The organism is Burkholderia sp. MSMB617WGS (genome assembly GCF_001532025.2).
GTDB lineage: Bacteria > Pseudomonadota > Gammaproteobacteria > Burkholderiales > Burkholderiaceae > Burkholderia > Burkholderia savannae.
Genome location: NZ_CP013458.1, coordinates 403,701 through 517,056 on the forward strand (window position 1 = coordinate 403,701; position 113,356 = coordinate 517,056).

99 protein-coding genes and 5 pseudogenes (2 of these 104 only partly in view) are annotated in these 113,356 nt (G+C 68.4%); 58 read left to right on the top strand and 46 right to left on the bottom strand.

Annotation, left to right across the window (positions count from 1 at the left end; genetic code table 11):
- The 12 genes from WT60_RS21820 to WT60_RS21895 all read right to left on the bottom strand — a co-directional run.
- On the bottom strand, nt 1-1,097 hold the 5' portion of the coding sequence (locus WT60_RS21820; RefSeq protein ID WP_038746339.1) for a cellulase family glycosylhydrolase. It extends 232 nt beyond the left edge of the window; 1,097 of the gene's 1,329 nt are visible here — the first part of the coding sequence; the start codon lies at nt 1,095-1,097; its stop codon lies beyond the left edge, outside the window.
- 31 nt (nt 1,098-1,128) lie between these two features.
- Entirely contained in the window at nt 1,129-2,472 is a 1,344-nt protein-coding gene (locus tag WT60_RS21825; protein WP_060356097.1) for a hypothetical protein, read from the bottom strand.
- A 712-nt stretch (nt 2,473-3,184) separates the two neighbouring features.
- On the bottom strand, nt 3,185-4,468 hold the full coding sequence (locus WT60_RS21835; protein WP_059576521.1) for an isoprenylcysteine carboxylmethyltransferase family protein: 1,284 nt from the start codon (nt 4,466-4,468) through the stop codon (nt 3,185-3,187).
- An 89-nt stretch (nt 4,469-4,557) separates the two neighbouring features.
- Nucleotides 4,558-6,480, bottom strand: a complete 1,923-nt coding sequence (locus WT60_RS21840; RefSeq protein ID WP_100185364.1) for a collagen-like triple helix repeat-containing protein — start codon at nt 6,478-6,480, stop codon at nt 4,558-4,560.
- Between the two features lie 758 nt (nt 6,481-7,238).
- Entirely contained in the window at nt 7,239-9,173 is a 1,935-nt protein-coding gene (locus WT60_RS21850; protein WP_060356096.1) for a S53 family peptidase, read from the bottom strand.
- 1,013 nt (nt 9,174-10,186) lie between these two features.
- Nucleotides 10,187-10,636, bottom strand: coding sequence for a zinc-finger-containing protein (locus WT60_RS21860; protein ID WP_059641799.1), 450 nt, complete (start codon nt 10,634-10,636; stop codon nt 10,187-10,189).
- A 204-nt stretch (nt 10,637-10,840) separates the two neighbouring features.
- The gene (locus WT60_RS21865) at nt 10,841-12,304 is read right to left on the bottom strand and encodes a sensor domain-containing diguanylate cyclase (protein WP_038749395.1); all 1,464 of its coding nucleotides are present in this window, start codon (nt 12,302-12,304) and stop codon (nt 10,841-10,843) included.
- A gap of 214 nt (nt 12,305-12,518) precedes the next feature.
- Nucleotides 12,519-12,938 (bottom strand): hypothetical protein, encoded by a 420-nt coding sequence (locus WT60_RS34635; RefSeq protein WP_152611724.1) that lies wholly within the window; start codon nt 12,936-12,938, stop codon nt 12,519-12,521.
- A gap of 128 nt (nt 12,939-13,066) precedes the next feature.
- Nucleotides 13,067-14,287, bottom strand: a complete 1,221-nt coding sequence (locus WT60_RS21875) for an ISL3 family transposase (protein WP_100185282.1) — start codon at nt 14,285-14,287, stop codon at nt 13,067-13,069.
- Nucleotides 14,288-14,470: 183 nt separating this feature from the next.
- The gene (locus WT60_RS21885) at nt 14,471-15,445 is read right to left on the bottom strand and encodes an alpha/beta fold hydrolase (protein ID WP_059579418.1); all 975 of its coding nucleotides are present in this window, start codon (nt 15,443-15,445) and stop codon (nt 14,471-14,473) included.
- A 5-nt stretch (nt 15,446-15,450) separates the two neighbouring features.
- The gene (locus WT60_RS21890) at nt 15,451-17,046 is read right to left on the bottom strand and encodes an NAD(P)/FAD-dependent oxidoreductase (RefSeq protein ID WP_038749286.1); all 1,596 of its coding nucleotides are present in this window, start codon (nt 17,044-17,046) and stop codon (nt 15,451-15,453) included.
- Nucleotides 17,043-17,951 (bottom strand): SDR family NAD(P)-dependent oxidoreductase, encoded by a 909-nt coding sequence (locus WT60_RS21895; protein ID WP_038749289.1) that lies wholly within the window; start codon nt 17,949-17,951, stop codon nt 17,043-17,045. The genes WT60_RS21890 and WT60_RS21895 overlap by 4 nt, the downstream gene beginning before the upstream one ends.
- Before the next feature lie 103 nt (nt 17,952-18,054).
- Here WT60_RS21895 and WT60_RS21900 point away from each other — a divergent pair, with 103 nt between their 5' ends.
- Entirely contained in the window at nt 18,055-18,708 is a 654-nt protein-coding gene (locus WT60_RS21900) for a TetR family transcriptional regulator (protein WP_038749292.1), read from the top strand.
- A 366-nt stretch (nt 18,709-19,074) separates the two neighbouring features.
- Here WT60_RS21900 and WT60_RS21910 read toward each other — a convergent pair whose 3' ends face one another.
- Entirely contained in the window at nt 19,075-19,974 is a 900-nt protein-coding gene (locus WT60_RS21910; RefSeq protein ID WP_059579407.1) for a LysR family transcriptional regulator, read from the bottom strand.
- A 217-nt stretch (nt 19,975-20,191) separates the two neighbouring features.
- On the opposite strand from WT60_RS21910, the gene WT60_RS21915 reads away from it, so the two are divergent.
- The 4 genes and pseudogenes from WT60_RS21915 (at nt 20,192) to deoC (ending at nt 24,613) form a co-directional block, all read left to right on the top strand.
- Nucleotides 20,192-20,836 (top strand): glutathione S-transferase, encoded by a 645-nt coding sequence (locus WT60_RS21915; protein WP_038749298.1) that lies wholly within the window; start codon nt 20,192-20,194, stop codon nt 20,834-20,836.
- A pseudogene (locus WT60_RS21920) lies at nt 20,761-21,925 on the top strand (pyridoxamine 5'-phosphate oxidase family protein); the annotation flags it as partial. The gene WT60_RS21915 and the pseudogene WT60_RS21920, both read left to right, overlap by 76 nt.
- Nucleotides 21,926-22,539: 614 nt before the next feature.
- The gene (locus tag WT60_RS21925) at nt 22,540-23,814 is read left to right on the top strand and encodes a NupC/NupG family nucleoside CNT transporter (RefSeq protein ID WP_038749304.1); all 1,275 of its coding nucleotides are present in this window, start codon (nt 22,540-22,542) and stop codon (nt 23,812-23,814) included.
- A 13-nt stretch (nt 23,815-23,827) separates the two neighbouring features.
- Nucleotides 23,828-24,613, top strand: a complete 786-nt coding sequence (deoC, locus tag WT60_RS21930; RefSeq protein WP_038749308.1) for a deoxyribose-phosphate aldolase — start codon at nt 23,828-23,830, stop codon at nt 24,611-24,613.
- Nucleotides 24,614-24,641: 28 nt separating this feature from the next.
- Here deoC and WT60_RS21935 read toward each other — a convergent pair whose 3' ends face one another.
- The gene (locus tag WT60_RS21935) at nt 24,642-24,899 is read right to left on the bottom strand and encodes a hypothetical protein (protein WP_060355565.1); all 258 of its coding nucleotides are present in this window, start codon (nt 24,897-24,899) and stop codon (nt 24,642-24,644) included.
- Between the two features lie 13 nt (nt 24,900-24,912).
- Nucleotides 24,913-25,092, bottom strand: coding sequence for a hypothetical protein (locus WT60_RS21940; RefSeq protein ID WP_038749313.1), 180 nt, complete (start codon nt 25,090-25,092; stop codon nt 24,913-24,915).
- A gap of 466 nt (nt 25,093-25,558) precedes the next feature.
- Here WT60_RS21940 and deoA point away from each other — a divergent pair, with 466 nt between their 5' ends.
- The 4 genes from deoA (at nt 25,559) to WT60_RS21980 (ending at nt 29,977) form a co-directional block, all read left to right on the top strand.
- Nucleotides 25,559-26,881, top strand: a complete 1,323-nt coding sequence (gene deoA / locus WT60_RS21950) for a thymidine phosphorylase (RefSeq protein ID WP_060355564.1) — start codon at nt 25,559-25,561, stop codon at nt 26,879-26,881.
- Nucleotides 26,882-27,195: 314 nt separating this feature from the next.
- The gene (locus tag WT60_RS21960; protein WP_038749317.1) at nt 27,196-27,588 is read left to right on the top strand and encodes a cytidine deaminase; all 393 of its coding nucleotides are present in this window, start codon (nt 27,196-27,198) and stop codon (nt 27,586-27,588) included.
- A 395-nt stretch (nt 27,589-27,983) separates the two neighbouring features.
- Nucleotides 27,984-28,631, top strand: a complete 648-nt coding sequence (locus WT60_RS21970; protein ID WP_038749398.1) for a BON domain-containing protein — start codon at nt 27,984-27,986, stop codon at nt 28,629-28,631.
- A 404-nt stretch (nt 28,632-29,035) separates the two neighbouring features.
- Nucleotides 29,036-29,977, top strand: a complete 942-nt coding sequence (locus WT60_RS21980; protein WP_038749320.1) for a 1-phosphofructokinase family hexose kinase — start codon at nt 29,036-29,038, stop codon at nt 29,975-29,977.
- A gap of 533 nt (nt 29,978-30,510) precedes the next feature.
- Here WT60_RS21980 and WT60_RS21985 read toward each other — a convergent pair.
- From WT60_RS21985 to WT60_RS35570, 4 genes are all read right to left on the bottom strand, one after another.
- A complete protein-coding gene (locus WT60_RS21985) occupies nt 30,511-31,689 on the bottom strand; it encodes an acetate/propionate family kinase (RefSeq protein WP_060356462.1) in 1,179 nt (392 codons plus the stop codon).
- Nucleotides 31,686-33,089 (bottom strand): bifunctional enoyl-CoA hydratase/phosphate acetyltransferase, encoded by a 1,404-nt coding sequence (locus WT60_RS21990; protein WP_038749325.1) that lies wholly within the window; start codon nt 33,087-33,089, stop codon nt 31,686-31,688. The genes WT60_RS21985 and WT60_RS21990 overlap by 4 nt, the downstream gene beginning before the upstream one ends.
- Nucleotides 33,090-33,099: 10 nt before the next feature.
- On the bottom strand, nt 33,100-34,893 hold the full coding sequence (locus tag WT60_RS21995) for an alpha/beta fold hydrolase (RefSeq protein WP_038749327.1): 1,794 nt from the start codon (nt 34,891-34,893) through the stop codon (nt 33,100-33,102).
- 130 nt (nt 34,894-35,023) lie between these two features.
- Entirely contained in the window at nt 35,024-35,158 is a 135-nt protein-coding gene (locus tag WT60_RS35570) for a hypothetical protein (RefSeq protein ID WP_257789115.1), read from the bottom strand.
- A 94-nt stretch (nt 35,159-35,252) separates the two neighbouring features.
- Between WT60_RS35570 and atpD the strand changes: the two are divergent.
- The 12 genes and pseudogenes from atpD to WT60_RS22065 all read left to right on the top strand — a co-directional run.
- Nucleotides 35,253-36,734, top strand: a pseudogene (gene atpD / locus WT60_RS22005) (F0F1 ATP synthase subunit beta); the annotation flags it as partial.
- A gap of 361 nt (nt 36,735-37,095) precedes the next feature.
- On the top strand, nt 37,096-37,575 hold the full coding sequence (locus tag WT60_RS22010) for a F0F1 ATP synthase subunit epsilon (protein WP_038749329.1): 480 nt from the start codon (nt 37,096-37,098) through the stop codon (nt 37,573-37,575).
- Nucleotides 37,572-38,024: an AtpZ/AtpI family protein gene (locus tag WT60_RS22015; RefSeq protein WP_060356461.1), complete on the top strand. Its 453-nt coding sequence runs from the start codon at nt 37,572-37,574 to the stop codon at nt 38,022-38,024. Before WT60_RS22010 ends, WT60_RS22015 begins: the two co-directional genes overlap by 4 nt.
- Entirely contained in the window at nt 38,017-38,319 is a 303-nt protein-coding gene (locus WT60_RS22020) for an ATP synthase subunit I (RefSeq protein ID WP_038749334.1), read from the top strand. Before WT60_RS22015 ends, WT60_RS22020 begins: the two co-directional genes overlap by 8 nt.
- 2 nt (nt 38,320-38,321) lie before the next feature.
- Nucleotides 38,322-39,023, top strand: a complete 702-nt coding sequence (locus WT60_RS22025; RefSeq protein ID WP_038749403.1) for a F0F1 ATP synthase subunit A — start codon at nt 38,322-38,324, stop codon at nt 39,021-39,023.
- A complete protein-coding gene (locus tag WT60_RS22030) occupies nt 39,020-39,268 on the top strand; it encodes a F0F1 ATP synthase subunit C (RefSeq protein WP_004187193.1) in 249 nt (82 codons plus the stop codon). The genes WT60_RS22025 and WT60_RS22030 overlap by 4 nt, the downstream gene beginning before the upstream one ends.
- Before the next feature lie 13 nt (nt 39,269-39,281).
- On the top strand, nt 39,282-40,031 hold the full coding sequence (locus WT60_RS22035) for a F0F1 ATP synthase subunit delta (protein WP_060356460.1): 750 nt from the start codon (nt 39,282-39,284) through the stop codon (nt 40,029-40,031).
- Nucleotides 40,015-41,718, top strand: coding sequence for a F0F1 ATP synthase subunit alpha (locus tag WT60_RS22040; protein WP_100185367.1), 1,704 nt, complete (start codon nt 40,015-40,017; stop codon nt 41,716-41,718). The genes WT60_RS22035 and WT60_RS22040 overlap by 17 nt, the downstream gene beginning before the upstream one ends.
- A complete protein-coding gene (locus tag WT60_RS22045; RefSeq protein ID WP_038749339.1) occupies nt 41,715-42,563 on the top strand; it encodes a FoF1 ATP synthase subunit gamma in 849 nt (282 codons plus the stop codon). The genes WT60_RS22040 and WT60_RS22045 overlap by 4 nt, the downstream gene beginning before the upstream one ends.
- A gap of 82 nt (nt 42,564-42,645) precedes the next feature.
- On the top strand, nt 42,646-42,849 hold the full coding sequence (locus WT60_RS33890) for a hypothetical protein (protein ID WP_038749342.1): 204 nt from the start codon (nt 42,646-42,648) through the stop codon (nt 42,847-42,849).
- A gap of 510 nt (nt 42,850-43,359) precedes the next feature.
- Nucleotides 43,360-44,385 carry an alcohol dehydrogenase AdhP gene (adhP, locus tag WT60_RS22060; RefSeq protein WP_060356459.1) on the top strand — a complete coding sequence of 342 codons (1,026 nt, stop codon included), beginning with the start codon at nt 43,360-43,362 and terminating at the stop codon, nt 44,383-44,385.
- A gap of 373 nt (nt 44,386-44,758) precedes the next feature.
- Nucleotides 44,759-45,196 (top strand): hypothetical protein, encoded by a 438-nt coding sequence (locus tag WT60_RS22065; RefSeq protein ID WP_038749346.1) that lies wholly within the window; start codon nt 44,759-44,761, stop codon nt 45,194-45,196.
- A 140-nt stretch (nt 45,197-45,336) separates the two neighbouring features.
- On the opposite strand, the gene WT60_RS22070 is transcribed toward WT60_RS22065, so the two are convergent.
- Together WT60_RS22070 and WT60_RS22075 are read right to left on the bottom strand one after the other, a co-directional pair.
- Nucleotides 45,337-45,846 (bottom strand): hypothetical protein, encoded by a 510-nt coding sequence (locus WT60_RS22070; RefSeq protein WP_038749349.1) that lies wholly within the window; start codon nt 45,844-45,846, stop codon nt 45,337-45,339.
- A 611-nt stretch (nt 45,847-46,457) separates the two neighbouring features.
- Nucleotides 46,458-47,129, bottom strand: coding sequence for a TetR/AcrR family transcriptional regulator (locus tag WT60_RS22075; RefSeq protein WP_060356458.1), 672 nt, complete (start codon nt 47,127-47,129; stop codon nt 46,458-46,460).
- Between the two features lie 139 nt (nt 47,130-47,268).
- Here WT60_RS22075 and WT60_RS22080 point away from each other — a divergent pair, with 139 nt between their 5' ends.
- Together WT60_RS22080 and WT60_RS22085 are read left to right on the top strand one after the other, a co-directional pair.
- Nucleotides 47,269-48,561 carry an NAD(P)/FAD-dependent oxidoreductase gene (locus tag WT60_RS22080; RefSeq protein ID WP_060356457.1) on the top strand — a complete coding sequence of 431 codons (1,293 nt, stop codon included), beginning with the start codon at nt 47,269-47,271 and terminating at the stop codon, nt 48,559-48,561.
- A 31-nt stretch (nt 48,562-48,592) separates the two neighbouring features.
- The gene (locus WT60_RS22085; RefSeq protein WP_226383161.1) at nt 48,593-48,997 is read left to right on the top strand and encodes a DUF3331 domain-containing protein; all 405 of its coding nucleotides are present in this window, start codon (nt 48,593-48,595) and stop codon (nt 48,995-48,997) included.
- Between the two features lie 277 nt (nt 48,998-49,274).
- Here the strand turns inward: WT60_RS22085 and WT60_RS22090 are convergent, their stop codons facing one another.
- The 4 genes from WT60_RS22090 to WT60_RS22105 are packed head-to-tail and all read right to left on the bottom strand — an operon-like array spanning nt 49,275 to nt 56,201.
- Entirely contained in the window at nt 49,275-50,399 is a 1,125-nt protein-coding gene (locus WT60_RS22090; RefSeq protein WP_059579365.1) for an ABC transporter permease, read from the bottom strand.
- A gap of 2 nt (nt 50,400-50,401) precedes the next feature.
- A complete protein-coding gene (locus WT60_RS22095) occupies nt 50,402-53,608 on the bottom strand; it encodes an ABC transporter ATP-binding protein/permease (protein ID WP_060356456.1) in 3,207 nt (1,068 codons plus the stop codon).
- Nucleotides 53,605-54,678 (bottom strand): HlyD family efflux transporter periplasmic adaptor subunit, encoded by a 1,074-nt coding sequence (locus WT60_RS22100; RefSeq protein ID WP_059579359.1) that lies wholly within the window; start codon nt 54,676-54,678, stop codon nt 53,605-53,607. The genes WT60_RS22095 and WT60_RS22100 overlap by 4 nt, the downstream gene beginning before the upstream one ends.
- A gap of 11 nt (nt 54,679-54,689) precedes the next feature.
- On the bottom strand, nt 54,690-56,201 hold the full coding sequence (locus tag WT60_RS22105; protein WP_060356455.1) for an efflux transporter outer membrane subunit: 1,512 nt from the start codon (nt 56,199-56,201) through the stop codon (nt 54,690-54,692).
- 295 nt (nt 56,202-56,496) lie between these two features.
- Here WT60_RS22105 and WT60_RS22110 point away from each other — a divergent pair, with 295 nt between their 5' ends.
- From WT60_RS22110 to WT60_RS22145, 7 genes are all read left to right on the top strand, one after another.
- On the top strand, nt 56,497-57,348 hold the full coding sequence (locus WT60_RS22110; protein ID WP_060356454.1) for a TetR/AcrR family transcriptional regulator: 852 nt from the start codon (nt 56,497-56,499) through the stop codon (nt 57,346-57,348).
- A 214-nt stretch (nt 57,349-57,562) separates the two neighbouring features.
- The gene (locus WT60_RS22120) at nt 57,563-58,033 is read left to right on the top strand and encodes a universal stress protein (protein ID WP_038749365.1); all 471 of its coding nucleotides are present in this window, start codon (nt 57,563-57,565) and stop codon (nt 58,031-58,033) included.
- A gap of 36 nt (nt 58,034-58,069) precedes the next feature.
- A complete protein-coding gene (locus WT60_RS22125; protein ID WP_038749368.1) occupies nt 58,070-58,321 on the top strand; it encodes a hypothetical protein in 252 nt (83 codons plus the stop codon).
- The gene (locus tag WT60_RS22130; protein ID WP_038749370.1) at nt 58,318-59,454 is read left to right on the top strand and encodes an ABC transporter permease; all 1,137 of its coding nucleotides are present in this window, start codon (nt 58,318-58,320) and stop codon (nt 59,452-59,454) included. Before WT60_RS22125 ends, WT60_RS22130 begins: the two co-directional genes overlap by 4 nt.
- Nucleotides 59,451-60,155, top strand: a complete 705-nt coding sequence (locus tag WT60_RS22135; RefSeq protein ID WP_038749373.1) for an ABC transporter ATP-binding protein — start codon at nt 59,451-59,453, stop codon at nt 60,153-60,155. The genes WT60_RS22130 and WT60_RS22135 overlap by 4 nt, the downstream gene beginning before the upstream one ends.
- Nucleotides 60,152-61,237, top strand: coding sequence for a biotin/lipoyl-binding protein (locus tag WT60_RS22140; protein WP_038749376.1), 1,086 nt, complete (start codon nt 60,152-60,154; stop codon nt 61,235-61,237). Before WT60_RS22135 ends, WT60_RS22140 begins: the two co-directional genes overlap by 4 nt.
- A complete protein-coding gene (locus tag WT60_RS22145; RefSeq protein ID WP_060356453.1) occupies nt 61,215-62,702 on the top strand; it encodes an efflux transporter outer membrane subunit in 1,488 nt (495 codons plus the stop codon). The genes WT60_RS22140 and WT60_RS22145 overlap by 23 nt, the downstream gene beginning before the upstream one ends.
- A gap of 19 nt (nt 62,703-62,721) precedes the next feature.
- Here WT60_RS22145 and WT60_RS22150 read toward each other — a convergent pair whose 3' ends face one another.
- Nucleotides 62,722-63,558 (bottom strand): polysaccharide deacetylase family protein, encoded by an 837-nt coding sequence (locus WT60_RS22150; RefSeq protein ID WP_038749382.1) that lies wholly within the window; start codon nt 63,556-63,558, stop codon nt 62,722-62,724.
- A 728-nt stretch (nt 63,559-64,286) separates the two neighbouring features.
- Here WT60_RS22150 and WT60_RS35295 point away from each other — a divergent pair.
- Both WT60_RS35295 and WT60_RS22165 read left to right on the top strand, forming a co-directional pair.
- Nucleotides 64,287-64,415, top strand: a pseudogene (locus tag WT60_RS35295) (sulfotransferase); the annotation flags it as partial.
- Between the two features lie 267 nt (nt 64,416-64,682).
- Nucleotides 64,683-65,333, top strand: a complete 651-nt coding sequence (locus WT60_RS22165; RefSeq protein ID WP_060356451.1) for a BON domain-containing protein — start codon at nt 64,683-64,685, stop codon at nt 65,331-65,333.
- A 497-nt stretch (nt 65,334-65,830) separates the two neighbouring features.
- Here WT60_RS22165 and WT60_RS22170 read toward each other — a convergent pair whose 3' ends face one another.
- Together WT60_RS22170 and WT60_RS22175 are read right to left on the bottom strand one after the other, a co-directional pair.
- Nucleotides 65,831-66,112 (bottom strand): hypothetical protein, encoded by a 282-nt coding sequence (locus WT60_RS22170; protein ID WP_060356463.1) that lies wholly within the window; start codon nt 66,110-66,112, stop codon nt 65,831-65,833.
- Between the two features lie 266 nt (nt 66,113-66,378).
- Nucleotides 66,379-67,320: a TIGR00730 family Rossman fold protein gene (locus WT60_RS22175; protein WP_038749390.1), complete on the bottom strand. Its 942-nt coding sequence runs from the start codon at nt 67,318-67,320 to the stop codon at nt 66,379-66,381.
- Nucleotides 67,321-67,640: 320 nt separating this feature from the next.
- Between WT60_RS22175 and WT60_RS22180 the strand changes: the two genes are divergently transcribed.
- Nucleotides 67,641-67,928 carry a hypothetical protein gene (locus tag WT60_RS22180; RefSeq protein ID WP_038749393.1) on the top strand — a complete coding sequence of 96 codons (288 nt, stop codon included), beginning with the start codon at nt 67,641-67,643 and terminating at the stop codon, nt 67,926-67,928.
- Between the two features lie 533 nt (nt 67,929-68,461).
- Here the strand turns inward: WT60_RS22180 and WT60_RS22190 are convergent.
- On the bottom strand, nt 68,462-68,890 hold the full coding sequence (locus WT60_RS22190) for a DUF3564 domain-containing protein (protein ID WP_059579323.1): 429 nt from the start codon (nt 68,888-68,890) through the stop codon (nt 68,462-68,464).
- A complete protein-coding gene (locus tag WT60_RS22195) occupies nt 68,872-69,219 on the bottom strand; it encodes a c-type cytochrome (RefSeq protein WP_038753687.1) in 348 nt (115 codons plus the stop codon). The genes WT60_RS22190 and WT60_RS22195 overlap by 19 nt, the downstream gene beginning before the upstream one ends.
- 326 nt (nt 69,220-69,545) lie before the next feature.
- On the opposite strand from WT60_RS22195, the gene WT60_RS22200 reads away from it, so the two are divergent.
- Together WT60_RS22200 and WT60_RS22205 are read left to right on the top strand one after the other, a co-directional pair.
- Nucleotides 69,546-69,773 carry a DUF3562 domain-containing protein gene (locus tag WT60_RS22200; protein WP_038753684.1) on the top strand — a complete coding sequence of 76 codons (228 nt, stop codon included), beginning with the start codon at nt 69,546-69,548 and terminating at the stop codon, nt 69,771-69,773.
- A complete protein-coding gene (locus WT60_RS22205; RefSeq protein ID WP_059579320.1) occupies nt 69,773-70,759 on the top strand; it encodes a zinc-dependent alcohol dehydrogenase family protein in 987 nt (328 codons plus the stop codon). The genes WT60_RS22200 and WT60_RS22205 overlap by 1 nt, the downstream gene beginning before the upstream one ends.
- Before the next feature lie 117 nt (nt 70,760-70,876).
- Here WT60_RS22205 and WT60_RS22210 read toward each other — a convergent pair whose 3' ends face one another.
- A complete protein-coding gene (locus tag WT60_RS22210; protein WP_038753677.1) occupies nt 70,877-71,659 on the bottom strand; it encodes a helix-turn-helix domain-containing protein in 783 nt (260 codons plus the stop codon).
- Nucleotides 71,660-72,324: 665 nt separating this feature from the next.
- Here WT60_RS22210 and WT60_RS22220 point away from each other — a divergent pair.
- The gene (locus tag WT60_RS22220; RefSeq protein WP_059641752.1) at nt 72,325-73,071 is read left to right on the top strand and encodes a beta-ketoacyl-ACP reductase; all 747 of its coding nucleotides are present in this window, start codon (nt 72,325-72,327) and stop codon (nt 73,069-73,071) included.
- Between the two features lie 432 nt (nt 73,072-73,503).
- Here the strand turns inward: WT60_RS22220 and WT60_RS22225 are convergent, their stop codons facing one another.
- Nucleotides 73,504-74,883 (bottom strand): MBL fold metallo-hydrolase, encoded by a 1,380-nt coding sequence (locus WT60_RS22225; RefSeq protein WP_059670689.1) that lies wholly within the window; start codon nt 74,881-74,883, stop codon nt 73,504-73,506.
- Nucleotides 74,884-74,927: 44 nt separating this feature from the next.
- The gene (locus WT60_RS34640) at nt 74,928-75,449 is read right to left on the bottom strand and encodes a hypothetical protein (RefSeq protein WP_186448647.1); all 522 of its coding nucleotides are present in this window, start codon (nt 75,447-75,449) and stop codon (nt 74,928-74,930) included.
- A gap of 125 nt (nt 75,450-75,574) precedes the next feature.
- Between WT60_RS34640 and WT60_RS22235 the strand changes: the two genes are divergently transcribed.
- Nucleotides 75,575-76,465, top strand: a complete 891-nt coding sequence (locus tag WT60_RS22235; protein WP_038753666.1) for a metal-dependent hydrolase — start codon at nt 75,575-75,577, stop codon at nt 76,463-76,465.
- 72 nt (nt 76,466-76,537) lie between these two features.
- Here WT60_RS22235 and WT60_RS35740 read toward each other — a convergent pair.
- Nucleotides 76,538-76,761, bottom strand: a pseudogene (locus WT60_RS35740) (hypothetical protein).
- A 220-nt stretch (nt 76,762-76,981) separates the two neighbouring features.
- Here WT60_RS35740 and WT60_RS22250 point away from each other — a divergent pair.
- Nucleotides 76,982-78,544, top strand: a complete 1,563-nt coding sequence (locus WT60_RS22250) for an amino acid permease (protein WP_038753663.1) — start codon at nt 76,982-76,984, stop codon at nt 78,542-78,544.
- A gap of 169 nt (nt 78,545-78,713) precedes the next feature.
- Here the strand turns inward: WT60_RS22250 and WT60_RS35300 are convergent.
- Nucleotides 78,714-78,836: pseudogene (locus WT60_RS35300) on the bottom strand (MarR family transcriptional regulator); the annotation flags it as partial.
- Between the two features lie 217 nt (nt 78,837-79,053).
- On the opposite strand from WT60_RS35300, the gene WT60_RS22260 reads away from it, so the two are divergent.
- On the top strand, nt 79,054-79,983 hold the full coding sequence (locus WT60_RS22260; protein ID WP_060356761.1) for an alpha/beta hydrolase: 930 nt from the start codon (nt 79,054-79,056) through the stop codon (nt 79,981-79,983).
- A gap of 70 nt (nt 79,984-80,053) precedes the next feature.
- Here WT60_RS22260 and WT60_RS22265 read toward each other — a convergent pair whose 3' ends face one another.
- The 4 genes from WT60_RS22265 to benA are packed head-to-tail and all read right to left on the bottom strand — an operon-like array spanning nt 80,054 to nt 83,770.
- Nucleotides 80,054-80,848: a 1,6-dihydroxycyclohexa-2,4-diene-1-carboxylate dehydrogenase gene (locus tag WT60_RS22265; RefSeq protein ID WP_060356762.1), complete on the bottom strand. Its 795-nt coding sequence runs from the start codon at nt 80,846-80,848 to the stop codon at nt 80,054-80,056.
- Entirely contained in the window at nt 80,845-81,864 is a 1,020-nt protein-coding gene (gene benC, locus WT60_RS22270) for a benzoate 1,2-dioxygenase electron transfer component BenC (RefSeq protein ID WP_059670694.1), read from the bottom strand. Before benC ends, WT60_RS22265 begins: the two co-directional genes overlap by 4 nt.
- Nucleotides 81,865-81,914: 50 nt before the next feature.
- A complete protein-coding gene (benB, locus tag WT60_RS22275) occupies nt 81,915-82,406 on the bottom strand; it encodes a benzoate 1,2-dioxygenase small subunit (protein WP_038753656.1) in 492 nt (163 codons plus the stop codon).
- Complete coding sequence (benA, locus tag WT60_RS22280; protein WP_060356763.1) at nt 82,403-83,770, bottom strand: benzoate 1,2-dioxygenase large subunit; 1,368 nt, start codon at nt 83,768-83,770, stop codon at nt 82,403-82,405. Before benA ends, benB begins: the two co-directional genes overlap by 4 nt.
- A gap of 221 nt (nt 83,771-83,991) precedes the next feature.
- On the opposite strand from benA, the gene WT60_RS22285 reads away from it, so the two are divergent.
- Both WT60_RS22285 and WT60_RS22290 read left to right on the top strand, forming a co-directional pair.
- Nucleotides 83,992-84,906, top strand: coding sequence for a LysR family transcriptional regulator (locus tag WT60_RS22285; protein WP_038753698.1), 915 nt, complete (start codon nt 83,992-83,994; stop codon nt 84,904-84,906).
- A 252-nt stretch (nt 84,907-85,158) separates the two neighbouring features.
- Nucleotides 85,159-85,371, top strand: a complete 213-nt coding sequence (locus WT60_RS22290; protein WP_038753695.1) for a DUF1059 domain-containing protein — start codon at nt 85,159-85,161, stop codon at nt 85,369-85,371.
- Nucleotides 85,372-85,578: 207 nt separating this feature from the next.
- On the opposite strand, the gene WT60_RS22295 is transcribed toward WT60_RS22290, so the two are convergent.
- Entirely contained in the window at nt 85,579-86,016 is a 438-nt protein-coding gene (locus WT60_RS22295; RefSeq protein ID WP_038753692.1) for a nuclear transport factor 2 family protein, read from the bottom strand.
- 143 nt (nt 86,017-86,159) lie between these two features.
- Between WT60_RS22295 and WT60_RS22300 the strand changes: the two genes are divergently transcribed.
- Entirely contained in the window at nt 86,160-86,864 is a 705-nt protein-coding gene (locus WT60_RS22300; RefSeq protein ID WP_059579288.1) for a winged helix-turn-helix domain-containing protein, read from the top strand.
- On the opposite strand, the gene WT60_RS22305 is transcribed toward WT60_RS22300, so the two are convergent.
- A complete protein-coding gene (locus WT60_RS22305; RefSeq protein WP_060356766.1) occupies nt 86,853-87,854 on the bottom strand; it encodes an NAD-dependent epimerase/dehydratase family protein in 1,002 nt (333 codons plus the stop codon). The genes WT60_RS22300 and WT60_RS22305 overlap by 12 nt on opposite strands.
- 94 nt (nt 87,855-87,948) lie before the next feature.
- Between WT60_RS22305 and WT60_RS22310 the strand changes: the two genes are divergently transcribed.
- Complete coding sequence (locus tag WT60_RS22310) at nt 87,949-88,890, top strand: LysR family transcriptional regulator (protein ID WP_060356764.1); 942 nt, start codon at nt 87,949-87,951, stop codon at nt 88,888-88,890.
- A 249-nt stretch (nt 88,891-89,139) separates the two neighbouring features.
- On the opposite strand, the gene WT60_RS22315 is transcribed toward WT60_RS22310, so the two are convergent.
- Nucleotides 89,140-90,192, bottom strand: a complete 1,053-nt coding sequence (locus WT60_RS22315; RefSeq protein WP_060356765.1) for an AraC family transcriptional regulator — start codon at nt 90,190-90,192, stop codon at nt 89,140-89,142.
- 135 nt (nt 90,193-90,327) lie between these two features.
- On the opposite strand from WT60_RS22315, the gene WT60_RS22320 reads away from it, so the two are divergent.
- The 10 genes from WT60_RS22320 (at nt 90,328) to WT60_RS22365 (ending at nt 105,283) form a co-directional block, all read left to right on the top strand.
- Nucleotides 90,328-92,361, top strand: a complete 2,034-nt coding sequence (locus WT60_RS22320) for an NADPH-dependent 2,4-dienoyl-CoA reductase (RefSeq protein ID WP_038753638.1) — start codon at nt 90,328-90,330, stop codon at nt 92,359-92,361.
- A 751-nt stretch (nt 92,362-93,112) separates the two neighbouring features.
- Nucleotides 93,113-94,000: a ubiquinol oxidase subunit II gene (cyoA, locus tag WT60_RS22325; protein ID WP_085701548.1), complete on the top strand. Its 888-nt coding sequence runs from the start codon at nt 93,113-93,115 to the stop codon at nt 93,998-94,000.
- A gap of 3 nt (nt 94,001-94,003) precedes the next feature.
- On the top strand, nt 94,004-96,010 hold the full coding sequence (gene cyoB / locus WT60_RS22330; protein ID WP_059671645.1) for a cytochrome o ubiquinol oxidase subunit I: 2,007 nt from the start codon (nt 94,004-94,006) through the stop codon (nt 96,008-96,010).
- The gene (gene cyoC / locus WT60_RS22335; RefSeq protein WP_059671644.1) at nt 96,010-96,618 is read left to right on the top strand and encodes a cytochrome o ubiquinol oxidase subunit III; all 609 of its coding nucleotides are present in this window, start codon (nt 96,010-96,012) and stop codon (nt 96,616-96,618) included. The genes cyoB and cyoC overlap by 1 nt, the downstream gene beginning before the upstream one ends.
- Nucleotides 96,619-96,951: a cytochrome o ubiquinol oxidase subunit IV gene (gene cyoD, locus WT60_RS22340; RefSeq protein WP_010110343.1), complete on the top strand. Its 333-nt coding sequence runs from the start codon at nt 96,619-96,621 to the stop codon at nt 96,949-96,951.
- A 339-nt stretch (nt 96,952-97,290) separates the two neighbouring features.
- The gene (locus WT60_RS22345) at nt 97,291-98,037 is read left to right on the top strand and encodes a response regulator (RefSeq protein ID WP_059671643.1); all 747 of its coding nucleotides are present in this window, start codon (nt 97,291-97,293) and stop codon (nt 98,035-98,037) included.
- Complete coding sequence (locus WT60_RS22350) at nt 98,021-99,310, top strand: ATP-binding protein (protein WP_059671642.1); 1,290 nt, start codon at nt 98,021-98,023, stop codon at nt 99,308-99,310. Before WT60_RS22345 ends, WT60_RS22350 begins: the two co-directional genes overlap by 17 nt.
- A 162-nt stretch (nt 99,311-99,472) precedes the next feature.
- Nucleotides 99,473-100,681: an efflux RND transporter periplasmic adaptor subunit gene (locus WT60_RS22355; RefSeq protein ID WP_060356287.1), complete on the top strand. Its 1,209-nt coding sequence runs from the start codon at nt 99,473-99,475 to the stop codon at nt 100,679-100,681.
- Between the two features lie 10 nt (nt 100,682-100,691).
- Nucleotides 100,692-103,877: an efflux RND transporter permease subunit gene (locus WT60_RS22360; protein ID WP_038751005.1), complete on the top strand. Its 3,186-nt coding sequence runs from the start codon at nt 100,692-100,694 to the stop codon at nt 103,875-103,877.
- The gene (locus WT60_RS22365; protein ID WP_038751007.1) at nt 103,874-105,283 is read left to right on the top strand and encodes an efflux transporter outer membrane subunit; all 1,410 of its coding nucleotides are present in this window, start codon (nt 103,874-103,876) and stop codon (nt 105,281-105,283) included. The genes WT60_RS22360 and WT60_RS22365 overlap by 4 nt, the downstream gene beginning before the upstream one ends.
- 262 nt (nt 105,284-105,545) lie before the next feature.
- Here WT60_RS22365 and catC read toward each other — a convergent pair whose 3' ends face one another.
- Genes catC through WT60_RS22380 form a run of 3 tightly spaced genes read right to left on the bottom strand, consistent with a single transcriptional unit; the run spans nt 105,546 to nt 107,943 of the window.
- The gene (gene catC / locus WT60_RS22370; protein WP_038751009.1) at nt 105,546-105,836 is read right to left on the bottom strand and encodes a muconolactone Delta-isomerase; all 291 of its coding nucleotides are present in this window, start codon (nt 105,834-105,836) and stop codon (nt 105,546-105,548) included.
- 37 nt (nt 105,837-105,873) lie between these two features.
- Entirely contained in the window at nt 105,874-106,776 is a 903-nt protein-coding gene (gene catA / locus WT60_RS22375) for a catechol 1,2-dioxygenase (protein ID WP_038751063.1), read from the bottom strand.
- Nucleotides 106,777-106,809: 33 nt separating this feature from the next.
- Nucleotides 106,810-107,943: a muconate/chloromuconate family cycloisomerase gene (locus WT60_RS22380; RefSeq protein ID WP_038751011.1), complete on the bottom strand. Its 1,134-nt coding sequence runs from the start codon at nt 107,941-107,943 to the stop codon at nt 106,810-106,812.
- An 89-nt stretch (nt 107,944-108,032) separates the two neighbouring features.
- On the opposite strand from WT60_RS22380, the gene WT60_RS22385 reads away from it, so the two are divergent.
- Nucleotides 108,033-108,920 carry a LysR family transcriptional regulator gene (locus WT60_RS22385; RefSeq protein WP_038751012.1) on the top strand — a complete coding sequence of 296 codons (888 nt, stop codon included), beginning with the start codon at nt 108,033-108,035 and terminating at the stop codon, nt 108,918-108,920.
- 37 nt (nt 108,921-108,957) lie between these two features.
- Here WT60_RS22385 and andR read toward each other — a convergent pair whose 3' ends face one another.
- Nucleotides 108,958-109,983, bottom strand: a complete 1,026-nt coding sequence (andR, locus tag WT60_RS22390) for an anthranilate 1,2-dioxygenase regulatory protein AndR (protein WP_059581290.1) — start codon at nt 109,981-109,983, stop codon at nt 108,958-108,960.
- Between the two features lie 202 nt (nt 109,984-110,185).
- Here andR and andAc point away from each other — a divergent pair, with 202 nt between their 5' ends.
- The 4 genes in view from andAc to andAa are tightly spaced (at most 21 nt apart) and all read left to right on the top strand, a layout consistent with a single transcriptional unit that may run on beyond the window.
- Entirely contained in the window at nt 110,186-111,463 is a 1,278-nt protein-coding gene (gene andAc, locus WT60_RS22395; RefSeq protein ID WP_038751016.1) for an anthranilate 1,2-dioxygenase large subunit AndAc, read from the top strand.
- A 13-nt stretch (nt 111,464-111,476) separates the two neighbouring features.
- Nucleotides 111,477-111,974 (top strand): anthranilate 1,2-dioxygenase small subunit AndAd, encoded by a 498-nt coding sequence (gene andAd, locus WT60_RS22400; RefSeq protein ID WP_038751018.1) that lies wholly within the window; start codon nt 111,477-111,479, stop codon nt 111,972-111,974.
- 21 nt (nt 111,975-111,995) lie between these two features.
- Entirely contained in the window at nt 111,996-112,325 is a 330-nt protein-coding gene (gene andAb / locus WT60_RS22405; protein ID WP_038751020.1) for an anthranilate 1,2-dioxygenase ferredoxin subunit AndAb, read from the top strand.
- Nucleotides 112,312-113,356: the 5' portion of an anthranilate 1,2-dioxygenase system ferredoxin--NAD(+) reductase gene (andAa, locus tag WT60_RS22410; protein WP_060356288.1), read on the top strand. It continues 197 nt past the right edge of the window; the window shows 1,045 of its 1,242 coding nt (coding positions 1-1,045); its start codon is at nt 112,312-112,314; its stop codon lies beyond the right edge, outside the window. The genes andAb and andAa overlap by 14 nt, the downstream gene beginning before the upstream one ends.

Here is a 113,356-nt window from a genome sequence, read left to right on the forward strand (position 1 = left end):
TACTGAGCGCGTTCGGCATCCCCGGTGAACGAGAAGAGTTGGCGAACCGCGACGTACGCGGGCAGCTTCCCGTTGTCGGCGTCGAGGAGTCCGAAGTTGTGCTCCATGTTCTTGCGATCGCGGCCGTCGTCGCGAATGTCGTAGTACGACGTGAGCCCGATCTGCGAAATCCAGTTCGCGAGCAGCAGCCGCACCGCGTACTTCGCCTGCCGCGCGCGTGCGACGCTCGAATGGCCGTCGCCGATATCGGCGACGTAGTTGTAGCCGTAGGCCGGGTACGCCCATTCGGTCGCCCAGATCTGCTGCCGCGTCCGATACGACGACAGGTCGCGCCGCAGCGCGGCGTAGTCGGCGAACACCGTTTCCGGTTCGGTTTGCCGGTACGGATGCACGCTGACGGCGTCGGGCGCGGGCTGCGCTGCGCTGGCGATGTCGCCGACCGCGCGGATGAACGTGCGGTTGACTTGCTGCACGCCGCCCGTCGCGACGATCGCATCGGGATTCGCGGCCTTCACCGCTTGCAACGCCTGCTTCAGCACGTTGCGGTAAGCGGCCGGAGACGGCTCGCCGAGCCAGTAGGTCTTGTGGTCCTGCTCGTTCCACACCTCGAAGCGCACCGGCTTGCCCTTGTAGCGCTGCGCGGCCTTGAACACGTACCGGCGGAACGCGGCGAGCTGAGCGGGCGTCGTCGGCGGCTGGTTCGGGCTGTGCACGCGATGCATGCCGCCGAGAATGAACAGCGCGCCGAGTCCGCGCTCGGACAGATCGGCGACGAGCGCGTCGTATTTCGAGAAGTCCCAGCCGTGCGGTGTGTCCACTGCTTCCCAGAACAGGTCGGCCCGGACGAACGAGAAGCCGGCGTCCTTGACTGCGTCGAGCAGCTTCATGTCGCCGATCGCGTGCACCGCGATGCCCGTGTTGTCGCGCGATGCGACGAAGCCCGGCAAGTCGACGTATGCGCGCTTCGCGTCGGCGTTCGCATAGGCGGCGTCCAGCGCGACGGTGCGCGCGGCGCCGGCGAGGCGAGGCGCCCCGAGTGCCGCGCCGGCGAGCGCGACGAGCAGCCGGCGGCGCGGGTTGGGCGTGCAGTTCTTCATGTCGTCGTTTCCTTCGCGGCGCATGGCGGCTTCAGCGCGCGTTCGGCGCGATCACGCCGGTGTCGTATCGCAGCCGTTCGAGCGCGATGCGCGCGCTGGCGACGTGCGCGCGCTGCGGCGCGCGCAGACCGATCGAGCGCAGCGTGACGCCGAGGAACAGCAGGCAGCCGATCGTTTCGCAGATGTCCGTCGTCACGCCGCTCACGAGCAGGAAGCACAACATCAACCAGACGGGCCGATCGTTCGCCGGTTGCGCGAGGACGAAGCGCACGAATGCGGCGACGAGCAGCGCCGCACCGATCACACCGAAATTCGCGACGGTGTAGAGCGCCATGTTGTCCGCGTAGCCGACGTTGAAGCCGAAGTCGGCCGTGTAGTAGCCGACCGCCGAGCCGAATCCGCCGGGCCCGATGCCGAACCAGATCAGGTGCTCGCGCAGCAGCCCTTCGATCAGCAGCGGCCACGTGTTGATGAAGCGGTCCTGCATCGAGGACAGCGAGCCCGAGCTGCCGACGTCCTGCGTGCTCGCGAGCGTGACGAGCCAGCCGGCGATCGGCAGCGCGATCGTGATCGCGGTCGTCCAGATGCAGGCCGTGCGCAGCGAACGCGTGCGCAGCATGAAATGCAGTGCGACGACGAGCGCGAGCGCGACGAGCGTCGTCTTGTTCGTCGTCGCCCAGATGCCGACGGCCGCCAGCGCGAGCAGCGCGGCGAGCGCGAGCCGCGAGCGCAGGCGCGGAAACACCCAGGTCGTCAGCAGTCCGATCATCAGGCCGGTCGTCGCGCTGCTTCGGCCGAAGCCGGGCAGCCGCGACGACGTGCCGACATACGACGACTTCGCGAGCTGCACGCTGACGCCGCCGATGTCGACGCTGCCTCCGACCCACGGCAGCTTCACGAAGTAATTGAGCAGCACGCCGCCGATGCACAGCAGCGCGAGCGCGACGAACGCGCGGAGCATCCGCCGCGACTCGAGCTCGTCGAGTGCCTCGAGCGGCATGACGAGCGCGAACAGCATCGGCGCGATCGTCCAGATCCAGAAGCCGACCGCGCTCAGGCTGACGCCGTTCGCGAGCGACACGCACGTCTGCGCCGCCAGATACGCGGCGATCAGCACGTGGCTCGCCTTCGGCCGCTGGACGATCGCGAGCCCGAGGCACGCGACCATCAGCGCTTTCGGCAGATAGCCGAGCGCTGCGACGCCGGCGAGCGACGTGTAGTAGCGGATCGCGCCGGACAGCACGTCGCTCGCGACTGCGATGACGAACGTCGCCGCCCAGAGTCTGTGTATCGTCGAGATACGTTGCATCGGTGCGTAATGGTCGAATGGCGAGTCGGGCTGCGGATCGAACCGCCGGGGGCTGCGGGCTGGCATCGTCGAGTCTCGAACGGTTGCGGGCACCGCCTTTAATCAGCGAGCGATGCCGCAAAACGGCGGTCTCGGCTCAATTCGTCTGATTCACTCCAGCCGCGCGCCCGTAGACGCGTTCGCGCGGCCAGCCGTCGTTACGACGGCCGGGTTGGCGGGAGGAGCCGCGGCCGTCGGGCCGTGGCGTCGGACATGGATCGACGTGCGAGCCATGCATCTGCGTCGAAGGATAGCGTCGCCGCCCGGCGGGGAAAGTACGACAGCCCACACTACGCAGATGGGATGAAAAGCGAGGAATCGGCGCGGGCGGCGGTAAAAAATAGGGGAAGGCAATGGCACGCGGCGCGCGCTTGGCGGAAGGCTGCGTGAAACGATGCGGCCGCTGCGGGGGCGTCGGCGGCCGTGCGCCGAAGGCAGGTGCGCAAGCGGCGCCGGAGGATCGGCGGGCGCGCTCTTGCGCGGAGTCGGCGCTGTTGCTCGAGGTCGTCGCGCGAATGTCAGGGAATGTGAGCTCGCCGGTTCTTCCGATGCGCAATCTCGAAATGGCCTTGCGTGCTTCGGCGGCCGAATCGATCGGGCACGCGGCGCAGCATCGCTCGCCGCTTGCGCGATGGACGTGCGTTCATGCGGGATCGATCGCGCGGCGCCCCGTCATGCGCACGACGGCATGCCGAATGTGCATCGACGCTCGCGGCGCTTCGATCGCCGCGCGTTCGCGCTACGCGTGCCGTTCCCATCCGACCATCCGCCCGAGCTTCGCGAACAGTCCGTGCCGCGCGATCCATTCGGCGTACGCACGATATTCCGGATCGCGCATCAGATGCCGTTCCTCGGTCTTCGCGCGCAGCCAGTACAGCAGGTTCACCGCGACGAGCGCGGCCGAATGCATGATCGCGAGACGCCAGCCGAGCGGCTCGACGAACGGCACCGAGATCATCCAGTACGACAGGTTCTTCGCGAGATACGCCGGATGCTTCGTGAAGCGATACGGGCCCGAGGTGATGATGCCGCGATTCGTCAGATTCGAGAAACGCAGTCCGAACGAGATCGTCGACAACGCATAGCAGAGCAGCAGCGCGACGATGACGACGCCCCACGCGAAGCGGATCGCGGGCGCGGACAGCAGCCAGTTGTCCCAGAACATCGAGCCTTCGTAGTGGATGTAGTTGTTTCCGATCAGCGACCAGAACGGCTGGTAGCAGATCAGCGCGGCGAGCCAGCCAAGCGTCGTCGGCTCGACGCTGCGCACGTGGCTGTCGAGAAGTCGGAACGTGCACAGGTAGCCGACCGCGCCGAACATCAGATCCATCGTGTACGACAGGTCGTACATGAAGCGGAACGTCGCGAGCGAGAACGGCGCGCTCGCGGCGCTGGCGAACGACGCGCCGATGCGATCCGCGTCGGTCGACAGATAGACGACCATCAGCGGCAGGAAGAACGCCTTCACGGCCCAGCCGGCGAGCATCTCGCGAATCGGCCGCCAGTCGGCCGGGCGCTGCCCCCGCAACAGCCATCGGGCCCAGCATAGATAGGCGTCGTCGACGTCGCGCTGGCGGCGGTCCATCCAGCCGAAATAGAACGGTGCGGCGAGCGCGACGTACGGCGCGAGCGTGCCGACGAGCGACCAGAACGGCTGGTAGAACGCGCCGTGATATTCGGGCAGCAGCCAGTAGACGAGTGCGATGCCCGCGTAGACCGACGCGAGCGCGGCGAGCCGCAGCGACACGCGCGCGATGCTGAGCGGCCGCAGCGCGCGGTTCGCGAGACCGGCGCTCGGGCGCAGATGGACGCGCGCGACGAAGAGTTCATACGCGCCGATTGTCGCGATGATCGCCGCGCACGCGAGCAGGCTGCGTTCGGTGCCCGTCAGCGCGGCCGCGCCGCGCGACGCCCACAGCGTGACGAGCCCCGCCGCGATGCCGGCGAGGCCGATCGAAAATGGCGTCGCCGAGCGCGGCGGCCGTTCTTGTGCGTTCGCGACGCTGTCGAGAGTGGATTGCATGTCATCCCCCGTGTCATGACATGGACGGCGGGCGGCCGGGTGTTTGGATTGGTTGGTCCCGGCCGCCACGCCGTTCGGCTCGCCCGCGCTTACTTGCCGGTGACGCCGCCGAGCAGGCCGCCGATCAGGTTGGTCACGGGCGCGAGCAGATTCGTCGTCGACGAGCCGCTCGCGGTCGTGGTGCCGGTCAGGCTGCCGACGACGCCCGTGGCGGGCGCGGTCGTCGTCGAGCCGGTGCTCGGGGCGGGCGACGTCGTCGCGACGGTGCCGCTCACGCCGGTGGCCAGCGAGCCGACGAGGTTCGTGACGGGTGCCAGCACGGCGTTGAGGCCCGTTGTCGCGTTGCCGCTCGTCGAGCCCGACGCGCCGCCGAGCAGGCCGGTGACGGGGGCAAGCGGGTTCGTCGTGCCGCCCGACAGCGCGCTCGTGATCGGCGCAAGCGGGTTCGTCGTGCCGCCCGACAGCGCGCTCGTGATCGGTGCAAGCGGGTTCGTCGTGCCGCCCGACAGCGCGCTCGTGATCGGCGCGAGCGGGTTCGTCGTGCCACCCGACAGCGCGCCCGTGATCGGCGCGAGCGGATTGGTCGTGCCGCCCGTCAGCAGGCCGCCGACGCTCGAGACCGTGTTGCCCAACTGGCTGACGACGCCGCCGACCGCCTGGACCACCTGGTTGTTCGTCGAGCCCGACACCTTCGCGCCGGCCGCGTTCAGCCCGCCGCCGACGGTGGTCAGCAGATTGTTGACGGGCGCGCCGAGGCCGGTGACGGTGCCGATCGTTTGCGTCGTGCCCGAGACGGCGTTCGTGATCGGGTTGATGACCGCGCTGACGCCGGTTTCGAGTTGCTGGACGGGCGCGCTCGTGAGCACGCTGTTCAGGCCGGAACCGACCTGCGTGACGGTGCTGCCGAGCGTGCCGACCGCGCCGCCGAGCGGCGACGTGACGGGCGCGAGCGGCGCGAGGGGGCCGGTGCCGATGCTCGTCACGACGCCGCCGAGCGACGAAACGGCATTGCCGACGTTCGACACGACGCCGGACGTCGACGTGAGCGTCGGGCCGAGCGGGTTCGTCGACGTGCCGAGCGTGCCGAGGCCGGCGGCGGTGCCGTTGCCGAGCGTCTGGACGCCGTTGCCGAGCGAACTGACGGCGTTGCCGAGGTTCGTGGTCGTCGCGCTGTTCACGCCAGGCACCGACGTGCCGGAGATCTGGTTGCCGGTGGCGGAGACGACGTTGCCCGTCGCGGTGATCAGGTTGCCGGTCTGCGCGAGGATGTTGCCGAGCGGGGAGGAGGCGGTGCCGGAAGTACCGGAAGTGCCCGAGGTGCCCGAAGTACCCGAAGTACCCGAAGTACCGGAAGTACCCGAAGTACCGGAAGTACCCGAAGTACCGGAAGTACCCGAAGTACCCGAAGTACCGGAAGTACCCGAAGTACCCGAAGTACCCGAAGTACCGGAAGTACCGGAAGTACCGGAAGTACCGGAAGTACCGGAAGTACCGGAAGTACCGGAAGTACCGGAAGTACCGGAAGTACCGGAAGTACCGGAAGTACCGGAAGTACCGGAAGTACCGGAAGTACCGGAAGTACCCGAAGTACCCGAAGTACCCGAAGTACCCGAAGTACCCGAAGTACCCGAAGTACCCGAAGTACCCGAAGTACCCGAAGTACCCGAAGTACCCGAAGTACCGGAAGTACCCGAAGTACCCGAAGTACCGGAAGTACCGGAAGTACCCGAAGTGCCCGAAGTGCCCGAAGTGCCCGAAGTACCCGAAGTGCCTGAAGTGCCCGAAGTACCCGAAGTACCCGACGACCCGGACGTGCCGCCAGAACCCGAGGTGCCGGACGTGCCCGAAGTCCCCGAAGTCCCCGAAGTCCCCGAAGTCCCCGAAGTGCCGATGGTGGCCGGCTTGACGCCGCCGGACGACAGCGACGGACCGTCGACCGATCCGCAGCCCGAAAGCGCGAGAAGTGTGGAAATACTGATTGCGATGGCCGATTTATTGAACAGTTTTTGCATGACAGGCTCCCAGATAAACTTTGATGACAGCCTTCGATGCAATTTTCGTACCATTGATTACTTCGTAGAATCTCCCTTCGTTAATGTATAAAAAATATCAAATCATCGATTAATCGTTCGAGATCGATGGGGAAATTTGGATTTTCTGCGAGGGTGTGGCCGCGCTGCTCCCGTCTTGCTACGTGACGTTCCGGGCGGCGTAACGGACTGCGCTCGGAACACGGAACACGGAACACGGAACACGGAACACGGGGCCGAAGCGTACGCGTGAGGTAAGACGGCATCGCGTGACGGCGGCATCCGTGCAGGCCTGAATCGATCGCAGGCGTTGCGATATCGATCGAAAACGACCCGATTCGAAAAGGAGAGTGAGGGAGGCGTTCCGACCGGCCGGTCAGTATCGATTCGTCTTCCGCCTGCGCGGCGGCGCTGTCCGCGAGTTCGATCGGCCGCTGACCCGAGCGCCCGAATGAACCGACCCCTCGCGGCAAGCAAGCCGCAGTGACGCGCACTCGACCGAAATTTGCCTCTCGATGAAAAGCGTCGCCCTCATCGACGGCCATGCACCCGCCGGCAATCGACTTCCGACGCATGCCGCGCGGGCCCGAGTTTCGGTTGCGCGTGTCGAACTTGCATCTCGAATTCACCGCATTTGCCGGCGTATTCGCCACGCCGGCACGTCGGCGCGCCGGCACCGGCATGCCGGCACGAAACCCGCCGCGCGCCCCGAACCGGCCACGCGCGGCGTTTCCCGCCCGTTACTTCACCGAACTCGCGCTGACCTTCGCGAAATCGAGGCTGCCGAAGCCGGTGTCGTAATCCCATCCGGACGTCGCGCTATAGCCGTAGTTGTTGTAGCCGTTGTTGCCCGACGTCACGTCGTGCAGCAGCGACGCATTGCTCGGCAGGCCCTGATAGAAGGCCGACGTCGGCAGGCCGAGGCTGTTGCGGTTCGCCGATTCGACGCGCGCCCAGCCGCCGACGAAGATCGGCGACGCGAGGCTCGTGCCGCCGACCAGCTGATTCGCCTGGCCGTTGATCACGAGATACGCGCCCGTCGATTGCGCGGCGTCGAACGCGACGTCCGGCACCACGCGCTTCGTCACCGAACTGCCGAGCGCGGCCGTCTGCCAGCTCGGCGCCGTCTCGTAGCCGCTCACGCCGCCGCCTGTCGCCCACAGCCGCACCGCGTTGTCGAGCACCTGGCCGCTGCTGTTGACGTCCGCGTAGGCGAGCCCTTCGTTCCACACGGTTTCGCCCGCCCAGGTCGTCGTGCCGTTCGTCGACAGCGTCGTGCCGCCGACCGCGACGACGTACGGCGAGCTCGCCGGCGACGACACGCTGTACTTCGCCAGATTGATCTTCGTCGTGACCCGGCCGCCGCTGTACGTGCCGACGTAGCCCGGCGAACCGTACGGCGAGGTCGACCATTGATAGACGCCCGCGTCGCCCGACGACACCGAGAAGATCTGCCCCTGCGCGACCGCCTGTTTGAACACCGCGTCGTTCGCGGAGAGCGAGCCGTCCGAATTCGCGGCCGCCTCGTCTTCGCCGAGCGATACGTTGATGACCTTCGCGACGTTGTCGGTGACGGCCTTGTTGTACGCGGCGGTCAGCGTCGCGTTCGTGAGGCCGTTGTCGTTGCTGTCGCCGTTGACGGCCGCATAGAAGATGAGCTGCTTCACGCCGCCCGACGTGCCGATGATCGTCTGGCTGTCGAGATCCCATTCGCTCGGATCGCCGTCGTTCGCGAGCGTGCCCGAGCTGCCCGCGACGACGGCGGTGTTGACGGTCGGCAGGCCCGCGTTCTGCGTGAACGTGTTCAAGTCGGCGATCGTCTGCGTCATGTCGCCCCACGTGATGATCCCGACCGTCGTATTGGTCGCGGCGGGCAGGCCGCTTGCGTCGTAGATCTGCGCGAAATCGGTCGGCTGATGGCCGACCTGCGAGCCGCCCGTCGTCGCGTTCTTCGTGATCGTGTCCGTCTGGATGCGCGCGTCGGCCGGCGTGCCGCGATGGATCAGCCGATGCGGAACGGCTGCGCTCTGCAGCCCGAGCACCGATTCGACGAACGGGCTCAGCGATGCGGGCACCAGCGCGGCCGAGTCGTTGGCGTAGACCGCCTTGCCGCGATAGTTGAAGCGCTTGAGCGTCGTGCGGAAGCCGCGCTCCGCGTTCGACGCGTTGCCTTCCGCGAAAATCAGCTTGTTGTTCGCCGATACCGTGACGTTGCTGAAGCCGTTCGCCTTCAGGTGCGCGACGACGGCCTGCACCTGGCCGTCGGTCGGCGCGAAGCGCGCCTTGAACTGCTCGGGCGTCAGGTACTTGCGATAGTTCGCGCTACCGGGCTGGTTCACTTCGCGCACGAGCGCGTCGAGCTGCGCTTCGTTGCGGCTCTTCAGCACGATGGTCACGCGCAGCGGCTGGCTCAGCTCGAGCGGCGTGACGTTCGTGTCGGTGAGCTCGGGCGTGCCGATCACGTTGAGCGTGTAGCTCGGCGCCGTCTTGGCGAGCGTCTGCGATGCGGCGGCGGCGGGCGCGCGCGCGATCAGGAAGGCGTCGGTGCGGGTCGGTGCCCAGTCGGATGCGGCTTGCGAGGAAAGCGGGGACAACGCAGCGGCGATCGCCAGCGGTAGCAGCGACAGCGCGAAGCGTTTCGAGAATAGCCGGTTGACATGCTGAGTTCTCTGCATTTTTGGAGTCCCAAGAAAATGATGAAGAACGGATGCGCAGCCTGGGTCCGACGGGGTAGGGACGCGCGGCGCGCAGCCGATGCACGGCGATGCGGCGAAGCTGACGTTCACGGCGACATGATTCCCTCCCTTCGATGGATGGCTGAGGCGGCGCGGCGTGGTCGAGCTCGACGTTCGCGGCGGCGTCGGGCGCACCCGCATGCCGACGCGAACGCGCGCCCGATTCGGCGGGCCGTTCGTCAAATGCTTAGGAATCCCATTCATATGGCGCGCGAAAGCACTGCTTGCGCCGCGCCGCAATTCGTTGCGCGATCCGCATGCGGCGCGGCGGATCGGCGTCGATCCGTCACGCGGCGGCTGTACCGCGTCTTTCAGCAAATTCGGACAACACGAGCCCGTCGCGCAGCCGCGACGAAGCGGCGCGCGAGACGGAACACCTACTCAGTAGACCGGCCGGAACCGGGCGAGCCGGTCGGGGCCGTCAAATCAGCCATGCTGCCTGCGCGTCGGCGGTGCGCGGCGCCCTCTCGCCGCGCGCATCGTTCGTCGTTTGCCGCCTTCGTTGGCCGCGCCGGCCAAACGCTCGCCCACCGAGATTCCGGCATTCGCTTTGCGCCGCTCGGGAATCCAATCTCGAAAATCCGTATTAATCGAGTGATTTTCGATATTTCCGATTCGCGATGAATGGCGAAGGATTGCCGGTTAATCTGGAATTAATCGATTGTCCGGAAGCGTGCCGCGGTTTCTTCGTGGATTGAAAGCCGCCCCTCGTAAATAACGTAATTAAATTGGAAGAATTCAGTCAGGCAGATGTTTGGTTAATGCTTGCACCGCGTATCGATGCGGCATTTGTTTGCGAAAAGATAGCAAGGAAAAAATTGAAGCGTCAAACTTTTTTTGATTCGATCTAAAAAATTTAGAAGCGTAATTCGTTTGAACCAAATTCGATAAAGGCAGAATGTAAGCTGGGATGTGAAAAGCGTTTGATGCGCCGCAGTAATGGCGAATAAGTATTACGAATGCGCGGGCGGCGATTTGCGGGATATGAATTGCTCGACGAGCCGCAGCGCGCCGCGGCACGCGTCGAGATCGAACGTGTGGATCGTGCTCGACGTGGCGTCGAGCCCCAGTTGCGTCGCGAGCCAGCGTATGCCTTTCGCGCGCGCTTCGAACGCGTTGCAGCCGTCGCGCCGCATCTTCGCGGCGACGAGCGGCTCGAGCGCCGCATGCAGCTCGGACTTCGCGTGCCTGAGCTCGGCGTTCGCGAGCCGGCCGAGCGGCACGTGGCGCCGGCTGCGCGGAAAGACGCCGATCCATGCGTCGCACGGCGGGCAGATCCACAGCTCGCCGTGATCTTCGCGGTATGGATACGCTTCCTCGCCGTAGCGCGCGAGCGTCGCTTTCGCGCCGCAGTAGTCGCAGACGGGTTGAGGCAGGGCGGGAACGGGGCGGCCGACTCGCATGATTCAAGACAATAGGTTCGTGTGTGGACAAAGCGATAGCGTATACGAATGACCGGGCCGCGCGGCCTCGGTTCCTTTCGGGCGCTTTCGCGAGACGCAAAGCGGCGCGGCGGCGGGTGTGCGGAAACCGCGCTGAAACGGGCTAAATCGGGCTAAATTGGACCCAAGCGGGCCAAAACGGGCCCGACGCGCGAGCCGCGTGCGCTATGCGTGCTGCGCGTCGCAGACGCGGTTGCGGCCCGACGATTTCGCCCGGTACAGCGCGGCGTCGGCCATCCTGACGAGCGTCGTGTCGGAATGCGCGACGTTCTCGCGCGACGTGACGAGCCCGATGCTGACGGTCACGCGCTCGTACGGGCTTCTTGCGTGCTCGATGTCGAGATCGTAGATCGCGCGGCGGATATGCTCGGCGATCGCGGACGCGCTCTTCGCATCGGTGTCCGGCAGCGTGATCACGAACTCCTCGCCGCCGTAGCGGGCGACGTCGTCGGCCGCGCGGCGCACGTTCAGCGCGAGGCAGCGGCCGACTTCGCGCAGCACGTCGTCGCCCGCCTGGTGGCCGTAGCAGTCGTTGTAATCCTTGAACTGGTCGATGTCGACGAACAGCAGCGACAGCGGCCGGCCGGTGCGCAGCGCGCGCGCCCATTCGCTGCGCAGGTTTTCGTCGAACGCGCGGCGATTGCCGAGGCCCGTCAGCGCGTCCGTGCGCGCGAGCCGCTGCAGGCGCAGCTCGGCGTGCCGCCGCCAGCGCAGCTCGTGCGACAGCAGCGCGGTGCCCGTCAGGATCACGACGCCGAACACGAGCATCAACAAGCCGAGCCGCAGCGCGCGGATGCGCCATTGGAGAAAGACGTTGTGTTCGGCGGGCGATACGGCGACGACGATCGGCAGCCCCGGCAGCCGCTTGTACACGTAGAGCCGCCGCACGCCGTCGATCGACGCGACGGCGGTGAACACGCCTTCGTCGCGCGCCTTCGCTTGCGTGAAGAGCTCCGATCCGGCGATGCTGCGCCCGACCATCTTCGGGTCGAACGGCAGGCGCGTGATCATCAGCCCGTTGGTCTCGAAGATCGACGCGGTGCCGCCCGGCCCGACCGACAGGCCGTCGAGCAGCGCGCGGAAATAGTCGATGCTGAGCGTGCCCGCGACGATGCCGCCGAACGAGCCGTCGGCGCGCGTGATGCGCCGGCTCAGCGCGATCGTCAGCGCGCCGTGCCGCAGGCGCGCGGCGTACGGCTCGCTGATGTAGAGGCCGCCCTGAGGATGGTCGCGCTGATAGGCGAAATAGTCGCGATACGCGAAATTCGCGACGGGCGGCGGATGCGGGAAATGCGAATCGAGCACGATGTCGCCGTGCTCGTTCATCACGTAGATCGTGCCGAGATACTTGCCGGTGGCCGCGCGATCGAACAGCACCTTGCTGCGTATCGCGGGGTCGAGCGCCATGATGTGCGGATCGTTGACGCCGTCGACGACCGCCTGCAGCGACAGATCGTAGAGCTCGATGTTGCGCGCGACGTCGCGTTCGAGCAGCAGCACGAGGTTGTGCGCGTTTTCGGTCGCGTGCAGGTACGCGTCCTTGCGTGATTCGTACAGCACACGCGCGCCGAACAGCCAGATCAGCGCGAGCAGCAGCGCGCCGCAAACGATGATGCCCGCCGGCGACATCAGGCTCTGCATCCAGGACTGCAGGTAACGAGTCGCGAAGAAGGTCGAGCGCTTGCGCATGACGTCGGAGGCCTGTCGGGCGGCCGATCGGCGGCATCGCGGTTCGCGGGGGCCGTGCGATCGGACCGTCGTTTCATCCGCCGCTTCGCGCGGGCTGCCGGCTCGCGCGAAGCAACGATTATTCGGGTTATCGTGCAATGCCGCATTTTCTTGATCATTCGAGCGTCGCACAAGGCCGTTTCCACGCGGCTGCCGCGGCGGCGCGCGATTCGGCGGCCGTTCGCCGGCCGGCACGGACGAGGGCGTCGCGCGCGTTCTTTCGTCCGTGGATACGATCGTAGATTTTCCTTCCGATTATCGCGATCGTCGAGCACGGATTCGTGCGGCGATCATTTTTCGTCGTTGCAAGCCTGATCCCGAGCTTGCGCCCCGATTGCGCATGCGGCTGATTGCCGCATGCATGCGCGGCGATCGGATCGTCGCGTGTGTGCGCAACGGCGGCCCGGCGCTCCGGACGCAGCGAGGCGACGGGCCGATGTAATGTAATCGATGACGGGCTGGAAGGTGTGCGTAATAAAGCGCGTGGCGATGGCGCCGCGCCGAGTTCGTTGCGCGTGCAACGAACGGCATGCATTCGTCATGCCGCCGATTGCCGACCGCCGACCGCCGACCGCCGACCGCCGATCGCCGATCGCCGATCGCCGATCGCCGATCGCTCATCGCTCATCGCTCATCGCGATTCGTCGCGGCATAAAAAAAGGTTCATCGCGGAATTCCGGGGAACGCGGCGCGGATCTTGAGGAAGAAGTACTCCTCGTCACGGTACCCGTAAGCACGACGCTTGATGACCTTGATCGTATTGTTGATGCCTTCAACGATGCTGGTATTGAGCGGATGGCGGCAGCGGGCCACGATTCCGTGCCAGTAACTCTGCAAGCGCTCGGCGAACTTTTGCAAGGCGGCGATCCCGCTTTGCTGAGCCTGTTCGATCCATTGCTCCCAGGCCTTTTCCGCCCAGGCCGGCTTGCGGTAGAACCAGAGCCGTTTGAGTTCGTCGCGCAGCACATAGACGCATAACAGCGACTGATTGGCGGCCAGCAGCTCCTTCAAGTGCACGGCCTGTTCGGGTTTCAGGTTATGACGGTTGCGCAGCAGCAGCCAGCGGCTGGACTTCAGCACCTTCCGCGCCGGCTTGTCATGCCGGAGTTGATTGGCCTGATCCACTCGTACCCGATCGATCACCTCGCGCCCGTACTTGGCCACGACGTGGTACAGGTCGAAGACGATTTCCGCCTGCGGGCACTGTTCCTTGATCTCCAGTTCATAGGCCGTGGTCATGTCGATGGCGACCGCTTCGATGCGCTCGGCCACGCCTTCAGGCAGTTGTTCGAAGAAGGCTCGCGCCGTTTCGCGTGAACGTCCGGGCCCGACCCAGAGCACCTGCCGGCCGATCGGATCAACCACCACCGTGGCGTAGCGATGGCCCTTATGAAGCGCGAACTCGTCCATCGCCAGATAGCGGATCGCCGACCAGTCCGGCTCGGCCACACGCGCTCGCAAGCGCATCTTGTCGATCGATTTGACCGTGTGCCAACCCAAATCGTAAAAGGCCGCTACCGCCTGCACGCTGGCGGCCTGCAGCAGCTTCTCGCAGGCTTTGGCGAACCGCTCCGTCACTCGCTGGTAGCGGCCCAGCCACGCCAGCTTCTCCAGTCGCGGGCCGCCGCAGTGTTCGCACCAGACCCGGCGACGGGGAACGTGCAGCACCACCCGGTATTCGAACAGCGGCAAATCGCGCACTCGACGAACCGTCGTCTCGTGGATCTGCTGGCAGCGTGCACCGCATTGCTCGCAGTACATGACCTTGCTGACCGGCTTCAGATACAGCGATAGCGTGCGCTCTTCTCCTTGTGGCCATTCCACACGTTCCAGCCGATAACCTGTCCAGCAGCCCAGTGCCTGAAGTGCCTTTCGATCGAGCAATTGCTTCCTCCGATATCCTCAAAATCAGGTGTCAGATTATGCAATCGCTCGAAAACCCTCCACGGTTTCCTGCGATGAACCTAAAAAAAGCGCCGCCCAAAAAAGGCGGCGCATCTCACGCGAATCGAACGGTTTCACAGCGCGCGTACGCGCCGCGAAAGCCGCCCGACGCGAACCGTCGGCTCAGCTCTCGACGCTTTCAGTCAGGCGTTCGGGCTCGGCGGGCACCGGCGCGTCGGCAACTTCGAGCAGCCAGTCGGTCGTTTGCGCGGGCTGCGTGACGGGCAGCATGTGGCCGCCGTCGACGACCTTCAGGTTGATCGCGTCGAGCCGCTTCTTGAGCGCCTCGCCGTGGCGCTGCCAGTTGAGGATCTGGTCGCCGCGGCCGTACAGCACGTCGACGGGCACGGCGAGCGACGCATAGCGGCTTTCCATGTCGGGCAGATCCTCCGGCGCGGCGACGAGATCCGACGACGCCGAATAGAACGCGTGCGGCCGCAGCCCCATCAGGCCGCCGCCCTTCACGCCGAAATCGTGCGGCACGGTTTCCGGCGCGAAGATCAACTCGATCGCCTTGCGGCTTTGCAGAATCGACACCGGAATGCCGAGCGTGAACGACGCGAAGCGGCGCACGAGCGACGAGCGCAGAGCGAGCCCGCGGAACGGGCCGGGCGGCTCGGTTTCGGTGTGCGTGAGCGGCGCGATCAGCGCGATCCGGCTCACGCACTGCGGATGGTTGAGCGCGAGCGCGAGCGAGATCGCGCCGCCGAGCGAGTGGCCGACGACGACCGGCTTGTCGAGGCCGAGCGTCGCGATGAACATCGCGATCGTGCGAGCCTGTGCGTAGACGTTGGCGGTCGAACGCGGGCCGCGCGTCGAGCGGCCGGAGCCCGGGCGATCGACGAGGATCACGCGGTGCGACTTCGCGAGCCGTTGCAGATCGAGATACGCGAAGTTGCGCAACTGGCCGCAGAGGCCGTGCACGAACACGATCGGCGGGCCTTCGCCGTATTCGACGTAGTGCAGGCGGTCCGCGCCGACGTCGACGAACTTGCCCTCGGGCGGGAACATCTTCTTGATGCGGTGCGCGGTGAACAGCGTGAACGCAAACAGCGCGACGAACGCATAAGCGAGAAAGTGCAACAGCTTGATTATCATCGGGATCACCTTCCTTCGTAGGCGGGCTGACGGGTGTCGTCACGTTCGGCGAGCGCCGGGCGGCGGCGCTCGAACTGCATCGCGCCGTCGGCGAGCGAGCCGAACCTGAATGTGGCGAAATCGCGCGCGTAGTTCTGGTAGGACTTCCACGGCTTTTTCGTGCCCTGCTTCGGCAGCACGCCGGCGGCGCGCTGGATATAGCCCGACGTCAGGTCGACGACGGGATCGAGCTCCATGCTGCCGGGTGCGAGCCGCGGCACGCAGACGTCGTAGCCATGCGTGCGCATGTGCTCGAGCAGCCGGCACACGTATTGCGCGATCAGCTCGGCCTTCAGCGTCCATGACGCGTTCGTGTAGCCGAACGACGATGCGAGATTCGGCACGCCGCTGTACATCATGCCCTTGTACGACACGGTCTGCGACAGGTCGACGGGGCGTGCGTCGACGGTCACGGCCGCGCCGCCCAGCATCTTCAGCTTCAGGCCCGTGGCGGTGACGATCACGTCCGCGTCGAGGCGCTGGCCGCTCTTCAGGCGCAGGCCGGTCGGCGTGAAGCGTTCGATCTCGTCGGTGACGATCGACGCGTTGCCCGCGCGGATCGCCTTGAACAGATCGCCGTTCGGCACGAGGCAGAGGCGCTGGTCCCACGGCTTGTAGCGCGGCGTCAGATGCTTGTTGACGTCGAACTGCGGGCCGAGCTGCTTGCCCGCCGCGCGGATGATGAACTTCTTCGTCGCGTCCGGGCGGCGGCGCGCGAGGTTGTAGAAGTACATCGTCAGCAGCACGTTCTTCAGCCGCACGAGCCGGTGCGCGAGCCCCGACGGCAGCCAGCGGCGCAGCGCGTTCGCGATCGCGTCGCGCGCGGGCAGCGACACGATGTAGGTCGGCGAGCGCTGCAGCATCGTCACGTGGCGCGCGTCGCCCGCCATCGACGGCACGAGCGTCACCGCGGTCGCGCCGCTGCCGATCACGACGACGCGCTTGCCCTTGTAGTCGAGATCGCTCGGCCAATGCTGCGGATGAACGATGCGGCCCTGGTACGCGTCCATGTCCGGCCAGCTCGGCGCGTGGCCTTCGTCGTAGTCGTAGTAGCCGCTGCACATGTAGAGGAAGCGGCACGTGTAGACGGCTTCTTCCTGATGCGAGTCGCCCGCGCGCTGCACGCGCACGGTCCAGCGCGCGCTCGTCGAATCCCAGCTCGCTGCGATCACCTTGTGATTGAAGCGGATCGTCTTGTCGATGCCGTACGCGCGCGCGGTGTCCTCGATGTAGTCGAGGATCGTCTGGCCGTCCGAGATCGCCTTGTCGCTGTGCCACGGCCGGAAGCTGAAGCCGAGCGTGAACATGTCGGAATCCGAACGAACGCCCGGATAGCGGAACAGATCCCATGTGCCGCCCATCGTCGCGCGGCTTTCGAGGATCGCGTATTTCGCGTCCGGGCAGCGCTCGCGCAGGTAGTACGCGGCGCCGATGCCGGACAGCCCGGCGCCGACGATCAGCACGTCGAAGTCGGTCGCGGCGCGGGTGTCGCCGCCCGTCGCCGCCTGCGGCGCGCGATCGTTCAGCGCGCGGGCGGCGTTCCAGTCTGTCGTCGAACTCATGCGGGGTCCTTGCTGATGGAGGAAGGGGGAGCGGTCCGCGCCGCGGCCTGCTGGCGCGCGAGGTTGCGCTCGCGCGACTTGCGCACGAAGCGCAGCACGAAGACTTGGTATGCGGAGCCGAACAGGCGCGCGAGCTTGTCGATGCGGCGCGCGTCGGCGCCGACGAGCACGCGCCGCGCGTTGCGCTCGACGCCCGCGACGATCTGGCGCGCGGCCGATTCGGGCGTCGTCACGTTGATGAGCCGGTTCGCCGCGCGGCGATGCGTTTCGATGTCCTGACCGGTCAGCGTCGCGATGCTCGAATCGATCCGCGACGCGGTGGCGATGTTGGTCGCGACGCCGCCCGGATGCACGCAGGTCACGCCGACCGGCGCGCCTTCGAGCTCGAGCTCCATCCTGAGCGCCTCGGTGAAGCCGCGCACGGCGAACTTCGTCGCGTTGTACGCGCTTTGCGTCGGCATCGCGACGAGGCCGAACAGGCTCGAGGTGTTGATCACGTGGCCGTCGCCCGATTCGCGCAGATACGGCAGGAACGCCTGAGTGCCGTGCACGACGCCCCAGAAATTGATCGCCATGATCCATTCGAAATCTTCGATCCGCGCGGTCTCGGCGGGCGCCGCGAGCGACACGCCCGCGTTGTTGAAGATCAGGTTGACCTTGCCGTGCACGTCGCGCGTCGCGCGCGCCCAGGCGAACACCGCGTCGCGCGACGCGACGTCGAGCCGCTGCGACGTGATCTTCACGCCGTGCGTCGCGCAGATCGCGACGGTCTGCGCGAGGCCGCTTTCGTTGACGTCGCTGAGCGCGAGGTGACAGCCGCGCCGCGCGAGCTCGACGGCGAGGCTGCGCCCCATGCCGGAGCCCGCGCCCGTGATCGCCGCCACCTTGCCGGAAAAATTCCTCATCACACGGCCCTCCTAAGGGTGTCTCCGTGATATATGTCAATTTTGAATGTGGTGTGAGTCGTCACCACTTTAATTTTTACATTGACTGATGTCAAATAGCGAAATGGAGAACTCTCTCGAACTGGACAAGAAGGGCCGCCCGTACGGCGGGGTCGCGCCCGAGGCCCGCGCCGCGGAGCGCCGCGACGCGCTGATCCGCGCGGGCACGCGCATCTTCGGCACCGTCGGTTTCCGCCGGGCCACCGTGCGCGCGATCTGCCAGGAAGCGAAGCTCAACGATCGCTATTTCTACGCGGCGTTCGACAGCGCCGATGCATTGCTGCGCTGCACCTATCAGCATCACGCGGAGCAACTGCGCGTTTCGGTGAAGCACGCGATCGACGCGCTCGGCGGCGAGCGCGACGGGCTCGAAGCGCGGGTCGACGCGGGTCTCGCCGCATTCTTCGCATTCCTGCGCGACACTTGCGCGGCGCGCGTGCTGCTGCTCGAAGTGATGGGCGTGAGCACGGAAACCGACGCGACCTATCAGCGGAACCTGCTCGAATTCGGCAAGATGATCATCTCGCTCGCCGGGCCGGTGAGCGAGGAGGCCGGCGAGCGCGCGGACCAGCGGATCATCGGGCTCGCGCTCGTCGGCGCGATGACGAACGTCGGCGCGGCGTGGCTGCTGACCGGTTATCGCGATCCCGAGGAGAAGATGGTGCGCAACTGCCGGAAGGTGCTGCTCGGCACGTTGCAGTTTCTCGCGAAGCGGTGAGCGGGCGGGGCGTCGCGTCGGCGGCGCGTCGGCGTTGGACGTCGCGCGTCGATCGCGCGGCGGATGCGCGTCGATCTTGCGTCGAGCGCGCCGATGCGTTTGCGTTCGGATCGGCGCGGATCGTCTCGTCGTGCGGATCGATCGGCTGCGTGTCGACGCACGCGTCGAACGAAGGTTCGTCGCCATTCCCGCCACGGCGACGCGCGGAGCCCCGCGCACGCGATTCGGCCGGGCTGCGTCGTCGGTCTGCCCGCGCTCGCTTCGCATTTCACTCGCAGCCGGCTCGCCGGCGCCGGCTTCGCCGATGAGCGATGCGCCGGCGCGCCTGCGTGACGCGCCGTTCAGCGCATTCGCCCTGGCTCGCGCTCACGCCGCGAGCCGGGCCTTCAGCACGTCGATCAGCGCGCGCACCTTCGCGCACGGATGGCTCGTCGACGGAAACACCGCATGGATGTCGCCGGGCGGGAACGACCAGGCGGGCAGCACGCGCACGAGCCGGCCGGCCGCGACGTCGTCGGCGCTCGAGAAGCTCGTCGCGACGCCGAAGCCGCCGCCCGCGAGCACGGCCGCGCGGCATGCCGTCGCCGTGTTCGACGCGAACGCGCGCTTGCACCGCACGCTCGCGCGCTCGCCGCGCGCGTTCGAAAGCTCGAGCGTCGTGCGCGGCACCGTCGACAGCATCACGTACGGCAGCGCGCCGAGCGCATCGGGCGCGGCCGGCGCGCCGTGGCGCGCGACGAACGCCGGACTCGCGACGAGCCAGCGTTCGAAGCCGCCGATCTTCACCGCGCGATAGTTCGAATCGGCGAGCCGGCCGAGGCGGATCGCGACGTCCAGGTTGTCGCGCACGAGATCGACGACGCGGTCGTCGCACTGCAATTCGACGTCGAGCGCCGGATGCGCGTCGCGCAGCGCGACGAGCGCCGGCGCGACGACGAGCGCGCCGTAGTCGACGGGCGCGCTCACGCGCAGCGTGCCGCGCAGCGGCCCCGCGTCGCCCGCCGCCGCGGCGAGCGCCGCTTCCGTCTGGCGCAGGATGTCGCGGCACGCGTCGCAGAACGCGCGGCCCGCCTCCGTCACGTTGAGCCGCCGCGTGGTCCGCACGAGCAGGCTCGCGCCGACCTCGGCTTCGAGCCGCTGCATGTGCGCGCTCACCATCGTCTTCGCGAGGCCGAGCCGCTCGGCCGCCGCCGTGAGCGACCCCGCCTCCACCACGGCGACGAAGATCGCGAGCCGGTTCAGGTTCACGTCGCGGATGTCCGCCATCGTCAATTGTCCATTCATCAGGGATTGTGTTTCGGCAATTATCCATCTTATGTGAACGGGATGCGCGCGCTACGCTGCGGGTGTCGGCGGGCGGATCGACGCAAAGCGCCGGTTGCCGAGGCGGTCCGCCGCCGCCGTTCGTCGTGTTCCGCCTTCGACCTTCGCGTTTCGACCTTCGTATTTCGTATCTAGCCCTTCGTTCGAGGAGTGCCGCCCCATGCCCGCCATTCGATTGCCCGCCGCGCCGATTCGGCTCCACCGGAGCTCGCTGTCCGGCCACTGCCATCGCGTTCAGTTGTTCCTGTCGCTGCTCGGCTTGCCCGTCGAGCTCGTCGAAGTCGACATGCGCGGCGGCGAGAACCGTCGCCCCGCGTTCCTCGCGCTCAATCCGTTCGGCCAGGTGCCGATCATCGAGGACGGCGGCACCGTGCTGTTCGATTCGAACGCGATCCTCGTCTATCTCGCGAAGCGTTACGGCGATCCGTCGTGGCTGCCCGAAGATCCGCAAGGCGCCGCCGCGGTGCAGCGCTGGCTGTCGCTCGCGGCCGGGCCGATCGCGTACGGCCCGGCCGCCGCGCGCCTCGTCACCGTGTTCGGCGCGCCGCTCGATCACGCGAGCGCGGTGAGGATCGCGCAGCGGCTCTTCGACGTGATCGATCCCGAGCTCGCCGCCAGGCAATTTGCGGCGGGCGACCGTCCGACGATCGCCGACGTCGCCGCATATGCGTACATCGCGCATGCGCCCGAGGGCGGCGTATCGCTCGAGCCGTATCCGCACGTACGCGCGTGGCTCGCGCGCATCGAGGCGCTGCCGGGCTTCGTGCCGATGCGGGCGAGCCGCGCGGGGCTGCGCGTCGCGTGACGCGAGCTCGGGCGCGGCGCCGAATCGATCGCGAAGGAGAACGACATGACGCAATCCACATCGACGGCGCCCGTCGCGCCGTTTCACGACGGCGAGCTCGCCGCGCAGCGGCGCGCGGGCGTCGCGGAAGCGGCCGCCGTGTCCGGCGGGCGCGGCATCCGCACGTTCATGCCCGATCAGCATCGCGCGTTCTACGCGCAATTGCCGTTCTTCGTCGTCGGCGGCGTCGACGGCGACGGCCAGCCGTGGGCGACGCTGCGCGTCGGCGCGCCGGGCTTCGTGTCGTCGCGGGAGCCGCGCATGCTCGACATCGCAGGCGGCGCGCTGCGCGACGATCCGCTCGCCGGCAGCTGGCGCGTCGGCAGCCTGCTCGGCGGGCTCGGCATCGAACTGCACACGCGGCGGCGCAACCGGATCAACGGCGTCGTCGCGTCGCTCGCGGGCGATGCGATGGCGGTGGCGGTCGACCAGAGCTTCGGCAATTGCCCGAAGTACATCCAGAGCCGCACGTCGACTCCGGCGCCGCCGCAGCGGATCGACGCCGCGCCGCCGCAGCGCCGCGCCGCGCGGCTCGGCGCCGACGACCGCGCGCTGCTCGCGCGAGCGGATACGTTCTTCATTGCGAGCGCGAACGCGTCGGAAGCGGCGGGCGGCGCGCGCGGCGTCGACGTGTCGCATCGCGGCGGGCCGCCCGGCTTCGTGCGCGTCGACGACGACCGCACGCTGACGACGCCCGACTACAGCGGCAACAATTTCTTCAACACGATCGGCAATCTGCTGCACGATCCGCGCGCCGGTTTGCTGTTCGTCGACTTCGAGCGAGGCGATCTGCTGTACGTCGCGGTCGACGCGCGGATCGTGTGGGACGGGCCGGCGCTCGATGCGTTCGACGGCGCGCGGCGTCTCGTGCGGTTTCGGGTTCGCGAGGTGCGGCGCAGCGCGGCGGCGCTGCCGTTTCGGTGGTCGGCGCCGCGGTTCGCGCCGCAGTTCGCGGGGGTGGGAGGAATGGAGGCGGCGGGGGTGGCTGCGGCGTTGGCGACGGCTTCGGTGGCGTCGTCCGCGTCCGCGCTTTCGTCGGCGTCCGAATCCGGCACGGGAGGCGACGATATTGTGCGCTTGATGCTTGATGCTTGATGCGTGATGCGTGATGCGTGATGCGTGATGCGTGATGCCCGACGCCCGACGCCCGACGCCCGACGCCCGACGCCCGACGCCCGACGTTCGATGTCCGACGCTCGATACCTGACACTTGATACTTGACGCGTAACGCTCGACCGCAAACCGCAAACCGCAAACCGCAGACCGCAGACCGCAGACCGCAGACCGCAGACCGCAGACCGCAGACCGCAGACCGCAGAACGCAGAACGCAGAACGCTAAATCGCCAAATCGCCAAATCGCCAAATCGCCAAATCGCCAAATCGCCAAATCGCCAAATCGCCAAATCGCCAAATCGCCGCGAAGCACCCGTCCCTCGCCTACCTCGCCAAAATCCCGCTGACAACCGAAACCGCGCGCGAAACGCGCGGGCGCGCATCTTTCGTTCGCCGATCGATTCGACCACTGGCGTTCGCCGGCCGCGCACGTTATGTTCTCGTCCGACGATTGGACGGACGCGCCCGTCCGCCCGATCGAGCGGGCTGGCCAGCCCGCCGGCCGCGCCGGCGACGGCGGGCCTCTCATCCCATCATCCGAGGTACGTTCGTGGATATCTTGCGCAGCTTGTGTGGCATCGTGGTATTGCTCGGCGTCGGTTTTGCGCTGTCGATCAACCGGCGTGCGATCAGCGCCCGCACTGTCGTCGCGGCGCTCGCGACGCAGCTCGCGATCGGCGCGCTCGTGCTGTTCGTGCCCGTCGGCCGCGACGCGCTCGCCGCGATCGCGCATGCGGTCAACAGCGTGCTCGAGATGGGCCAGCACGGCGTTGCGTTCTTGTTCGCGGGCCTCGTCGGCGACAAGATGTTCGCGCTCTTCGGCGACGGCGGCTTCGCGTTCGCGCTGCGCGTGCTGCCGATGATCGTGTTCGTCACGTCGCTGATCGCAGTGCTGTATTACATCGGCGTGATGAAGTGGCTGATCACGATCGTCGGCACCGCGATGGCGAAGCTGCTCGGCGTGAGCCGCATCGAGGCGTGCTCGGCCGTCGCGACGATCTTCCTCGGCCAGAGCGAGATGCCCGCGTTCGTGAAGCCGTTCATCCGGCGGATGAACGGCACCGAAGTGTTCGCGGTGATGTCGAGCGGCATGGCGTCGGTCGCGGGCTCGGTGCTCGCCGGCTACGCGGGGCTCGGCGTGAAGATGGAGTATCTGCTCGCCGCGTCGTTCATGGCGATTCCGGGCGGCCTGCTGTTCGGCAAGATGCTGTGCCCGACGACGGAGCCGTCCCGCGTCGTCGTCGATTCGCTCGAGTTCGACGAGAAGCGCGCGGCGAACGTGATCGAGGCGGCCGCGTCCGGCGCGGGCGTCGGGATGCGGATCGCCGTGAACGTCGGTACGATGCTGATCGCGTTCATCGGCCTGATCGCGCTCCTGAACGCGATGGTCGGGCTCGTCGCCGGCTGGCTCGGCTTCGCGGGCGTCACGCTGCAGTCGCTGCTCGGCGCGCTGTTCTCGCCGCTCGCGTGGCTGATCGGCGTGCCGTGGCAAGATGCGCCGGTGGCGGGCAGCTTCATCGGCCAGAAGCTGATCCTGAACGAGTTCGTCGCGTACGGCGCGTTGTCGCCGTATCTGAAGGACGCCGCGCAGGTTGCCGCGGCCGGGCTGCCCGTGCTCGCGCCGAAGACGATCGCGATCGTGTCGTTCGCGCTGTGCGGTTTCGCGAATTTCTCGTCGATCGCGATCCTCACGGGCGGCTTCACCGCGGTCGAGCCGGATCTGCGCTCCGACGTCGCGCGCAACGGCATGCGCGCGCTCGCGGCCGCGACGCTGTCGAACCTGATGAGCGCGACGATCGCCGGGCTGTTCCTGTCCCTTTCTTGAACGAGGTGCTCGCATGGAGCTTTCGTTGAATCGCAACCAATTGACCGAAGCGGCGCTGAAGGCGCTGCACCTGATCGACCTCACGTCGCTCAACGACGACGACACCGACGAGAAGATCGCCGCGCTCGCCGCGTCCGCCGACACGCCGGTCGGCACGCCCGCCGCGCTGTGCGTGTATCCGCGCTTCGCCGGCGTCGCGCACGCGGCGCTCGCGGCGCGCGGGCTCGTGCTGCCGGTGGCGACCGTCGCGAATTTCCCGCACGGCGCGGCCGATCCGGATGCGGCCGCGCGCGAGACGGCCGATGCGCTCGCGCGCGGCGCGGACGAGATCGACGTCGTGTTTCCGTATCGCGCATTGCTCGACGGCGACGAGCGGGTCGGACGCGAGCTCGTCGCGCAATGCCGCGCGGCGGCGGGCGGCCAGTGTCTGAAGGTGATCCTCGAAACCGGCGAGCTGCGCGACGCGGCGGCGATCCGCCAGGCGAGCGAGATCGCGATCGAGGAGGGCGCGGACTTTCTGAAGACGTCGACGGGCAAGGTCGCGGTGAACGCGACGCTCGACGCGGCGGCCGTGATGCTCGCGACGATTCGCGTGGCGGGGCGCGCGGTGGGCTTCAAGGCGGCGGGCGGCGTGCGCACCGCGCAGGACGCGGCGCAGTATCTGTCGCTCGCGGAGCGCGAGCTCGGGCCGGGCTATCTGACGAGCGCGACGTTTCGCTTCGGCGCGTCGGGGCTACTCGGGAATCTGCTCGAGACGCTCGGGCATCGGGCAGGGGCGACGCGGGGCGCAGGGTATTGAGCGACGTTGCGCGAACCGAAGGGCGGCGTCAGTCGATACGGGCGCGCCGGGGGCGAATGCGATCGGGGCGCCGTTCGACGACGGCGAGGCTGTAGCCGGGGGCCGCGCTCGCACGCGCGAGTTCGGCCAGTGCTCGAAGCCACCGGCAGCCGAGCAGCGCGCTCAGGATCGCGCGCAGTCCGATGGCCGGCGCGAGCCGTTGAAGCCGCCGGCACGCCCGCCGCGACGCGCGCGTCGCGAAAGGCGCGCGCACGTGTGCGCGACCGCGTGACGGATCGACGCGCATCTCGCGGCTCCCGTCAGTGAACCGGCGCATAGCCGAGCTTGTGGACTCCATACGCCTCCATCCATTCCTCGCGATCGTCGAATCCCATGGCTTTGGCGAGATGGTCGGCCATGTCCTCCGGTGTCGGCGTCACCGACGAATCGTAGTAACCCAGCGGCGTTTCCGCTTTCGGCGTCAAGATGGCGTAGAGCATGTCGACCTCCTGTCTTTAGCCAACTTAACGGCCGCGGGGATCGCTTTCTTGACCGGGAAATTCCCCGGTTAGAGTGATGCGCCGAATTTGCCGGCTGTCCGGCGGCCGGTGGCGGTGGCGATGGCCGGTGGCCGGCGGCTCGCGGCGAGCGGTCGCCACTCGATTCGATCGCCTCGATATGCACGCGCGCGGGACGCCGCCGCCTGCCGGAATCGGCCGTTGCCCGCGCAGCCGGATTCGCGATCGCTTCCATCGCGGGCCCGCATCGTTCCGATCGAGCGGGCCTTCGCGGCGCGTCGGGATTGCGTGTGCGGCTTGCGCGTCCGTGATAGCGTCGCTCTTCATGAGATTCCCGCCCGGCCTGCCGGTCCCGGCAACGGATGGAACGCCGACGCGCGCGGCGGGGCGCAGCGCCGTACGGGATGCATTCGATCGTGTCGTTGAAAATCAAATACTTGGGCAAGCCATGACTTTCCTGCCGCAGGAATTCATCCGCAAGGTGCGCGACCGCGAGCCGCTCGACGCGGCCGACGTCGAGCGTTTCGTGCGCGGCGTGACGACGGGCGACGTGACCGAAGGCCAGATCGCCGCGTTCGCGATGGCCGTCTATTTCAACGAGCTGCCGCTATCGGCGCGGATCGCGCTGACGCTCGCGCAGCGCGATTCCGGCGACGTGCTCGACTGGCGCGGCGAGCGCCTGAACGGTCCCGTCGTCGACAAGCATTCGACGGGCGGCGTCGGTGATCTGACGTCGCTCCTGATCGGGCCGATGGTCGCCGCGTGCGGCGGCTGCGTGCCGATGATCTCGGGCCGCGGCCTCGGCCACACGGGCGGCACGCTCGACAAGCTCGAGGCGATTCCCGGCTACGACGTCGCGCCGTCCGTCGACGCGCTGCGGCGCGTCGTGCGCGAGGTCGGCGTCGCGATCGTCGGCCAGACCGCGCAGCTCGCACCGGCCGACAAGCGGATCTACGCGGTGCGCGACGTGACGGCGACCGTCGAATCGATCTCGCTGATCACCGCGTCGATCCTGTCGAAGAAGCTCGCGGCGGGCGTCGACGCGCTCGCGATGGACGTGAAGGTCGGCACCGGCGCGTTCATGCCGACCGTGGAGAAATCGGCGGAGCTCGCGCGCAGCATCGTCGACGTCGGCAACGGCGCGGGGATGAAGACGGCCGCGACGCTCACCGATATGAACGAGGCGCTCGCGCCGTGCGCGGGCAACGCGATCGAGGTGCGCTGCGCGATCGACTTCCTGACGGGCGCGGCGCGCCCCGCGCGGCTGCGCGAGGTCAGCTTCGCGCTCGCCGCGCAGATGCTGACGATGGGCGGGCTCGCCGCGAACGCGGACGACGCGCGCCGGCAGTTGCGCGTCGCGCTCGAATCGGGCGCGGCCGCCGAGCGTTTCGCGCGGATGGTCACGGCGCTCGGCGGGCCCGCCGATCTGATCGAACGGCCGCAGCTGCATTTGCCGCGCGCGGCGCTCGCCGCGCCGGTTCTCGCCGAGCGCGCCGGATGGATCGACCGGATCGACGCGCGCGCGCTCGGGCTCGCGGTCGTCGGCCTGGGCGGCGGCCGCGCGAAGATCGGCGACGCGCTGGATTACGCGGTCGGGCTGTCCGCGCTCGCGCAGCGGGGCGCGCGCGTCGACGCGGGGCAGCCGATCGCGATCGTTCACGCGCGCGAGCCCGACGCGGCTGCGCGGGCCGCCGACGCCGTGCGGCGCGCGTATCGGATCGGCGCGGAGCAGCCGGCGCAGGCGCGCGTCGTCTATGCGGTGATCGAGTAATCGAGCGAATTGGGCCGCGCGCGAGGGGCGCACACATCGGACGCGCCGCAGGCAACGTGAGCATCGGGCGGCTCAGGAGAATCGGGCATATCGAGCCTGCCGGCCGTGCGGGGCGCTGCGATGGACGTTGGCATAAAATCGCACGTCGACGCAGACTGGCGTGCGGCGTGCGGCGTGCGGCGTGCGGCGTTCGACGTTCGACATGCGACGTGCGACGTGCGACGTGCGGCAAGCGACAAGCGACGCTCAACACCACCATCGCACCCCGAGAACCGAATCACATCTCATCGAATCATCGAACGAGGTAACACGACATGACGCACAACGCATTGATCGAAGCCGCGAAGGCCGCGCGCGAGAAGGCCTATGCGCCGTATTCGAACTTCAGGGTCGGCGCGGCGCTCGCGACGAAGGACGGCAAGATCTTCCACGGCTGCAACGTCGAGAACGCGTCGTACGGGCTGTGCAATTGCGCGGAGCGCACGGCGTTGTTCTCGGCGCTCGCGGCGGGCTATCGGCCGGGCGAGTTCGCGGCGATCGCGGTCGTCGGCGAGACGGACGGGCCGATCGCGCCGTGCGGCGCATGCCGGCAGGTGATGATCGAGCTCGGCAAGCCGGCGCTCGAAATCGTGTTGACGAACATGAAGGGCGACGTGCGCGTGACGAGCGCGGGCGACTTGCTGCCGGACGCGTTCTATCTGGAGTGACGCGCGGCGCGCCGGCGGCGGCGCGTGCGCGATGCGGCGCGCCGCCTCGGGTTTCTCGTGCTTTTCCCGGTTTCCGCGCGTATTCGTACGTATTCGTACGTATTCGTACGCCTTCGTACATATTCGTGCGGTTTCATTTTTTCCCCCGCGCATTTCGTCGGTTTTTCGCGTGATGGCCATCGGCGGCCGAACGACGAACCGGCCGCGAGCCGCGCCGTCTCCCGCGTCGCAGCGTATCGGCCGGCCGCATCGCCGCGCATCCGTTTGTCACTTCTCCTTCATTGACGCGCGTCAAGGTCCGCGCCGCGCAATGCGCGATGCTGGCTTGCGTGCGCCGCCGCGCGTTGTTCGCCGAGGGCGGCCGCTTATCGAAACCGGTCGGCGAGGAGACGACGATGAAATCGGATGCTGCGCTCAGGCAAGATGTCGAGCAGGAACTGTATTGGGACCCGTCGCTGGATGCGCGGCAGATCGACGTGTCGGTGCACGATCGCATCGTGACGCTGCGCGGCTTCGTGCCCAGCTGGGCGCAGAAGTACGCGGCGCAGAAGGCCGCGCAGCGCATCGCGGGCGCGCGGGCGCTCGTGCTCGAGCTGAAGGTGCTGCCGAGCGAATCGCCCCGCGACGACGAAGTGCTCGCCGCCGCGATCGTGTCGGCGCTCGCGTGGCAGGAAGGGCTTGCCGGGCAGGAGCTTCACGTCGACGTCGACGAAGGCTGCGTGACGCTCACGGGCGAAGTCGAGTTCGGCTATCAGCGTCAGGCGGCCGAGACGGTCGTGAGCCGGATGCGCGGCGTGATCGGCGTCGTCAACAGGATCGACGTGCGCTCGCGCGACGCGGGCGAGACCGTGCGCGAGCGCGTCGCGGATGCGCTCGCGCGGCGCGCGCAGCGCGAGGCCGGGCATATCGACGTCGACGAGCGCGACGGCATCGTCACGCTGACCGGCACCGTCGATTCGCTGATCGAGCGGCGCGCGGCTTGCGGTGCTGCGTGGTCGGTCAAGGGCGTGCGCGAAGTCATCGATCATTTGAGCGTCGCGTAGGCGTGGGCGGCGCTTGCGCATCGCGCGCACGGCGCCCGACACTGATCGGCGGCAAGCGGCAAGCGGCAAGCGGCAAGCGGCAAGCGGCAAGCGGCAAGCGGCAAGCGGCAAGCGGCAAGCGGCAAGCGGCAAGCGGCAAGCGGCAAGCGGCCAACGGCCAACGGCCAACGGCCAACGGCCAACGGCCAACGGCCAACGGCCAACGGCCAACGGCCAACGGCCAACGGCCAACGGCCAACGGCCAACGGCCAACGGCCAACGGCGGCGGACCTGCTCCGCAGCAGAAGGTTCGACGCCGGACCGAACACGCGCAACGCGGCGCGCGCCGCCGCGTTCGATCACCCCGTTTCCTTTCCGTTGCGGACCCTTTTGTCACAACCGCCACGAACATCCCGACCGCCACGATGCCCGAAATCGTCACCATCACGCCGAACCCCGCCGTCGACGTCGCGACGTCCGTCGATCGCATCACCGACACCCGCAAGTTGCGCTGCGCGCCGGCGCGGCGCGATCCGGGCGGCGGCGGGATCAACGTCGCGCGCGTGCTCACGCGCCTCGGCGCCGATTGCTCGGCGCTCTATCTCGCGGGCGGCGATACCGGTCGCGCGCTGCGCGGCCTGCTCGCCGACGAAGGGGTGCGCGCGAGCTGCATCGACGTCGCCGGCGAGACGCGAGAAAACTTTTCGGTGCTCGAAACATCGACGGGGCGCGAATTCCGCTTCGTGCTGCCGGGCCCGGCGCTCGCGCCCGACGAATGGCCGCGCTGCGTCGACGCGCTCGCGCGGCTCGCCGACGCGTCGCGCTATCTGGTGATGAGCGGCAGCTTGCCGCCCGGAATGCCCGACGATTGCTACGGCCGGCTCGCGCGGCTCGCGAACGCGCGCGGCGTGCGCACGGTCGTCGATACGTCGGGGCTGGCGCTCGCGGCCGCGCTCGATGCGGGCGTCTATCTGGTGAAGCCGAGCCTGGGCGAGCTGCGCGCGCTGACCGGCCTGCCGCTCGACGACGACGCCGCGCGCCTCGCGGCCGCGCGCGCGATCGTCGGCAGCGGGCGCGCGCAGATCGTCGCGCTGACGCTCGGCGACGCCGGCGCGCTCGTCGTGTCGCGCGACGATGCGGTGCGGCTGCCGGGCGTGAAGGTCGCGGTGCGCAGTGCGATCGGCGCGGGCGACAGCTTCGTCGCGGGGCTCGTCGCGGCGCTCAACCGTGGCGCGAGCGTCGCCGATGCGTCGCGCTACGCGCTAGCCGCGGCGTCGGCTTCGCTGCTGAACGCGGGCACCGCGCTGTGCGCGAAGGAGGACGTCGAGCGGATCTATCGGGAATTGCCGGGAACGGTCGACGCGTAGCGCCTGCCCGCCCGGCCCCTTTCGGCATCCTCGCTTCGGGCCGCGCGTTGCGATTGCGCCCCGATGCCCGGTTTCGCGGGCCGCGCGGACGCGATCGCTTGCGTGAAAGTGAGAGGACCGATTCACATTGCCGGCGATGGCACGCGTAGCGCCTGCCCGCCCGGCGCTCTTTCTGCATCCTCGCTTCGGACCGTGCGTTGCGATTGCGCCCCGACGCCCGGTTCCGCCGGCCGCGCGGACGCGATCGCTTGCATTAGCGCGAGAGGGCCGATTCACAACCTGCGGCGCGACCCGCGGCGCAACCTGCGGCGATGCCGGTGGCAGCTGCGTCGGGCGATCGCTCGCCCGACAGCCGGGAGGCATCCGATCGCCGAGGCACCGCCCGCGGCGCCGGCGCGTGGCGCGCGACGCTCAGCGCAAGCCGTGCGGTGCGCGACGCGGCGGATCAGGCGGACGGTCCGCGCCTCCCGCCCCGGAACGACGCGCATCGAGCGGTCGGGAGGCCCGAAGGACCGCCCGACCGGTCCGAGCGCTCACGCATGCAACACCGATGCCGCATCCGTTGCGATCACCTGCTCCTCGTCTGTCGGCACGACGAGCACCGCGACGCGGCTCGCGTCGCGGCTGACGATCTCCGCGTTGCGCGCGTTCGCGTGAGCATCGAGCTCGACGCCGAGCCAGCGCAGCCGCTCGCACACGGCGGCGCGCGTCTCGGCCTGATGCTCGCCGATGCCCGCGGTGAACACGAGTGCGTCGAGGCCGCCGAGCGTCGCCGCGAGCCGCGCGGTCTCGCCGGCGATCCGGAATGCGAACAGCTCGAGCGCGTCGCGCGCGCCGGCCGACGGATCGGCGAGCAGCACGCGCGCGTCGCCGCTCACGCCGGACACGCCGAGCAGGCCGGAGCGGTGATACAGCATCTGCTCGACCTCGTCGACCGAATGGCCGAGCATCTTCTGCAGATGCAGCACGACGCCCGCGTCGAGCGCGCCGCAGCGCGTGGCCATCGGAATGCCGTCGAGCGTCGAGAAGCCCATGCTGGTGTCGCGGCTCACGCCGGCGTCGAGCGCGCAGAGGCTCGCGCCGCTGCCGAGGTGCGCGGCCACGACCTTGCCGCGCGCGAGCGCCGGGTGCCGCTCGCGCAGCCGTCCGGCGACGTACCGGTACGACAGCCCATGAAAGCCGTAGCGCTTGACCCCTTCGTCGAACAGCGCGCGCGGCAGCGCGAAGCGCCGCACGAGATCGGACTGGGTGCGGTGGAACGCGGTGTCGAACGACGCGACCTGCGGCAGATGCGGCCGCAGACGGCGCAGCGCGCGAATCAGCCGCACGCTCTGCGGCTGGTGCAGCGGCGCGAGCGGCACGAGCGCCGCGATCGCGTCGAGCGTGCGATCGTCGATGCGCACCGGGCCGTCGAACGCGTCGCCGCCGTGCACGACGCGATGGCCGACCGACACGAGCTCGTGCAGCGACAGATGCGCGGCGATCCAGTTGAGCGCCTCGTCGAGCACCTCGTGCAGATCGTCGGTGACGGGCGCGGCGAGCGGCACCGTGCGCGCGTCGCCGCCGTTCGCGTATTCGAACTGGAGCGGCGTGCGGTTGAAGTCGATCTTGCCGCGCCCGAGCGGCGCGGGCTCGCCGTTCGCGACGCTGTAGAGGCCGATCTTCAGCGTCGACGAGCCGGCGTTGAACGTCAGCAGCAGCGGCTCGCTCATGACGCGAGCGCGCCGGCGCGCGTCCTCTCGGCGACGAGCTTCGCGAGCGCGGCGGACGCGATCCGCACGCGCAGGCTGTCCGCGCGGCTCGTCAGGATGATGGGCAGCCGTGCGCCGAGCACGAGGCCCGCGCCGTCGGCGCCCGCGAAATACATCAGTTGCTTCGCGAGCATGTTGCCCGCCTCGAGGTCGGGCACGAGCAGGATGTCGGCGTCGCCCGCGACGGGCGACGCGATGCCCTTCGACTGCGCGGCGATCGCGCTCACCGCGTTGTCGAACGCGAGCGGCCCGTCGACGATCGCGCCCGCGATCTGTCCGCGCGCGGCCATCACGGTGAGCGCGGCCGCGTCGAGCGTCGAGGGCATCTTCGGGTTGACGGTCTCGACCGCCGCGAGCACCGCGACGCGCGGCCGCTCGACGCCGAGCACGTGCAGCAGGTCGACCGCGTTCTGGCAGATGTCGCGTTTTTGCTCGAGCGTCGGCGCGATGTTGATCGCCGCGTCGGTGATGACGAGCGGCTTCGGATACGCGGGCACGTCCATCGCATACACATGGCTGATGCGCCGCTCGGTGCGCAGCAGCGACGCCGGGCCGACGACCGCGGCGAGCAGCTCGTCGGTGTGCAGGCTGCCCTTCATCAGCGCGGCGACCTGGCCCGCGCCGCCCATCTCGACCGCGCGCGCGGCGGCCGCGTGGCTGTGCTCGACCGCTTCGATCCGCACGCCCGCGAGATTCACGCCGGCCGCCTCGGCGGCCGCGCGGATCTTCGCCTCGGGGCCGATCAGGATCGGATCGATCAGGTTCTCGTCGCGCGCGTCGATCGCCGCGCGGATCGCGTCGGGCGAGCACGGATGCACGACGGCGGTGCGCAGCGGCGGCTGCTCGCGCGCGTCGCGCACGAACGTCTCGTAGCGGTCGTGGCGGCGCACCGCGACTTCCGGCCCCGGCACGCGCTCCCACGTGAGCGGCTTGTCGGGCGCGATCACGGTGGCGGTGCCGCGCAGCACGACCTGGCCGTCCTGGTTCGTGCAGCAGGTGTCGAGCAGCACGATCCGCTTCTCCGGACGCTTTTCCTTGACGGTCACGGTGGCCGTGACCGTGTCGCCCGGCGCGACCGGATGCCGGAACTCCAGCGTCTGGTCGAGATAGATCGTGCCCGGCCCTGGCAGCTTCGTGCCGAGCACCGCGGACACGAGCGCGCCCGTCCACATTCCGTGGACGACGACGTGGCCGAACAGGTCGTGCGCGGCGAACGCCGCGTCGAGGTGCGCGGGGTTCACGTCGCCCGACATCGCGGCGAACAGGTCGATGTCGTCGCGCGACGCCATGCGCACGACCGACGCGCTGTCGCCGATCGCGAGCGAGTCGAACGGGCGGTTCTGCAGGATTTCGCGGTCCACGCGGCGCTCCTTATTTCTGGAACACGTAGGTGCCCGGCGCGTCGCCGAGCGCGTGCGCGCCCGGCTTGCCGAGCGGCGGCGGCGCGACGCGCTGCGTGCTCGAATGCCCGGCGAGCCACTTGTGCCACGCGGGCCACCACGAGCCCTCGAAGTCCGTCGCGCCGGCGAGCCATTCGTCGGGCGAGATGTTCGGCGCGTCGGCGGCCGTGAGCTTCATCCGGTAATGGCGCTTCGGATGGCCCGGCTCGCTGACGATGCCCGCGTTGTGGCCGCCCGCCGTCAGCACGAACGTCACGTCGCTGTCGGTCAGGTAGTGGAGCTTGTAGACCGAGCGCCACGGCGCGATGTGATCGTGCTCGGTGCCGACGGCGAAGAACGGCGCGCGGATGTTGTGCACCGACACCGTTTGAGCGTCGATCACGTAGCGGTTGGTCGCGAGATCGTTGTCGAGGAACAGGTGGCGCAGATATTCGGAGTGCATCCGGTACGGCATGCGCGTCGAATCGGCGTTCCACGCCATCAGATCGATCATCGGCGTGCGCTCGCCGAGCAGATAATCGTGGACCACGCGCGACCAGATCAGATCGTTCGACATCAGCAGCTGGAACGATCCCGCCATCTGGTGCGCGCCGAGGTACCCCCGCTCCCACATCATGCTCTCGAGGAAATAGATCTCGCTGTCGTCGATGAAGAGCTGCAGCTCGCCCGGCTCGGCGAAGTCCGTCTGCGCGGCGAGCAGCGTGATCGACGCGAGGCGCTCGTCGCGCGCGTTCGCCATCGCCGCGGCCGCGAGCGCGAGCAGCGTGCCGCCGAGGCAGTAGCCGGTCGCGTGAATCTTCGCGCCGGGCACGATCTTGCCGATCGTGTCGAGCGCGTCCATCACGCCGAGCCGGCGGTAGTCGTCGATGCTCAGGTCGCGATCGCTCGCGTCGACGTTGCGCCACGAGATGCAGAACACCGTGTGCCCCTGGTCGACCAGATAGCGGATGAGCGAGTTGTGCGGCGACAGATCGAGGATGTAGTACTTCATGATCCACGCGGGCACGATCAGGACGGGCTCCGCGTAGACGTCGGGCGTCGTCGGCCCGTACTGCAGCAGCTCGATCAGGTGATTGCGGAACACGACGCGCCCGGGTGCCGTCGCGAGATCCTTGCCGACCTGGAAGCGCTCGACGCCCGCGGGCGGCTGCTTCGTCAGAAGGCGGCGGACGTCGTCCAGATAATTCCACGCGCCTTGCGCGAGATTCGCGCCGCACGACAGCACGGTGCGCTGCAGGACTTCCGGATTCGTCGCGACGTAGTTCGCCGGAGCGAGCATGTCGAGCATCTGCCGCGCGGTGAACGCGACGACGTCCTCATGATGCGGCGACACGCCGGGCACGTCGCGGGTCGCCGCGCGCCACCATTGCTCGGCGAGCAGGAACGTCTGATTCCAGAAGCGGAACGGCTCGAGTTGCCATGCGTTCGCGCGGAAGCGCCGGTCGCCCGGCGACGGTTGCGCGGGCGCGTTGGGCGCGTGCCCGGTCGCCGCTTCGAACAGGTATTCGGCGAGCTGCACGGCGTGCTTCGTCGCGAGCGTCGCGAGCTCCGCGCGCTTGCCGGGCGCGGCCGCGAGGTGAATCAGCCAGTCCGACAGCGCGAGCTGCAGCGACGCGGGCGACAGGCCCGACGTCAGCTTCGCGAGCGACGCCTCCTTCGCGAGATCGAAGATGCGATACGGGCTTTCCGGCGCGTACGACGCGGGCGGATGGGCGGGCGGCGGCGCGGCGGGCGCGCCGGGTTCGGGGGTGTGGCGTGTATCCATCGGGCTTCCTTCGGCTGGCGCTGCGCGGGCGACGGCATGACGAAGTACGGCGGCCGATGCGGCGGCCGCGCGCGAAGCCGCGCCGCGGGCGTTGCCGCCCGCCGCTCGCTTCGACCGCATGCGTCGACGATCACTGACACGGCCACTGTAGCCACGCATAGGTCTGTGGAATCTGATTTGCATCAATGACGGACGCCGCGGCAATCGCGTCGCCGCCGCGCGTTTTCGCACGGATCGTTTCGCTTCGCGCGATGGATCGTTTCATCTGGCGATTTCCCGTTTCTTGACCGAGATCAGCCGGCGGGCGCCGCCCGTCGTTATGGTGAAGCCATCGACGAACCACTCAGGCGGGAGCGAGCGTGGCGGAACTGCATGCGACGAATGGCGAGACTGCGGCGCAAGCGGCGCGCGACGGGCGCGTCGTCGCGGTGCGCGGCGCGGTCGTCGACATCGCGTTCGACGGCGGCGTGCTGCCCGCGCTGAACGACGCGCTCGTCATTCCGGTCGACGGCGCCGCGCCGATTCTCGCCGAGGTGCATGCGCACCTGAGCGGCACCGCGGTGCGCGCGCTCGCGCTCGGCCCGACGGGCGGGCTCAGGCGCGGCGCCGCCGCGCGCGCCACGGGCGGGCCGATTCGCGTGCCGGTGGGCGACGCGGTGCTCGGCCGTCTGCTGACCGTGACGGGCGAGCCCGGCGACGACGGCGCGCCGCTCGCGGCGGGCGTCGCGCGGCGGCCGATCCATCGCGGCGCGCCGCCGCTGTCCGAGCAGAAGAGCGCGACCGCGCTGTTCGCGACCGGCATCAAGGTGATCGACCTGCTCGCGCCGCTCGCGCAGGGCGGCAAGGCGGCGATGTTCGGCGGCGCGGGCGTCGGCAAGACGGTGCTCGTGATGGAGCTGATTCATGCGATGGTCGAACGCTATCGCGGGATCTCCGTGTTCGCGGGCATCGGCGAGCGTTCGCGCGAAGGCCACGAGATGCTGCTCGACATGCGCGGCTCCGGCGTGCTCGGCCGCACGGTGCTCGTCTACGGGCAGATGAACGAGCCGCCCGGCGCGCGCTGGCGCGTGCCGCTCACCGCGCTCGCGATCGCCGAGCATTTTCGCGACGAGCGCGCGCAGAACGTGCTGCTCCTGATGGACAACGTGTTTCGCTTCGTGCAGGCGGGCGCCGAGGTGTCGGGCCTGCTCGGGCGGTTGCCGTCGCGGGTCGGCTATCAGCCGACGCTCGCGAGCGAGGTCGCGGCGCTGCAGGAGCGGATCGCGTCGGTCGAGGGGGCGGCCGTGACGGCGATCGAGGCCGTGTACGTGCCCGCCGACGATTTCACCGACCCCGCCGTCACCGCGATCGCCGCGCACGTCGACAGCATGGTCGTGCTGTCGCGCGCGATGGCGGCCGAAGGGATGTATCCGGCGATCGATCCGGTCGCGTCGTCGTCGATCCTGCTCGATCCGCTCGTCGTCGGCGACGGGCACGTCGAGGTGGCGATCGAGGTGCGCCGCGTGATCGAGCACTACCGCGAGCTGCAGGACGTGATCGCGCTTCTCGGCATCGACGAGCTCGGCGCGGACGATCGGCGCATCGTCGGCCGCGCGCGCCGGCTCCAGCGCTTCCTGACGCAGCCGTTCGCGGTGACCGAGGCGTTCACGGGGCAGGCGGGCGCGTCGGTCGAGATCGCCGACACGATCGCCGGCTGCCGCGCGATCCTGCGCGGCGATTGCGACGATTGGCGCGAGAGCTCGCTGTACATGGTCGGCACGCTCGACGACGCGCGGCGCAAGGAAGAGGCCGCGCGCGACGCGGACGCGCGGCGCGATGGCGCGAGCGGCGCGGCGGGCGCGCATCGCGCGGGCGGCACGAAGGGCGCAGATGGCGTGAAGGGCACGAACGGCGCAGATGGCGCGGACGGCGTGCAGGGCGCGATCGGTTTGAATGAATTGGCGGGTTCGACGAACACAACGCGTTCGACGGAGACGAATGGCGCGAACGGCGCGAACGGCGCGAACGGCGAGAACGGCGAGAACGGCGAGAACGGCGAGAACGGCGAGAACAGCGGCGCCTCGGCTTCTCGCGGCGAGAAGGCGGGCGCGAGCGGCGCGAATGCGGCGAAGGCCGCGACAACGAACGCCGCCGCGAGCGATCGCGAGGCCGCCGAGACGCGCGCGCCCGCACCCGGCCCCGACGCGCCGCAAGGAGCGCCACATGCCCGCTGAGCTGCGCCTCGTGATCGCGACGCCTGCGCGCGTGTGCGTCGACGATTTGCCGATCGTGTCGCTGCGCGCCGAGGACGCGAGCGGCTCGTTCGGCATCCGTGCGGGCCACGTCGACTTCGTCACGCTGCTGCGCGCGTCGGTCGTGCGCTGGCGCACCGCCGCCGACACGCGCAGCAGCGCGACGCATGACGTCACGCATTACGCGGCGATCGACGGCGGCGTGCTGCGCGTGACGCGCGGCTCGCGGATCGAGATCGCGTGCCGCGAGGCGGTGCTCGGCGAGTCGCTCGCCGAGCTCGACGCGATCGTGCGCGGCGTGCGCGCGGCGCAGCTCGACGAGAAGCGCCGCGCGCGGGTCGACGAGACGCGGCTGCACGCGCAGGCGATGCGGCGGCTCCTCACGTATCTGCGGCCCGAGCATGCGAAGGACGGCATGCATGCGCCGCTCAAGCCGGAGACGCTCGAATGACGAAGCCTCGCCCGGCCGATGCGAAGCGCGACGCGGGAGCGGATGCCCGTGCCGGCGCGAAGCCCGCGGCGGGAGACGATGCGAAGCGCGCCGGGCCGCCCGCCGCGCGGGACGTGTCGAAGCGCGACGCGCCGCCGCCCGCCGGCACGGCGCGAACGCCCGCCGCCGACCGCGTCGAACAGGCGGCGCGCACGGCCGCGAAGCGCGCGGCGCGCGGCGCGCGCGATCCGGAGCCGTCGCTCGGCCGGCGCCTCGCGCAGATCGGCGTGCTCGGCTGGACGATCCTCGCGCCGACGCTCGCCGCGCTCGCGCTCGGCCGCTGGCTCGACCGCGCGTTCGCGTCGCGCGTGTTTTTTTCCGCGCCGCTCTTGATGTTCGGCGCGGCGCTCGGTTTCTGGCTCGCATGGCGCTGGATGAAAACTCAACAAGAAGGAGATCGCGATGATTGAAATGTGGGAAGCCGCGCGCGCGTCGTTCGACGGCGTCGCCGTCGCGATCGGGCTTGCAGCGGGGCTCGCGGCGGGCGCGTGCCACTTCGTGTCGCTCGGCTGGAACAGCCGCTTGTTCGTCGCGGGCCGCGCGGGCGCGGCGCTCGCGCTGCAGCTTCTGCGGATCGCGCTCGCGGTCGCGGTGCTCGTCGTGCTCGCGCGCGCGGGCGCAGGCATGCTCGTCGCGGGCTCGGCGGGCTTCCTCGCCGCGCGCTCGATCGCGGTGCGCCGCGCGCACGCGCTGACGGGAGCGTGACGATGAACGCGTCGCCGCTGTCGACCGTGCCGGTGTTCTCGATCGGCCCCGTCGGCATCTCGGAGCCCGTGCTCGCGACGTGGGCGATCATGGCGCTGCTCGTCGCGCTCGCGCTTGTCGCGCGCAGGCGGCTGAGCGTCGACGCGCCGTCGCGGCTGCAAAGCGTGCTCGAGCTGTTCGTCGCGACGATCGACGCGCAGATCGCCGACACGATGCAGACGCCGCCCGCGCGCTACCGCGCGTTGATCGGCACGATCTTCGCGCTCGTGTTCTGCGCGAACAGCGCGTCGCTCGTGCCGGGCGTCGAGCCGCCGACCGCGCATCTGGAGACCGACGCCGCGCTCGCGCTCGTCGTGCTCGCCGCGACGCTCTATTACGGCGTGCGCGTGCGCGGCCTGCGCGGCTATCTCGCGACGTTCGCCGAGCCGACCTGGGTGATGATTCCGCTGAACGTCGTCGAGCAGCTGACGCGCACGTTCTCGCTGATCGTGCGCCTGTTCGGCAACGTGATGAGCGGCGTGTTCGTGATCGGCATCGTGCTGTCGCTCGCCGGTCTGTTCGTGCCGATTCCGCTGATGGCGCTCGATCTGCTGACGGGCACCGTGCAGGCGTACATCTTCATGGTGCTGTCGATGGTGTTCATCGGCGCGGCCGTGTCCGGTGAAGAAACTTCCGCGCCGCGGCGCGGGCAGGAGAACTCATGAACAATCTCATCGAAGTGGTCAGCATCGCGGCGGCCGCGCTCGCGGTGTCGTTCGGCGCGATCGGTCCCGCGCTCGCGGAAGGGCGCGCGGTCGGCGCGGCGATGGACGCGATCGCGCGGCAGCCGGATGCGTCCGGCACCGTGTCGCGCACGCTGTTCGTCGGGCTCGCGATGATCGAGACGATGGCGATCTACTGCCTCGTCGTCGCGCTGCTGCTGCTGTTCGCGAATCCGTTCGTCAAGTGACGGGGAGACGGCGATGCGAATCGACTGGTCCACGCTCGCGCTGCAGGCGGTCAACGTCGTCGTGCTCGTGTGGCTGCTGTCGCGCTTCCTGTTTCGGCCCGTCAGCGACATCATCGCGAAGCGCCAGGCCGCCGCGCGCAAGCTGATCGACGACGCGGCGCACGAGCGCGACGCCGCGCGCGCCGAGCACGAACGGGCGCGCGCCGAGCGCGCGTCGCTCGCCGCGGCGCGCGACGACGCGTTGACGGACGCGCTCGCGCAGGCGGGCGCCGAGCGCGAGCGCCTGATCGAGGCCGCGCGCGCCGACGCGCTGGCGCTGCGTGAAGCGGCGCGCACGCAGGCGCAAGCCGACGCCGCGCAGCGCGCGAAGGAGCTCGACGCGCGCGCGACGCGCCTCGCCGTCGACATCGCCGCGAAGCTGCTCGCGCGGCTGCCCGACAGCGCGCGCGTCGCGGGCTTCGTCGACGGCGTGGCGGCGTCGCTCGCGCGACTGCCGGCCGACGTGCGCGCGTCGCTCGCCGCGAACGACGCGCAAGTGCGGCTCGTCGCGCCACGCGCGCTGACCTCGCAGGAGGCGGCCGCGTGCCGCGCGGCGTTCGCGGCGAGCGTCGGGCGGCCGCTCGAGGCCGACGTGCGCGTCGATCCAGCGCTGATCGCGGGGCTCGAGCTCGAATCGAAATACGCGAACGTGCGCAACAGCCTGCGCCAGGATCTCGCGACCATCGAGGCGGCGTTGCTGAACGACGATGACGCAAACCATTGACGCAACCGAGGCGGGCTGGCTCGCGCGCCGCCGCGACGCGCTCGCGCGCGTGTCGCTCGCGCCCGTCGCGCAGGCGGTCGGGCGGGTCGAGCGCGTCGCGGACGGGATCGCGTTCGTGTCCGGCCTCGAGGACGCGATGCTCAACGAAGTGCTGCGCTTCGACGGCGGCGTCACGGGTTTCGCGCACACGCTCGACGAGGATCTGATCAGCGTCGTGCTGCTCGATCCGGATGCGAGCGTCGAGGCGCAGGCGGCCGTCGCGCGCACGGGCGCGGTGCTCGAAGTGCCGGTCGGGCCGCAGCTGCTCGGGCGCGTCGTCGATCCGCTCGGCCGCCCGCTCGACGACGGCGCGCCGCTCGGCGCGGCCGGCACGCTGCCGATCGAACGCGCCGCGCCCGCGATCATCGAGCGCGATCTCGTGAGCGAGCCGCTCGACACCGGCGTGCTGATCGTCGACGCGCTCTTCACGATCGGGCGCGGCCAGCGCGAGCTGATCATCGGCGATCGCGCGACCGGCAAGACTTCGCTCGCGATCGACGCGATCGTCAACCAGCGGCACTCGGACGTGATCTGCGTGTACGTGGCGATCGGCCAGCGCGCGAGCGCGGTGCAGCGCGTGATCGACGCGGTGCGCCGCTACGGCGCGCCCGAGCGCTGCATCTTCGTCGTCGCGCCGGCCGCGTCCGCGCCGGGGCTGCAATGGATCGCGCCGTTCGCGGGCTTTTCGATCGCCGAGTATTTCCGCGACCGGGGGCAGCACGCGCTCGTCGTCGTCGACGATCTGACGAAGCACGCGGCGACGCACCGCGAGCTCGCGCTCCTCACGCGCGAGCCGCCCGGCCGCGAGGCGTACCCGGGCGACATCTTCTACGTGCACGCGCGCCTGCTCGAACGCGCGGCGAAGCTGTCGGCGAAGCTCGGCGGCGGGTCGCTGTCCGCGCTGCCGATCGCGGAGACCGACGCGGGCAACCTCGCCGCGTATATTCCGACCAACCTGATTTCGATCACCGACGGGCAGATCGTGCTCGATTCGGCGCTGTTCGCGGCGAACCAGCGGCCGGCCGTCGACGTCGGGCTGAGCGTGAGCCGCGTCGGCGGCAAGGCGCAGCATCCGGCGCTGCGCGGCGCGTCGGGCCGCCTGCGGCTCGACTACGCGCAATTCCTCGAGCTGGAGGCGTTCACGCGCTTCGGCGGGCTTACCGACGCGCGGCTGCGCGCGCAGATCACGCGCGGCGAGCGGATTCGCGCGTCGATCACGCAGCCGCGCTTTCGCGCGCTGCGCACGCTCGACGAAGTGGTGCTGCTGAAGGCGCTCGCGGCAGGCGCGCTCGACACGATGCCGCCGGATCGCATCGCGCCGTTGCGCGAGCGGCTGCCGTCGTGGCTCGACGCGCGGATCGCGGCGCTGACGCCGGCGGGCGCGCCGCCGCGCGACTGGCTCGCGGACGACGCGGCGCTCGCGACGCTCGTGGAATCGGTCGGCGAGCTGCTCGAACGGATCGCGGCTGACGCCGCGCATCTCGCGGCGGGGCATATGCGTTCGGAAGACGCGGCGGGCGACATGGGCGGCGGGCTCCGCGGCGACGACGGCGAACTGGGGAGCGGCCGCGATGCGCCTGCCGACGCGGCGCGCGCCGAACCTGCGCCGCCGCGCGACGCCGAAGCCGACGCGGCGCGCAAGCGATGAGCGACAAGCTTGCCGCGATCGAAGCGCGCACCGACACCGCACGCCAACTGCAGACGGTGATCGGCGCGATGCGGGGCGTCGCCGCCGCGCGCGCGCACGAGGCGCAGCAGCGCTTGCCGGGAATCCGCGCGTCGGCGGCGACGGTCGGCGCGGCGATCGGCGACGCGCTGTCGGCCGGCGCGCCCTCGCGTGACGCCGCGCCCGCCCGCCGGGCCGCGCCGAACGCGCGGCTCGTGATCGTGATGTGCAGCGAGCAGGGATTCGTCGGCGCATACAACGCGCAGATGATCGAATATGCGACGCGGCCCGACGGGGCCGCGTCGCGCGAATACATGATGGTCGGCACGCGCGGCGCGATGCTCGCCGAGGCGGGCGGCGTGCCGCTCGTCTGGAGCACGCCGATGGCGTCGCACGCGGACGACGTCGTGCATCTCGCGAACCGGATCACCGATGCGCTCTACGCGCATCTCGCCGAGCGCGGCGCGCAGCCGGTGTCGATCGTCCACGCGATGCCGGGCGCCGCGCAGCGGCTCGACGTGATCGAGCGCCGCCTGCTGCCGTTCGACTACGCGCGCTTCGACAGCGCGCCGCGCGCGCAGCCGCCGCTCGTGCATCTGCCGCCCGCGGCGCTGCTCGCGGAGCTCGCGCAGGCGTACGTGTTCGTCGAGCTGTGCGAAGCGGCGATGCTCGCGTTCGCGGCGGAGAACGAGGCGCGCACGCGCGCGATGATCGCCGCGCGCGAATCGGTCGAGCGTACGCTCGGCGAGCTGCTGCAGGCGTATCGGATCGCGCGGCAGGACGAGATCACGGCGGATATCGTCGAGTTGGCGGCGAGCGCGCTTTGAATGGGGACGCGAACGAGTCGCGCGGAGCCGGACGCGGCGATGCCGCACGCGTGCGTCTCGACGATAGGCGCGCACGCGCGCGATGATCGCCGCGCGCGAATCGGTCGAGCGCACGCTCGGCGAGCTGCTGCAAGCGTATCGGATCGCGCGGCGGGGCGAGATCACGGCGGATATCGTCGAGTTGGCGACGCGCGCGATGCGAGTGCGGAAATGCTCACGGCGTGACGTCGCGCGACTCGGCAAGGCCGGCTTCGCAGCCGTCGAACTCGGCGCGTATCCGGTGTGATCGCCGCCGGATCGCACGCTCGGCATCGTGCTGCCGCGCGCTCGCGCTCGTCGGCGACGCACGGCCGAACGGTTTCGATACCCGCGCGTGCGGCGAATCGATCGCATCCGCGGCGAACGGCCGCGCAAGCGGCGAATCGTGTGCGGAACCGCGAGCCGATTGGTGCGCCGATTCGCGAGCCGACTTGTGCGGCGACTCATGCGGCGACCCACGCACCGACCCACACACCGATTCACGCGCCGATTCACGCGCCGATTCACGCGCCGATTCACGCGCCGATTCACGCACCGACTCATGCACCGACCCACGCACCGACCCACGCGCCGACTCATGCGCCGACCCACGCACCGACTCATGCGCCGCGCGCACCCGACATGCCGCGGCGCCGCGCAACGCAAGCGAATCGTCAACGGAACCGCGCGACGCGCCGAGCGCGGTTGACGCACGTCAATGACCGGCGCCGTGCGTGATCGATACTCGATCGGGCATCGAACCAACCAGGAGCGACAGATGGCGCAATACATGAAAGCCGCGGTGGTGCACGCATTCGGCGAACCGCTTCGCATCGAGGAAGTCCCGGTGCCGACGCCGGCACCGGGCCAGATTCTCGTGAACATCAAGGCATCGGGCGTGTGCCACACCGATCTGCACGCGGCCGACGGCGACTGGCCCGTCAAGCCGACGCTGCCGTTCATTCCGGGGCACGAGGGCGTCGGCTTCGTCGCGGCGGTCGGAGAGGGCGTCAAGCACGTGAAGGAAGGCGATCGCGTCGGCGTGCCCTGGCTCTACACCGCGTGCGGCCATTGCGAGTATTGCCAGACCGGTTGGGAGACGCTGTGCCACGAGCAGCAGAACACCGGCTATTCAGTGAACGGCAGCTACGCGGAATACGTGCTCGCCGATCCGAACTACGTCGGCCATCTGCCGAGCAACGTCGCGTTTGACGAGATCGCGCCGATACTCTGCGCGGGCGTGACCGTCTACAAGGGCATTCGCGTGACCGACACGCGCCCCGGCCAGTGGATCGCGATCTCGGGAGTCGGCGGGCTCGGGCACGTCGCGGTGCAGTATGCGAAGGCGATAGGGCTGCACGTCGTCGCGGTCGACGTCGCGCCGGAGAAACTCGAGCTCGCGCGCAAGCTGGGCGCGGCGTTCGTCGTCGACGCGTCGAAGGACGATCCCGCCGCGGTGATCCAGAAGGAGATCGGCGGCGTGCACGGCGTGCTCGTGACGGCCGTGTCGCGCGGCGCGTTCGCGCAGGCGCTCGGGATGGTGCGGCGCGGCGGGACGATCTCGCTGAACGGATTGCCGCCGGGCGATTTTCCGCTGCCGATCTTCTCTACGGTGCTCAACGGGATCACGGTGCGCGGCTCGATCGTCGGCACGCGGCGCGATTTGCAGGAGTCGCTCGATTTCGCGGCCGAGGGGCTCGTGCGCGCGCATATCCATCGCGACAGGCTCGAGAACATCAACAGCGTGTTCTCGGCGCTGCGGGAAGGGAAGGTCGACGGGCGGATCGTGTTGACCGGCGAGTGATGCAAAGGGGCGCGGGCGGCGGGGCCGCTTGCGCCGAGCGGATCGCGCATCGCCACGGAGCTTACGTTTCGTCTTGCCGTGGTTGTGACGCGAGCCGGGGCGTTTCTTGCGCACGTGCCGCATCGGGGCGAGAAGACAGGATGGGAATCGAGGCCGCACGCGTTTGGCGGGCATTCGATCGTGCCGGAATCGCGACAGAAAAGGAAATAGAATGATCGGGTGACGGCCGCGCATCGAGATGCGCGTCGCGTCATGCGCCGCTTGCCAATCCGGGGCGACGACGGCCGCTCGCGCGGCAGGCGTTCGAGTCATGTACGAGGGTGTGACGAATCGGCGCTGCTCGCCGATATTGCTGACGTTCAATTAGAAAAACATGAGCCAAATAAAAATCCATGTCGACCAGCGCACGCTGGCGTTTTACGGGGTAAGTCACGCGGCGTTCGAGAAACGATTGCGCGACGCGCTTTCTTTCACAAAATCGATGGGGTGGGAGATCGACGTCGTCCCGGATGCCCGGAACACGGACCATGTTCAGTATGAGGAAGCGTGGACCACAGTTTCGGCGGACGAAGTCGCGCCGTCGGATTTCGAGGAACTGATGCGCGGCATTCGTCGGGCATGGGAGGGCATGCCGAAGACCTTCTCGCAAAGCGGCGTGCAATACCGCATCCTTCCGGCTGCGGACGGCGATTGCGCCGTCATTGACGAGGCGCGACCCGACGCCCCGATTTTCACGGGAGCATGGTATGTCGTCGTGCGATTTCTGCGATTGAATTTCTCGCGCTTCGCATCTCAGGCGGATTCTCGCTAGGCCGTTCTATTCAGTACCGATCGCGATGAAAGGCGACGCGCGCCCGCCCGTTGCTCACGAGCCGCGGCGCGGCTGTCGCCGACACGCGCCGCTTGCTCCGGCGCGATTATCGGCTCGTCGCCGAAGCGTCACGCGTCGTGTCACGGAAACGCGGGAATAGTCGGATCGGTCCCTTCCAAATGGGCGTCCGGATGATGCTGCTTGATCAACGCCTCGATCTCCTCGACGCGATCGCGGTGCACGTCGATCATCATCAGCAATTCGCCTTTCTCGACGGCGTCCTCGAAGTGTCTGAGCCGGGTGTTCGGCACGCTCACGCCGATCATCGTGCCGACCCACGCGCCGAATCCCGCCCCGGCGATCGCGAACGCGACCACGGCGCCGCCCGCGATCGTGAGGCCGGCGGGCGGAAACGCGATCGCGGCCAATCCGGCGAGCGCGCCCGTGACGCCGCCGGCAGCGGTTCCACGAGCGAGCGCGGGCAGCAGATCGCTGCTTTGCGCGATCGACGCTTCGGGCAGATTCTCCAGCGGAACCTGATCATTCGCGACGACATGGATGTGCCGCCATTCGATGCGCTTGACCAATAGTTCGTCGACGATCACCCGTGCCGTGTCCGCGTCGGGCAGCAGGAAATAGATTCGTCTCATGATGACCTCTGTCAGGGGACGCCCGGGCATCCGCGTCGGACCCCATGACTTCGATGGCGTGTTGCCCGGCAAGCCGCGTGCGAGATAGGCTCGTTGTTCGAGGCCTATATGACGAAGTCTAGGTGATACGCGGGCTTCGGCAAGCGTCGCGCCGGGCGGCCGTTGGATGCGCCGAGCCATGCCGAGGCAAGCCGGGCCATTGGGCAGGCGCTGTCTTGGCTCAAGCGTTCGACGCGCTTCTCGGATGCGTAGGGAACTGGATGCCCGCTTGTCGGCCGGACTCGGCCGGACTCGGTCGCCCGAGGGCAATATCCGAAGGGCCGCTCCACCGCATGTTTATCGCGGCCCCAATGGGCATGATTCGGCGCTGCTCGCGCCGCTTGCGGAGGGCGGCATCGATGAAGGCTCACTCCACGGAAGCCGCGTTGTTTGACAAGCGTTGTCTGCTCGTTATCGGGGAAAGGCCGGGCGGGGCTCGGGTGGTCTCTCTTCCCTATCCCCACCGTCGCGCGCTCACGCGATAAACGAACGTTCCATTGACGCCGAATGCAGGAGCCGGGCGGGCTGCCGATCAAATGGTGCCCGTCGGTGCTCGGCCGCGGCCGGGCAGTTCAGCCGAGCGCGGCTAAAGCCGACGTCAGGACGGCGCGCTTGAATTCCTTGGGGCGCCGCGGCAACGCCGAAAACGGGCTCAGCGCATGGCTGTACGCGACGGTTTTGCTGATGCCGTTGGCGAGCAGCAGGAACATGATCTCGGGGTCCTGCCGCGGCACCTGGCCAGCATCGATCGCATCGACGAGCAGCGGCACGAACACGTCATGAAATGGCCGCACCAAGCGCTCAATCAGGACATCGAGGCGCTCTCCCGTTTCAGTTGCGGCAGTCGAAAAAAACATGCCCACGTCCGGCGTGAGAAACACCTGATCAATCAGGAGCGACACCGCCGCCTCGACGCGCTCTCGCGGCCCTAGCCCGGGCGTCGCGCGCAACGCGGCGGTGCTGGCGATCATCGGCGCGGCTTCGTCGGCGATCTGGCTCACGACGGCGACCCACAATGCTTCCTTCGATCCGAAATGATGCGCGACGAGCGCGGGGTCCACGCCCGACAGCCGGGCAATTTCGCGCACGCTGGTCGCCTCGTAGCCGCTCTTCGCGAACGCCGCGCGCGCACTGCGAAGCAGTGCCTCGGCACCGCCCGCGTCGCTGCAGGCCGGACGACCGCGCGTGCGGCGCGGCGTGGAAATCGTCGTGCCGGGCGCGGCGGTGTCGTTCGAACGTTTCATCAGCGGCGGTGGATCGTGTTCAGGGAAAGTTCGAAAGTTTAACCGGTGTGCTCCCGCGCGTGAGCGCGGCGCCATGTTTGACACGAGCCCCTCGAGCCCGTAGTATCGCGTTAATTCATCACTTGTAGAATATGTGACCATGAGTCAAGCCACCCGAATCGTCATCGTCGGCGGGGGCATCGCCGGGCTTCTGCTTGCGACCCGGCTGGGCGACACGCTCGGCCGCAGCGGCCGCGCTCGCGTCACGCTCATCGACAAAAGCGCCACGCACATCTGGAAGCCCATGCTGCACACCATCGCGGCCGGCACGCGCGACGTTCAGCAACAGCAGGTCATCTATCTCGCCCACGCCCGCGATCACGGGTTCGACTACCAGCCCGGCGAAATGGACGGTCTGGACCGCAATGCGCGCGTCGTGAAGCTGGCCGAACTCAGAGCGCCATCCGGCGAAGTCGTCGTCGGCCCGCGCACGGTCGAATACGACGTGCTGATTCTCGCGCTGGGCAGCCGTGCCAACGATTTCGGCACCCCGGGCGTACTCGAGCATTGCCATTTCATCGACAGTCAGGCGCAGGCTGAAATCTTCAACGAAGCATTGCGCATTCGCGTATTCCGGAGCGTCGTGACGAATGGCTCGTTGCGCGTATCGATTGTCGGCGCCGGGGCGACCGGGGTCGAGCTGGCGGCGGAACTGAGCCGCTTGCTCGAAGTGGCCGCGAGTTATGGCGACCCGGGCATCCGCGCACGCCTGAACCTCACGCTTTATGAAAGCGCGCCGCGCATACTGGCGGCATTTCCAGCGGCGGTATCGGAATCCAGCGAGGCGCAGCTGCGACATATCGGCTTCACGGTACGAACGGGCACGCGCGTGACCGCAGCCGAGCCGGATGGATTCCGGCTTGGCGACGGTAGCAGGCAGCCGGCCGATTTGATGGTTTGGGCGGCGGGCGTCAAGGCGCCTGATTTTCTGGGCAAGCTGGATGGAATCACGGTGAATCGGTCCAACCAGATCAGCGTCAGGCCGACGCTACAGGCGCTGGACGACGACAAAATATTCGTTCTCGGCGATTGCTCCACTTTGACGCTCGCGGGCAATGAGCGGCCTCTCGCGCCAACCGCGCAGGTCGCCACGCAACAGGCACAGTTTCTCGCGAAGCACATACCGGGATGGCTAGGCTCCGGCTCGCTGCCCGACTTTGCGTTTCGCGACTTCGGCGCGCTCGTGTCGCTGAGCGACTACAACGCTTTCGGGACGCTCGGGCAGTTCGGTTTCTTCCGTGGCGGGTTCATCAAGGGCCGATTCGCGCAACTGAGCCACGCCATGCTTTATCGCCAACATCAGCAGGCGTTGCACGGCTTCGGCAAATCCACATTGCTATGGGCGGCGGAGCGGATCAACGGCCTCGTGCAGCCGAAGATACGGCTGAGCTGAAGGCCGCCCCGCTTTTGACAGGAGCACTGGCATGGAGCAGTACGTGACGGACGACACCGCATGGCAGCGCGCTGTCAGCCTGCTTGACGCCGGGCACGCGGACCAACTGACGGCTCGCGTCAGGCGCCTGGTCGGTTCCCATGGCGAGCACCGCCTGTCGACTGGTCGCGGCGCCGTTGTGATCGCTCTGCTCGATCGAATCAGCCCGCGAGCCGCCACGGTCTCGTGGAGCGATCCGCAAGATTGCAAGTACGGCGAGCAGGTTTGGCGCCTTGTCACCGCCAAACAATCTGGGATATGCGCGCTGAGCGGACAGCCGGTCGCCGCGGGCGATGCGATCTTTCGCCCCGCAAAGGTCAAGCCGCCTCCGGCCAATGCCGCCGCCATGATGCTCGCGGTTGCGGTCGACCGCGCGTTCGCCGATCAACGCTGCTAGTTTTCGCGGGGGAGTTTGTCCGCTGATGCCGCCGGCGACGCACACCGGCGCTGCCGTGGCCCCGAGTCTTCGAGATTCGGCGACATGCGTTCTCGCTATCGGACGTGCGACATCGACGTCACCCCCGACACGTTCGGATGGCCGTTACTTCGCTCGCGTGAGGATCATGTGACTGCACGACCTGACGGACGCCCGTTTGGCGCCTGCTTGTCAACAGGGCGATTTGGGCAACGGGGCTGACGCGGTGAAGCGTGCCCGCGACCGTTCGCCGGCCCGCCTAAGCCATCTGCCCGATCGTCTTCCTGAACCGCTTCAACGACAGCAAAAACAACACCGTTCCGATCACCGCCAGAATCAGAAACGGCCGCCAAACCGTCTCGATTCCCGCGCCGCGATAGAGAATCGCTTGCCCGATCTCGACGAAGTGCGTCGTCGGCGCGGCGAGCATGATGTTCTGCACCGCGAACGGCATGCTCTCGCGCGGCGTCAGGCTGCCCGACAGCAATTGCAGCGGCAGCAGCACCAGCACGAGCAGCATGCCGAACTGCGGCATGCTGCGCACGAGCGTCGCGAGAAAAATGCCCATCGACGTCGTCGCGAACAGGTGAATCGCCATCCCGACGACGAACAGCGCGACCGAACCCTCGATCGGCACATGCAGCGCGCCGCGCACGACGAACGTCAGCGAAAACACCGCCGCGCACGCGACGACGAGCCCCATCGACCACACCTTCGCCATCATGATCTCGCCCGGCGTCACCGGCATCACGAGCAGGTGCTCGATCGTCCCGTGCTCGCGCTCGCGGATCAACGCGGCGCCCGTGAGCACCATCGACAGCAGCGTCACGTTGTTGATCACTTCCATCAGCGAGCCGAACCATGTCTGATCGAGGTTCGGATTGAAGCGCATGTGCATCGCGATGTCGACGGGCGGCGCCGCGCTGCTCCGGTAGCGGCGCGCGAAATCGTCGATCTCGCCGCTCACGATCTGCTGCACGTAGCCGTTGCCCGTGAACGCCTGGCTCATCCGCGTCGCGTCGACGTTCAGCTGGATCTGCGCGGGCCGGCCCGCGAGCACGTCGCGCTGGAAGTTCGGCGGGATGTCGAGCGCGAACGTGAAGTCGCCCGCGTCCATTCCGCGGTCGGCTTCAGCGAGCGTCACCATCCTCGGCAGCGCGAACTGCGGCGGGAAGAGCGCCGATGCGATCCGCGCGGACAGCGGCGACGCGTCCTCGTCGATGATCGCGATCGGCGCCATGTGCAGCGTGTCGGGGCGCGCGGTCGCGGCCGAGTAGATCGATGCGGTGAACGTGTAGGCGATCAGCACGAGCAGGATCGGGTCGCGCACGAGGCTCCACAGTTCCTTGATGCCGAGACGATAGACGATCGCGAGGCGCCGCATGATCAGCGTTCCTGTTTTTTCAAGAGCAGTATGGTCGCGCCGAGGATCACCGGCACCGACGCGGCGAGCGGCCAGAACTGCGAATAGAGATCGGACAGCGACAGCGCCTTGTTGAACACGCCGCGGCTGATCGACAGCATGTAGGTGGCCGGATAGACGAGGCCGATGAAGCGCCCGGTGCCTTCGAGCGACGACAGCGGCGTGAGCAGCCCCGCGAACTGCACGGTCGGGATCATCGTGCCGATGATCGTCATCACGATCGCCGCGACCTGGCTGCGCGTGAACGTCGACGCGAGCAGCCCGATGCCTGTGGCGACGACGTTGAAGATCAGCACCGCGAGCAGCAGCGTCATGAAGCTGCCCTTGACCGGCACGTCGAACGCGAGCCGCGCGAGCACCGTCATCAGCAGGAAGTTCAGCATCGCGAGCACGACGTACGGCACCTGCTTGCCGATCAGGAACTCGGTGCGCGTGACGGGCGTCACGTACAGGTTCAGGATCGAGCCGAGCTCGCGCTCGCGGACCACGGCGAGCGCCGTCAGCATCGCGGGCAGCATCAGCAGCAGGAGCGGCATCACGGCGGGGATCATCGCGGGCAGGCTCTTCACGTCCGGGTTGTAGCGGTAGCGCGTGACGATCTCCGCGCGCGGCGCGAGCGTCACGCCGAGGCGGTGCTGCGCCTTGTCCGACAGCCACATCGTGTGCATGCCGATTGCGTAGCCGCGGATCGTCTCCGCGCGCTGCGGCATCGCGCCGTCGATCCACATGCCGATCTGCACGGGCGCGCCGCGTTCGACGTCGCGCGCGAAGTTCGGCGGAATCTCGATCGCGAGCGACACTTCGCCGGTGCGCATCCGGCGATCGAGCTCCGCGTAGTCGGCGATCGGCGGCCGTTCGACGAAATAGCGCGAACCGGACAGGTTCAGCGCGTAGTCGTGGCTCAGTTCGGTCTGGTCACGGTCGAGCACCGCGTAGGTCAGATTCTCGACGTCGAGGCTGATGCCGATGCCGATCACGCACATCAGCACGAGCGAGCCGATCAGCGCGAGCGTCGCGCGGACCGGATCGCGGCGCAGCTCGAGCATCTCGCGCCACATGTAGCTGAGCGCGCGCTGCGCGCTGAATGCGCGGTGCGGCGGCTCGGAGGCGAGCGTGGCGGAGCGCGGCGCGGCCACGAGCGGGGCGGATCGAGCGGACGGATTGGACCGGGCGGGCGGGGTCGATTCGGCGGGCGATTCGGCGGGCGATTCGGTGGGCGATTCGGTGGGCGAGGCGGCGGGCAAAGCGGTGGGTGAGGCGGCGGGTGAGGCGGCGGGTGAGGCGGTGGGTGAGGCGGCCCGCGCTTCGGTCTCGGTTCGGATCGCGGTCTCGTCGCGGTCGCGAGCCGCGATGTCGGCGGCGGCGTGCGCGGCGGTATCGGCGGTATCGGCGGCGGCACGGCGGGCGTGAGCGTCGTTGCCGATGTCCGTCGCGGCTTCGGCGCGCGCGCCGGTTCCGACGTCGACTTCGGTGTTCGCTCCGGCTTCGATGGCCGCTGCGTGTTCGCGGCCGCTTGCGCGTTCGGGAAGGTTTTCGGCTTCGGGGTCCGCTTTTACGATGCCTTTGGCTTCGGCGTTGGTCCGGGCACCCGTTGCGGCTGCCGCTTCGGCGTGGGCATCGGCGCCGTCCGCCTCGCCCGCCGATGCGTCGACGAGATACCCGATGAACGCGTCCTCGAGCGTCGCCGCGCCGCGCGCGCGCACGAGCTCGGCCGGCGAATCGCTCGCGAGCACGCGGCCCGCGTGCATCAGCGAGATCCGGTCGCAGCGCTGCGCTTCGTTCATGAAGTGCGTCGAGATGAAGATCGTCACCAGGTCGCGGCGCGCGAGGTCGATCATCAGTTGCCAGAAGCCGTCGCGCGCGACGGGATCGACGCCCGATGTCGGCTCGTCGAGGATCAGCAGCTCGGGCTTGTGCACCATCGCGACCGCGAGCGACAGCCGCTGCCGCATCCCGAGCGGCAGGCTGTCGGGCAGCGTGTCGTAGATGTCGGTGAGGCCGAAGCGGCGCGCCATTTCGTCGATGCGCGCGTCGATGCCGGCGGCCGGCACGCCGAACAGGCGCGCGTGCAGCACGAGGTTCTGCCGCACGGTCAGCTCGCTGTAGAGCGAGAACGCCTGCGACATGTAGCCGACGCGCCGGCGCGTGTTGATGTCCTTCGGATCGACTTCCTTGCCGAACAGCTGCGCGGTGCCTTCGGTCGCGGGCAACAGGCCCGTGAGCATCTTCATCGTCGTCGACTTGCCGCAGCCGTTCGAGCCGAGGAAGCCGAAAATTTCGCCGCGGCGAATCCGGAAGCTCACGTGATCGACCGCGGTGAAATCGCCGAAGCGCATCGTCAGGCCGCGCGCCTCGATCGCGGCGCCCGCCTGCGCGTCGGCGCGCAGCGGCTCGATCTTCACGGGCTTGTGGTCGCGCCGCTTGTCCTCGGGCAGCAGCGCGATGAACGCCGCCTCGAGCGTGTCGCAGTTCGTGCGCGCGAGCAGCTCGGCGGGCGCGCCCGTCGCGAGCACGCGGCCCGCGTCCATCGCGATCAGCCAGTCGAAGCGCTGCGCTTCGTCCATGTACGCGGTCGCGACGATCACGCTCATCGTCGGCCGCTCCGCGCGAATCCGCGCGATCAGATCCCAGAACTGCGCGCGCGCGAGCGGATCGACGCCCGTCGTCGGCTCGTCGAGGATCAGCAGATCCGGATCGTGGATCAGCGCGCAGCAGAGGCCGAGCTTCTGCTTCATCCCGCCCGAGAGCTTGCCCGCCGGCCGCGACAGGAACGGAAAGAGGCCCGTGCTCCGCGTGAGCGAATCGATCCGGCGGCGGCGCTCGCCGGCATCGTGGCCGAACAGGCGCGCGAAGAATTGCAGGTTTTCCTCGACCGAGAGCGTCGGATACAGGTTCTTGCCGAGCCCCTGCGGCATGTACGCGATGCGCCGGCACACGCGTTCGCGATGGCGGCGCGAGCGCATGTCGCCGTCGAGCGCGTGGACGCCGCCCGTTTGCAGCGCGCGCGCGCCGGACGCGAGCGCGAGGAGGCTCGACTTGCCGACGCCGTCCGGCCCGATCAGGCCGATCGTGAGGCCGGCGGGCACGTCGAGCGTGATCCCGTCGAGCGCGACGGTCTTGCCGTAGCGCAGGGTGACGTCGGAAAAGCGAACGACGCTCGGCGCGCTCACCGCGGGACCTTGACCATCAGTTGCGCGGGCCACGGCTTGCTCTGGTCGACGCGCACCCACGCGACGCCGGGCAGCCCCGTCTTCACGAGCTTCAGGTGCTTTTGCAGCAGCTCGCGATCGATCCGGGCCTTCACGCGGAACATCAGCTTTTGCCGCTCGTTCGCGGTCTCGACGGTCTTCGGCGTGAACTGCGCGGTGCTCGACACGAACGACACGGTCGCGGGAATCACGTAGTTCGGCGCGGCGTCGAGGATGATCCGCGCGTCGGCGCCGAGCGCGACTTTGCCGACGACCGTCTCCGGCAGGAAGAACGTCATGTAGACGTCCGACAGATCGACCAGATTGAGCACCTTGCCGCCCGCGGGCAGCACTTCGCCGGGCTGCGCGACGCGGTACTGGACGCGGCCGTCGCGCGGCGACTCGAGCTTGCTGTCGTCGATGTCGGCCTGCACGCGCGCGACGGTCGCGTCGGCCGCCGTCACCGCCGAATGCGCGGCGACGAGCTGCGCCTCGGTCGCCTCGATCGCGGCCTGCGCGGCGGCCACCTGCGCGGCAGCCGCGGACACGGCCGCCTGTGCGCTGCGGGCGCGGGCGCGATCGTCGTCGAGCTCCTGCATCGACGATGCGCCCTCGCGCGACAGCGTCTCCGAACGCGCGAGCCGGCGCTTCGCGGCGTCGAGCTCGCTGTCGCGCAGCACGACCATCGCCTGCGCGGCCGCCTTGTCGCTCTTCCTCTGCGCAACCTGCGATTCGACGCCCGCCGCCGTGTTCAGCGCGCGCTGCCGCTGCGCGGTCGCTTCGTCGTACTGCGCGCGCAGCACCTGGATCTGCATGCTCGCGAGCGGTTGGCCGGCCTTCACGAAATCGCCTTCGTCGACGAGGATTTCGTCGATGCGGCCGGGCAGCTTCGTCGCGACGTCGATCTCGGTGGCCTCGATGCGGCCGTTGCCGTTCGCGAAGGCGTCGCCGGGGCCCTGATGGCGCAACAGCGTCCAGCCGTAGTAACCGCCGAGCGCGAGCACGACGGCGGCGGCCGCGGCGGCGATCTGCTTCCTGGTGACTTGGATCATGACAACGGACCTTATTTCGCTTGGGGTTCGGTGGAAGAGGGCGCGGCCGCGTCGCGCGCGGGCTCGGACAGGTTGCCGCCGAGCGCCGCGTACAGCGCGACGCGGCTCGACAGCAGCGCGCGGCGCGTCTGCACGAGCTGCTGCTGCGCGCTCAGCAAGTCGCGCTGCGCGTCGAGCACTTCGAGAAAGCGCGCGGCGCCGCTGTCGTAGCGCAGCTTCGCGAGCCGCGCGCGCTCGGATTGCGTCGCGAGCGTGTCCTGCGCGATGCGCACCTGATCGGCTAGCCAGTGGCGCGCGGCGAGCGCGTCGGCGACGTCACGAAACGCCGTCTGGACTGTCTTCTCGTACTGCGCGAGCGCTTCGTCGCGGCGCGCGTTGGCGAGCTTAAGGTTGCCGATGTTGCGGCCGGCGTCGAAGATCGGCATCGACAGGTTCGGAATGAAATTCCACGCGGTCGTGCCGGACGCGAACAGGTTGTGCAGCTCCGTGCTACCGGTGCCGATCGAGCTCGTCAGCGCGATGCGCGGGAAGAACGCCGCGCGCGCGGCGCCGATGTTCGCGTGCGCGGCGCGCAGCTGATACTCGGCCGCGACGACGTCGGGGCGGTTCGCGAGCAGCTCGGACGGCAGGCCGGGCGCGAGGTTCGGCGCGACGCTCGCATCGTCGAGCGACGCGGGCGTTTGCGCCGGCGCGCTCGCGCCGACGAGCAGATCGAGCGCGTGCTGCTGCACGTCGCGCGCCTGCTGGAGCTGCGAGCCGAGCGTCTGCGCCTGCTGCAGCAGGATCTCCGATTGCGTGAGATCGAGCTTCGAGATCGCCCCTTCCTCGTAGCGCCGCCGGAAGATGCGCAACGATTCGCGGCGGCTCTCGATCGTCTCGTTCGTCAGCGCGAGGCGCTCGTCGTAGGCGCACAGCGACAGATACGCGTCGGCCACCTGGCCGACCAGGCTGATCGTCACCGCGCGGCGCGACGCGTCGCTCGCGAGGAACGCGTCGAGCGCGGCGGCCTTCAGGTTGCGCACGCGGCCCCAGAAGTCGATTTCCCACTGCACTTCGCCGAGCGACGCCGAATACAGCTCGCCGACGATCGGGCTCGGCAGCAGCAGGCCGCCCGGCTCGCGAAAGCGAATGTAAGCGGCGTTCGCCGTGATCGTCGGGAACTGGTCCGCGCGGCGGATTCCGTACATCGCGCGCGCCTCGTCGACGCGCCGCGTCGCGATCCGCAGATCGCGGTTGTTCTCGAGCGCGGTTTCAATGAGCGCCTGCAGCCGGGGATCGACGAAATAGCCGCGCCAGTCGAACTGGCCGAGCGCGCGCGCGCCGGCGCCCGTCGGGTCGCCCGGATAGGCGGGGTAGGCCGTGGGCACGGGCGGCGGCTTGCGCGCGTAGTCGGGCGCGAGAGACAGGCAGCCCGACACGGCCGCGCACAGCGCGAGCGCGGCGGCGTGCCGCGACACGCGGCGCGCGATGCCGCGCCGCCGCTGATGCCGTTCGTCGTGACGCGCATCGTTGCGCATGGTCATATCCTCGGTGGTCGATGTAGCCGACTGTTCTTCGTGGACGCCGCGCGCTCCCGAAAACGCTCACCGTCGCGCGGCGCGGAAAAGCGATGCGCCGCGCGCGCCGCTCTCGTGTCCCTTTATATCCGACGATTACCGTGTCTTATCTTGATCTGAGTCAGTGAGATACCGACTGGTCAGTTTTTAAGATGTCGCCATGCACGATGCAGGTGCGTCCGCCGCGCGCGGGCGTCGCGCATCGCGAAACGAAACGGCACAACGAACGGCCGCCCGCGGGGCGGCGAAGCGGCGGCGGACCATGCGAAACCGGAACGGCAACGAGCGGGCGGCGAAGGCGCGAGACGAGGCACCGGCCAGGTCGGCGCGCTGCCGTTTGCCCGCCGACGTCCGCATCCACCAGATCCTCGATGCGGCGCTCGCCGAGTTTTCCGCGAGCGGCTTCGTGGGCGCGCGGATCGACGACATCGCGGCGCGCGCGGGGATGTCGAAGGGCGGCGTCTACACGCACTTCGGCAGCAAGGACGAGATTTTCGAGGCGCTGCTCGAGCGCTCGCTGATGCCGCCGCTGCCGGGCGCGTCGAAGGCGGCGCTTGCCGCACGCCGCTCGAAGGGGGCGCGCAAGGCGAATGGGGCGAATGCGGATCGCGCCGCGCGCGCGAGGAATTCGGCGAGCGCGCCGAACGGCGTCGATGCGCACGATGCGCCGAGCGAATCGGATGCGCGCCGCGCGCCGCGCTCGTCGATCACCGCGAATGCCCGGGCGGCTTCATCCGAATCGGAAGCGCCCGCGGCGCTCGCCGCGCTCGTCGATCTGCTCGCGGGCGATCTCTACACGTGGTCGACGAGCGAGCCGGTGATCGCGATGCTGCGCCTGCTCGTCGCCGAGAGCAGGCGCGCGCCGCACGCGGTCGAGCGCTGGCAGAAACAGGTCGAGCACGCGGTCGCGACGGCGGTCGGCCGGCTCGTGCGGCAGGGCGTCGACGCGGGCGAGCTGCGCGCCGGCATCGCCGCGCGCACGCCGCTCTTGCTCGTCGCGCCGCTCACGCAGGCGTGCCTGCGGCAGGCGCTGCGCGCCGCGCCCGCGACCCGGCGCGAGCTTGCTGCATCGCGGCGCGACTATGCGCGCTTCATCGAGGAACTGTTGACCTGACGAAATGCGCGAATCCGTGCGCCGCGCGGCGGAAGCTTGACGGAAGTCAACTTTCCGCACACGGAACGCCGGATCATGAACGCATGTTTTCGGCATCCCGAACGGTTCCGCGCAACGATGAAGCAATCCGGTGCGCGAGGCGGTTTCTCGAAGCATGCGAAAGCCCCGGACCGCCGGGCCGCCGAAACGACATCGACTTGAACCAGGAGGTTTTATGTACCAGAAGATCATGGTGGCGCTCGACGGCAGCGACATCTCGAAGCGCGGCCTCGGCGAAGCGATCAAGATCGCGAAGGCGACGGGCGGGCGCGTGCATGCGGTGTACGTCGTCGACAAGTCGGTGGTGTTCAGCTACGCGGGCCATTTCGATCCGAACGCGCTCCTCGAAGGCTTCCGCGACGACGGCCGCAAGGCGCTCGGCGAAGCGGAGAAGGCGATCGAGGCCGCGCAGGTGAAGGGCGACGCCGAGCTGTTCGAAACCGCCGGCATCGGCGAGGAAGTGGCGCAGGCGCTCGAGCGCTGCGCGAAGCAAAACGGCGCGGATCTCGTCGTGCTCGGCACGCATGGCCGCCGCGGCATGCGGCGCGTCGTGCTCGGCAGCGTCGCCGAGCGCTTCCTGCGCGCGTCGCACTGCCCGGTGCTGCTCGTGCGCGGCGAGGAAGCCGAACATCACGTGGATGTGTGAGCGCATCGCGCGCGCCCGGAAAACAAGGAGAACGACATGACGCATTCTGACCGCAACGCGATCGCATCGACCGTCGCCGTGTTCGCCTCGCAGGTCGGCCTGATCGCCGCGGTGCGCGGGCTGCTCGTCGCCGACGGCTCGGCCCCGTACTTCATGCTGTTCGCGATCGTCGCGGGCGCGCTCGGCTTCGTCGATCTGTATTGCCGGCCGATCTTCGCGCCGGCGTTCGCGCGGCAGCGCGCAGTGCCCGTACAACGTCGCCGGGGGGCCGCGCGCGACGCATCGTGAACGGGATACTGAGGCTCGCGTTCAAGCTGCTCGTCAACGACAGCGCGAAGTTCAGCGCGCTGATCGTCGGCATCACGTTCGCCGTGTTCCTGATGGTGGAGATGACGTCGCTGTTCGCGGGAATCCTGAACAAGTCGTCGTCGACCGTCATCAACGTCGGCGCGAAGGTGTGGGTGATGGACCCGGGCGTGCAGACGATCGCGAGCAGCATCGGGATGCCCGACTACGTGCTCGACGCGGTGCGCAGCATCGACGGCGTCAAGTACGCGGTGCCGATCTATTCCGGCGGCGCGCTCGTGAAGCTTGCCGACGGCACCTACCAGGCCGTCACCGTGATCGGCCTCGACGACGCGAGCCTGCTCGGCCGGCCGACGATGAAGGCGGGCCGCATCGAGGACATCTACGCGGAAAACGGCTTCATCGCGATCGACGACGCCGAGTTCCCGAAGCTGAAGAATCCGGCGCTCGGCACGACCTTCGAGCTGAACGACAACCGCGGCGTGATCGTCGGCATCGCGAAGGTCGCGAGCAGCGGCCTGTTCGGCACGCCCACGCTCTACACGACCTACGCGCGCGCGACGCAGTACATTCCGTCGACGCGCTTCACGACGTCGTACATTCTCGTCGAGCCGAAGTCCAGCCAGAACATCGCGCACATCAAGCGCGAGGTCTCGGCGCTCGGCTATCGCGCGTACACGAAAGAAGAATTCATGAAGCACATCTCGGACTTCTACAAGTACGAGACGGGCGTCGGCACGAACATCCTGCTGATGACCGTGATCAGCTTCATCGTCGGCCTGTCGATCTCGGGCCAGACGTTCTACACGTTCATTCTCGAGAATCTCGAAAAATTCGGCGCGTTGAAGGCGATCGGCGCGAAGAACCACGAGCTCGTCGCGATGATCCTGTTCCAGGCGACGTTCACCGCGCTCACCGGCTACGGCCTCGGCGTCGGCCTCTGCACCGCGCTCATCAGCTTCGCGCGGCTGCGCCTGCCGAGCTACGCGGCGCTCATCACGTACGGCAATCTCGCGCTCGCGTTCGGCATGGTCGTCGTGATCGCCGGGCTGTCGAGCTATCTCGGCGTGCGCCGCGTGCTGCGGATCGAGCCGTTCGACATTTTCAGGGGATGACGATGGCGGAGCTCGCGATCGACGCACGCGGCCTCACCAAGTGGTTCGGCGAAGGCGACGCGCGCACGCGCGCGCTGTCGGACGTGTCGGTGCAGGCGAATTTCGGCGAGATGCTGCTGATCGTCGGGCCGTCGGGCAGCGGCAAGACGACGCTGCTCAGCGTGATGTCCGGCATCCTGCGGCCGGACGAGGGCAACGTGTTCGTCGACGGCGTCGATCTGTGGGCGCAGGGCAACGACGCGATCGCCGATTTCCGCCTCAACCGGATCGGCTTCGTGTTTCAGGACTACCACCTGTTTCCGCGCCTGACGACGGCCGAGAACGTCGCGATTCCGCTGATCCTCAAGCGCCGCGACTGGAATCTCGCGATCGACGCGGCGCACGAATATCTCGACGTCGTCGGCCTGCGCAACCGCGCGACGCTGCCGCCCGTGAAGTTGTCGGGCGGCGAGCAGCAGCGCGTCGCGATCGCGCGCGCGATCGTGAGCCAGCCCGACATCCTGATCCTCGACGAGCCGACCGCGTCGCTCGACGGCGACACCGGCCGCACGATCATCGATTTCGTCAAGCACAAGGTGCTCAACGACAAGCGCTGCATCGTGATCGTCACGCACGACAGTCGCATCTTCGACTACGCGGACCGCATCCTGCGGATGGAGGACGGCAAGCTCACCGCGATCGAGAGCGGGGGCGGCCAGTGAAGCATCGGCTCATCTTCCTGATCGCGATCGTCGGGTTTCTCGTGAGCGTCGCCGCCGCATGGGTCTACAGCATTCAGGAGCCGCCGCAGCCGCCCGTGTTCAAGCCCGCTTCGAATCCGTATCCGCGCGGCGTCTATGCGACGGGCATCGTCGAGAGCGACCAGAGCTCCGGCGTGAACGTCAACCTGTATCCGGACGTCACGGGCGCGGTCACGCGGATCTTCGTGCGCGAGGGCGACGCGGTGAAGGCGGGCGACACGCTGCTCACGCTCGACGATTCGGTGCAGAAGGCGACCGCCGCGCAGCTCGCCGCGCAAGCGGACGCCGCGCAGGCGTTGCTCGACGAATTGAAGGCGCAGCCGCGCCGCGAGACGCTCGACGTCGCCGCCGCGCAGGTCGACGCGGCCGCCGCGAGCCTGAAGACCGCGCAGGACCAGTACGACAAGCAGCAGCGCGCGTTCGCGATCGATCCGAAGACAGTGAGCCGCGACGCGCTCGACAACGCATTGAACGCCGTGAAGGTGGCGCGCGCGAACCTCGACGTCGTCACGCGCCAGTATCGGCTGACGCGCGCGGGCGCGTGGGTGTACGACGTGCGCAACCAGGAGAAGCAGGTCGCCGCGCTGCGCCGGGCGGCCGACGCGTCGAGCGCGCTGCTCGCGCACTACACGCTGCGCGCGCCCTCGGACGGCGTCGTGCTCGCGATGAACGCGGCGCTCGGCTCGTACCTGTCGCCGCAGGGGATGTACGACACGTACACGCAAGGGAACGCGCCGGCGATCGTGCTCGGCTCGTCGGCGAACCGGCTGCAGGTGCGCTGCTATGTCGACGAGATCCTGATCAGCCGCCTGCCGGCCGGCAAGATGCCGAAGGCGCACATGTCGGTGCGCGGCACGCCGACCGAGGCGGATCTCGAGTTCGTTCGCGTGCAGCCTTACGTGACGCCGAAGATTCAGTTGTCCAATCAACGGACCGAGCGCGTCGACGTGCGCGTGCTGCCCGTGATCTTCCGCGTCGTGCCGCACAAGGATCTGAGGCTGTTTCCGGGGCAGATCGTCGATGTGTACATCGCGTCGGATTGACCGTGCGCGACGGCGCCGCCGGCTGCGCTTCGCGGCGATCGCGCTCGGCGGCGCGGCGCTCGTCGCCGGCTGCGCGGTCGGGCCCGACTTCGTTCGGCCCGGGCCGCCCCGCGTCGACGCCTACGTGCCGGACGCCGCCGCGCGCACGAGCTTCACCGCGGGCGGCGCGACGCAGACGCTCGCGCCCGACGCGCCGTTGCCCGATGCGTGGTGGCGCCTGTTCGGCTCGCGCGAGATCGACGCGGCCGTCGACGACGCGTTCGCCGGCAGCCCGACGCTGGACGGCGCGCAGGCGACGCTCAGACGCAGCGAGCACGAACTGATGGCGGGCGCGGGCGTGTTCTATCCGCAGATCGACGCGCAGGCGGGCGCGTCGCGGCAGCGCAACGTGCCGTTGCGCACGGGCACGAATCTGCCCGCTTCGATCTTCAACCTGTTCACGCTGTCGACGACGATCAGCTATGCGCTCGACATCTGGGGCGGCGAACGGCGCAACGTCGAGGGGCTCGCCGCGCAGGCCGACGCGCAGCGTCAAGCGCTCGCGGCCGCGCGCCTCACGCTCGCGGCGAACGTCGTCAACACGATGATCGCGCGCGCCGCGTATGCGGACGAGGTCGCGGTCACGCGCGAGCTGATCGCGTTGACGGACGAACAGATCCGTCTCACGCGCGCGCAGGTGAGCGCCGGCACGAGCGCGTACTCGGCCGTGCTCGCGCTCGAGTCCGCGCGCGCGTCGCTCGACGCGTCGCTGCCCGCGCTCGAGCAGAAGATCGGCCAGGCCGACGATCTGCTCGCGACGCTCGCGGGCCGCTTTCCGGCCGAGCGCACGCCGCCGACGCTGTCGCTCGCGGACATCGCGTTGCCGGCGCAGCTGCCGCAGACGGTGCCGTCCGGGCTCGTGCGCCGCCGCCCCGACATCCTGCAGGCCGAGGCGGCGCTGCATGCGGCGAGCGCGAACGTCGGCGTTGCGACGGCGGCGCTGTTTCCGAGCGTCACGCTGTCGGCCTCGGGCGGTTTCAACGCGACGCAATTGCCGTCGCTGTTCGCGGCGAGCGGCAAGGCGTGGAGCGTCGGCGCGTCGATCACCGCGCCGCTCTTTCATGGCGGCGCGCTGTGGTATCAGCGCAAGGCCGCGATCGACGCGTTCGACGAATCGAACGCCGCCTATCGGCAGGTGGTGCTGAGCGCGTTTGCGCAAGTCGCCGACACGTTGCGCGCACTTGATCACGATGCGGCGGGACTCGATGCGCAGTTGCGCGCGATGGACGCGGCGCGCGAGGCACTGCGGCTCGTGACGATCGAATACGAGACGGGCGCGGCCGGCTATTTGCAGGTTCTTGCCACCGATCAGCAATACCGGCAGGCGCGGCTCGCGTGGGTGCAGGCGAGCGCGCAGCGGCTGCAAGATACCGTTGCGCTGTACGCGGCGCTCGGCGGCGGCTGGGACGATTCGCGCACACCGTGACGGCGGCGGGCCGCGCGCATCATCTCCGAGCCGCTTCCTCGGGCGGCGCGCCGCTCTTCGCGAGCAGCCGCCGCAGCACGGGCGGCGTGCATTCCTCGACCATCAGAAAACGCGGCAGCGTAAGCAGCGGCGAGTCGTGACGGATCTTGCTCGGCTCCAGCGTGAAGCCCGCCACGTAGCCCGCTTCGCGCGCGAGCGCGCCGAGCTCGCCGTCGAACGCGCCGAACGGCCAGGCGAGCAGATCGACCGTGTTGCCGATCTCGCGCTCGATGCGCGCGCGCGCCTGTTCGAACTGCGCGCGCGTCGCGTCGCAAAATGCGACGGTCGAACGATGCATCGCGTTCAGATCGGGATGCCACCACGCGTGCGACTGCACGTCGAACCAGCCGGTCTTGTGCAGCACGCGCAGCTGATGCCACGTGAGCGAGCCGGGCGCTTCGCCGACCGCCGACGGATAGACGAACAGCGTGATCGGCACCCGCTCGTGCAGCGCGATCGTTTTCGCCCATTCGAAGATCGACGCGTGCCCTTCGTCGATCGTCAGCGCGACCGACTTCGGCGGCAGCGCGACGCGCTCGCCGCGCAACCAGCGGACGATGTCGCGCAGCGGGACGATCCGGTAGCCGAGCCGGCGCAAGTACGCGAGTTGCGTTTCGAACGTTTCGGTGCCGACCGTCATCGGATCGGCGCCGGACGTGTTCGAAAAGCGGTGGTAGACGAGCACGGCGACGTCGGTCGGCGGCGCGTCGACGGCGGGCGCGCCGGCCGATGCGTCGGTAGCGACGATCCGCGAGACGGGCCGCAAGCCGGGGCCGAAGACGGCCGTGCGCCAAGTGAACCGGGAACGAGGTGACATGATGGTGTGCGTCGCTGGGTTATCGGGGCCGGCATCGCGCCGGTTGCATGCAGGCTGCGATCGGAGGCGGGACGCGAGCGTTCGTCTCGGCGCGGGAGCGCGATGTCGGCGCGCCGGGTCTTCTGTCGAGCGGCGCTGGACGAACCTACGTGCGAGCCTCGTGAACGGCATGCGAAGCATCTTTTAAATAGGATGCGCCGCGCGTGCCCGCGCGCGTTGAGCCAAGTCAACGCAGTCGCACCAATGCAGGGCGCCACTATAGGCAGGTGCTGCGGAAGCGGTGCGCGGCCGCGCGCACGATTGTTGACGTGCGTCAAATTCGCGCGGGTTTGCGGGGGCGGACGCGGGGCGTGCGGCTCGGCGAGGTCAACGATGCGCCGTTCGGGCGCGACGCTCGACGCGTGCGGGCGGCGCGACCCGAAAGCGCAGTGTCGCAACGCGCGCGGCGGACGCAGCCGAATCTCAAGGGTGTGCTGTGGTCTGGCGAGCCGCCCGTTGCGGCCGATCTCGCGCTCGGCACCGCTCGGCACGGCACGGCACCGCACCGCGCGACTGCCGCTCGACGACGCGGCGGCGACGCGGCGCGCGTATCCGATCGCGCGCTGCAGAGGCGCGCCATGTCGATGGAGCGCCCATCGATTGCATTCGCTGCTTGCCGCGCTTCGTGTGCGACGGGCGCTTCAATCGGCGATGCGATCCGCACCGGCATGTCGTGCCCGCGCGCCGCACGCTTCGATGCGCGGCGGCGGCGGTAACCGTGGCGCGATCTTGCACAGTTGAATTTCCGCGATATCGCGGCGCGCCGGCATCGCGCGGATTTTCTCCAGGCGGTGCGCGGCAGGTTGCGGCGGTGCGCGCATGCCGGCTCGCACGGCGGCGCGCCGGAGCCGCCCGACGCATCGAACGCGGCGTTCGACGTAACCGACTGACGAATGCCGGCGCAGCCTGCGCCCCGGCATGCAAGGCGATTCGTCGCGCGGCGCGCATCGCGTTCTTCGACCCTCCGGCGCTTCGGCCGCGCAGCGCCGAATCGCACTTGACGTGCATCAGAAAACTCGTGGTGCGCGTATGCAAAGCTGCTCTGAAGCGGCGGATTCGCGCCGTGTTTTCAGGTGGAGCGAGCGATGAAAACGGACAGGCAGATCAAGCAGGAAGTCGAGGAGGAACTGACGGGCGACCCGATGATCGACGGCGCGCACTTCAATGTCGACGTCGCCGGGCACATCGTCACGCTGACGGGCCATCCGGCCAGCTACGCGGAAAAGCTCGCGGCCGAGAAGGCGGCGAACCGGGTCGCGGGCGTGCGCGCGGTCGTCGTCGACGTGCAGGTGCGGCTGCCGCACGGCGACGTCCGCTCCGACGAGGAGATCGCCGACGCCGTGCGCTCGATCCTGCACTGGACCGTCGGGCTGCATGACGCGGCCGTCCAGGTGCAGGTCGAATCGGGCTGGGTGACGTTGTCGGGCAAGGTCGACTGGGCGTATCAGAGCCATGTCGCGATTCGTGCGATTTCGCAAATGCGCGGCGTGACCGGCGTGACGAACGAGATCGACGTTCTCGGCGACGTGAGCGCCGACGAGATCGCGGGCGGCATCCGGCTCGCGATGCAGCGTCATGCGGAGCGCGAGGCGAAGCATATCGACGTGACGGTCAAGGACGGCACCGTGACGCTGTCGGGCAAGGTCGGCTCGTATGCGGAGCGCGCAGTCGCGCGCGGCGCCGCGTGGTCGGCGCGCGGCGTGCGGGCGGTGGTCGACGACCTGGTCGTCGAGTGAGGTCGGGCGAAAGGCGCGGCGCGCATTGCGCGGTCGCGCATGCGTGACGCGCAACGTAGGTGTCGTCGGTGTCGCAGGTGCCGAATGCGCCGAATGCGCCGCGCGCTGCGCCGCTCGTCGCCCGCGCCGTTCGATGCATGTCGCGGCGCGTGCGCCGTGCGGCGACGCAAGGAAGCCGGCGCGGCGTATGAAACGGCGCAAAGGGATGCGTGACGGCCGCCCGATGCGGGGGATGCGGATTCGAATCGGTCGAGCGGGGAAAAAGAAGTTCGCGAGCCGGTGAGAGGAGATGGTGGTGCGCGGCTCGCGAGATGAAAGCGAACGAAGACTTGAGCTCAGGCGGGTGGATGAACCGGCCCTAGCGGCAGCCGGACGCGTAGCGGCGCGACGCGGAATTGGTGCGGCGGCTGCGTGCGCGGGCGGCAGTGGCGAGCGGCGTGCGCGCGCAACGGCAACGGCCACGTGCGCAGCGCACAGGCGTTTCGCAGGCGAGCATGTCAGCGGTCTGCGTCGAGCAGCGATTGTTCGAGCGCGGTCACGAAGCGCATCAGCGACGCGACGGAGCCGGCGACGCTCTGATAGCGTTCGCGGCCGATCTGGCCGTCGAGCGTGACGAGCATGCCGGCCTCGCGGGCGAGCGCAAGCAGCGCGTCGGCCCGGTCGGCGCTCGCCGCCGCCGGCTGCGGCCGCGCGGTGCGGCCCGTATCGGCGGCGGGCGTCGCTTCCGTGCGGCCATAAGCGAGGTAGCCCGATTCGACGTAGACGTCTTGGTATGACATGGCGACCTCCTGATCCCCGTGGAGCGTTTGTTCTTGCATTCGTCGCGTGATGCGTGTCTGCAATGACAGTATCGTGTGACGAACGATTCGCTCCAAGCAGCGCACACCGAGCTTCTCGTAGGAAATGCGGCGGGCCTATCGGCGCTTTCCTACAACGCGGATGCGCGCTTTCTTCGAATAGGAAAGCGCCTTACGGGAGAACCCGGAGCGCCGCGCGCGCGGGGGTGGACCAGGCTGCGGGACAACCCGAATCCGGCCCGCGCCGCTCACGCGGGACGATGCGGGCCGCCGATCGCCGTCCAGATCTCGTCGGCGGTTTCGCAGAACCGGAACAGCTCCGCGTCGCGCGGATCGATCATGCCCTCGTCGACCAGAAAGCCGAAGTCGACCGCCGAGCGCCAGAACGCGCGGCCGACCAGCACGACGGGCAACGGCGCGATCTTGCGGGTTTGCAGCAGCGTCAACACTTCGAACAGTTCGTCGCAGGTGCCGTAGCCGCCCGGAAAGAACACGGCGGCCTTCGCGCGCTCGAGCAGGTGCAGCTTGCGGATCGCGAAATAGTGGAAGCGAAAGCACAGCTCGGGCGTCACATACGGGTTCGGGAATTGCTCGTGCGGCAGCGCGATGTTGAGCCCGATGCTGGGCGCGCCCGCTTCGTGCGCGCCGCGGTTGGCCGCTTCCATGATGCCGGGGCCGCCGCCCGTGACGATCGTGAGGCGGCGCGGATGGGGCGAGCGGCTGGTCTTGCCGACGAGCCGGCCGAGGTCGCGCGCGACGCCGTAGTAGTGGCTGCGCTCGAGCAGCCGCACCGCGACGCTGACCGCATGGCGTCGCTCGGGATCGTTCGGGCGCGCGGCGAGCTGGCGCTGCGCGTCGGCAAGCCGCGCGCGCGCGACGGCGGGCGCGACGATCCGCGTGCTGCCGTAGACGACGACGGTATCGCTGATGCCGACGCGCTGCAGCATTTCCTCCGTCTTCCAGTAATCGAGCTGCAGCCGCACGCCGCACATCTCGGGGCGCTGCAGGAAGTCGAGATCCTCGTCGGCTTGCCGGTACGTCGGGCTCGACACGAGCCGCTCGACGGCGGCGGGCAGCGGCAGCCGGCTCTTCGGCGCCGCGCGCACACGGCGCAGCGGCGCTCGGCGCGCGGCGGCGTTCGCGACGGAAGGGGCGCGTCGCTTGGTGCGGGGTGTGGTCGGTTTTTTCATCGCGCCGTCCGGATGCGGTAAGTCGGGTCGATCCCACGTTAAGCCGGTTCGATGCGCGCGGATTGATCGCGGTCAACGCGGCCCGACAAAGCGGATGTGACCATGCGCGGCGCGCTTGCCCGGCAGCCGCGCATCGGGATCTCAGGTGAGTCGCGCGCCCGGTATCGGCCTCACGCTTGACGCATGTCAAGCGGCATCCGTCAAAGAACCGGAAGATGCTAGTGAAGCGCCCCGAGGATGGACGCAATGCTTATCGCTCCGGCACGTCATTTCGTTTTGCCGTATGAGCGCCAGGGGAGAAAAGGATCATGGGAATTGGAATGCAGATCGCCTATTTCGGCTTTGCCGGATCAGCGCAGCTCGAAGCCGAGGCGAGCATCCAATTGATCCGTCTGGAGCGATTCAGCGCGCGGCTCGCGGGCTGCCATCTCGCGATCGAGGCGCTCGGCGCCGGCACCGCGAACACGACGTACGACGTCCGTCTCGATCTGATCACGCGCGACTACGAGCTGAAGCCGGTTCCGCACATGAACGGCGCCGATCCGCTGGCGGCGATCCGAAGCGCATTCGACGCCGCGGAGCGCGGGCTCGCCACGGCGTTGGCGTGACGGGAGCGAGCCGCGTGGCGTGACGAATCGAGCCGCGCGGATCGGCGGTGCGGCCGGCCCGCGTGACGGCCGGTGATCGCAACGATCGACGATCGGAATCCCGATTTCACGAAGCGACGAAGCGACGAAGCGACGAAGCGACGAAGCGACGAAGCGACGAAGCGACGAAGCGACGAAGCGACGAAGCGACGAAGCGACGAAGCGACGAAGCGACGAAGCGACGAAGCGACGAAGCGACGAAGCGACGAAGCGACGAAGCGACGAAGCGACGAAGCGACGAAGCGACGAAGCGACGAAGCGACGAAGCGACGAAGCGACGAAGCGACGAAGCGACGAAGCGACGAAGCGACGAAGCGACGAAGCGACGAAGCGACGAAGCGACGAAGCGACGAAGCGACGAAGCGACGAAGCGACGAAGCGACGAAGCGACGAACAGGTGACTCCCGAAGACTCCGAAAATTCCCCGAGCGCATCCCGCACGGACACATCGGCGCGCGCGGGGCGACGCTTCGCGCCCGCGCGACGCCGTCCGCTCAGGATGCCTCGCGCCCCGTGAACAGCTCGTGCTCGGCGGGCGCGGCGGTTTCGTCGACGCACTGCACGTGCCACTCTCCGACGACGGGCGAGTGGTGCGCGTGACGATACCAGTGCGCCGCGCCCGTCTCGCCTTCGAACGGACCGTGCTTCGCGCCGAGGTCGAGACCTTCGAGCACGCACAGCGAATGCGAATCGTCGGCGCCTGTCACGCGGGTCGCGCCGTCGCGGCAGACGACGTTGCCCCATGCGGGCAGCTCGACGCCCGCATGGCCTTCGCGCGACCACCTGCGCTCCGCCGTGTCGATCCACAGGATCGCGTAGGCGGCCGGATCGGCGGACGCGAACGTATCGAGATGAACGGTGATGCGCACGGCTGGCTCCTTGCAAAATGCGCGGCGACGCCGCGCTACTGGCTCATGACCCATTGGATCAACGTATGCGCGTCTTCCTTCGACAGCGGGCCGCCGCGCTCGGGCGCGGTCGGCATCGGCGCGTCGCCCCAGTGCGCGCGCCCGCCGAGACGCAGCTTCTGCTCGAGCATCTCGGCGGCATTCGGCACGTCGCGATAGCGCTCCGCGATCTGATGAAACGACGGCGCGAGGAACGGCATGTTCGGCGCGTGGCAGAACATGCAATGCTGCTGGTCGACGAGCTCGGTCGGCTCGCGCACTTGCGCCCGCACATCGCCGGCCGCGCCGATGCAGACCGCGCCCAGCATGCACGCCAGCGCAAGATTCGGCAGACTGTTCAACATGGCGCGTACCTCGATCGGAGATTCGATTCCAGTCTAAGCGGCGACGGGGCGCGACCATTGATGCAGGTCAATGCGATCCGGGCGAAATTGTCGCGGCAGGACGATGACGGCGCGCCGCGCCGCACCGCGCGCGCGTCGCGGGTCGCGCTCTTTTGCGTCGGCGCGTGCCGGCGCAAGGCGTGTCCGCGCGTCGGCGCGGCGGCGAACCGGCGACGCTTGACCCAGGTCAAGCCGCCCTCGTGCCGCGGGGGTTCAATCGATGACGATGCACCTACGCTGGAACCGATGGACACCAACGGATTCGACGACGCACAGGGACACGCATCATGCACCACGACATGCTTTTCGATTCGCTGCTCGCCGCCGCGCGGCGGCGCTCGATCACGGAGGGAGAGTTGATGCACATGCTCGATGACGAAATCGCGCGCCTTGCGGACGGCGCGCGCGTTCACGACTACCTGCGCGTGATCGCGATCAGGCGCGTGCGCGAACGCCTCGCCTCGCACGCGCGGGCGGCGGACGCCGCGCATGCGCGGCGCTCGGGAGCGCGTTGATGCGCGCGATGGTGTTCGACGGCGGCGCGCCGCGGCTGCGCGAGGCGGAGCTGCCCGATCCGAGGCCGGCGTCGGGCGAACTGCTGATCGACGTGCACGCGTGCGGCGTATGCCGGACCGATCTGCACGTCGTCGACGGCGACCTGCGCGATCCGAAGCGGCCGGTGATTCCGGGCCACGAGATCGTCGGCACGGTGGCCGCGCTCGGCGTGGGCGCGGCGGGCTTCGCGATCGGCGATCGCGTCGGCGTGCCGTGGCTCGGCCGCGCATGCGGCCACTGCATGTACTGCAAGAGCGGCCGCGAGAACCTGTGCGATGCCCCCGGCTTCACCGGCTACACGATCGACGGCGGCTACGCGGAGCGCACGGTCGCCGACGCGCGCTTCTGCGTACACTTGCCGAGCCGCTACGACGACGTCCACGCGGCGCCGCTGCTGTGCGCGGGCCTCATCGGCTACCGGACGCTGAAGATGGCGGGCCCCGCGCGCCGCATCGGCCTGTACGGTTTCGGCGCGGCCGCGCATCTCGTCGCGCAGGTCGCGCGTTTCCAGGGGCGCACGGTCTACGCGTTCACGCGCCCCGGCGATGTCCCGGCGCAGCAGCTCGCGCGCCGGCTCGGCGCGGCATGGGCGGGCGGCAGCGACGAGCCCGCGCCCGAGCCGCTCGACGCCGCGCTGATCTTCGCGTCGGTCGGCGCGCTCGTGCCGGCCGCGCTCGCGGCGGTCGCGAAGGGCGGCGTCGTCGTGTGCGGCGGAATTCACATGTCGGACATTCCGTCGTTTTCGTACGACCTGCTGTGGGGAGAGCGGCGGATCGTGTCGGTCGCGAACCTGACGCGCGACGATGCGGCGGAATTCATGCGGATCGCGAACGACGTGCAGCTCGACGTGGAGGCGACGCCGTATCCGCTCGCGCAAGCGAACCAGGCGCTCGACGATCTGCGCTCGGGGCGCCTGACGGGCGCGGCGGTGCTGACGATGCGCTGAATCAAGCGGCGTCCGTGCGCGGCGCACGGGCGCACCGCTCCCGCCGCGAAGCAAGCGGCTTCATCGAAGATGCGCGCGCGGCTTCAGGCTTCGGGCGTGCGCCGCGCCGGCGACGCGTCACACGCGCGCGAGCCCCTGCGGATCGGTGATGCGAATCTGCTTGCCGCGCGGCGCGATCAGCTTGTCGCGCTGGAACTTCGACAACATCCGGCTGACGGTTTCGAGCTTCATCCCGAGATAGCAGCCGATTTCCTCGCGCGTCATCCGAAGATTGAACTCCGACGCCGAATAGCCGCGTTTCTGGAAACGCTCGGAGATGTTGAGCAGGAACGCGGCGACGCGCTGCTCGGCCGTCATCGTGCCCAGCAGCATCATCAGGCTCGATTCGCGGACGATCTCGCCGCTCATCAACTGATGTACGTGGTGCTGCATCGGCTTGACTTCGCGACACACCGCTTCGAGCTGCGCGAACGGGATGATGCAGACGGTACTGTCCTCGAGCGCGATCGCATCGCTGTTGTGGCGGCCGCCGCATACACCGTCGAGACCGAGCGTTTCGCCGACGATCTGAAAGCCCGTCACCTGCTCGCGGCCGTCGCGATGCATGACGACCGTCTTGAACGAGCCGGTGCGCACCGCATAGATGCTCTGAAACGTATCGTGCGTGCGAAACAATGCTTCGCCGCGTTTGACGTGGCGCGTCGTGCACACCATTGCGTCGAGCCGGGCGAGCTCGCTCGGCGTGAGGCTGGCCGGCATGCACACGTTGCGTGTCGCGCAGGTCGAGCAGCGCGTCGCCGGCTGCTTCGGCGTGTCCTCGGCCGCAACGGGATGCAACTGCAACACGGGCCGTTGCGGCACGGACGAGGGCGCGGCTTCATTGGCTGAGGCGGTCAGCATAATCGGCTCCTTTCATGCGGCGGGCTCGACTGGCACGGTCGAGCGCGCAGACACGTGGCGCGGCACGCAGTGCCGCATTGCGCGGCGGCGTCGGCGAAGAAGGGCGACTGCGCTGCGCGGCATGCCGGACGATGATGGCAAACGGCCGGAACTGCCGTCCGGGAGCGAGGCTTGCATCTCGTCGTGCGCAATCCGTCGTTTCGTTGCGATTGCCGAATCAGCCGAGGCAAGCCCGCCCGCTAAGAGCATAGACGACGAAACGCGGGTCGGAATGATCATTCGAAGACCACCCCTACGCTTGTCAGTATGCAACGCGGATTGCCGCATCGATACTGTCGAACGTTGAACTTCCGGTAGGCATCAGCGTAGCGTTGTAGGGCGTTTCCTACAGCAGGGCTGTGCGTCGGTGCCGTGCATCCGTTTGACTCAGGTCAACGGATCGCGTGAGTGCGTGCTTACAGTAAAACGCGATGGCGTAGAGGGACGACACGCAACGTCACGGCAACGGGCGTCGACACGTTGCCGCACATATGAATCGGTGCGCGCGTTCGCCGCGAGCCGCAAGCAACATATTTCTCAACCCATGCCCGGATGGCGGCCGCGCGGCATCGCTCGCGGGCCGCGCGGCGTCGATGTCGCGCCGGGCATCTTATCGGGAGGCCGTGATGGAAGCAAAACGCGTGGCGTTCGTGACAGGCGGTATGGGCGGGCTGGGCGCCGCGGTGAGTCGGCGGCTGCACGACGCCGGCATGGCCGTGGCGGTGTCGCATTCGGAGCGCAACGATCATGTGTCGACGTGGCTCATGCACGAGCGCGATGCCGGGCGCGACTTCAAGGCGTACAGCGTCGACGTCGCGGATTTCGAATCGTGCGAGCGGTGCGCGGAAACGGTGCTCGCGGATTTCGGCAAGGTCGACGTGCTGATCAACAATGCGGGAATCACGCGCGACGCGACGTTCCTGAAGATGACGAAGGGCGACTGGGACGCCGTGATGCGAACCGATCTCGACGCGATGTTCAATGTGACGAAACAGTTCATCGCGGGCATGGTCGAGCGGCGCTTCGGGCGCATCGTCAACATCGGATCGGTGAACGGCTCGCGCGGCGCGTTCGGTCAGGCGAACTACGCGTCGGCGAAGGCGGGTATCCACGGCTTCACGAAGACGCTCGCGCTCGAGACGGCGAAACGCGGGATCACGGTCAACACCGTGTCGCCCGGCTATCTCGCGACCGCGATGGTCGAAGCGGTGCCGCAGGACGTGCTCGAAGCGAAGATTCTTCCGCAGATTCCGGTCGGCCGGCTTGGGCGGCCCGACGAAGTCGCCGCGCTCATCGCGTTCCTGTGCTCGGACGACGCCGCGTTCGTCACCGGCGCCGATCTCGCGATCAACGGCGGGATGCACATGTGCTGATCGCGGCCGCGCCGGCGTCCGCCGCGCGAAGTCGGCGCCCGCCGAGTCGAGGCGGTGGAGGCGCGGCCGCCGGCGTTGTGCGCAGCGGCGGCGAACGCCTCTTTCGTGCGGCGCGTTGCCTTGCATGACGGCAACGCTCGCATGCTTCGTTTCCGCGTTGCTCGACATCCGGCGGCGGCGCCGAGCCGGGTTGAGATCACTTCGCGGCACGATCGCGCGATCGATTCGCGCGATCGTTCAGGGAGCCGAAACATCGGCGCTTGATCTTGCCGCAGACGTGTCTCCCGCACGGCATTCGTCAGCCGATTCGTTACGCCGGCGCCTACGAATAGGCGCACGCCGCCCGGTATCCGGCCGATTCCCCCGAAGCGTTGCGCATTCCGATGCGCCGGAGAGGGCCACGTGTCCGGCGTTGCGCTTGCCTCGTCGCACTCACGTCGTTCGCGCGGGCGTGTCTTCCAGCTCGATCGATTCGAGATACGACGGCACTTCGCAGCGCCAGTGCAGCGATTCCTCGATCCGCCGCCGCAGCGCATCGGCCGCCGCGGGCTCGCCGTGCGTGACGAACGTGCGCACGGGCGCCCTCGACTGCGCGCCGAGCCATCCGAGGATCTCGCCATAGTCCGCATGCGCGGACAGCGACGAGATCATTTCGACCTGCGCGCGCACGCGCACGTATTCGCCGTGGATTTTCAGCGTCGGTTCGTGCGCGGCGAGCGCCGCGCCGCGCGTGCCCGCCGCCTGATACCCGACGAGCAGGATCGTGTTGCGGCTGTCGGGCGCGTAGCGCTCGAGGTGATACAGCACGCGGCCGCCCGTGGCCATTCCGCTGCCCGCGATGATGACCATCGGCCCGTTGTGGTCGGCGATCGCCTTCGACTGCTCGACCGTGCGGACCATCACCGCCGCGTGGCTGATCGCGTCCGCGTCGGACATCGTGAGCCGGTGATCGGAGAGCCGCCGCTGGTAGATCTCGGTGACGCTCGTCGCCATCGGGCTGTCGAGAAACACGGGCACGTGCGGCATCCGTCCGGTCTTTTTCAGTTGTGCGATGTAATACAGGACCTCCTGCGCGCGCCCGACGGTGAAGCACGGCATCACGACCACGCCGCCGCGCGCGAACGTCTTCGAGAACACGTCGGCGAGCTCGGCTTCGGGATCGCTCGTGTCGTGCAGCCGGTCGCCGTACGTCGACTCGACGACGAGATAGTCCGCATGAACGGGCGGCACGGGCGCGCGCATGATCGGATCGTGCGCGCGGCCAAGATCGCCGGAGAACGCGAGCAGCGTGTGCCGCCAGCAGACGACGACGCTCGCCGCGCCGAGAATGTGCCCGGCCGGCAGGAAGCGGAAGTGCAGGCTGCCCGCGAGCGGCGTCGGCGCGTCGAATTCGCGCGGCGCGAGACGCTGGAGCGCGCGCTGCGCGTCGTCGGTGGTGTAGAGCGGCAACGCCGGATGGTGCTTCGAGTAGCCGTGGCGGTTCGCGAACTCGGCTTCTTCCTCGAGGAGCCGTGCGCTGTCCGTCAGCATGATCTCGCAGAGCTCCGCCGTGCCGTGCGTGCAATAGACCGGCCCGCGGAAGCCTTCGCGCACGAGCACGGGCAGATAGCCGCTGTGGTCGAGATGCGCATGCGTGAGCACGACGGCGTCGATCGAATCGGCGGGCACGGGCAGCGGGCTCCAGTTGCGCAGCCGCAGGTTCTTCGTGCCCTGGAACAGCCCGCAGTCGATCAGGACGCGTGTCCCGCCGTCCTCGAGCAGATACTTCGAGCCCGTGACGGTTTCCGTCGCGCCGAGGAACGTGAGTTTCATGAGACCCCCTGGGGAAACGTGCGATGTCCGATGCGTTCATTGCACTACACGCGTCGCGCGCATTGCTGACGTGGATCAATCTGCGCGGCCACGCATCGCGCGCATGCGGCGAAAAAGGGGCATGGGCCGATGCGCGCGTCGGCGCGCTGCTCGCGCATCGCCTCTTGGGCGAGCGCCGCCTGCGCCGGCATCGCGATGCGCGGCGTCGTGCTGCAACGCGGCGAATACAGTGCCGACGCGAACGGGAGAATGCCTGCGAGCGAAGAGCAGCATCTTCCGAGCCGCGAATCCGGGGCTTGGTGCGATGCAGCTTGTGCGCTGCGACGAAAGCCTTCGCGATTGCCGAAGCAAGCGGCGAACGTCGCCATGCCGCATGCGGCCGACGCGAATGCCCGGTGTGCCCGCGCGCCGTTTGAAGGAGACGCTCGGGCGTCGTCGCGAGCCGCGCAAGCCGCGCGCACGGGGGCTTGCGCACGCGGGTAAGGGAAATTCCGCAACGAAGAATGTGTTTTTTGCGTGAAGTCGTTCTTGCGCGGACTTGGATCGTCTTCTATGATGACATCCATCAATGTAACGTTGATTGATGGTTTGATGTGAGATTGCGACCACGCCCCAATTCCCAAATCGAACCATCGGGGGCGTTGCATCGAGTCGCACCGACGTCCCATGACGGGACCTGGAGACAAACACCGTGAATGCTATTGTTCGTCGCGATATTCGCTTCGCCCTGCCGCCCGACCGCATCTGCGACTGGCACACCGAAGGCGTGGGCGTGACGCATCTGTTCAACGCGCTGTCGCTGCTGTTTCCGGCGGGCGAGCGCTTCTTCATGGATTCGGTGCGCAACTATCGCGACCGGGTCGAGGAGCCGAATCTGAAGCGCGACATCGCGGGCTTCATCGGCCAGGAAGCGATGCACACGCGCGAGCACGTCGAGTTCAACGATCTGCTGCAGGCGGCGGGCATGCCCGCGCACAAGCTCGACAAGCGCCTGTGGACGGTGCTCGGCTGGTTCAAGAAAGCGCTGCCGAATTCGATGCAGCTCGCGATCACGATGGCGCTCGAGCACTACACCGCGATGTTCACGGGCCTCGTGCTCGCGAACCGCATCACCACCAGCGAAGTCGACGGCTACCGCCAGATGTGGATGTGGCACTCGATGGAGGAAACCGAGCACAAGGCGGTCGCATACGACGTGTGGCGCACCGTGATGAAGCCGAGCCTGAAGAGCTACCTGCTGCGCACGAGCATGATGATGCTCGTCACGGTCGTGTTCTGGGCGACGCTGTTCGATTTCAACACGCGCTTGCTGATCTCGCATCGCCGCCGCATCGGCAAGGGCCTCGGCATCGGCAAGCTGGTCAAGTATCTGTGGGGCCCGAAGAACGGCATCTTCGCGCTGATCGCGCGCGAATGGATCGACTACTTCCGCCCGGGCTTCCATCCGTGGGATCACGACAACAGCGTGCACCTCGAGCGTCTCGACGATCTGATCGCCGAGATCGACGCGAGCAACGCGCGCCAGGCGGCGAAGGCCGCGCCGCGCCGGGTGCCGCTGCATCCGGTGCCGCAGGCGGTGTGAGGCCGCGATCGCGATGTAACGCAGCGCTGTAAGGCAGGATAAGCAGGCAAATCAGGGAGAAGAGAAGGGCCGCTACGAGCGGCCCTTCCGTTTTTCGGGCGCCGCCGCCGCACGCGTGCGCCGTTCGCGGTGCATGGTCCGTTGTCCGCCGCGGCGTGCCGCACCGCAGCGAATACCGGGCGTTTTCGGATTCATCATATTTTTCGATGACGCGGTGCATCGGGGCGCGCCGGCTCGCGACGCGCGGCGGCGCGCCCCGATGCACCGCGTTCTGCGCGCAACCCATTGATCGGCAAAGCGTTTTGCCGGCGGTTATCTTGCGCGTCGCAGCACGCCGTGTTGCAGGCGTGCTCTGATGAATCGGGTAGAATCCGCGCTGCGCAAAAAATGCGTGTGGCGCGGCGCGCCCGGTCGGCACCGGGCGGCGCGCCGCAGATCGTCCCGGGGACGCGCCGAATCCGGCGTCCTGCCCGGCGCGGCGTCGAACCGTCGCCCGCCGCTCCTTGCCAGCCCTTTATGTCACCACACCCGAATTCCGACCGTTCAACCGCACAATCGAAACCTCCCGAGCTGCGCCGCAGCCTGAAAGCCCGTCACCTGACGATGATCGCGATCGGCGGCTCGATCGGCACGGGGCTCTTCGTCGCGTCCGGCGCGTCGATCTCGCAGGCGGGCCCCGGCGGCGCGATGCTCGCGTACCTGCTGATCGGCGTGATGGTCTACTGCCTGATGATGAGCCTGGGCGAGATGGCCGCGTTCATGCCGGTGTCCGGCTCGTTCGCGACTTACGGCGCGAAATACGTCGAAGAGGGTTTCGGTTTCGCGCTCGGCTGGAACTACTGGTACAACTGGGCGGTGACGATCGCGGTCGAGCTCGTCGCCGCGCAGCTCGTCATGCATTACTGGTTTCCCGACGTGCCGGGGGTCTGGTGGAGCGCCGCGTTCCTCGGCGTGATGTTCCTCCTCAATGTGCTGACCGTGCGCGGCTTCGGCGAGGCCGAATACTGGTTCGCGCTGATCAAGGTCGTCACCGTGCTCGCGTTCATCGGCGTCGGGCTGCTGATGATCTTCGGCATCCTGAAGGGCGGCCCGAGCAACGGCTGGAGCAACTTCACGATCGGCGACGCGCCGTTCGCGGGCGGCCTGCCCGCGATGATGGGCGTCGCGATGATCGCCGGCTTCTCGTTCCAGGGCACCGAGCTGATCGGCGTCGCCGCCGGCGAATCGGAAAACCCGCGCACGACGATCCCGCGCGCGGTGCGTCAGGTGTTCTGGCGCATCCTGCTGTTCTACGTGCTGGCGATTTTCGTGATCGGCGTGCTGGTTCCTTATACCGATCCGAGCCTGCTGAAGAGCGACGTGACCGACGTCGGCGTGAGCCCGTTCACGCTCGTGTTCCGTCATGCGGGCCTCGCGTTCGCCGCGGGCGTGATGAACGCGGTGATCCTGACCGCCGTGCTGTCGGCGGGCAACTCGGGAATGTACGCGTCGACGCGGATGCTCTACAACCTCGCGACCGAAGGCCGCGCGCCGAAGCTGTTCGCGAAGCTGTCGGCGGGCGGCGTGCCGCGCAACGCGCTGTACGCGACGACCGCGGTGGGCGCGCTGTGCTTCCTGTCGTCGCTGTACGGCGACAAGACGGTTTATCTGTGGCTCCTGAACACGTCGGGAATGACGGGCTTCATCGCGTGGCTCGGCATCGCGCTCAGCCACTATCGGTTTCGCAAGGGCTTCGTTCGGCAGGGCTTCTCGATCGATCAGCTGCCGTATCAGTCGAACCTGTATCCGTACGGCCCGATCTTCGCGTTCGCGCTGTGCATCGTGATCGCACTCGGCCAGGACTATCAGGCGTTCCTCGCGAACAAGATCGACTGGGTCGGCGTGCTCGCGACCTACGTCGGCATTCCGCTCTTCCTCGTCGTGTGGTTCGGCTACCGGCTCGTTCACAAGACGCGCTTCGTTCGCTTCGAAGAGATGGACATCGCGTCGTGGGTCGCCGAGCACGAGCGCGCGGCGGCGCGCGAAGCGCGCGAGGCGGCGGCCGTGCGCGTGCCGTCGAGCCCCGAAGCGGCTTCGTAATGCATCGCGTCGCGCGCTCGCCGCGCGACGCTCGCTGCAATGTCGACGAGCGGCCGGCCCGGCATCGGGCCGGCCGCTTTTTTTGTTCACGTTGCCCGTCGCTTTTGTTTTGATGCTCGACGGCGTGCGTGGCGCATCGCGAACGTCGCGCGAGCGAACGTGGCGCTCGCCGCTCGCCGCTCGCGGTCGGCGACATGCGGCCTTTGCGGCCGTCGTCGGAATCGGCGCGGCGCCGGATCAGGCCGCCGCCGTCGAACTCGCGCGGCAGCGCGGCGAGGTTTGACGAGCGCATTGCACACGGCCATCGCCGGTGTGGGTGCGGAGCGAGCGAGTCTCGCAATACCGAGACGACACTCTACGAATCGACTATTTGGCCGCTTTATCGTTTACCGGTTTTTCAGGGAAGACGATTCTCGCAACGGAAAGGCGTGTGGATCGAATGCGGCGCGGCTGCGCGGCAATGCGCCGCGCGCGTTCGAAGCGTTTGAATATTGCGTGCGCGCGCCGATATGGCGGCGCGCGATGCGTGCGTCGTCGTTCGAGTAACCGAGGAGCAGGCGATGCTGGCAGGGATGATGTTGATCGGATCGGCCGTGACGCTCGGCGTGTGGGCCGGCCGCAATCCGTTGGTCGTACTGAACGCGGCGGCTCGCCGCGCGACGTTTGTCGGCCGTTTCGACATCGTCTACGGTGCAGGGCCGCGCCGTTCGCTCGACGTCTATTTGCCGGCCGGACGCGGCGCGCGCACGTGCGGCGACGGCAAGCCGCTCGTCGTGTTCTTCTATGGCGGCAGCTGGCAGAGCGGCCGGCGCGGCGATTACCGGTTCGTCGGCGAGGCGCTTGCGTCGCGCGGCTGCGTCGTCGCGATTCCCGACTATCGGCTGTATCCGGGCGCGGTGTTTCCGGACTTCGTCGAAGACGCAGCCGCGGCGGTGCGCTGGGCGCGCGATCATGCGGCCGAGCTCGGCGCGGACCCGCGCCGCGTGTACGTCGCGGGTCACTCGGCGGGTGCGCAGATCGCGGCGCTGCTCGCGACCGACGGCCGCTTTCTCGATGCGCACGGTCTGGGCAAGCGCGATCTTGCGGGCGTGGTCGGGCTCGCCGGTCCGTACGATTTCCTGCCGCTCGCCGACGCGACGCTGATGCGGATCTTTCCCGAGCCCGTGCGCGACGCGAGCCAGCCGATCCGCTTCGTCGATGGCAGCGAGCCGCCGATGCTGCTCGTATCGGGCCTAAACGACGCGACGGTGAGGCCGGGCAACACGGCGCGGTTCGCTGCGCGCGTTGCCGCCGCGGGCGGCGCGGTGCAGGTCAGGCTCTATCCGCGCATCGGGCATGCGCTGCTCGTTGGCGCGCTGGGCTTGCCGATGCGGCGCTTTCTGCCGGTGCTCGACGACGTAGCGGAATTCGTGCGCGCGGCGCCGCGAGTTCGCGCATGAAATTCCGCAGCGTTAATACGCGTGCGCAAACGCACGCGTGCGCACGCACGCGTGCGCACGCACGCGGCGCTCAACCCTGATCACCGCCGCCGACGGGCAGCACCGAGCCGGTGATGTACGACGCTTCGTCCGATGCGAGAAACAGAATCGCGGCGACTTGCTCGTCGATCGTTCCGTATCGGTGCATCAGGCTCGACGACAGGGTCTGGTCGACGATCGCGCGATACCAGCGCGCGTCGTCGTCGCCTTGCGGTTCGGCGTTGCGCGGCACCTTGCGCGGCGGCGCGTCGGTGCCGCCGGCGGCGACCGCGTTCACGCGCACACCGTGCGCCGCATGCTCGAACGCGAGACTCGCGGTCAACGCGTTGACGCCGCCTTTCGCCGCCGCGTACGGCACGCGATGAATGCTGCGCGTCGCGATCGACGACACGTTGACGATCGCGCCCCGGCCGCGCTCGATCATGCCGGGCAGCACCGCGCGGCAGCACCACAGCGTCGGGAACAGCGAGCGGCGGATTTCCGCCTCGATCTGCGCGATGTCGTAGCGATCGAACGGTTTCGTCCAGATCGTACCGCCGACGTTGTTGACGAGCACGTCGATCGCGCCGAACGCGTCGACGGCCGCGCGCGCCATCGCTTCCGCGCCCGCGTACGTTTCGAGGTCGGCGACGACGGCGAGCGCGCGGCCGCCTTCGGCCGCGATTTCGGCCGCGGCGTCATGCACGAATTCCGCGCGATCGACGAGCACCGTCGTTGCGCCTTCCCGCGACGCGCGCAATGCGACGCCGCGCCCGATGCCTTGCGCGGCGCCCGTGACGACCGTTACTTTGCCGTCGAAGCGGCCGGGTGCATGTTGGCGATTCATGATCCGCTGCTCGACGAGAATCTTTCGAAGTACAGATTGGTCGGCGTGACGCCGCGCTCGCGCAGCCACGTCTGCACCGCGTCGACCATCGGCACGGGGCCGCACAGGTAGATGTCGACGTCGCCGCCGTTCAGCCACTCGGGTTCGACGTGCGCGGTCACGTAGCCCTTGCGCGGATGCGCGCTCGCATCGTCCGCGACGCAGGTCCGGTACTCGAAGCCGGCGAGGCGGCGCCCGATTTCGCCGATGCGATCGAGCGCGACGAGATCGTCGTCGCGCGTGACGCCGTAGACGAGCCGCACGGGCGGCGCGCCGTCGCGCGTCGCGCGCACGTCGAGCATCGACAGGAACGGCGCGATGCCGGTGCCGCCCGCGAGAAAAAGCGCGGGCCGCGCGGCGTCGCGCAGATAGAAGCTGCCGTGCGGCCCGGAGAACGCGATGCGCTGGCCGGGCGCGGCTTCGTCGACGAGATAGCGGCTCATCCGTCCGCCCGGCACGTTGCGCACCAGAAACGACACGCGCGCGTCGCCCGGTTGCGAGCTGAACGAGTACGAGCGCGTCGCGCCCGCGCCGGGAATCTCGACGTTCACGTACTGGCCCGCGAGAAACGCGAGCTTCGCGGGCTCGTCGACGTCGATCGAAAAGCGGATCGTCGATGCCGATAGCCGCTCGATCGACGCGAGCGTGCCCTCGTGGCGCACGGCGCTCGTCTTGCATGCGGCCGACGACGCGGGCACGTCGATCACGCAATCGGCGCGCGGGCGCGTCTGGCACGCGAGCACGTAACGCCGGGCGGCGTCGTCGGCCGTGAGCGCGTCTTCGATGTAGCTCGATTCGGGCAGGTCGTAGTCGCCCGATTCGCAGCGGCAGCGGCAGGTGCCGCACGCGCCGTCGCGGCAATCGAGCGGGAGGTTGACCTGCTGGCGATACGCGGCGTCGGCGAGCGTTTCGCCGTCGCGGCACGTGATGAAGCGGGTGACGCCGTCTTCGAACTGGAGAGCGATGCGGTGTTCCATGATGCGTTCCTCGGGCGCGACGCGGCGAGCGGCGTGCGGCGCGCGGCCGGCTAGATGTGATAGATGTCGATCAGCTGGTTGATGTAGTCGTTCTTCAGGATGACGTACTTGCTGACGATCTTCGGTGCGTCGCCTGAGAAGTCGATCGCGTAGCGCGACGTTCCGAAGTAGCTCGACACCGTCTTGTAGCGATAGCTGAGCGTGTGCCAGTTGAATCTCACGATGTGCACGTCGCCCTCGATGCTTTCGCGCTCGACGTTCGCGACGTTGTGGCTCGTGCGCGTATCGGGCATCGTCGCGCTCGAGCGCTCGGTCTTGATGCGGAACACGCGATCCTCGAGCCCCTGCCGGTTCGGATAGTAGATCAGTGAGATCTCGCGCTGCGGATCGGTGACGAGCTCGTCCGAGTCGTCCCACGACGGCATCCAGAACACGACCTCCGGGTGATAGCAGTCGAGCCACGCGTCCCATGCCTTGTCGTCGAGCAGCCGGCATTCGCGGTAGAGGAACGCGCGGATGTCCGCGATGTCGATCGTCTTCATGCGCGGCTCCTTTCGGCGGCGAGCGCCTGCTTCATCGTCGAGATCCAGTAGCGGTGCTGGACCGTGTACAGCCCTTCGTCCTCGGTCTTCACGCCGCTCAGCAGCGGACGGATGCCGATCTTGCGCGCGGCTTCGTCGGGGCCTTCGATCCAGTGCGCGGCGCCGCGGCACATGTCGTTCCATTCGACCGCGCGGCCTGCATAGCCTTGCTGGCACGCGCGGAATTCCTCGAGATCGTCGGGCGTCGCCATCCCGCTCGCGTTGAAGAAATCCTCGTACTGGCGGATGCGGCGCGCGCGCGCGTCGGGCGCTTCGCCCTTCGGCGCGATGCAGTAGATCGTGACCTCGGTGCGATTGACGGCGAGCGGCCGCAGCACGCGAATCTGCGAGCCGAACTGGTCCATCAGATAGACGTTCGGGTACAGGCACAGATTGCGCGAGTTCCGGATCATCCAGTCGGCGATGTCGCCGCCGCAGCGCGCGGCGAATTCGTCGCGGCGATCGAAGTTCGGCCTGTCCTCCGGGTTCGCCCAGCGAGTCCACAGCAGCATGTGGCCGTGATCGAACGCGTAGAAGCCGCCGCCCTGGCGGCCCCATTTGCCCGCGTCCATCGCGCGGATCGCGTCTTCGTGCTGCGCATCCGTCTTGCGGTGATTGACGGTCGCTGCGTAATTCCAGTGCACGGCCGACACGTGATAGCCGTCCGCGCCGTTCTCGGCGGTGAGCTTCCAGTTGCCTTCGTACGTGTACGTCGACGCGCCGCGCAGCACTTCGAGGCCGTCCGCCGACTGGTCGGCGATCATGTCGACGATGCGCGCGGCGTCGCCGAGATACGCGGCGAGCGGCTCGACGTCCGGATTCAGGCTGCCGAACAGGAAGCCGCGGTAGTTCTCGAAGCGCGCGATCTTCTTCAGATCGTGCGAGCCGTCGCGATTGAAGCAGTCCGGATAGCCGGCTCCTTCGGGGTCCTTCACTTTGAGCAGCTTGCCGCTGTTGCTGAACGTCCAGCCGTGGAACGGGCACGTGTAGCTCGCGCGATTGCCGCGCTTGTGCCGGCACAGCATCGCACCGCGATGCGTGCACGCGTTGACGAACGCGTTCAGCTCGCCCTGGCGGTTGCGCGCGATCACGATCGGCTGGCGGCCGATGGTGGTCGTGTAATAGTCGTTCGCGTTCGGGATCTGGCTCTCGTGCGCGAGATAGATCCAGTTGCCTTCGAAGATGTGCTTCATCTCCAGCTCGAACAGCATCTCGTCGGTGAACGCGCTGCGGTGCAGGCGGTAGTCGCCGTGCGCCTTGTCCTCGACGAGGAAGTCGTCGATGCGTCGCAGCGTCGGGTGACGATCCGGGTAGATCGGGATCATGGGGGGCGTCTCCTGATGGGCTCTGTTCGTGGCCGGCGTGCGTCCGGACGAGCGGTCCGTCGCTGCGCCGCAATGCGCGTCGTGCGGAAAACCCGGATGAACCTGCGATGCTTCGCAGGTATAGTGCTTGACGACAACGCGGTCAGATTGAGGATAGTTGCCGGCAAAACGGTGCGTCCAACACCGATTGAGTATCGGATCGATATCCACGAGGTATGAAGATGGAACTGCGGCACTTGCGCTACTTCGTCGCGGTCGCGGAGGAGCAGAATTTCACGCGCGCGGCCGAGCGCCTGCACATCGCGCAGCCGCCGCTGAGCCGGCAGATCCAGCAGCTCGAGGACGCGCTCGGCGTGATGCTGTTCGAGCGGCACGCCCGGCCGCTGAAGATGACCGATGCGGGGCGTTTCTTCTATTCGCACGCGGTGCAACTGCTCGCGCAGACGGCCGAGCTCGAATCGATGACGAAGCGCATCGGCAAGATCGAGCGCGCGCTGTCGGTCGGCTATGTCGGCTCGACGCTGTATGGGATGCTGCCGAGAATCATCCGCCGCTTTCGCGACGAATACGGCGAGGTCGAGCTGAGCCTGCACGAGATGTCGACGATGGATCAGATCAAGGCGCTGAAGGAGGGGAGGATCGACGTCGGCTTCGGCCGCATTCGCCACGAAGACCCGAGCGTGCGGCGCATCGTGTTGCGCGAGGAGCGGATGATCGTCGCGCTGCCGCTCGGGCATCCGCTCGAAGCGGCGAAGCCGGTGCTGTCGCTGCACGATCTCGTCAACGAGACGCTGATCATCTTTCCGAAGACGCCGCGGCCGAGCTACGCGGACCAGGTGCTCGCCGCGTTTCACGATCGCGCGCTGAAGCCGCGCCGGATCTACGAGACGCGCGAGCTGCAGATCGCGCTCGGGCTCGTCGCGGCGGGCGAGGGCGTATCGGTCGTGCCGCACAGCGTGTACGGGCTCAAGCGCGACGACGTCGGCTACAAGGAGCTCGACGATTCGAATCTCGTGTCGCCGATCATCATGAGCACGCGGATGCTCGACGAATCGGAGGACATCCGCGCGATGCTCGAACTGATCTATCGCTTGTACGACGAATTCCAGATGGATTACCTGCCGCCGCACGAATGACGCGGCGCGGTTGCGTCATGCGTTGCGAGCGCGCGCGAGGAGCGGGCCGTCGGGACGGCGGCGAATGCCGCGAGGGCGCGCGGTGCGCCGCGCGTTCGCGTTCTTCATCGGTTAGCCTAACGAACCGTTTCGCCGTGACCTAGAATCCAACCATCACTTCGTTCGATGCGCGTCATCGTCGTTTCCGAAGCGATTGCCCCGGGGGAAGATCGATCGTCAGGTTGGCTTCAGATCACATGCGAGGAGGGCGTCATGGCTCGCAAATACATCGATTGCCGGGAGTTTCCGAGCGAAATGCACTGCACCGTCGCGCTGTCCGCCGATTCGGATGACGAATTGATGGAGGCCGCCGTGCAGCACGCGGTCACGGTTCATCGTCATACCGATTCGCCGGAATTGCGCGCGCAGCTGAAGACGCTTTTTCACGACGGCACGCCGCCCGTCGACGCGCCGCGTCAAGCGTAGCGCCGACGGAACGGCCGATGCGTGTCGGTGTTGCATCGGCCGGCGGGTGCGTGTGTCGAGCCCGCCCGGGCCGCGCGCTCCAATCCGCCGCCGTGCCGGTGAGCCGGCGGCGGATGCGCGCTTGCGCCCGGACGCGGCGGCACGTACCGCACGGCCGCGCGGCGTGCGGTCCTTTTTCGTCTTTTTCTCTTGCCGAAGCTTGCCGCGTCACGCGGCCGATTCGGCGCGCTTCATCGCCGCGACGAGCGCGTTGAATCCGGCCCAGCCCCAGTAGACCCGGTGGCGCGCGATGCGCCCGCCGGCGACGTCGATCGATTCGATCAGGTCGATCTGATCGCCTTGCGGCGTTTCGCGGGGATATTCCCAGATCAATTGCCGGCCGTTCGTGAAGAACGTATCGGTGCGGTGCCAGCGTGCAAGCTCGTTCGGCAGTTGCCGGAATCCCGCTTCGAAGAACGCGCGGATCGCCGCGCTGCCCTGAAGCACTCCGTCGGGGCGCTCGCGCAGCACGGCGACGATCAGCGGCGTCTCGAGTATCGCGTCGGGCGCGTAGAGCGCCATCAGCGCGTCGAGGTCGCGGCGCACGACGGCGTCGTGCCATGCGGCGTGGATGTGTCGGATCTCTGCAGGCGTCGTGTCGGTCATTTCGGGCTCCTTGGCGAAGGCGGCGACGGGAAGGTTCGTCAAGCGTAGCCGCGCCGGCGCGCCGGATGTTTCGACGCGCATCGAAGCGTCGGCGGCCGGGCGGTGCTATCTTCGTCGACACCGCTCGATTCGACGGATCTCCCATGGAAGCTCAAGCGAACATCGTCACATCCGCGTTCCTGATCGCCGACCCGGCGCGTCTCGCGATTCTCGTGAGCCTTCTGGACGGCCGCGCGCGGCCGGCGGGCGAGCTTGCGCGCGTGGCCGGCGTGAGCCCGCAGACGGCGAGCTCGCACCTGCGCAAGCTCGTGGACGGCGAGTTGCTCGCCGTCGAATCGGAAGGGCGGCATCGCTACTATCGGTTGTCGAGCCCGCAGGTCGCGTTCGCGCTCGAAAGTCTCGCCGCGATCGAGACGCGGCGTCCGCTGCCGCCGCGTCCGCGCGCGGGCATGCGGCGTCTGCAATTCGCGCGCTGCTGCTACGACCATCTCGCGGGGCGCGTGGGCGTCGCGATGACGCAGCGGATGCAGGCGCTCGGCCTGCTCGCAGCCGCGCCGGACAAGCGCTTCGACGTCACGCCGTCGGGGCGCGCGTGGTTTTCCGAACTGGGCGTGGAGGTCGACGGCTTGACGGCGGGCCGGCGAGGCGTCGCGACCCAATGCCTCGATTCGACCGAGCGGCAGCATCATCTGGCGGGCCCGCTCGGCGCGCAGCTCATGCGCTGCCTGTGCGAGCGCGGATGGCTGCGGCGCGTCGCGGCGTCACGCGAGATACAGGTCACGCCGCGCGGCTGGACGGGCTTGCGAGAGCGGCTCGGGATCGACGCGGCCGCATTGTCAGCGCGATGACGGCGCAATGCGCGGTGCGCGGCCGCTCAGGCAGCCGAGCGCATCGAGCGTCGTTTCCACCGCCGCGTCGAGCGGCGTGTGCGGCTCGCGTCCGAGCGCGGCGACGAGCTTCGCGTTGTCCATGCGCAGCGCTTCGCGCCACAGATAGCGCATCTCGCGCATTTCGCGGCAGGTCGTGACGAACGGCGACGCGAGCGTCACGAGCCACCACGGAAACGCAGCGATGCGCGGCTCGACGCCCGTTCGCCGCGCGACGACGCGGCGGATCGCCGCGCTCATTTGCGCGCCGTCGGCGTCCCAATGGCCGGCCATGTGGAAGCGCGAGAATGCGCCGAGCGTGTCGCGGCGCGCGAGCAATTCGACCATCGTGCGCGCGACGTCGGGCAGATACGCCCACTGATGGCCGACGCCCGTGCGGCCGGGCGAGCGTACGGTCCGCACGGGCCGCCCGGATTTCGCGAGAGCTTGGGAAAACCAGTTGTTGCGCGCACCGGGGCCGAAGAAGTCGCCGGCCCGAACGATCAGAACGCGCGCGCCCGCATCCGCGGCGTCGTGCAAGCGCCGTTCCATCTCGACGCGGATTGCGCCCTTGCGGGTCAGCGGGCGCTGCGGCGAATCCTCGTGCAGCAGGTGGCCGGCGTCGGGCCCGAAGTTGTAGACGGTGCCGGGCAGCACGATCGTCGCGCGTTCGCGCGCTGCGGCCGCGATCGTGCTGTCGAGCATCGGCAGCACCAATTCGTTCCAGCGGCGATAGCCGGGCGGATTGACCGCGTGCACGATCACCGCGCAGCCGCGCGCGGCATCGGCGACGTCGCGCGGATTCAATGCGTCGCCGAGCCGCCAGTCGATGTCCGCCGCGCCGCCATTCGCCGCCGGCGACGAGCGCGCGAGCGCCCGCACGCGCCAGCCCGCGTCGCGCAGCGCTCGCGCCATTTCTCCACCGATTCCGCCCGCCGCGCCCACCACGAGCGCCGTGTCGAGAGTCGCCATCGCTTGCTCCTGAACGTGATCCACAGGCGCATTCTGCGCCGCGCGCGGATCGATTAACATTACCGAATCTCGTCTAACGGCTATACATTTTCGTATGGGCTCGGAAATTGGCTGGGAGCTGTATCGTTCGTTCCTCGGCGTGCTGCGCGAGGGTTCGCTGTCGGGCGCGGCGCGCGTGCTCGGCCTCACGCAGCCGACCGTCGGCCGGCATGTGGCCGCGCTCGAGGCGGCGCTCGGCGTGCCGCTTTTCACGCGATCGTCGACCGGGCTGATGCCGACCGACGTGGCGCTCGCGCTGCGCGCGGACGCCGAGGCGATGGAAAGCACGGCCGATGCGCTCGCGCGCACGGCAACGAGCTTCGGCAAGGACGTGCGCGGCGTCGTGCGGATCTCGGCGAGCGACGTGATCGGCGTCGAGGTGCTGCCGCCGATCGTCGCGCGCTTGCAGCAGCGGCATCCGGCGCTGAAGATCGAGCTCGCGCTGACGAGCCGCATTCAGGATCTGCTGCGCCGCGAGGCCGACGTCGCGGTGCGAATGACGCGCCCCGAACAGACGCAGCTGATCGCGCGGCGCATCGGCGACATCGAGCTCGGCCTGCATGCGCATCGCGACTATCTCGCGCGGCGCGGCACGCCGCGCAATGTGGACGAACTGGTTCGCCATGCGCTGATCGGCTACGACCGCCCGACGGCGTTCATCCGGCAGATGGCCGCGAAGTCGTTCCCGGGGCTCGACCGCGGCGCGTTCACGCTGCGCACCGACAGCGATCTCGCGCACCTCGCGCTGATTCGCGGCGGCGCGGGCATCGGCATTTGCCAGGCAGCGCTCGCGAGGCGCGATCCCGCGCTCGTGCGCGTGCTGCCGAAGGCGTTTGCCGGACGGCTCGATATGTGGGTCACGATGCACGAGGATTTGCGCGGCAGTCCGCGCTGCCGGGCGGCGTTCGACGCGCTGGTCGAGGGGCTCGACGCGTATGCGAACGAGCCGCGCGCGCCGGTTGCCGAGCGACGGCGCGCGTCGCCCGCTCGCTCGTGAGGCGTCCGCAGCTCGCGCTCGCGAAGCGTCGCGGGTCGGACGGCGATCGGGCAGCAAGCGGTTGGTGAGCGGTTGGCAAGCGGCGGGCAAGCGGCGGGCGAGCGGATTCGCGTCCGCGGGCCGGGCGTTCCCGCCCGCCGTCGCGCGCGTTGCACGCATGCACACGTGTTGCGCTCGCGTGGCGCGCATCGGCAATAGCTTGCGCTCGCGCCGGTGCGAATCGCGGCGCGATTGCGCGCCGCGCGCCGTCTATCGCTCGGCGTCGTCGCCCGCTTCCCGATACGCGCTCGGCGTGAGCCCCGTCCACTTGCGGAACGCGCGCGTGAAGTTCGCCGGGTCGGAGAATTGCAGCCGCTCGGCGATCGTCTTCAGATCGAGATCGGATGCGCGCAGCAGCCGGCGCGCGTCGCGCAGCCGCGCCTCGTCGACGAGCGCGCGGTAGCCGGAACCTGCATCGAGCAGGCGCCGCCTCAGCGTGCGCGTCGACATCAGGAGGTGCCGCGCGAGCGCGTCGGGCTCGGGATAGCCTTGCGCCGCCAGCGCGAGTTCCGCGCGCACGCGCGCGACCAGATCGCCTTCTTCGTGGCGCACGTCCGCATATTCGCGTTCGACCTGCGCGAGCGCCTGCTGATGCGCGACTTCGTCCGCCATCGGCAGCGGCCAGTCGAGCGCATCGCGCGACACCCACAGCGCGTTCGACGCGCAATCGAAGCGCACGGGCGGCAGCCGGTCGCGATAGCGCGCGTAATAGCCGGGCTGCGGCCACGCGAATTGCAGCTCGATCGGCGGCGCGGCGCGCCCCGTCACCGTGCCGACGTTCTGCGCGATCCCGGTGAGCACGATCTCGAACATCGCGTGATGCTGGAGCACGGGGCTCGCCTGCACGCCGTGCAGCGAAAGCGTCGCGCCGTCGTCGCGCTCCGCGTAGTGCAGCCGGTATTGCCGGTTGCGCATCCGGAAATAGCGCGCGTTGACGAGCAGCGACGCGCGCAGGTCCGCGGCCGTCAGCGCCGCGTAGCCGAGAAAGCCGTGCACCGACATCCGCAGCCGCAGCCCGAGCTCGAAGCCGATCCCCTCGTCGCCGCTCAGCCGGATCGCGTTCAGCACGAGCCGCCCCCATTGCGAAGGCGCGACGCGCGCGTCCGGTTCGCCGAGCACGTCGTCGCGCAGGCCGGTGCCCGCGCGGGCGTCGCGCGCGTCGATGCCGCGCTCCTCGAACACCTTCAGCAGATGCCGCAGGTACGCGACCGGAATCGTCGGCTGGCGCAGGCCCAGGTGGTCTTTCGTCGTTCGTCGCGTCATCGTGTCGTGAACTGGACGAGTGTGGCCAAAATTGGCCACGAATGACAAGCATTATGGCTATTTGCCCCCTCACGGACAAGCGGTGCGTGCGCCTACGATGTAACGATCCCGATCAATCCGTTCCCGCGATACCCGATGACGACTCCGTTCCCACACCTGCTCGCCCCGCTCGATCTCGGCTTCACGACGCTGCGCAACCGCGTGCTGATGGGGTCGATGCACACGGGCCTCGAAGACAGCCGCAAGACGCTGCCGCGCCTCGCCGACTATTTTGCCGAACGCGCGCGCGGCGGCGTCGGCCTGATCGTCACGGGCGGCTTCGCGCCGAACGTCGCGGGCTGGACGAAGCCGTTCGGCGGCACGCTGTCGACGGGCGCCGCGGCGCGCCGCCATCGCGTGATTCCGGACGCGGTGCATGCGGAAGGCGGCAAGATCGCGCTGCAGATCCTGCATACCGGCCGCTACGGCTATCACCCGTTCGCGGTCGCGCCGACGCGGCTCAAGTCGCCGATCTCGCCGTTCACGCCGCACGAGCTGACGGCGCGCGGCATCGAGCGGCAGATTCGCGCGTTCGTGCGCTGCGCGCAGCTCGCGCGCGAAGCGGGCTACGACGGCGTCGAGATCATGGGCTCCGAAGGCTATCTGATCAACCAGTTCATCTCGCTGCACACGAACAAGCGCACCGACGAATGGGGCGGCTCGTACGCGAACCGGATGCGGCTGCCGGTCGAGATCGTCGAGCGCACGCGGGAGGCGGTCGGCCGCGATTTCATCATCGTCTATCGGCTGTCGATGCTCGATCTGATTCCGGACGGCAGTGATTGGAGCGAAGTCGTGACGCTCGCGAAGGCGGTCGAGCGCGCGGGCGCGACGCTCATCAACACCGGCATCGGCTGGCACGAGGCGCGCGTGCCGACGATCGCGACGTCGGTGCCGCGCGGCGCGTTCGCGTGGGTCACGAAGAAGATGAAGGGCGAGGTCGGCATTCCGCTCGTGACGACGAACCGGATCAATCGGCCGGAAGTCGCCGAGCAGATTCTCGCGGACGGCTGTGCGGACATGGTGTCGATGGCGCGGCCGTTCCTCGCCGACGCCGAGTTCGTGAAGAAGGCGGCCGAGGGGCGCGCCGACGAGATCAACACGTGCATCGGCTGCAATCAGGCATGCCTCGATCACGCGTTCAAGAATCGGATCGCATCGTGCCTGCTGAATCCGCGCGCGTGCCACGAAACGGAGCTGAACTATGCGCGCGCGGCGAACGTGAAGCGCATCGCGGTGATCGGCGCGGGGCCCGCCGGTCTCGCGTGCGCGACGGTGCTCGCGCAGCGCGGGCATCGCGTCGAGCTGTTCGACGCGGCGGCCGAGATCGGCGGCCAGTTCAACATGGCCAAGCGCATTCCGGGCAAGGAGGAGTTTCACGAGGCGCTGCGTTACTTCGCACGCCAGATCGAGCTGACGGGCGTGCAGCTGCGTCTGAGCCGCCGCGTCGACGCGGCCGAGCTGATCGCGGCCGGCTACGACGACGTCGTGCTCGCCACGGGCGTCGCGCCGCGCAATCCGCGCATTCCGGGCCAGGATCATCCGAAGGTGCTGACCTACATCGACGTGCTCGCGCGCAACAAGCCGGTCGGCGAGCGCGTCGCGGTGGTCGGCGCGGGCGGGATCGGCTTCGACGTGTCGGAGTTTCTCGTTCAGGACGGCGAATCGCCGGCGCTCGATCTCGACGCATGGAAAGCGGAGTGGGGCGTGACCGATCCCGCGCTCGCGCGCGGCGGCGTGACGCTCGGCGAGATCGCGCCGCCCGCGCGCCGCGTCACCCTGCTGCAGCGAAAGGCGACGGGGCTCGGCAAGGGGCTCGGCAAGACGACCGGCTGGATTCATCGCGCGACGCTGAAGATGAAGCAGGTCGAGATGATCGGCGGCGTCAACTACGAGCTGATCGACGACAAGGGGCTGCACGTGACGTTCGGCAAGGAGCGTCTCGATCCGACCGTGATCGAGGCCGATACGATCGTGCTGTGCGCGGGGCAGGAGCCCGAGCGCGCGCTGTACGAGCCGCTGAAGGCGGCGGGCGTGCCGGTGCATCTGATCGGCGGCGCGGAGCGGGCGGCCGAGCTCGATGCGAAGCGCGCGATCGACCAGGGCGCGAGGCTCGCCGCACGGCTTTGAGCGCGGTGCGGCGGGCGGCGTGCGCCGGCGCGATCGTCGCGTGTTTGGGCGGGTCTAAACGTGCGTTCGCGCAAGTCGGAGCATGTCCGCGCATGTTTGCGCACGTCGGCGCACGTCGGCGCATGTCGGTGCATTTCGGAGACCGATCGCCGGGATTCGCATGCATCGGCATGCATTTGAGGCGGCACGGGATGCTTCGCCGGCCCGGTGTCCGCGCGCAGCGCCGCCGCGTTCATCGAAGCGAATGACGCGACGGCGGCGGATCACGATTGCCGGCTTCGCTTTCCGTCATGTCGACAATTCCGACGCCGCGGCGCATTCGAATGCGATGCACGATCGACGGCGTGTTGAAGCGAAGCGGGCGTAGCGAAACGTGCGGCCGTCGCGCGCGCCGCGTACAATCGGCGTCGCCGCGCCCGAGCGGCGGCGGCTGATCGCCCGCACGTCGAGCACCTCGCGCGCGCGTTGTCAATCGCGTGTCCGGCCGCTGCGACGGCCATTCCGTCTCCGGCGGCCTTCTTCTCGCGCGTATACGCGCACGCACGCGCACATGCGCAACTCATCTTCCCACCGCATCGAAACAGGCGCCGCCAACGCTGTGACATCGTGTCGCACTGTCATTTTCGGCAAAGATGATTTGTCTCATTGACTGATTTTCATCTCGCTCGCCGGCCGTATGATGCGAGCGCTTCCGCGAACCGGTCGTCCGACGGTTTCGATCGGAGTGCGATACATCTTGCTGGCGAATGTGATGAATAGAAAGGCTTTGAGAAGCTTGTCGTGGTTCGGGGCGATCGGTGCGCTCGCCTCGCTGTCCGGGTGCGGGCTCGACGTGCTCGATCCGAAGGGCGCGATCGGCGCCGCGGAGAAGGCGTTGATCGCCACGTCGACGTGGGCGATGCTGATCGTCGTCGTGCCGGTGATCCTCCTCACGCTGCTCTTCGCGTGGCGCTACCGCGCGTCGAACCGCAACGCGACCTACTCGCCGAAGTGGGCGCATTCCACCGCGATCGAGATCGTGATCTGGACGGTGCCGTCGCTGATCATCCTGTTCCTCGGCATCCTCACGTGGAAGACCACGCACGAGCTCGATCCGTATCGGCCGATCCAATCGTCGGTGAAGCCGATCGACGTCGAGGTCGTCGCGCTCGACTGGAAGTGGCTCTTCGTCTATCCGGATCTCGGCATTGCTTCGGTGAACCAACTGGCGGTGCCTGTCGGCACGCCGATCAATTTCCGGATCACGTCCGATTCGGTGATGAACTCGTTCTTCATTCCGCAGCTCGGCACGCAGGTCTACGCGATGGCCGGCATGCAGACGCGCCTGCACCTGATCGCCGACGAGCCGGGCGACTTCGCCGGCATCTCCGCGAACTACAGCGGCCGCGGCTTCTCCGACATGAAGTTCCGCACGCTCGCGACGTCGCGCGACGCGTTCGACGCGTGGGTCGCGAAGGTGCGCGCGTCGGCCGACCGGCTCGACATGAGCGCGTACGGCCAGCTCGCGCAGCCGAGCGAGAAGCAGCCCGTGCGCTACTACTCGACGATCGACCCTCGGCTCTTTCACAACATCATCGCGAAGTACAACAACGGCCACGTCCTCGATCTGACGGACGCCGCCTGTCGGACGAAGGGGTAACGCATGTTCGGTAAATTGACGCTTTCGGCGATCCCGTTCGATCAGCCGATCATCATGGGCGCGGCCGCGTTCATGGCGCTCGTCGTGCTCGGGATTCTGGGCACGCTGACCTGCACGAAGCGCTGGAAATGGCTGTGGTCCGAGTGGCTGACGACCGTCGACCACAAGAAGCTCGGCGTGATGTACATCATCGTCGCGCTGATCATGCTGCTGCGCGGCTTCGCCGACGCCGTGATGATGCGCCTGCAGCTCGCGCTCGCATACAACGGCCCGGGCTACCTGCCGCCGCATCATTACGATCAGATCTTCACCGCGCACGGCGTCATCATGATCTTCTTCATGGCGATGGCGTTCATGATCGGTCTGATGAACATCATCGTGCCGCTGCAGATCGGCGCGCGCGACGTCGCGTTCCCGTTCATCAATTCGCTGAGCTTCTGGATGACGGCGGTCAGCGCGATCCTGATCAACATCTCGCTTGTCGTCGGCGAATTCGCGCAAACGGGCTGGCTCGCGTATCCGCCGCTGTCGGAGCTGCAGTTCAGTCCGGGCGTCGGCGTCGATTACTACTTGTGGGCGCTGCAGATATCCGGCGTCGGCACGTTGCTCACGGGCGTGAACTTCTTCGTGACCATCCTGCGGATGCGCGCGCCCGGCATGACGCTGATGAAGATGCCCGTGTTCACGTGGACCGCGCTCTGCACGAACGTCCTCATCATGGCGTCGTTCCCGATCCTGACGGTCACGCTCGCGCTCCTCGGCCTCGACCGTTACCTCGGCATGCACTTCTTCACGAACGATGCCGGCGGCAACGCGATGCTGTATCTGAACCTGATCTGGGCGTGGGGCCATCCGGAGGTCTACATCCTGATCCTGCCTGCGTTCGGGATCTTCTCGGAAGTGGTCGCGACCTACGCGAAGAAGCCGCTTTTCGGCTACAAGACGATGGTTTATGCGTCGTGCGCGATCATGGTGCTGTCGTTCCTCGTGTGGCTGCACCACTTCTTCACGATGGGCTCGGGCGCGAACGTGAACGCGTTTTTCGGGATCATGACGATGGTGATCGCGATTCCGACCGGCGTGAAAGTGTTCAACTGGCTGTTCACGATCTATCGCGGCCGGCTCGAATTCTCGACGCCGATCCTCTGGACGATCGGCTTCATGGTGACGTTCACGCTCGGCGGGATGACGGGCGTGATGATGGCGATCCCCGGCGCGGACTTCGTGCTGCACAACAGCCTGTTCCTGATCGCGCACTTCCACAACGTGATCATCGGCGGCGTGCTGTTCGGCTATCTCGCGGGCTTCAACTACTGGTTCCCGAAGGTGTTCGGCTTCAAGCTGAACGAGAAGCTCGGCCGGGCCGCGTTCTGGTTCTGGCAGGTCGGCTTCTACGTCGCGTTCGTGCCGCTCTACGTGCTCGGCTTCATGGGCATGACGCGCCGCCTGAATCATTACGACAACCCCGCGTGGCATCCGTGGCTCATCGTCGCCGCATGCGGCGCCGCGCTGATCGCGATCGGCATCGCGTGCCAGCTTCTGCAACTGGTCGTCAGCCTGCGCGATCGCAAGCAGCCCGAGAACCGCGATCTCACGGGCGACCCGTGGGGCGGCCGCACGCTCGAATGGGCGACGTCGTCGCCGCCGCCCGCGTACAACTTCGCGACGATTCCGCGCGTGCACGCGCTCGACGAATTCGCGTACCGCAAGGAGCGCGGCCTCGGCATCGGCAAGCAAGCGGAGTATCGCGACATCCACATGCCGTCGAACACGAGCGCGGGACTGTTCGTCGGCGTGTTCAGCCTCGTGCTCGGCTTCGCGGCGGTATGGCACATCTGGTGGCTCGCGATCGCGGCGCTCGTCGGCATCGTCGCGACGGTGATCGCGCATAGCGCGAGCGACAACGACGGCTATTACATCCCGGCCGAAGCCGTTCGCAAGATCGAGGAAAAACGCGGCGGCGCACGCTTCGTCGCGCGGCCGGCGCAAGTCGAACTGGAGGCAAACTGATGTCGTATCAATCCGCGAGCGCCGCTCGTCATCTGGACGCGCACGATCATCCGCCGTCGCATTCGGTGTTCGGCTTCTGGCTGTACCTGATGACCGACTGCGTGATCTTCGCCGCGCTGTTCGCCGTGTTCGCGGTGATGGCGCACCAGTTCGCGGGCGGCCCGACCGCCGTCGACCTGTTCGACATCCCGGGCGTCGCGCTCGAGACCGCGCTGCTGCTCACGAGCAGCATCACGTACGGCTTCGCGATGATCGGCGCGCAGCGCGGCCGCCGCGGCGCGCTGCTCGGCTGGCTCGCGGTGACGTTCGCGCTCGGCGCGGCGTTCCTCGGCCTCGAGCTGCGCGAGTTCTCGCACATGATCGCCGAAGGCGCGGGGCCGCAGCGCAGCGCGTTCCTGTCGTCGTTCTTCACGCTCGTCGGCACGCACGGGCTGCACGTCGCGATCGGCCTCTTGTGGATGGCCGTGCTCGCGTTTCAGGCGGTGCGCCGCCCGGCGCTGACCGAGCGCGACATTCGCCGGCTCACCTGCCTGAGTCTTTTCTGGCACTTCCTCGACATCGTCTGGATCTGCGTCTTTACCTTTGTCTATCTCGCGAGCGTGATCTAAATGACCGATACGCACCTCTCTCACGACGGCGAAGCGCACGGCACGGTGGGCGGCTACGTCGCCGGGTTCATCCTGTCGGTCCTGTTGACGGCGGCGTCGTTCGGACTCGTGCTGAGCGGCGCGCTGTCGTCGCACGCGTCGCTGATCGCGCTCGCGGCGCTCGCGTTCGTGCAGATCGTCGTGCACCTCGTCTATTTCCTGCACATGAACGCATCGTCCGGCCAGCGCTGGAACGTGATGGCGTTCAGCTACACGGTGCTGACGGCGGCGATCCTGATCGTCGGCACGCTTTGGGTCATGCACAACGTCGGCATGAACATGATGTCGCGCTGACGGCCGCCGCAGCAGGCGCCGAACGGCCGACGCGCCCGGGTCCGTGCCGGCCGGCCCGTCGAGAAGCCGCCCATTTCCGCATCGCCCCTCAAAGATTGGACACTGATCCAGCCTTTTTGGGGCGGTTCGCATCGGGGCGGCTTTTTTGCGTGCCCGGTGCGCGCGGGGCATGCATGCGATACTGCGCCGTAATAAACGGTAAGACTCGCAAAGAACCGGCAACCGATCGGCGCACGTTCTTCGCTATAGTCGTCGGGTCAGAAGGCCGGCTGCCGGCGCGGCGGGAAGCGGCGCGGGTTCGCGGCTTTGTACGTTTGCCGCCATCTTGTGCTCACGACCATGCACGAAACGTCCCTTCAGATCCTGCTGATCGACGACGACGCCGCGCTGCGCGATCTGCTGAGAATCTTCTTCCAGCAACGCGGCGTCGCCGTTTCGGTTCTCCACGACGCCGCCGGGCTTGCGCGCCGGCTTGAACTCGAGCGGCCGTCGATCATCGTGCTCGACCTGATGATGCCGGGCATCGACGGGCTGACGGCGCTCAAGCAGCTACGCGCGAACGGCGACACGATTCCCGTCATCATGCTGACCGCGCGCGCCGACGGCATCGACCGGGTGGTCGGGCTGGAGCTCGGCGCGGACGACTATCTCGGCAAGCCGTTCATGCCGCAGGAACTGCTTGCGCGGATTCACGCGGTGCTGCGCCGGCATGCGCCGCCGCGCCCGCGGGGGCAGGGCGCCGGGCAGCGGGCGCCGCTGCGGTTCGGTCCATTCCGGTTCGATTTCGCCGGGCGTACGCTGTTGCGCGACGGCGAGCCGGTGAAGCTCACGGGCAGCGAATACGCGCTGCTCGAAGCGTTCGCTTTGCATCCGATGGAGACGCTGTCGCGCGCGCGGCTGCTCGACCTGCTGCACGGCCCGTATTCCGACCTGACGGAGCGCGGCATCGACGTGCCGGTGTGGCGCCTGCGCCGCCTGCTGGAAAACGATCCCGCGCGGCCGCGCTACATCCGGACGATGCGCGGCGTGGGCTACATGTTCGTACCGGGCGGCGCGAGCAGCGGCGACGATGAAGAATCCCGCTGACACGCTGTTCGTCCGTCTCGCGCTGATGACGGTGGGGCTCATCGTCGCGGTTCACGTGCTCGGCATCGTGCTGCTGGACCGCGAGCGCTTCGCGCTCGAAGTGGAGCAGACGCGGCGTGCCGTCGCGCTGTCGGTGCAGGCGCGCGCGACGGGCGGCGAACTGGGGCGCGCCGTCAGCTCGACGCTCGGCGCATCGTTCGTCAACGTCGGCGACGCGGCGGCATATGGTTGTCCCGCGTCGTGCGCGGATACGAATGGTCCGTTCGAGCGCGATCTGCGCCGCCAGCTTCCGCCCGGCTCGCACGTCGTGGCCGACGAAGGCACCAATGCGCTGTGGGTGCGCTATCCGGACGACCATTACTGGGTGACGATGACGAGCGCGATGCCGTCATTTGCACGCTTCATCGGCATGTCGTCGCTGACGGTGCTGCTGGCGATCGCGCTGGCCGTCCTCGGCGCATGGCACTTGCAGCGGCCGCTCAGGCGGCTCGCGCAGGCGGCCCGCGAGTACCGGCTCGGCCACCGGCCGCCTGTCGTGCGGGAGAGCGGGCCGCGCGAGGTGAAGGAACTGGTCGGCGACTTCAACGACATGGTGCGTGAACTGGCGCTGATGGAGCAGGAGCGATCGGTGATGCTGGCGGGTCTTGCGCACGACCTGCGCGCGCCGATCACGCGAATGCAGGTGCGCGCGGATCTGCTGCCCGACGAGGCGAATCGCACGGGCTTCCTGCGCGACGCGCAATCGCTGTCGCGGATCGTCACGCAGTTCCTCGACTTCGCGCGGGACGCCGCTGACGCGTCGCCGGTCGCGAACGTCGATGCGCATTGCCGTCAGCATTACGGCGACAGCCTGGGCGAAGATGCGCTGCTGACGCTCGACCTGCGCGCGGGCGACGGCTTCGGCCTGCCGCTCGTCGATCTGGACCGGATCTTGTCGAACCTGATCGAGAACGCGCTCACCTACGGCGAGCCGCCCGTCGAGATCGCGACGCGCGCGACGGCCGGCGGCTACGTGCTGAGCGTGCGCGATCACGGCGCAGGCATTCCACCCGCGCAGCTCGAACGCGCGCTGCGTCCGTTCGTTCGGCTCGACGCCGCGCGCGGCGGCGATGCGCATTGCGGCCTCGGCCTTGCAATCGTCAGGCGGCTCGTCCGCTATCACGGCGGTGCGCTCGCCGCGTGCAACGCGCCCGACGGCGGCTTCGTCGCGACGATGACCTTCCCGCTCCCGTCGCGCGGCGCGATCACGCATCCCGACGATTTGGGGCGCTGAACGACGCATTTCCTGACGTCCGTTACACGCTGTAATGCGGCGCTAAGCACCCGTAAGGGGCATTTCCTTACGCTCGTGGTTTCCTGTTCCGCCGTGCACCGGCTACTTTCGGCGCGCGCCGTCGCGCGTGCGGCGGAACCGACACGGAGCTGACGAGAAGCCATGAACCGCCTACCCATTCCATCCGATCGTCCGCGCGCACCGGCGCGCCCGTTGCACCGGCGTGCGTCGCTCGCGCTCGTCGTCCTGGCCGTCTCGTTGCAAGCGGGGTGCGGCCAGCGCGGGGCGTCCGGCGCAGGCGCCGCGGCTGTCGAAGTCGGCGTGGTGACGCTAGCCGAGCAGTCCATCGTCCAGCACACCGAATTGTCGGGCCGGTTGTCCGCGATCAAGGTCGCCGAGGTGCGACCGCAGATCGGCGGGATCGTCCGCAAGCGGCTCTTCACCGAAGGCTCGGACGTGAAGGCGGGGCAGGTGCTGTACCAGATCGATCCGGCGACCTATCAGGCCGCATACGATCAGGCGCGCGGCACGCTCGCGAAGGCGCAGGCGACGCTCGCGTCGGCGAAGACCAAGGCCGATCGCTACGCGGAACTGGTCAAGATCAACGCGGTCAGCAGGCAGGATTACGACGACGCGGTCGCGGCCGTGCGCGAGGACGCCGCCGACGTGATCGCCGATCAGGCGTCGCTCGAATCCGCGCGCGTCAACCTCGGCTACACGCGGATCGCCGCGCCCGTGTCGGGGCGGATCGGCGCGTCGAGCGTCACCGAAGGGGCGCTCGTCACGGCGGATCAGACGACTGCGCTGGCGACGATCCAGGCGATCGACGAAATGTATCTCGACGTGTCCCGCGCGAGCGCCGATTGGCTGAAGCTGCGCCGCGCGTTCGCGTCGGGCAGGCTGAAAACGGCGGGGAGCGGTGCGGCCGTCAAGCTCTTGCTCGAAGACGGCGCGGAGTACGAGCAAGCCGGCACGCTGCAGTTCTCGGACATTACGGTCGATGCGACAACAGGCTCCGTGACGCTGCGGATGATCTTTCCGAATCCGGACCACGCGCTGCTGCCCGGCATGTTCGTACGCGCGCGGCTCGACGAGGGCACGGACGATCATGCGCTGCTCGTGCCGCAGCTCGCGGTGACGCGCAGATCGGATGGCGGCGCGACGGTATTCGTGGTCGACGAGAAAGGCAACGCGAAGCAGGCGGCGGTGAAGGCCGACACCGCATACGGCGATCAATGGATCGTCACACAGGGGCTGAAGGCGGGCGATCGCGTGATCGTCAGCGGATTGCAGCAGGTGCGTAGCGGAACGCCGGTCCGGATCGCCGGCGACGACACGTCCGCCGCAACCGCGGCGTCGGCGGCACACTGAGGGGGGCGGCATGGCGAGCTTCTTCATCAACCGTCCGATTCTCGCGTGGGTGATGGCGATCGTCGTGATGATGATCGGCGCGGCGTCGGTCACGACACTACCGGTCGAGCAGTATCCGAGCATTGCGCCGCCTTCGGTGCAGATCACGGCCACCTATCCCGGCGCATCCGCCGAGACGATCGCGGCCACCGTCACGCAGGTGATCGAGCAGAAGCTGAGCGGCATCGACAATCTGCTGTACCTGTCTTCGAAGAGCAGCGCGGCCGGCCAGGCGACGATCACGCTGACGTTCCAGCCCGGCACCGATCCCGACATCGCGCAGGTGCAGGTGCAGAACAAGGTCAGCCAGGCGACGTCGTCGCTACCGCAGACCGTGCAGGAGCAGGGCGTGCAGGTCGCGAAATCGGCGAGCGATTTCCTGATGATCGTCGCATTGTCGTCGCCGGGCGGCAGCCTCGATTCGATCGATCTCGGCAACGTGATCGCGACGCAGCTCGAGGATCAGCTCACGCAGGTAAGCGGCGTCGGCGACGTCACGCTGTTCGGCGCGCAACATGCGATGCGGATCTGGCTCGATCCGGTGAAGATGCATGGCTTTGGCGTCGCGACATCCGACGTGACGACAGCGATCACCAACCAGAACGTGCAGATGTCGGTCGGGCAGTTGGGCGGCGCGCCCGCCACCGACGCGCAGGCGCTCAACGCGACGATTTCCGCCGCCAGCCTCCTGACCACGCCGGAGCAATTCGGCGACATCCTGCTGCGCGTGAACGCCAACGGCTCGAAAGTGCGATTGAAGGACGTCGCGCGCGTCGAAGTGGGCGGCGACAGCTACGATACGTCGTCGCGGCTGAACGGCAAGCCGGCCGCCGCGCTCGCGATCAAACTCGCGACGGGCGCGAACGCGATGACGGTCGAGACCGCCGTACGCGCGAAGATCGATGAGCTGAAGCCGCAATTGCCGAATGACCTCGCAATCACGTATCCGTACGATACGACGCCGTTCGTGCGGATCTCGATCGAGGAGGTGCTGAAGACGCTCGTCGAGGCGGTCGTGCTGGTGTTCCTCGTGATGTACCTGTTCCTGCAGAACGTGCGCGCGACGCTGATCCCGACCATCGTCGTGCCGGTCGCGCTGCTCGGCACGTTCGCGGTGATGGCCGCAGTCGGCTTCTCGATCAACGTGCTGTCGATGTTCGGCATGGTGCTCGCAATCGGCCTGCTCGTCGACGACGCGATCGTCGTGGTCGAGAATGTCGAGCGGATCATGGCCGAGGAGAAGCTCGGACCGAAGGACGCGACCCGCAAGGCGATGGGACAGATCACGGGTGCGCTCGTCGGCATCACGACGGTGCTGACCGCCGTGTTCATTCCGATGGCGTTCTTTTCCGGATCGACGGGGGCGATCTACCGGCAGTTTTCGATCACGATCGTCGCGGCGATGGCGCTGTCGGTCGTGCTCGCGATGACGCTTACGCCCGCGCTGTGCGCGACGCTGCTCAAGCGCGCCGACGTCGAGCATCACGCGCGGCGCGGTTTCCTCGGCTGGTTCAATCGCGCGTTCGCGGCCGGCAACGCTCGCTATAGCGCGACGCTCGTGCGGATGGTCGGCCGGCCGGGGCGCTACCTGATCGTCTACGCGCTGATCGGCGCGCTCGTTGCATGGCTTTACGTCAAGCTGCCGTCGTCGTATCTGCCGGACGAAGACCAGGGCTATTTCCTCGTGTCGATCTCGACGCCGGTCGGCACGCCTGCCGGGCAAACGCTGAAGACGGTCGAGCGGGTCGAACGCTACTTCCTGAAGGACGAACCATCGGTCGACCAGATGATCACGGTCAACGGTTTCAGCTTCAACGGACAAGGCCAGAACAACGCGCTCGCATTCGTTTCGCTGAAGAACTGGAGCGTGCGGACCGCGTCCGGCCAGACGGCCACCGCGATCATCGCGCGCGCGAACGCGCATTTCGCGAAGGAACGCGATGCGCAGGTGTTCGTGATGAATCCGCCCGCGATTCACGACCTCGGCACGCAGAGCGGCCTCGATTTCGAGCTCGAGGATCGCGGCGGACAGGGGCACGACAAGCTGCTCGCCGCGCGCAACCGGCTGATGGCGCTGGCTGCGAAGGACCCGGCGCTCGCGCTGATGCGGCCGTCCGGCCTCGAAGATGCGCCGCAGTTCCACATCGACATCGATCGCGAGAAGGCAAGCGCGCTCGGGCTGTCGATCTCGGACGTCGACGGCACGTTGCAGACCGCGTTCGGCTCGACCTACGTGAACAACTATGTCGATACGGGGCGCATTCAGAAGGTTTACGTGCAGGCCGACGCGCCCTTCCGGATGATGCCCGCCGACATCGATCAATGGTACGTGAAGGCTTCGTCGTCGTCCTCGTCTTCGTCTTCCACGTCATCGGGGGCGACGAATTACGACGGATCGATGGTGCCGTTCTCCGCGTTCTCGACGAGCCGCTGGACGTTCGGGCCGCCGCAGATCGAGCGCTACAACCGCACGCTCGCGATGGAAATGTCCGCGCAGACCGGCCCGGGCGCGAGCACGGGGCAGGCGATGACGGCCGTCGAGCGGCTCGCGAAGCAGTTGCCGGCCGGGTTCGGCGTCGAATGGACCGGCCAGTCCTATCAGGAGCGGCTCGCCGGATCGCAGGCGGTCTATCTTTACGCGATCTCGCTGATCGTCGTGTTTCTGTGCCTGGCGGGTCTTTACGAGAGCTGGTCCGTGCCGCTCGCGGTGATTCTGGTGGTGCCGCTCGGCGTGCTGGGCGCGTTGCTCGGCGCGCATCTGCGCGGGCTGTCGAACGACATCTATTTCAAGGTCGGGCTGCTCGCGACGATCGGGCTGTCGACGAAGAACGCAATCCTGATCGTCGAATTCGCGAAGGATCTGCAGGCGGAAGGGCGCGGGTTGATCGACGCGGCGCTGGAAGCCGCGCACATGCGGCTGAGGCCGATCCTGATGACGTCGCTCGCGTTCGTGTTCGGCGTGCTGCCGCTCGTGATCAGCACGGGCGCGGGCTCGGCGAGCCGGCGTGCGATCGGCACGGGCGTGACGGGCGGGATGGTCGCCGCGACGGCGCTCGCGATCTTCTTCGTGCCGATTTTCTTTGTCGTCGTGCGCAGGTTGTTCGGCGAGCACGGCCATTCGAGCGACACGCAACAGGCCGGCGAGGGCGAAGCATGAAATTCAAGACTTTGAGTCTGGCCTGCGCGATCGCGCTGAGCGCCTGTTCGCTCGATCCCGCGTATCAGCGTCCCGCGTCGCCCGTCGAAGCGGCGTGGCCGGCGTACGCATCCGATGCCGCGGTGTCGCGTACGGCGCAGGCGCCGCTCGCGGCCGACGTGGGCTGGCGCGATTTCTTCAAGGACGCGCGGCTGCAGCGGCTGATCGCGCTCGCGCTCGACAATAACCGCGATTTGCGCGTCGCCGCGCTGAACGTCGCCGAATACGAGGCGCAGTACCGGATCGCACGGGCGAATCTCGCGCCGGCGATCGACGCGTCCGGCTCGCTCACGCGCGAGCGCGCGCTCGGCACGGAGTCCGGTCTCGGCTCCAGCAGCGTGAGTGTCGGCACCACGTCTTGGGAGATCGATTTCTTTGGGCGGCTGCGCAGCCTGAAGCGGCAGGCGCTCGAACAGTATCTCGCGACCGACGCGTCGCGCACGAGCACGCAGATCAGTCTGATCGCGACGGTGGCGACCGATTATCTGCAATGGCTCGCGGACGGCGCGCTGTTGAAGATCGCCGCCGACACGGTGGCCGCCGATCGGCAGACGCTCGATTTGACGATGGCGAGCATGAAGATCGGCAACGCGTCGCTGCAGGACGTTCGGCAGGCGCAGAACTCGCTCGCGAGCGCGCGGGCGAGCCTCGCGTCCTACACGCGCGCGGTCGAGCAGGATCTCAACAATCTCGTCGCGGCGATCGGCTGTCCGCTGCCCGACGATCTGCCGCCCGCCGGGACGCTGGAGAGCCGGAGCCTGCTGGAGGATATCGGCGCGGGCGTGCCGTCGGACCTGCTGGCGCGCCGGCCGGACATCGTCGAGGCCGAGCACACGCTGAAGGCCGCGAACGCGAATATCGGCGCGGCGCGCGCGGCGTTCTTCCCGAAGATCGCGTTGACCGCGTCGGCGGGCACGTCGAGCAGCAGCCTGTCGGGCCTATTCAAGGCGGGCAGCGGCGCATGGACGTTCGCGCCGACGATCACGATGCCGATTTTCGATTACGGCAGCAACAAGGCGTCGCTCGACGTCGCGAAGATCGAGAAGGACATCGACATCGCCGACTACGAGAAGGCGATCCAGACCGCGTTCAAGGAAGTCGCGAATGCGCTCGTCGGGCGCGAGACCTATGTCGAGCAGGTGGCGGCCGACCGCGAATACGTCGCGTCGGCGCAGGAATACTACGCGCTTGCCCAGGCGCGCTACCGGAATGGCACCGACAGCTTCCTCACGCTGCTCGACGCGCAGCGTACGCTGTACACCGCGCAACAGCAGCTCGTCACGGATCTGCTGGCGAAGCAGTCGAACCTGATCACGCTGTACAAGGCGCTCGGCGGCGGCTGGTCGGCGCCGGGGCGCAGCGGGTAGCGCGGCGGAATGCGACGCTCGGGGATGTCGGCGTCGTCGTGTCGAGGCGAGTTGGTCGGTGAATGAGCAGGCGAATGAGCAGGCGCATCGGCGGGCGATCGGCTCAATCCGGGCGGCGCGCCTCAGCGGGTGCGCGGGCGGCATCGCACGCGCGTAAGTCTCCGACGAGCGAGCCGGGCGGCAGCGATCGAGCGATGCGCGCCGCCCGGCGACGGGCGGCGTTTTCGTCGGGGCGGCGCATTGCGAAGAGGTGCGCCGCCGCTCAGCGATCGTCGTCGCGGATCGACGACGGATGACGGCACAGCGCGCGCACGTCGATCTGCATGTACGGGAACAGCGGCAATTGGCTCAGCACGTCGTGCAGGTGCGCGGGGCTCTCGACGTCGAAGATGCTGACGTTCGCGTAGCGGCCCGCGACGCGCCACAGGTGCCGCCACACGCCTTCGCGCTGCAGCCGCTGCGCCATTTCCTTTTCTTCCGACTTCAGGCTCGCCGCCTTCACCGGATCGATGTCGACGGGCAGGTTGACGGTCATTTCCACATGAAACAGCATGGCTCGCTCCTTGTGTTGAACGTGATCGCGACACCCGTCACGCTTGCGCGCGAACGCGCTCGACTTCGCTCGCCGGCACGTCGCCGCGCTCGGGCGTCAGCGAGAAGTCGAAATCGATCAGCGCGAACCGGCCGTCGACGCCGTACGGCTTGCCTTGCGCGCCTTCGGCCTGCTCGATCTTCGGAATCAGGCCCTCGCGTGTCGCGAACGCGAAGTCGTCCCAGATGTGCGGATCGCCCTCGATGTTGATCTGCGTCGTCAGCTTGCGATGGCCCGGCGCGGACACGAAGAAGTGGATGTGCGCGGGGCGGTGCCCGTGGCGGCCGAGCTGGTCGAGCAACTGCTCGGTCTTGCTGCCGGGCGGCACGCTGTAGCCGACGGGCAGCACGCTGCGGAAGCTGTAGCGGCCGTCGGCGCCGGTGCGGATCGAGCGGCGCAGATTGAACGCCGGCTGAGACGGATCGAAGTACGAATAATTGCCGAGATGGTTCGCGTGCCACACTTCGACGAGCGCGTTCGCGAGCGGCGCGCCGTCTTGCCCGAGCACGCGGCCGCGCATCACGAGCGTCTGGCCCGGATCGGTGCCGTCGTCGAGCCGCGCGTGGCCGACCGATTCCGGCGCGCCCGCGACGTACAGCGGCCCTTCGATCGTGCGCGGCGTGCCGCCTTGCAGGCCCGCTTTCGCTTCGGCTTCGTCCATCCGCACGTCCAGGAAGCGCTCGAAGCCGAGGCCGGCTGCGATCAGGCCGAATTCCTTGCCCGCTTCGTTCAGGTAGTTGAGCGCGGTCCAGAACTCGCTCGGCTGCACGTCGAAATCCTCGATCGTGTGGAACAGATCCTTCACGATCCGATTGACGATCGCGCGCACGCGCGGGTTGCCGGGCTTCGTCGCGGCGTCGTCGAACGACTTCAGCAGGGCGTCGATGGCTTCCTTGTTCATCTGCGTCTCCAATATCAAAGAATGATGGCGTGGTCAGCGGGCCCGGCGTCGCATCCGCTCGATGCGGGCCCAGTCGAATGTGATGCCGAGGCCGGGGGCGGCCGGCAGGTGCAGCTTGAAATCCGCGTAGCGCAGCGGCTCGACGAGAATCTCCTCGGTCAGCAGCAGCGGGCCGAACAGCTCGGTGCCCCACTTGAGCGGGCCGAACGTGCTGAAGAGCTGCGCCGACGCGATCGTGCCGGCCGCGCCTTCGAGCATCGTGCCGCCGTACAGCTCGATGCCGGCCGCGGCCGCGATCGCGGCGACGGCGGCCGCGCCTTGCAGGCCGCCCGATTGCGCGATCTTCACCGCGAACACGTCGGCCGCGCGGTCGCGCGCGAGCGCGAACGCATCGACGGGGCCGTGCAGCGCCTCGTCGGCCATGATCGGAATGTGCGCGAGCGCGGTCAGGCGTTTGAGGCCCGCGCGGTTCGCGGCGGCGATCGGCTGCTCGACGAGGCTCACGCCGGCTTGCGCGAGCCTTGCGCCCGCCCACACCGCCTCGCTTTCGGTCCACGCCTGGTTCACGTCGACGCGCACGTCGCCGCGCTCGCCGAGCGCGCGCTTGATCGCGACGACGTGCGCGACGTCGTCGGCCACCGCGCGCGCGCCGATCTTCAGCTTGAACGCGCGATGGCGGCGCGCCTCGAGCATCGCTTCGGCCTCCGCAATGTCGCGGCCGGTGTCGCCGCTCGCGAGCGTCCATGCGACGTCGAGCGCATCGGTCGCGCGGCCGCCGAACAGTTCGGAGAGCGGCACGCCGAGACGGCGCGCCTGCGCGTCGAAGAGGGCCGTCTCGAGCGCGCATTTCGCGAAGCGGTTGCCCTGGAACAGCTTGCGCACGTGCGCCATCGCGGCGCCCGGACGGGTCGCGTCCGCGCCTTGCAGCAGCGGCGCGAAATAGGTGTCGACGTTCGTCTTGATGCTCTCGGGGCTTTCTTCGCCGTACGCGAGACCGCCGATCGTCGTGCCTTCGCCGACGCCTTCGATACCGTCCGAGCATCGAACGCGCACGAGCACGAGCGTCTGGCGGTTCATCGTCGCAACCGACAGCTTGTGCGGCCGGATCGTCGGCACGTCGACGAGCAGCGTCTCGATGCGGTCGATGGTGATGCCTGTTGCTATCATCGGAATCCTCCTGTCGCACACATGGTAGAAACAAACGCGCGGCGGCGTCCAACACCCTTTCCGACTACTTCCATACTTTCGAGGTATGCATGGAACTGCGTCAGCTCCGGTATTTCATCGCGGTGGCCGAGGAGATGAACATCACGCGCGCCGCGCAGCGGCTGCACATGACGCAGCCGCCGCTCAGCCGCCAGTTGCAACTGATCGAGGACGAGATCGGCCTGCCGCTCTTCGAGCGCGGCGCGCGGCCGCTGAAGCTGACCGACGCGGGGCGGGTGCTGTACGCGCAGGCGCGGCGCGTGCTCGAGCAGGCCGACGAACTCGCGCCGCTCACGCGGCGGCTCGCGCAGGCGGCCGAGCGCATCGTGATCGGCTTCGTGCCGTCGACGCTGTACGGCGCGCTGCCCGACGTGATCCGCGCGTTTCGCGAGGCCGCGCCGGCGGTCGAGCTGTCGCTGATCGAAATGTTCACGCTAGAGCAACTGGGCGCGCTCAAGGGCGGGCGCATCGACATCGGCTTCGGCCGGCTGCGTTTCGACGACGACCAGCTCGTGCGCGAGGTGCTCGTCGAGGAGCGGCTGATCGCGGCGCTGCCGCACGGCCATCCGCTCGCCGCGCCGGATGCGCCGATCTCGCTCGCGGACGTCGCCGGGCAGACGCTGATCGTGTACCCGAGCACGCCGCGGCCGAGCTTCGCCGATCAGCAGCTGTCCGCGCTGCGCGACGGCGGGCTCGCGCCCGCGGCGGTGCACGAGGTGCGCGAGCTGCAGACGGCGCTCGGGCTCGTCGCCGCGCAAGTGGGCGTGTCGCTCGTGCCGGAGAGCGTCGAAGGGGTGAGGGTGAAGGGCGTCGTCTACCGGCGGCTGCCGGAGCCCGTCGCGACGTCGCCGATCATCCTGAGCCGGCGGCTGCACGACGAAAGCCGCGCGACCGCGCTGTTCTGCTCGCTCGCGCGCGAGCTGATGGCGGGCCGCTGACGCCGCGCGCCGCGCGGATGAAGGGGAAACGTAAGAATCAGGCGTCGCGCTCGCCGGCGAGCGTCGCGGAAGGCAGTTCGCCGAACCGTTCCCGGTATGCGAGCGCGAAGCGGCCGAAATGCGCGAATCCGCAGTCGAGCGCGATCTCGGCGATCCGGCGGTCGGGCCCCGCCGCGCGCAGCAGTTCGCGCGCGCGGTCGAGGCGCAGCTTGCGCAGGTACTGCATCGGGCTCATCCCGCGAAACTGCAGGAAGCCGTCGCGCAGCGTGCGCTCGGGCACGCCCGCCGCCTGTGCGATGTCGGCGAGTTGCAGCGGCAGCGCGAACTGGACGTCGATGAATTCCTGCGCGCGCCGCACGAAGCCGGGCGCGGGATCGGCGCGCCGCACGGGCGCGGCGGCGGGCGGATGGCCGTCGATCAGCAGATCGAGCAGCAGTTGTTCGAGCGCGGCCGCGACGCGCGGGTTCGCGCTCGCGCTCGCGATCAGCTCGGGCGAGCGCGCGACGAGCTTCAACTGCTGCATCCACGCGCTCAGCGCCGAATCGTCGACGCCGATCACCGGGTCGAGCGACGCGGCCGCGTCGCCCGCGTGCGCGGCGAGCGTCGCCGCATCGATACGGAGGACGAACTGCTCGCAATCGCGGGACAAATGCGCGTCGAACGGCTCGCCGGGCGCGCACAGCACGCCCGTGTGCGCATCGACGTCGAACGCGCGGCCCATCGTGCGGACCTGCGCGCTGCCGGTCAGACAAAACATCAGCAGGTGGTAGCCGTCGACCGCGTCGATGCGCACGCGCATCGCGTCGCCGAACGCAATGGTTCCGATTCCAAGCCCGCCGAGCCGCACGAAATCCATGTGCGACGGCCCATGGCGCGTGCCGTCCGGCAGCAGCGCATGCGGCTGCATCACGCGCGAGATCCGCTCGCGCGTCTCGTCGAGGTCGCGCGATTCGAACAGCCGGTGCCCGCGCAGCGCGAGCGGGTCGAATGGGGTCGGGGGCATGATCGTCTGCCTCGCACAAAGCGCCGGCGTCCTGAATATCGTTCGTCGGCCGGGCGGCATGTCTGATGCGCGCATCGTAGCGCGGAAATCCGCCGGAAGTGGATACTGCGCCGCCGCAATCGCACTTTCCGGATAGACGGCGAATTCTAGCGTTTCAAAAATCGGTCTCGTCAGGCGGATTGTCGTCCGCCTCAACCGCAAGCATCTTGCATGGGAGTGGAGTGAGCGCTGAAGCGCTGGCTCCGATCGACAGGAGACAACGATGGAAACGACCGAATCGCCAGTATCGCTGATCAATCGCGCCGATTCGTCCGACGTGCGATTCCCGCGCGACGACGGATCGCGCGTGCCGTACAAGGTGTTCAGCTCGCAAGCGGTGTACGACCGCGAGCAGGAGCGGATCTTCCGCGGGCCGACGTGGAATTTCGTCGCGCTCGAAGCGGAGATTCCGAAGCCGGGCGACTTCAAGAGCACGTTCGTCGGCGACACGCCCGTCGTCGTCACGCGAGGCGAGGACGGCGCGCTCGCCGTGTGGGTGAACCGCTGCGCGCATCGCGGCGCGCAGGTGTGCCGCAAGGCGCGCGGCAACGCGAGCTCGCACACGTGCGTCTACCACCAGTGGAGCTTCGACAATCAGGGCAACCTGCTCGGCGTGCCGTTTCGGCGCGGCCAGAAGGGCATGACCGGGATGCCCGCGGATTTCGATCCGAAAAACCACGGGCTGCGCAAGCTGCGCGTCGACAGCTACAAGGGCCTCGTGTTCGCGACGTTCAGCGACGACGTCGCGCCGTTGCCCGACTATCTCGGCGCGCAGATGCGCCCGTGGATCGACCGCATCTTCCATAAGCCGGTCGAGTATCTCGGCTGCACGCGCCAGTATTCGAAATCGAACTGGAAGCTGTACTTCGAGAACGTGAAGGACCCGTATCACGCGAGCATGCTGCACCTGTTTCACACGACGTTCAACATCTTCCGCGTCGGGATGAAGGCGCGCTCGATTCCCGATGCGACGCACGGCCTGCACAGCATCATCACGATGACGAAGACGCGCGAGGACGCCGACACCGCGAGCGCATACAAGCAGCAGAACATCCGTTCGTTCGACGAAGGTTTCTCGCTCGAGGACGATTCGATCCTCGCGCTCGTGTCCGAGTACGACGAGGACACGACGAACCACATCCAGCCGATCTTTCCGCAGCTCGTGATCCAGCAGATCCACAACACGCTCGTCGCGCGTCAGCTGCTGCCGAAAGGGCCGAAGAACTTCGAGCTGATCTTCCACTTCTTCGGCTACGCGGACGACACGCCCGAGCTGCGCGCATTGCGGATCAAGCAGGCGAACCTCGTCGGGCCCGCGGGCTACATCTCGATGGAGGACACCGAGGCGACCGAGCTCGTGCAGCGCGGCACGGTGCGCGACGCGGATGCGGCGTCGGTGATCGAGATGTCGCGAGGCAATCCGGACCAGCAGGACACGGCGATCACCGAAAGCCTGATCCGCAAGTTCTGGGTCGGCTACCAGAAGCTGATGGGCTATTGAAGGGGAGACGAACATGACCGACATCACCGACGACATCACCGGCGATATCCGCACCTGGTTCGAACTGCACATGCTGCAGGACCGTTACATCGGCCACCTCGACAACGATCGGCTCGAACGGTGGCCGGAGCTTTTCACCGAAGACTGCCTGTACGAGATCGTTCCGAAGGAAAACGCCGACATGGGCTTGCCGATCGGCATCGTCTACTGCACGAACCGGCGGATGCTGCGCGACCGCGTCGTGTCGCTGCGCCACGCGAACATTTACGAGGCGCACACGTACCGGCACATGACGTCCGGGCTCACGATCGTCGGCGGGAACGGCGGTGAGATCGAGACGGAGAGCAGCTACGTCGTCGTGCAGACGCGCAGCGACGGCGAATCGAACGTCTACCAGGCGGGCAAGTATTACGACACGGTCGTGCGCACGGCCGAGGGGCTGCGCTACAAGAAGAAGCGCGTGATTTACGACACGTCGCGCGTGCAGACGCTGCTCGCGACGCCGATCTGATTCTCACCAGGAGTTCGAAGCATGAGCAACGAAACCGTCGCCGCGTGGCATCCGCTCGGCGCACTCGACGAGTTCTCGGCGGACGAGCCGGCCGCGCGCGTCGTCGGCAACAGGCCGGTCGCGGTGTTTCGGATCGGCGACGACGTGTTCGCGCTGCACGACCTGTGCACGCACGGGCATGCGCGGTTGTCCGAAGGATTCGTTGAGGACGGCTGCGTCGAGTGCCCGCTGCATCAGGGGCTCTTCGACATCCGGACGGGCGCGCCGAAATGCGCGCCGGTGACCGAAGCCGTGCGCGCGTATCCGATCCGCATCGTCGACGGACAGGTCGAGATCCATGTCGACGAATGATCCGTATCTGATCGCGGGCGGCGGGCACGCGGCGCGGCGCGCGGCCGAGACGCTGCGCGCGCGCGATCCGGCCGCGCGCATCGTGATGATCGGCGCGGAGCCCGAGCTGCCGTACGACCGGCCGGCGCTGTCGAAGGACGCGCTCGTCGAAGCGGACGAAGGCGAGCGCCGCGCGTTCGTGCGCGACGCCGCGTGGTATCGCGAGCGCGGCATCGCGCTGCGGCTCGGCGTGCGCGTCGACGCGATCGAGCGCGCCGCGCAGCGGGTGCGCTTGAGCGACGGCACGAGCGTCGGCTACGCGCGTTTGCTGATCGCGACCGGCTCGCGCGTTCGGCGCTTCGCCGGGCCGATCGACGCCGGCGTGCCTGTTCACTACGTGCGCACGGTCGCCGACGCGCGCGCGTTGCGCGCGGCGCTCGCGCCGGGCAAGCGCGTCGTGGTGCTGGGCGGCGGCTTCATCGGGCTCGAAGTGGCCGCGTCGGCCGTGCGGCTCGGCTGCCGCGCGACGGTCGTCGATCCCGCGCCGCGCCTGCTTCAGCGCGGAATGCCCGAAGTCGTCAGCGCATTCGCGCTCGCGCTGCATGCGCGGCGCGGCGTCGACGTGCGGCTCGCCGCGCTGCCCGAGCGCATCCGCCGCTGCGCGAGCGGCGCGGCCGTCGTCGAGACGAGCGCGGGCGACGTCGAGGCCGACGTGGTCGTGGCCGGCATCGGCGTCGTGCCGAACGTCGAGCTCGCGCAGGCGGCGGGGCTCGCCGTCGACAACGGCATCTGCGTGGACGACGGGTGCCGCACCGCCGATCCGGCGATCTTCGCGGCGGGCGAGGTCACGCGGCATTTCAATCCGCTCGTCGGCCGTGATCTGCGGATCGAGTCGTGGCAGGTCGCGGAGAACCAGCCGGCCGTCGCGGCGGCGAACATGCTCGGCGGCGCCGAGACTTACGCGGAATGGCCGTGGCTGTGGTCCGATCAGTACGACTGCAACCTGCAGACGCTCGGCCTCTTCGACGGCGAGCAGACGCTCGTGCTGCGCG

What these genes read in the sequence shown, in the direction of transcription:
- WT60_RS21825 (WP_060356097.1), bottom strand. Translation starts at nt 2,472, where the DNA reads ATGCCAGCCCGCAGCCCCCGGCGGTTCGATCCGCAGCCCGACTCGCCA.
- WT60_RS21835 (WP_059576521.1), bottom strand. Translation starts at nt 4,468, where the DNA reads ATGCAATCCACTCTCGACAGCGTCGCGAACGCACAAGAACGGCCGCCG.
- WT60_RS21840 (WP_100185364.1), bottom strand. Translation starts at nt 6,480, where the DNA reads ATGCAAAAACTGTTCAATAAATCGGCCATCGCAATCAGTATTTCCACA.
- WT60_RS21850 (WP_060356096.1), bottom strand. Translation starts at nt 9,173, where the DNA reads ATGCAGAGAACTCAGCATGTCAACCGGCTATTCTCGAAACGCTTCGCG.
- WT60_RS21860 (WP_059641799.1), bottom strand. Translation starts at nt 10,636, where the DNA reads ATGCGAGTCGGCCGCCCCGTTCCCGCCCTGCCTCAACCCGTCTGCGAC.
- WT60_RS21865 (WP_038749395.1), bottom strand. Translation starts at nt 12,304, where the DNA reads ATGTCGCCGGCGGGCATCATCGTTTGCGGCGCGCTGCTGCTCGCGCTG.
- WT60_RS34635 (WP_152611724.1), bottom strand. Translation starts at nt 12,938, where the DNA reads ATGCATGCCGTTCGTTGCACGCGCAACGAACTCGGCGCGGCGCCATCG.
- WT60_RS21885 (WP_059579418.1), bottom strand. Translation starts at nt 15,445, where the DNA reads ATGATAATCAAGCTGTTGCACTTTCTCGCTTATGCGTTCGTCGCGCTG.
- WT60_RS21890 (WP_038749286.1), bottom strand. Translation starts at nt 17,046, where the DNA reads ATGAGTTCGACGACAGACTGGAACGCCGCCCGCGCGCTGAACGATCGC.
- WT60_RS21895 (WP_038749289.1), bottom strand. Translation starts at nt 17,951, where the DNA reads ATGAGGAATTTTTCCGGCAAGGTGGCGGCGATCACGGGCGCGGGCTCC.
- WT60_RS21900 (WP_038749292.1), top strand. Translation starts at nt 18,055, where the DNA reads ATGGAGAACTCTCTCGAACTGGACAAGAAGGGCCGCCCGTACGGCGGG.
- WT60_RS21910 (WP_059579407.1), bottom strand. Translation starts at nt 19,974, where the DNA reads ATGGCGGACATCCGCGACGTGAACCTGAACCGGCTCGCGATCTTCGTC.
- WT60_RS21915 (WP_038749298.1), top strand. Translation starts at nt 20,192, where the DNA reads ATGCCCGCCATTCGATTGCCCGCCGCGCCGATTCGGCTCCACCGGAGC.
- deoC (WP_038749308.1), top strand. Translation starts at nt 23,828, where the DNA reads ATGGAGCTTTCGTTGAATCGCAACCAATTGACCGAAGCGGCGCTGAAG.
- WT60_RS21935 (WP_060355565.1), bottom strand. Translation starts at nt 24,899, where the DNA reads ATGCGCGTCGATCCGTCACGCGGTCGCGCACACGTGCGCGCGCCTTTC.
- WT60_RS21940 (WP_038749313.1), bottom strand. Translation starts at nt 25,092, where the DNA reads ATGCTCTACGCCATCTTGACGCCGAAAGCGGAAACGCCGCTGGGTTAC.
- deoA (WP_060355564.1), top strand. Translation starts at nt 25,559, where the DNA reads ATGACTTTCCTGCCGCAGGAATTCATCCGCAAGGTGCGCGACCGCGAG.
- WT60_RS21960 (WP_038749317.1), top strand. Translation starts at nt 27,196, where the DNA reads ATGACGCACAACGCATTGATCGAAGCCGCGAAGGCCGCGCGCGAGAAG.
- WT60_RS21970 (WP_038749398.1), top strand. Translation starts at nt 27,984, where the DNA reads ATGAAATCGGATGCTGCGCTCAGGCAAGATGTCGAGCAGGAACTGTAT.
- WT60_RS21980 (WP_038749320.1), top strand. Translation starts at nt 29,036, where the DNA reads ATGCCCGAAATCGTCACCATCACGCCGAACCCCGCCGTCGACGTCGCG.
- WT60_RS21985 (WP_060356462.1), bottom strand. Translation starts at nt 31,689, where the DNA reads ATGAGCGAGCCGCTGCTGCTGACGTTCAACGCCGGCTCGTCGACGCTG.
- WT60_RS21995 (WP_038749327.1), bottom strand. Translation starts at nt 34,893, where the DNA reads ATGGATACACGCCACACCCCCGAACCCGGCGCGCCCGCCGCGCCGCCG.
- WT60_RS35570 (WP_257789115.1), bottom strand. Translation starts at nt 35,158, where the DNA reads ATGAAACGATCCATCGCGCGAAGCGAAACGATCCGTGCGAAAACGCGC.
- WT60_RS22010 (WP_038749329.1), top strand. Translation starts at nt 37,096, where the DNA reads ATGCCCGCTGAGCTGCGCCTCGTGATCGCGACGCCTGCGCGCGTGTGC.
- WT60_RS22015 (WP_060356461.1), top strand. Translation starts at nt 37,572, where the DNA reads ATGACGAAGCCTCGCCCGGCCGATGCGAAGCGCGACGCGGGAGCGGAT.
- WT60_RS22020 (WP_038749334.1), top strand. Translation starts at nt 38,017, where the DNA reads ATGATTGAAATGTGGGAAGCCGCGCGCGCGTCGTTCGACGGCGTCGCC.
- WT60_RS22025 (WP_038749403.1), top strand. Translation starts at nt 38,322, where the DNA reads ATGAACGCGTCGCCGCTGTCGACCGTGCCGGTGTTCTCGATCGGCCCC.
- WT60_RS22030 (WP_004187193.1), top strand. Translation starts at nt 39,020, where the DNA reads ATGAACAATCTCATCGAAGTGGTCAGCATCGCGGCGGCCGCGCTCGCG.
- WT60_RS22035 (WP_060356460.1), top strand. Translation starts at nt 39,282, where the DNA reads ATGCGAATCGACTGGTCCACGCTCGCGCTGCAGGCGGTCAACGTCGTC.
- WT60_RS22040 (WP_100185367.1), top strand. Translation starts at nt 40,015, where the DNA reads ATGACGCAAACCATTGACGCAACCGAGGCGGGCTGGCTCGCGCGCCGC.
- WT60_RS22045 (WP_038749339.1), top strand. Translation starts at nt 41,715, where the DNA reads ATGAGCGACAAGCTTGCCGCGATCGAAGCGCGCACCGACACCGCACGC.
- WT60_RS33890 (WP_038749342.1), top strand. Translation starts at nt 42,646, where the DNA reads ATGATCGCCGCGCGCGAATCGGTCGAGCGCACGCTCGGCGAGCTGCTG.
- adhP (WP_060356459.1), top strand. Translation starts at nt 43,360, where the DNA reads ATGGCGCAATACATGAAAGCCGCGGTGGTGCACGCATTCGGCGAACCG.
- WT60_RS22065 (WP_038749346.1), top strand. Translation starts at nt 44,759, where the DNA reads ATGAGCCAAATAAAAATCCATGTCGACCAGCGCACGCTGGCGTTTTAC.
- WT60_RS22070 (WP_038749349.1), bottom strand. Translation starts at nt 45,846, where the DNA reads ATGAGACGAATCTATTTCCTGCTGCCCGACGCGGACACGGCACGGGTG.
- WT60_RS22075 (WP_060356458.1), bottom strand. Translation starts at nt 47,129, where the DNA reads ATGAAACGTTCGAACGACACCGCCGCGCCCGGCACGACGATTTCCACG.
- WT60_RS22080 (WP_060356457.1), top strand. Translation starts at nt 47,269, where the DNA reads ATGAGTCAAGCCACCCGAATCGTCATCGTCGGCGGGGGCATCGCCGGG.
- WT60_RS22085 (WP_226383161.1), top strand. Translation starts at nt 48,593, where the DNA reads ATGGAGCAGTACGTGACGGACGACACCGCATGGCAGCGCGCTGTCAGC.
- WT60_RS22090 (WP_059579365.1), bottom strand. Translation starts at nt 50,399, where the DNA reads ATGCGGCGCCTCGCGATCGTCTATCGTCTCGGCATCAAGGAACTGTGG.
- WT60_RS22100 (WP_059579359.1), bottom strand. Translation starts at nt 54,678, where the DNA reads ATGATCCAAGTCACCAGGAAGCAGATCGCCGCCGCGGCCGCCGCCGTC.
- WT60_RS22105 (WP_060356455.1), bottom strand. Translation starts at nt 56,201, where the DNA reads ATGACCATGCGCAACGATGCGCGTCACGACGAACGGCATCAGCGGCGG.
- WT60_RS22110 (WP_060356454.1), top strand. Translation starts at nt 56,497, where the DNA reads ATGCGAAACCGGAACGGCAACGAGCGGGCGGCGAAGGCGCGAGACGAG.
- WT60_RS22120 (WP_038749365.1), top strand. Translation starts at nt 57,563, where the DNA reads ATGTACCAGAAGATCATGGTGGCGCTCGACGGCAGCGACATCTCGAAG.
- WT60_RS22125 (WP_038749368.1), top strand. Translation starts at nt 58,070, where the DNA reads ATGACGCATTCTGACCGCAACGCGATCGCATCGACCGTCGCCGTGTTC.
- WT60_RS22135 (WP_038749373.1), top strand. Translation starts at nt 59,451, where the DNA reads ATGACGATGGCGGAGCTCGCGATCGACGCACGCGGCCTCACCAAGTGG.
- WT60_RS22145 (WP_060356453.1), top strand. Translation starts at nt 61,215, where the DNA reads ATGTGTACATCGCGTCGGATTGACCGTGCGCGACGGCGCCGCCGGCTG.
- WT60_RS22150 (WP_038749382.1), bottom strand. Translation starts at nt 63,558, where the DNA reads ATGTCACCTCGTTCCCGGTTCACTTGGCGCACGGCCGTCTTCGGCCCC.
- WT60_RS22165 (WP_060356451.1), top strand. Translation starts at nt 64,683, where the DNA reads ATGAAAACGGACAGGCAGATCAAGCAGGAAGTCGAGGAGGAACTGACG.
- WT60_RS22170 (WP_060356463.1), bottom strand. Translation starts at nt 66,112, where the DNA reads ATGTCATACCAAGACGTCTACGTCGAATCGGGCTACCTCGCTTATGGC.
- WT60_RS22175 (WP_038749390.1), bottom strand. Translation starts at nt 67,320, where the DNA reads ATGAAAAAACCGACCACACCCCGCACCAAGCGACGCGCCCCTTCCGTC.
- WT60_RS22180 (WP_038749393.1), top strand. Translation starts at nt 67,641, where the DNA reads ATGCAGATCGCCTATTTCGGCTTTGCCGGATCAGCGCAGCTCGAAGCC.
- WT60_RS22190 (WP_059579323.1), bottom strand. Translation starts at nt 68,890, where the DNA reads ATGGGTCATGAGCCAGTAGCGCGGCGTCGCCGCGCATTTTGCAAGGAG.
- WT60_RS22195 (WP_038753687.1), bottom strand. Translation starts at nt 69,219, where the DNA reads ATGTTGAACAGTCTGCCGAATCTTGCGCTGGCGTGCATGCTGGGCGCG.
- WT60_RS22200 (WP_038753684.1), top strand. Translation starts at nt 69,546, where the DNA reads ATGCACCACGACATGCTTTTCGATTCGCTGCTCGCCGCCGCGCGGCGG.
- WT60_RS22205 (WP_059579320.1), top strand. Translation starts at nt 69,773, where the DNA reads ATGCGCGCGATGGTGTTCGACGGCGGCGCGCCGCGGCTGCGCGAGGCG.
- WT60_RS22210 (WP_038753677.1), bottom strand. Translation starts at nt 71,659, where the DNA reads ATGCTGACCGCCTCAGCCAATGAAGCCGCGCCCTCGTCCGTGCCGCAA.
- WT60_RS22220 (WP_059641752.1), top strand. Translation starts at nt 72,325, where the DNA reads ATGGAAGCAAAACGCGTGGCGTTCGTGACAGGCGGTATGGGCGGGCTG.
- WT60_RS22225 (WP_059670689.1), bottom strand. Translation starts at nt 74,883, where the DNA reads ATGAAACTCACGTTCCTCGGCGCGACGGAAACCGTCACGGGCTCGAAG.
- WT60_RS34640 (WP_186448647.1), bottom strand. Translation starts at nt 75,449, where the DNA reads ATGGATGTCATCATAGAAGACGATCCAAGTCCGCGCAAGAACGACTTC.
- WT60_RS22250 (WP_038753663.1), top strand. Translation starts at nt 76,982, where the DNA reads ATGTCACCACACCCGAATTCCGACCGTTCAACCGCACAATCGAAACCT.
- WT60_RS22260 (WP_060356761.1), top strand. Translation starts at nt 79,054, where the DNA reads ATGGCGGCGCGCGATGCGTGCGTCGTCGTTCGAGTAACCGAGGAGCAG.
- WT60_RS22265 (WP_060356762.1), bottom strand. Translation starts at nt 80,848, where the DNA reads ATGAATCGCCAACATGCACCCGGCCGCTTCGACGGCAAAGTAACGGTC.
- benC (WP_059670694.1), bottom strand. Translation starts at nt 81,864, where the DNA reads ATGGAACACCGCATCGCTCTCCAGTTCGAAGACGGCGTCACCCGCTTC.
- benB (WP_038753656.1), bottom strand. Translation starts at nt 82,406, where the DNA reads ATGAAGACGATCGACATCGCGGACATCCGCGCGTTCCTCTACCGCGAA.
- benA (WP_060356763.1), bottom strand. Translation starts at nt 83,770, where the DNA reads ATGATCCCGATCTACCCGGATCGTCACCCGACGCTGCGACGCATCGAC.
- WT60_RS22285 (WP_038753698.1), top strand. Translation starts at nt 83,992, where the DNA reads ATGGAACTGCGGCACTTGCGCTACTTCGTCGCGGTCGCGGAGGAGCAG.
- WT60_RS22290 (WP_038753695.1), top strand. Translation starts at nt 85,159, where the DNA reads ATGGCTCGCAAATACATCGATTGCCGGGAGTTTCCGAGCGAAATGCAC.
- WT60_RS22295 (WP_038753692.1), bottom strand. Translation starts at nt 86,016, where the DNA reads ATGACCGACACGACGCCTGCAGAGATCCGACACATCCACGCCGCATGG.
- WT60_RS22300 (WP_059579288.1), top strand. Translation starts at nt 86,160, where the DNA reads ATGGAAGCTCAAGCGAACATCGTCACATCCGCGTTCCTGATCGCCGAC.
- WT60_RS22305 (WP_060356766.1), bottom strand. Translation starts at nt 87,854, where the DNA reads ATGGCGACTCTCGACACGGCGCTCGTGGTGGGCGCGGCGGGCGGAATC.
- WT60_RS22310 (WP_060356764.1), top strand. Translation starts at nt 87,949, where the DNA reads ATGGGCTCGGAAATTGGCTGGGAGCTGTATCGTTCGTTCCTCGGCGTG.
- WT60_RS22315 (WP_060356765.1), bottom strand. Translation starts at nt 90,192, where the DNA reads ATGACGCGACGAACGACGAAAGACCACCTGGGCCTGCGCCAGCCGACG.
- WT60_RS22320 (WP_038753638.1), top strand. Translation starts at nt 90,328, where the DNA reads ATGACGACTCCGTTCCCACACCTGCTCGCCCCGCTCGATCTCGGCTTC.
- cyoA (WP_085701548.1), top strand. Translation starts at nt 93,113, where the DNA reads ATGAATAGAAAGGCTTTGAGAAGCTTGTCGTGGTTCGGGGCGATCGGT.
- cyoB (WP_059671645.1), top strand. Translation starts at nt 94,004, where the DNA reads ATGTTCGGTAAATTGACGCTTTCGGCGATCCCGTTCGATCAGCCGATC.
- cyoC (WP_059671644.1), top strand. Translation starts at nt 96,010, where the DNA reads ATGTCGTATCAATCCGCGAGCGCCGCTCGTCATCTGGACGCGCACGAT.
- cyoD (WP_010110343.1), top strand. Translation starts at nt 96,619, where the DNA reads ATGACCGATACGCACCTCTCTCACGACGGCGAAGCGCACGGCACGGTG.
- WT60_RS22345 (WP_059671643.1), top strand. Translation starts at nt 97,291, where the DNA reads ATGCACGAAACGTCCCTTCAGATCCTGCTGATCGACGACGACGCCGCG.
- WT60_RS22350 (WP_059671642.1), top strand. Translation starts at nt 98,021, where the DNA reads ATGAAGAATCCCGCTGACACGCTGTTCGTCCGTCTCGCGCTGATGACG.
- WT60_RS22355 (WP_060356287.1), top strand. Translation starts at nt 99,473, where the DNA reads ATGAACCGCCTACCCATTCCATCCGATCGTCCGCGCGCACCGGCGCGC.
- WT60_RS22360 (WP_038751005.1), top strand. Translation starts at nt 100,692, where the DNA reads ATGGCGAGCTTCTTCATCAACCGTCCGATTCTCGCGTGGGTGATGGCG.
- WT60_RS22365 (WP_038751007.1), top strand. Translation starts at nt 103,874, where the DNA reads ATGAAATTCAAGACTTTGAGTCTGGCCTGCGCGATCGCGCTGAGCGCC.
- catC (WP_038751009.1), bottom strand. Translation starts at nt 105,836, where the DNA reads ATGCTGTTTCATGTGGAAATGACCGTCAACCTGCCCGTCGACATCGAT.
- catA (WP_038751063.1), bottom strand. Translation starts at nt 106,776, where the DNA reads ATGAACAAGGAAGCCATCGACGCCCTGCTGAAGTCGTTCGACGACGCC.
- WT60_RS22380 (WP_038751011.1), bottom strand. Translation starts at nt 107,943, where the DNA reads ATGATAGCAACAGGCATCACCATCGACCGCATCGAGACGCTGCTCGTC.
- WT60_RS22385 (WP_038751012.1), top strand. Translation starts at nt 108,033, where the DNA reads ATGGAACTGCGTCAGCTCCGGTATTTCATCGCGGTGGCCGAGGAGATG.
- andR (WP_059581290.1), bottom strand. Translation starts at nt 109,983, where the DNA reads ATGCCGCCCGGCCGACGAACGATATTCAGGACGCCGGCGCTTTGTGCG.
- andAc (WP_038751016.1), top strand. Translation starts at nt 110,186, where the DNA reads ATGGAAACGACCGAATCGCCAGTATCGCTGATCAATCGCGCCGATTCG.
- andAd (WP_038751018.1), top strand. Translation starts at nt 111,477, where the DNA reads ATGACCGACATCACCGACGACATCACCGGCGATATCCGCACCTGGTTC.
- andAb (WP_038751020.1), top strand. Translation starts at nt 111,996, where the DNA reads ATGAGCAACGAAACCGTCGCCGCGTGGCATCCGCTCGGCGCACTCGAC.